112 protein-coding genes and 1 other RNA gene (2 of these 113 cut by a window edge) are annotated in these 115343 nt (G+C 39.1%); 67 read left to right on the top strand and 46 right to left on the bottom strand.

Features of this window, described 5'->3' with window-relative positions; genetic code table 11:
* Together betB and betI are read right to left on the bottom strand one after the other, a co-directional pair.
* A protein-coding gene (betB, locus tag BMW38_RS10245; RefSeq protein WP_004641706.1) for a betaine-aldehyde dehydrogenase crosses the window boundary here: on the bottom strand, nt 1-783 show its 5' portion. Its footprint begins 690 nt before the window's first position; only the first 783 of its 1473 coding nucleotides appear in the window; it begins with the start codon at nt 781-783; its stop codon lies off the left edge, out of view.
* Complete coding sequence (gene betI / locus BMW38_RS10240) at nt 776-1399, bottom strand: transcriptional regulator BetI (RefSeq protein WP_017388703.1); 624 nt, start codon at nt 1397-1399, stop codon at nt 776-778. Before betI ends, betB begins: the two co-directional genes overlap by 8 nt.
* Nucleotides 1400-1664: 265 nt before the next feature.
* On the opposite strand from betI, the gene BMW38_RS10235 reads away from it, so the two are divergent.
* From BMW38_RS10235 to BMW38_RS10220, 4 genes are all read left to right on the top strand, one after another.
* Entirely contained in the window at nt 1665-3287 is a 1623-nt protein-coding gene (locus BMW38_RS10235) for a BCCT family transporter (RefSeq protein WP_092707653.1), read from the top strand.
* A 120-nt stretch (nt 3288-3407) separates the two neighbouring features.
* A complete protein-coding gene (locus BMW38_RS10230) occupies nt 3408-5474 on the top strand; it encodes a choline transporter (RefSeq protein ID WP_092707651.1) in 2067 nt (688 codons plus the stop codon).
* Nucleotides 5475-5485: 11 nt separating this feature from the next.
* A complete protein-coding gene (locus tag BMW38_RS10225) occupies nt 5486-6100 on the top strand; it encodes a MarC family protein (RefSeq protein ID WP_003653161.1) in 615 nt (204 codons plus the stop codon).
* A gap of 253 nt (nt 6101-6353) precedes the next feature.
* The gene (locus BMW38_RS10220; RefSeq protein ID WP_003653152.1) at nt 6354-6869 is read left to right on the top strand and encodes an acyl-CoA thioesterase; all 516 of its coding nucleotides are present in this window, start codon (nt 6354-6356) and stop codon (nt 6867-6869) included.
* A 114-nt stretch (nt 6870-6983) separates the two neighbouring features.
* On the opposite strand, the gene BMW38_RS10215 is transcribed toward BMW38_RS10220, so the two are convergent.
* The gene (locus tag BMW38_RS10215; RefSeq protein WP_016138977.1) at nt 6984-7184 is read right to left on the bottom strand and encodes a hypothetical protein; all 201 of its coding nucleotides are present in this window, start codon (nt 7182-7184) and stop codon (nt 6984-6986) included.
* 495 nt (nt 7185-7679) lie between these two features.
* Between BMW38_RS10215 and BMW38_RS10210 the strand changes: the two genes are divergently transcribed.
* Entirely contained in the window at nt 7680-8678 is a 999-nt protein-coding gene (locus tag BMW38_RS10210) for a CobW family GTP-binding protein (protein WP_139193536.1), read from the top strand.
* Between the two features lie 43 nt (nt 8679-8721).
* Here the strand turns inward: BMW38_RS10210 and dctA are convergent, their stop codons facing one another.
* The gene (gene dctA / locus BMW38_RS10205; protein ID WP_092707649.1) at nt 8722-9984 is read right to left on the bottom strand and encodes a C4-dicarboxylate transporter DctA; all 1263 of its coding nucleotides are present in this window, start codon (nt 9982-9984) and stop codon (nt 8722-8724) included.
* A 187-nt stretch (nt 9985-10171) separates the two neighbouring features.
* Between dctA and BMW38_RS10200 the strand changes: the two genes are divergently transcribed.
* From BMW38_RS10200 to pgaD, 5 genes are all read left to right on the top strand, one after another.
* Nucleotides 10172-10702, top strand: coding sequence for a YaeQ family protein (locus tag BMW38_RS10200; RefSeq protein WP_092707647.1), 531 nt, complete (start codon nt 10172-10174; stop codon nt 10700-10702).
* An 86-nt stretch (nt 10703-10788) separates the two neighbouring features.
* Nucleotides 10789-11127 carry an FKBP-type peptidyl-prolyl cis-trans isomerase gene (locus tag BMW38_RS10195; protein WP_002117532.1) on the top strand — a complete coding sequence of 113 codons (339 nt, stop codon included), beginning with the start codon at nt 10789-10791 and terminating at the stop codon, nt 11125-11127.
* Nucleotides 11128-11371: 244 nt separating this feature from the next.
* Nucleotides 11372-13366 carry a poly-beta-1,6-N-acetyl-D-glucosamine N-deacetylase PgaB gene (gene pgaB / locus BMW38_RS10190; RefSeq protein ID WP_092707645.1) on the top strand — a complete coding sequence of 665 codons (1995 nt, stop codon included), beginning with the start codon at nt 11372-11374 and terminating at the stop codon, nt 13364-13366.
* 13 nt (nt 13367-13379) lie between these two features.
* Complete coding sequence (pgaC, locus tag BMW38_RS10185; RefSeq protein ID WP_092707643.1) at nt 13380-14636, top strand: poly-beta-1,6-N-acetyl-D-glucosamine synthase; 1257 nt, start codon at nt 13380-13382, stop codon at nt 14634-14636.
* Between the two features lie 88 nt (nt 14637-14724).
* Nucleotides 14725-15144, top strand: coding sequence for a poly-beta-1,6-N-acetyl-D-glucosamine biosynthesis protein PgaD (gene pgaD, locus BMW38_RS10180; protein ID WP_213031140.1), 420 nt, complete (start codon nt 14725-14727; stop codon nt 15142-15144).
* A 44-nt stretch (nt 15145-15188) separates the two neighbouring features.
* Here pgaD and BMW38_RS10175 read toward each other — a convergent pair whose 3' ends face one another.
* The 4 genes from BMW38_RS10175 to BMW38_RS10160 form a co-directional block, all read right to left on the bottom strand.
* The gene (locus BMW38_RS10175; protein ID WP_092707641.1) at nt 15189-15749 is read right to left on the bottom strand and encodes a TetR/AcrR family transcriptional regulator; all 561 of its coding nucleotides are present in this window, start codon (nt 15747-15749) and stop codon (nt 15189-15191) included.
* A 22-nt stretch (nt 15750-15771) separates the two neighbouring features.
* Nucleotides 15772-16656 carry an alpha/beta hydrolase family protein gene (locus BMW38_RS10170; RefSeq protein ID WP_092707639.1) on the bottom strand — a complete coding sequence of 295 codons (885 nt, stop codon included), beginning with the start codon at nt 16654-16656 and terminating at the stop codon, nt 15772-15774.
* Nucleotides 16657-16690: 34 nt separating this feature from the next.
* Nucleotides 16691-17479 (bottom strand): crotonase/enoyl-CoA hydratase family protein, encoded by a 789-nt coding sequence (locus tag BMW38_RS10165; protein ID WP_092707637.1) that lies wholly within the window; start codon nt 17477-17479, stop codon nt 16691-16693.
* Nucleotides 17480-17675: 196 nt separating this feature from the next.
* Nucleotides 17676-18620 (bottom strand): DMT family transporter, encoded by a 945-nt coding sequence (locus BMW38_RS10160; RefSeq protein WP_092707635.1) that lies wholly within the window; start codon nt 18618-18620, stop codon nt 17676-17678.
* Between the two features lie 398 nt (nt 18621-19018).
* Between BMW38_RS10160 and pnuC the strand changes: the two genes are divergently transcribed.
* Both pnuC and BMW38_RS10150 read left to right on the top strand, forming a co-directional pair.
* On the top strand, nt 19019-19600 hold the full coding sequence (pnuC, locus tag BMW38_RS10155; protein ID WP_003653131.1) for a nicotinamide riboside transporter PnuC: 582 nt from the start codon (nt 19019-19021) through the stop codon (nt 19598-19600).
* A gap of 14 nt (nt 19601-19614) precedes the next feature.
* The gene (locus tag BMW38_RS10150; RefSeq protein ID WP_092707633.1) at nt 19615-19914 is read left to right on the top strand and encodes a hypothetical protein; all 300 of its coding nucleotides are present in this window, start codon (nt 19615-19617) and stop codon (nt 19912-19914) included.
* 46 nt (nt 19915-19960) lie between these two features.
* Here BMW38_RS10150 and BMW38_RS10145 read toward each other — a convergent pair whose 3' ends face one another.
* Nucleotides 19961-20773: an IclR family transcriptional regulator gene (locus BMW38_RS10145; protein WP_092707631.1), complete on the bottom strand. Its 813-nt coding sequence runs from the start codon at nt 20771-20773 to the stop codon at nt 19961-19963.
* A 273-nt stretch (nt 20774-21046) separates the two neighbouring features.
* On the opposite strand from BMW38_RS10145, the gene BMW38_RS10140 reads away from it, so the two are divergent.
* The 14 genes from BMW38_RS10140 (at nt 21047) to BMW38_RS10075 (ending at nt 34502) form a co-directional block, all read left to right on the top strand.
* Entirely contained in the window at nt 21047-21352 is a 306-nt protein-coding gene (locus BMW38_RS10140) for a non-heme iron oxygenase ferredoxin subunit (RefSeq protein ID WP_003653126.1), read from the top strand.
* Between the two features lie 27 nt (nt 21353-21379).
* Nucleotides 21380-21679, top strand: coding sequence for a recombinase-like helix-turn-helix domain-containing protein (locus tag BMW38_RS10135; RefSeq protein ID WP_092707629.1), 300 nt, complete (start codon nt 21380-21382; stop codon nt 21677-21679).
* Between the two features lie 16 nt (nt 21680-21695).
* A complete protein-coding gene (locus BMW38_RS10130) occupies nt 21696-22763 on the top strand; it encodes an aromatic ring-hydroxylating oxygenase subunit alpha (RefSeq protein WP_092707627.1) in 1068 nt (355 codons plus the stop codon).
* Nucleotides 22756-23520 (top strand): SDR family oxidoreductase, encoded by a 765-nt coding sequence (locus BMW38_RS10125; RefSeq protein WP_045125108.1) that lies wholly within the window; start codon nt 22756-22758, stop codon nt 23518-23520. The genes BMW38_RS10130 and BMW38_RS10125 overlap by 8 nt, the downstream gene beginning before the upstream one ends.
* Nucleotides 23521-23531: 11 nt before the next feature.
* Nucleotides 23532-24461: a VOC family protein gene (locus tag BMW38_RS10120; protein ID WP_092707625.1), complete on the top strand. Its 930-nt coding sequence runs from the start codon at nt 23532-23534 to the stop codon at nt 24459-24461.
* A 28-nt stretch (nt 24462-24489) separates the two neighbouring features.
* Complete coding sequence (locus BMW38_RS10115; RefSeq protein ID WP_092707623.1) at nt 24490-25701, top strand: NAD(P)/FAD-dependent oxidoreductase; 1212 nt, start codon at nt 24490-24492, stop codon at nt 25699-25701.
* A gap of 42 nt (nt 25702-25743) precedes the next feature.
* Nucleotides 25744-26967, top strand: coding sequence for an MFS transporter (locus BMW38_RS10110; RefSeq protein WP_005042319.1), 1224 nt, complete (start codon nt 25744-25746; stop codon nt 26965-26967).
* A 23-nt stretch (nt 26968-26990) separates the two neighbouring features.
* On the top strand, nt 26991-27512 hold the full coding sequence (locus BMW38_RS10105; protein ID WP_017391724.1) for a cupin domain-containing protein: 522 nt from the start codon (nt 26991-26993) through the stop codon (nt 27510-27512).
* 36 nt (nt 27513-27548) lie between these two features.
* Entirely contained in the window at nt 27549-28373 is an 825-nt protein-coding gene (locus BMW38_RS10100) for an alpha/beta fold hydrolase (protein ID WP_092707621.1), read from the top strand.
* Nucleotides 28374-28388: 15 nt separating this feature from the next.
* Nucleotides 28389-29183, top strand: a complete 795-nt coding sequence (locus BMW38_RS10095; protein ID WP_003653108.1) for an SDR family oxidoreductase — start codon at nt 28389-28391, stop codon at nt 29181-29183.
* A gap of 15 nt (nt 29184-29198) precedes the next feature.
* Nucleotides 29199-29990 (top strand): aspartate dehydrogenase, encoded by a 792-nt coding sequence (locus tag BMW38_RS10090; protein ID WP_092707619.1) that lies wholly within the window; start codon nt 29199-29201, stop codon nt 29988-29990.
* A gap of 13 nt (nt 29991-30003) precedes the next feature.
* Nucleotides 30004-31470 carry an aldehyde dehydrogenase gene (locus BMW38_RS10085; protein WP_092707617.1) on the top strand — a complete coding sequence of 489 codons (1467 nt, stop codon included), beginning with the start codon at nt 30004-30006 and terminating at the stop codon, nt 31468-31470.
* Between the two features lie 39 nt (nt 31471-31509).
* Nucleotides 31510-33150 (top strand): thiamine pyrophosphate-binding protein, encoded by a 1641-nt coding sequence (locus BMW38_RS10080; RefSeq protein ID WP_092707615.1) that lies wholly within the window; start codon nt 31510-31512, stop codon nt 33148-33150.
* Between the two features lie 155 nt (nt 33151-33305).
* Nucleotides 33306-34502: a hypothetical protein gene (locus tag BMW38_RS10075; RefSeq protein WP_199990243.1), complete on the top strand. Its 1197-nt coding sequence runs from the start codon at nt 33306-33308 to the stop codon at nt 34500-34502.
* 63 nt (nt 34503-34565) lie between these two features.
* Here the strand turns inward: BMW38_RS10075 and BMW38_RS10070 are convergent, their stop codons facing one another.
* Nucleotides 34566-35864 (bottom strand): MFS transporter, encoded by a 1299-nt coding sequence (locus BMW38_RS10070; protein ID WP_092707613.1) that lies wholly within the window; start codon nt 35862-35864, stop codon nt 34566-34568.
* A gap of 238 nt (nt 35865-36102) precedes the next feature.
* Between BMW38_RS10070 and def the strand changes: the two genes are divergently transcribed.
* Both def and BMW38_RS10060 read left to right on the top strand, forming a co-directional pair.
* Nucleotides 36103-36585, top strand: a complete 483-nt coding sequence (gene def, locus BMW38_RS10065; protein WP_017391717.1) for a peptide deformylase — start codon at nt 36103-36105, stop codon at nt 36583-36585.
* A gap of 177 nt (nt 36586-36762) precedes the next feature.
* Nucleotides 36763-38085: a glutaminase gene (locus tag BMW38_RS10060; protein ID WP_092707611.1), complete on the top strand. Its 1323-nt coding sequence runs from the start codon at nt 36763-36765 to the stop codon at nt 38083-38085.
* Here BMW38_RS10060 and BMW38_RS10055 read toward each other — a convergent pair.
* Nucleotides 38052-38840, bottom strand: coding sequence for an AraC family transcriptional regulator (locus tag BMW38_RS10055; RefSeq protein WP_092707609.1), 789 nt, complete (start codon nt 38838-38840; stop codon nt 38052-38054). The genes BMW38_RS10060 and BMW38_RS10055 overlap by 34 nt on opposite strands.
* Nucleotides 38841-38945: 105 nt before the next feature.
* Between BMW38_RS10055 and BMW38_RS10050 the strand changes: the two genes are divergently transcribed.
* The gene (locus BMW38_RS10050) at nt 38946-40166 is read left to right on the top strand and encodes an MFS transporter (RefSeq protein ID WP_003653093.1); all 1221 of its coding nucleotides are present in this window, start codon (nt 38946-38948) and stop codon (nt 40164-40166) included.
* Nucleotides 40167-40234: 68 nt separating this feature from the next.
* Here the strand turns inward: BMW38_RS10050 and BMW38_RS10045 are convergent, their stop codons facing one another.
* Complete coding sequence (locus tag BMW38_RS10045; protein ID WP_092707607.1) at nt 40235-41380, bottom strand: aldose epimerase family protein; 1146 nt, start codon at nt 41378-41380, stop codon at nt 40235-40237.
* 195 nt (nt 41381-41575) lie between these two features.
* Between BMW38_RS10045 and BMW38_RS10035 the strand changes: the two genes are divergently transcribed.
* Entirely contained in the window at nt 41576-42046 is a 471-nt protein-coding gene (locus tag BMW38_RS10035; protein WP_092707605.1) for a hypothetical protein, read from the top strand.
* Between the two features lie 38 nt (nt 42047-42084).
* Here the strand turns inward: BMW38_RS10035 and metH are convergent, their stop codons facing one another.
* Nucleotides 42085-45771 carry a methionine synthase gene (gene metH / locus BMW38_RS10030; RefSeq protein ID WP_092707602.1) on the bottom strand — a complete coding sequence of 1229 codons (3687 nt, stop codon included), beginning with the start codon at nt 45769-45771 and terminating at the stop codon, nt 42085-42087.
* 464 nt (nt 45772-46235) lie between these two features.
* Between metH and BMW38_RS10025 the strand changes: the two genes are divergently transcribed.
* Both BMW38_RS10025 and BMW38_RS10020 read left to right on the top strand, forming a co-directional pair.
* The gene (locus BMW38_RS10025; protein ID WP_017391706.1) at nt 46236-47867 is read left to right on the top strand and encodes an inorganic phosphate transporter; all 1632 of its coding nucleotides are present in this window, start codon (nt 46236-46238) and stop codon (nt 47865-47867) included.
* 164 nt (nt 47868-48031) lie between these two features.
* Nucleotides 48032-49366 carry a D-serine ammonia-lyase gene (locus tag BMW38_RS10020; RefSeq protein ID WP_092707600.1) on the top strand — a complete coding sequence of 445 codons (1335 nt, stop codon included), beginning with the start codon at nt 48032-48034 and terminating at the stop codon, nt 49364-49366.
* Between the two features lie 45 nt (nt 49367-49411).
* Here the strand turns inward: BMW38_RS10020 and BMW38_RS10015 are convergent, their stop codons facing one another.
* From BMW38_RS10015 to BMW38_RS09995, 5 genes are all read right to left on the bottom strand, one after another.
* Complete coding sequence (locus tag BMW38_RS10015; RefSeq protein WP_092707598.1) at nt 49412-50959, bottom strand: hypothetical protein; 1548 nt, start codon at nt 50957-50959, stop codon at nt 49412-49414.
* 554 nt (nt 50960-51513) lie between these two features.
* Nucleotides 51514-51678, bottom strand: a complete 165-nt coding sequence (locus tag BMW38_RS10010) for a hypothetical protein (RefSeq protein WP_004793999.1) — start codon at nt 51676-51678, stop codon at nt 51514-51516.
* 107 nt (nt 51679-51785) lie between these two features.
* Nucleotides 51786-52790, bottom strand: a complete 1005-nt coding sequence (locus BMW38_RS10005; protein WP_213031139.1) for a formylglycine-generating enzyme family protein — start codon at nt 52788-52790, stop codon at nt 51786-51788.
* A complete protein-coding gene (locus BMW38_RS10000) occupies nt 52787-54463 on the bottom strand; it encodes an arylsulfatase (protein WP_092707596.1) in 1677 nt (558 codons plus the stop codon). Before BMW38_RS10000 ends, BMW38_RS10005 begins: the two co-directional genes overlap by 4 nt.
* 168 nt (nt 54464-54631) lie before the next feature.
* Nucleotides 54632-55249 (bottom strand): rhomboid family intramembrane serine protease, encoded by a 618-nt coding sequence (locus BMW38_RS09995; protein WP_003653076.1) that lies wholly within the window; start codon nt 55247-55249, stop codon nt 54632-54634.
* Between the two features lie 158 nt (nt 55250-55407).
* Here BMW38_RS09995 and nfuA point away from each other — a divergent pair, with 158 nt between their 5' ends.
* Both nfuA and BMW38_RS09985 read left to right on the top strand, forming a co-directional pair.
* Nucleotides 55408-56046, top strand: a complete 639-nt coding sequence (nfuA, locus tag BMW38_RS09990) for a Fe-S biogenesis protein NfuA (protein ID WP_003653074.1) — start codon at nt 55408-55410, stop codon at nt 56044-56046.
* A gap of 169 nt (nt 56047-56215) precedes the next feature.
* Nucleotides 56216-58480, top strand: a complete 2265-nt coding sequence (locus BMW38_RS09985) for a TonB-dependent siderophore receptor (protein ID WP_092707594.1) — start codon at nt 56216-56218, stop codon at nt 58478-58480.
* A gap of 23 nt (nt 58481-58503) precedes the next feature.
* On the opposite strand, the gene BMW38_RS09980 is transcribed toward BMW38_RS09985, so the two are convergent.
* Together BMW38_RS09980 and BMW38_RS09975 are read right to left on the bottom strand one after the other, a co-directional pair.
* Nucleotides 58504-59511, bottom strand: a complete 1008-nt coding sequence (locus tag BMW38_RS09980) for a hypothetical protein (protein ID WP_092707592.1) — start codon at nt 59509-59511, stop codon at nt 58504-58506.
* Between the two features lie 26 nt (nt 59512-59537).
* Complete coding sequence (locus BMW38_RS09975) at nt 59538-60563, bottom strand: alpha/beta fold hydrolase (RefSeq protein ID WP_092707590.1); 1026 nt, start codon at nt 60561-60563, stop codon at nt 59538-59540.
* 285 nt (nt 60564-60848) lie between these two features.
* Here BMW38_RS09975 and BMW38_RS09970 point away from each other — a divergent pair, with 285 nt between their 5' ends.
* Nucleotides 60849-61463, top strand: coding sequence for a carbonic anhydrase (locus tag BMW38_RS09970; protein WP_017388743.1), 615 nt, complete (start codon nt 60849-60851; stop codon nt 61461-61463).
* 35 nt (nt 61464-61498) lie between these two features.
* Here BMW38_RS09970 and BMW38_RS09965 read toward each other — a convergent pair whose 3' ends face one another.
* A complete protein-coding gene (locus tag BMW38_RS09965; RefSeq protein ID WP_003653065.1) occupies nt 61499-62122 on the bottom strand; it encodes an arylesterase in 624 nt (207 codons plus the stop codon).
* 44 nt (nt 62123-62166) lie between these two features.
* Between BMW38_RS09965 and BMW38_RS09960 the strand changes: the two genes are divergently transcribed.
* Both BMW38_RS09960 and BMW38_RS09955 read left to right on the top strand, forming a co-directional pair.
* On the top strand, nt 62167-62859 hold the full coding sequence (locus BMW38_RS09960; protein ID WP_092707588.1) for an ABC transporter ATP-binding protein: 693 nt from the start codon (nt 62167-62169) through the stop codon (nt 62857-62859).
* 3 nt (nt 62860-62862) lie between these two features.
* Nucleotides 62863-65322, top strand: coding sequence for an ABC transporter permease (locus BMW38_RS09955; RefSeq protein ID WP_092707752.1), 2460 nt, complete (start codon nt 62863-62865; stop codon nt 65320-65322).
* 1 nt (nt 65323) lies between these two features.
* Here the strand turns inward: BMW38_RS09955 and BMW38_RS09950 are convergent, their stop codons facing one another.
* Nucleotides 65324-66133 (bottom strand): rhomboid family intramembrane serine protease, encoded by an 810-nt coding sequence (locus BMW38_RS09950; protein WP_092707586.1) that lies wholly within the window; start codon nt 66131-66133, stop codon nt 65324-65326.
* Nucleotides 66134-66209: 76 nt separating this feature from the next.
* Here BMW38_RS09950 and mtgA point away from each other — a divergent pair, with 76 nt between their 5' ends.
* Nucleotides 66210-66887: a monofunctional biosynthetic peptidoglycan transglycosylase gene (gene mtgA / locus BMW38_RS09945; RefSeq protein ID WP_005042244.1), complete on the top strand. Its 678-nt coding sequence runs from the start codon at nt 66210-66212 to the stop codon at nt 66885-66887.
* A gap of 104 nt (nt 66888-66991) precedes the next feature.
* On the top strand, nt 66992-69073 hold the full coding sequence (ppk1, locus tag BMW38_RS09940) for a polyphosphate kinase 1 (protein WP_092707584.1): 2082 nt from the start codon (nt 66992-66994) through the stop codon (nt 69071-69073).
* A 59-nt stretch (nt 69074-69132) separates the two neighbouring features.
* Here the strand turns inward: ppk1 and BMW38_RS09935 are convergent, their stop codons facing one another.
* Nucleotides 69133-69261, bottom strand: coding sequence for a hypothetical protein (locus BMW38_RS09935; RefSeq protein WP_081399186.1), 129 nt, complete (start codon nt 69259-69261; stop codon nt 69133-69135).
* A gap of 57 nt (nt 69262-69318) precedes the next feature.
* On the opposite strand from BMW38_RS09935, the gene BMW38_RS09930 reads away from it, so the two are divergent.
* A complete protein-coding gene (locus BMW38_RS09930) occupies nt 69319-69909 on the top strand; it encodes an SPOR domain-containing protein (protein ID WP_213031143.1) in 591 nt (196 codons plus the stop codon).
* Between the two features lie 29 nt (nt 69910-69938).
* On the opposite strand, the gene oxyR is transcribed toward BMW38_RS09930, so the two are convergent.
* The 4 genes from oxyR to rubA all read right to left on the bottom strand — a co-directional run bounded on the left by oxyR (nt 69939) and on the right by rubA (nt 73292).
* Nucleotides 69939-70847, bottom strand: a complete 909-nt coding sequence (oxyR, locus tag BMW38_RS09925; protein ID WP_003653052.1) for a LysR family transcriptional regulator OxyR — start codon at nt 70845-70847, stop codon at nt 69939-69941.
* 6 nt (nt 70848-70853) lie between these two features.
* The gene (gene estB, locus BMW38_RS09920) at nt 70854-71798 is read right to left on the bottom strand and encodes an esterase EstB (protein WP_213031138.1); all 945 of its coding nucleotides are present in this window, start codon (nt 71796-71798) and stop codon (nt 70854-70856) included.
* A gap of 53 nt (nt 71799-71851) precedes the next feature.
* Nucleotides 71852-73033: a rubredoxin reductase RubB gene (rubB, locus tag BMW38_RS09915; protein ID WP_092707582.1), complete on the bottom strand. Its 1182-nt coding sequence runs from the start codon at nt 73031-73033 to the stop codon at nt 71852-71854.
* Between the two features lie 94 nt (nt 73034-73127).
* Nucleotides 73128-73292, bottom strand: coding sequence for a rubredoxin RubA (gene rubA / locus BMW38_RS09910; RefSeq protein WP_092707580.1), 165 nt, complete (start codon nt 73290-73292; stop codon nt 73128-73130).
* Nucleotides 73293-73739: 447 nt separating this feature from the next.
* Here rubA and BMW38_RS09905 point away from each other — a divergent pair, with 447 nt between their 5' ends.
* Entirely contained in the window at nt 73740-74180 is a 441-nt protein-coding gene (locus BMW38_RS09905; protein WP_092707578.1) for an SRPBCC family protein, read from the top strand.
* A gap of 54 nt (nt 74181-74234) precedes the next feature.
* On the opposite strand, the gene BMW38_RS09900 is transcribed toward BMW38_RS09905, so the two are convergent.
* Entirely contained in the window at nt 74235-74723 is a 489-nt protein-coding gene (locus tag BMW38_RS09900) for a YqiA/YcfP family alpha/beta fold hydrolase (protein ID WP_005042228.1), read from the bottom strand.
* Nucleotides 74724-74981: 258 nt separating this feature from the next.
* Between BMW38_RS09900 and lysS the strand changes: the two genes are divergently transcribed.
* The 5 genes from lysS to cysN all read left to right on the top strand — a co-directional run bounded on the left by lysS (nt 74982) and on the right by cysN (nt 81073).
* On the top strand, nt 74982-76511 hold the full coding sequence (gene lysS, locus BMW38_RS09895) for a lysine--tRNA ligase (RefSeq protein ID WP_092707576.1): 1530 nt from the start codon (nt 74982-74984) through the stop codon (nt 76509-76511).
* A 185-nt stretch (nt 76512-76696) separates the two neighbouring features.
* Nucleotides 76697-78142 carry a capsule assembly Wzi family protein gene (locus BMW38_RS09890; protein ID WP_092707574.1) on the top strand — a complete coding sequence of 482 codons (1446 nt, stop codon included), beginning with the start codon at nt 76697-76699 and terminating at the stop codon, nt 78140-78142.
* 254 nt (nt 78143-78396) lie between these two features.
* Nucleotides 78397-78528 (top strand): hypothetical protein, encoded by a 132-nt coding sequence (locus BMW38_RS09885; RefSeq protein ID WP_080026499.1) that lies wholly within the window; start codon nt 78397-78399, stop codon nt 78526-78528.
* Nucleotides 78521-79429, top strand: coding sequence for a sulfate adenylyltransferase subunit CysD (gene cysD / locus BMW38_RS09880; RefSeq protein ID WP_004641806.1), 909 nt, complete (start codon nt 78521-78523; stop codon nt 79427-79429). The genes BMW38_RS09885 and cysD overlap by 8 nt, the downstream gene beginning before the upstream one ends.
* Before the next feature lie 30 nt (nt 79430-79459).
* Nucleotides 79460-81073, top strand: a complete 1614-nt coding sequence (gene cysN, locus BMW38_RS09875; RefSeq protein ID WP_092707572.1) for a sulfate adenylyltransferase subunit CysN — start codon at nt 79460-79462, stop codon at nt 81071-81073.
* Nucleotides 81074-81124: 51 nt separating this feature from the next.
* Here cysN and BMW38_RS09870 read toward each other — a convergent pair whose 3' ends face one another.
* Nucleotides 81125-81673, bottom strand: coding sequence for a DUF2239 family protein (locus BMW38_RS09870; protein ID WP_092707570.1), 549 nt, complete (start codon nt 81671-81673; stop codon nt 81125-81127).
* Nucleotides 81674-81895: 222 nt separating this feature from the next.
* Between BMW38_RS09870 and BMW38_RS09865 the strand changes: the two genes are divergently transcribed.
* Entirely contained in the window at nt 81896-82408 is a 513-nt protein-coding gene (locus BMW38_RS09865) for a hypothetical protein (protein WP_092707568.1), read from the top strand.
* 41 nt (nt 82409-82449) lie between these two features.
* On the opposite strand, the gene BMW38_RS09860 is transcribed toward BMW38_RS09865, so the two are convergent.
* From BMW38_RS09860 to BMW38_RS09850, 3 genes are all read right to left on the bottom strand, one after another.
* Nucleotides 82450-83787, bottom strand: coding sequence for a CitMHS family transporter (locus BMW38_RS09860; RefSeq protein WP_005042217.1), 1338 nt, complete (start codon nt 83785-83787; stop codon nt 82450-82452).
* A gap of 567 nt (nt 83788-84354) precedes the next feature.
* Nucleotides 84355-85680: a hemolysin family protein gene (locus tag BMW38_RS09855; protein ID WP_017391686.1), complete on the bottom strand. Its 1326-nt coding sequence runs from the start codon at nt 85678-85680 to the stop codon at nt 84355-84357.
* A gap of 110 nt (nt 85681-85790) precedes the next feature.
* The gene (locus tag BMW38_RS09850) at nt 85791-86780 is read right to left on the bottom strand and encodes a LysR family transcriptional regulator (RefSeq protein ID WP_003653025.1); all 990 of its coding nucleotides are present in this window, start codon (nt 86778-86780) and stop codon (nt 85791-85793) included.
* 587 nt (nt 86781-87367) lie between these two features.
* On the opposite strand from BMW38_RS09850, the gene BMW38_RS09845 reads away from it, so the two are divergent.
* Nucleotides 87368-88972: an isocitrate lyase gene (locus BMW38_RS09845; protein WP_003653024.1), complete on the top strand. Its 1605-nt coding sequence runs from the start codon at nt 87368-87370 to the stop codon at nt 88970-88972.
* 59 nt (nt 88973-89031) lie between these two features.
* Here BMW38_RS09845 and BMW38_RS09840 read toward each other — a convergent pair whose 3' ends face one another.
* Together BMW38_RS09840 and BMW38_RS09835 are read right to left on the bottom strand one after the other, a co-directional pair.
* Nucleotides 89032-89502 carry a copper resistance protein NlpE gene (locus tag BMW38_RS09840; protein WP_092707566.1) on the bottom strand — a complete coding sequence of 157 codons (471 nt, stop codon included), beginning with the start codon at nt 89500-89502 and terminating at the stop codon, nt 89032-89034.
* A 186-nt stretch (nt 89503-89688) separates the two neighbouring features.
* Complete coding sequence (locus BMW38_RS09835; RefSeq protein ID WP_213031137.1) at nt 89689-90012, bottom strand: hypothetical protein; 324 nt, start codon at nt 90010-90012, stop codon at nt 89689-89691.
* A gap of 201 nt (nt 90013-90213) precedes the next feature.
* On the opposite strand from BMW38_RS09835, the gene BMW38_RS09830 reads away from it, so the two are divergent.
* The 9 genes from BMW38_RS09830 (at nt 90214) to BMW38_RS09790 (ending at nt 96492) form a co-directional block, all read left to right on the top strand.
* Nucleotides 90214-91089 (top strand): urease accessory protein UreD, encoded by an 876-nt coding sequence (locus tag BMW38_RS09830; RefSeq protein WP_213031136.1) that lies wholly within the window; start codon nt 90214-90216, stop codon nt 91087-91089.
* Between the two features lie 100 nt (nt 91090-91189).
* Nucleotides 91190-91492, top strand: coding sequence for an urease subunit gamma (gene ureA, locus BMW38_RS09825; RefSeq protein WP_002117495.1), 303 nt, complete (start codon nt 91190-91192; stop codon nt 91490-91492).
* Nucleotides 91493-91503: 11 nt separating this feature from the next.
* Complete coding sequence (locus tag BMW38_RS09820; RefSeq protein ID WP_003653016.1) at nt 91504-91812, top strand: urease subunit beta; 309 nt, start codon at nt 91504-91506, stop codon at nt 91810-91812.
* A 37-nt stretch (nt 91813-91849) separates the two neighbouring features.
* Entirely contained in the window at nt 91850-93550 is a 1701-nt protein-coding gene (ureC, locus tag BMW38_RS09815; RefSeq protein WP_092707564.1) for an urease subunit alpha, read from the top strand.
* Nucleotides 93551-93626: 76 nt separating this feature from the next.
* Nucleotides 93627-94109 (top strand): urease accessory protein UreE, encoded by a 483-nt coding sequence (gene ureE, locus BMW38_RS09810; RefSeq protein WP_092707562.1) that lies wholly within the window; start codon nt 93627-93629, stop codon nt 94107-94109.
* Nucleotides 94096-94761: an urease accessory protein UreF gene (locus BMW38_RS09805; protein ID WP_092707560.1), complete on the top strand. Its 666-nt coding sequence runs from the start codon at nt 94096-94098 to the stop codon at nt 94759-94761. The genes ureE and BMW38_RS09805 overlap by 14 nt, the downstream gene beginning before the upstream one ends.
* A 24-nt stretch (nt 94762-94785) precedes the next feature.
* Nucleotides 94786-95400: an urease accessory protein UreG gene (ureG, locus tag BMW38_RS09800; protein WP_002117800.1), complete on the top strand. Its 615-nt coding sequence runs from the start codon at nt 94786-94788 to the stop codon at nt 95398-95400.
* 9 nt (nt 95401-95409) lie between these two features.
* The gene (locus BMW38_RS09795; RefSeq protein ID WP_092707558.1) at nt 95410-95979 is read left to right on the top strand and encodes a HupE/UreJ family protein; all 570 of its coding nucleotides are present in this window, start codon (nt 95410-95412) and stop codon (nt 95977-95979) included.
* 57 nt (nt 95980-96036) lie between these two features.
* Nucleotides 96037-96492 (top strand): hypothetical protein, encoded by a 456-nt coding sequence (locus BMW38_RS09790; RefSeq protein WP_092707556.1) that lies wholly within the window; start codon nt 96037-96039, stop codon nt 96490-96492.
* Between the two features lie 73 nt (nt 96493-96565).
* On the opposite strand, the gene rsmD is transcribed toward BMW38_RS09790, so the two are convergent.
* Both rsmD and mrdA read right to left on the bottom strand, forming a co-directional pair.
* Nucleotides 96566-97111: a 16S rRNA (guanine(966)-N(2))-methyltransferase RsmD gene (gene rsmD / locus BMW38_RS09785; protein ID WP_092707554.1), complete on the bottom strand. Its 546-nt coding sequence runs from the start codon at nt 97109-97111 to the stop codon at nt 96566-96568.
* A complete protein-coding gene (gene mrdA, locus BMW38_RS09780) occupies nt 97111-99108 on the bottom strand; it encodes a penicillin-binding protein 2 (protein ID WP_092707552.1) in 1998 nt (665 codons plus the stop codon). The genes rsmD and mrdA overlap by 1 nt, the downstream gene beginning before the upstream one ends.
* A gap of 235 nt (nt 99109-99343) precedes the next feature.
* On the opposite strand from mrdA, the gene BMW38_RS09775 reads away from it, so the two are divergent.
* The 4 genes from BMW38_RS09775 (at nt 99344) to BMW38_RS19750 (ending at nt 102185) form a co-directional block, all read left to right on the top strand.
* Nucleotides 99344-99862, top strand: a complete 519-nt coding sequence (locus BMW38_RS09775; RefSeq protein ID WP_092707550.1) for a hypothetical protein — start codon at nt 99344-99346, stop codon at nt 99860-99862.
* A 59-nt stretch (nt 99863-99921) separates the two neighbouring features.
* Entirely contained in the window at nt 99922-101235 is a 1314-nt protein-coding gene (locus tag BMW38_RS09770) for a hypothetical protein (RefSeq protein WP_092707548.1), read from the top strand.
* 86 nt (nt 101236-101321) lie between these two features.
* The gene (adk, locus tag BMW38_RS09765) at nt 101322-101975 is read left to right on the top strand and encodes an adenylate kinase (protein ID WP_092707546.1); all 654 of its coding nucleotides are present in this window, start codon (nt 101322-101324) and stop codon (nt 101973-101975) included.
* Between the two features lie 72 nt (nt 101976-102047).
* Nucleotides 102048-102185 carry a hypothetical protein gene (locus BMW38_RS19750; RefSeq protein ID WP_003652992.1) on the top strand — a complete coding sequence of 46 codons (138 nt, stop codon included), beginning with the start codon at nt 102048-102050 and terminating at the stop codon, nt 102183-102185.
* 37 nt (nt 102186-102222) lie between these two features.
* Here the strand turns inward: BMW38_RS19750 and nth are convergent, their stop codons facing one another.
* Both nth and BMW38_RS09750 read right to left on the bottom strand, forming a co-directional pair.
* Nucleotides 102223-102912, bottom strand: coding sequence for an endonuclease III (nth, locus tag BMW38_RS09755; protein WP_199990210.1), 690 nt, complete (start codon nt 102910-102912; stop codon nt 102223-102225).
* On the bottom strand, nt 102913-103704 hold the full coding sequence (locus tag BMW38_RS09750; RefSeq protein ID WP_092707544.1) for an RnfABCDGE type electron transport complex subunit B: 792 nt from the start codon (nt 103702-103704) through the stop codon (nt 102913-102915). It abuts the gene before it with no gap.
* Nucleotides 103705-103976: 272 nt separating this feature from the next.
* Here BMW38_RS09750 and gdhA point away from each other — a divergent pair, with 272 nt between their 5' ends.
* Nucleotides 103977-105380, top strand: a complete 1404-nt coding sequence (gdhA, locus tag BMW38_RS09745; protein WP_092707542.1) for an NADP-specific glutamate dehydrogenase — start codon at nt 103977-103979, stop codon at nt 105378-105380.
* A gap of 55 nt (nt 105381-105435) precedes the next feature.
* On the opposite strand, the gene BMW38_RS09740 is transcribed toward gdhA, so the two are convergent.
* The 5 genes from BMW38_RS09740 to BMW38_RS09720 all read right to left on the bottom strand — a co-directional run bounded on the left by BMW38_RS09740 (nt 105436) and on the right by BMW38_RS09720 (nt 111860).
* Entirely contained in the window at nt 105436-106545 is a 1110-nt protein-coding gene (locus BMW38_RS09740; protein ID WP_092707540.1) for an META and DUF4377 domain-containing protein, read from the bottom strand.
* 168 nt (nt 106546-106713) lie between these two features.
* Nucleotides 106714-107490 (bottom strand): DODA-type extradiol aromatic ring-opening family dioxygenase, encoded by a 777-nt coding sequence (locus BMW38_RS09735; protein WP_092707537.1) that lies wholly within the window; start codon nt 107488-107490, stop codon nt 106714-106716.
* Nucleotides 107491-107602: 112 nt separating this feature from the next.
* Nucleotides 107603-108082, bottom strand: a complete 480-nt coding sequence (gene rlmH, locus BMW38_RS09730) for a 23S rRNA (pseudouridine(1915)-N(3))-methyltransferase RlmH (protein WP_003652981.1) — start codon at nt 108080-108082, stop codon at nt 107603-107605.
* 303 nt (nt 108083-108385) lie between these two features.
* On the bottom strand, nt 108386-110815 hold the full coding sequence (lon, locus tag BMW38_RS09725) for an endopeptidase La (protein ID WP_045434518.1): 2430 nt from the start codon (nt 110813-110815) through the stop codon (nt 108386-108388).
* Between the two features lie 460 nt (nt 110816-111275).
* A complete protein-coding gene (locus BMW38_RS09720; RefSeq protein WP_092707535.1) occupies nt 111276-111860 on the bottom strand; it encodes a 5-formyltetrahydrofolate cyclo-ligase in 585 nt (194 codons plus the stop codon).
* 240 nt (nt 111861-112100) lie between these two features.
* Here BMW38_RS09720 and BMW38_RS09715 point away from each other — a divergent pair, with 240 nt between their 5' ends.
* The 3 genes from BMW38_RS09715 (at nt 112101) to BMW38_RS09705 (ending at nt 113086) form a co-directional block, all read left to right on the top strand.
* Nucleotides 112101-112445: a hypothetical protein gene (locus BMW38_RS09715; RefSeq protein ID WP_005303401.1), complete on the top strand. Its 345-nt coding sequence runs from the start codon at nt 112101-112103 to the stop codon at nt 112443-112445.
* A 114-nt stretch (nt 112446-112559) separates the two neighbouring features.
* Nucleotides 112560-112673 (top strand): hypothetical protein, encoded by a 114-nt coding sequence (locus tag BMW38_RS09710; RefSeq protein ID WP_004641844.1) that lies wholly within the window; start codon nt 112560-112562, stop codon nt 112671-112673.
* A 92-nt stretch (nt 112674-112765) separates the two neighbouring features.
* The gene (locus BMW38_RS09705; protein WP_092707533.1) at nt 112766-113086 is read left to right on the top strand and encodes a hypothetical protein; all 321 of its coding nucleotides are present in this window, start codon (nt 112766-112768) and stop codon (nt 113084-113086) included.
* Nucleotides 113087-113219: 133 nt separating this feature from the next.
* Here the strand turns inward: BMW38_RS09705 and ssrS are convergent.
* The 3 genes from ssrS to BMW38_RS09690 form a co-directional block, all read right to left on the bottom strand.
* Nucleotides 113220-113403: non-coding RNA, 6S RNA (gene ssrS / locus BMW38_RS09700), on the bottom strand.
* A gap of 187 nt (nt 113404-113590) precedes the next feature.
* Complete coding sequence (locus BMW38_RS09695) at nt 113591-113875, bottom strand: cell division protein ZapA (protein ID WP_003652859.1); 285 nt, start codon at nt 113873-113875, stop codon at nt 113591-113593.
* Complete coding sequence (locus BMW38_RS09690; protein ID WP_042898254.1) at nt 113872-114432, bottom strand: hypothetical protein; 561 nt, start codon at nt 114430-114432, stop codon at nt 113872-113874. The genes BMW38_RS09695 and BMW38_RS09690 overlap by 4 nt, the downstream gene beginning before the upstream one ends.
* 64 nt (nt 114433-114496) lie before the next feature.
* Here BMW38_RS09690 and BMW38_RS09685 point away from each other — a divergent pair, with 64 nt between their 5' ends.
* Nucleotides 114497-115126, top strand: a complete 630-nt coding sequence (locus tag BMW38_RS09685; protein ID WP_005042155.1) for a UPF0149 family protein — start codon at nt 114497-114499, stop codon at nt 115124-115126.
* 67 nt (nt 115127-115193) lie between these two features.
* A protein-coding gene (pepP, locus tag BMW38_RS09680; protein ID WP_092707531.1) for a Xaa-Pro aminopeptidase crosses the window boundary here: on the top strand, nt 115194-115343 show its start. The gene runs 1170 nt beyond the window's last position; only the first 150 of its 1320 coding nucleotides appear in the window; its start codon is at nt 115194-115196; its stop codon lies beyond the right edge, outside the window.

The following is a 115343-nucleotide window of genomic DNA, read 5'->3' as shown; positions in this document are numbered from 1 at the left end:
AATAATCAGTGGAGACTTACCACCAAGTTCCATCGTCACTTCTTTTAGCGTAGAACCAGCCGCGCTTGCCATAACTTTTTTGCCAGTTTCAACGCCACCTGTAAATGAGATTTTCTCAATTACTGGATGTTCAGTGAGCCACTGACCAATTTCACGGCCTGGCCCTTGAACTACGTTAAATACACCGTCTGGTAAGCCAGCTTCTGTATAGATTTCTGCAAGTTTAAATGCAGTAAGAGGGGTCGTTTCGCTAGGTTTAAAAATCATGGCATTGCCGGCAGCAAGGGCAGGGGCAGATTTCCATAAAGCGATTTGAATTGGATAATTCCAGGCACCAATACCTGCAACCACGCCTAAAGGTTCACGGCGTGTATAAAAGAAACTTGATTCGCGAAGCGGAACTTGTTCACCCTGAATGGCAGTTGCAAGTCCTGCATAATATTCGAGTACATCTGCACCAGTCACAATGTCGACTGTAGATGTTTCGCTGTAGGCTTTACCAGTGTCGAGTGTTTCAAGACGGGCAAGTTCATCATTACGGTCACGTAAAATGTCGACTGCGCGACGTAAAATACGAGAGCGTTCCATGGCAGTCATGGCAGCCCAGATTTTTTGTCCTTGTTGGGCACTTTGCACAGCAGCTTCAATATCTTGTTCAGATGCTTGCTGAAGAGTTGCGATCGTCTCGCCGTTGGCAGGGTTAATACTATTAAATGTTTTACCACTGGTTGCTTTAACGTAGCGTCCATGGATATACAGTTGTTGAACTTGTACATCACTCATTTTGTCTCTCCTGCAAAGGCTTGTTCGCAAATTGCACTTGCGTTTGTACATAATCGTAAGCAATGGAACGGGCAAGGTTGCTGTCAAATTCGTTATGACGGCTTAAACTGCCTCGTAGCCATAATCCATCAATCAATGCTGCCAAACCGCGAGCGGCAACACTGGCCTGTTGTTCATCCATTAACTTGAGAAAGTAAAACTTCAAGTTAGAATACAGGCGCTGATCATTAATCTTTTGCAAACGGCTTAAGTCTGGTACATGCATACTTGCAGACCAAAAGTCTAACCAGACCCGCATTGCTTTTTCATTCACCTGACTAATGTCAAAGTTAGAGTCGATAATCGCCTTAATCTGGCTCTCTGGATGCGAATCTGCTTCTGCTCGGTACTGTTCAGTTTTATGACGCAGAACATTCAGCATTTCTTGCATACAGGTATTGATCAACCCTTGTTTGTCGCCAAAATAATGGCTGACAATGCCAGTCGACAGCTCGGCTTTTTTTGCAATTTGTGCAATGGTGGTATTGGATAACCCCACTTCATAAATTACGTCGAGTGCAGCGTTCATAATTTCTTCACGTCGCACGTGCTCTGGTTTTACTCTGCGTTTTGTCATGTTTTTCCACATCAGCACTTTTAGCGGTGCTTTAAATTCAGCATGTTAACTTGCAGAGCATCATAGCACTTTTTTTATCATACTTGTTATTGATTGAACGTTCAATCAATAACAAGTATGATATGTAAAAATCAATGAATTTTTGAAGATTACCACTAGGAATAAAGAGGTAAAATCGAAGATTCTTAAGGATAGGATGATGCGCATAAGTACCGTACTTATCACGTTATTTTGAGAAAATACACCGATTGCAAGGAGCAATAAGATGGTGTTGAAAAGTGATAGATATTCTTCAGACCATATTCGGTTAAATCGTTTTGTATTTTGGAGTTCGGCCATCAGTATTGGCATTTTCGGCCTACTTTTTGTGCTGTTTCCAGAAAAAAGTCAGTTTTGGTTGACCTATATACAAGAGCAAGTAAATCACTTTTTCGGGTGGTATTACATGCTGGTGATTGTGCTTTGTCTAGGTTTTGTGGCTTGGCTCGCTTTTTCAAAAGTGGGGCAGATTCCCTTAGGAAAAGACGACGACAAACCCGAGTTTACTTATCTGGCATGGACTTCAATGCTGTTCTCGGCAGGTATTGGGATTGCGTTACTTTATTATGGCGTTGCCGAACCTGTTGATCACTTCTTGAGGCCACCAGAAGGTGAGGCTGGAACCATTCAAGCTGCCCGAAATGCCATGACCTATAGCTTTTTGCATTGGGGGATTCATGGCTGGGTACTTTATGCATTGCTTGGAGTCACTCTAGGTTACTTCGCTTTTAGACAAGACCTACCTTTAGCCTTACGTTCGGCGCTTTATCCAATTTTTGGAGAGCGTGTCCATGGCTTAGTGGGAGATTTTGTTGATGGTTTTGGAATTTTAGCAACGGTTATTTCCTTGGTCACCAATTTAGGAATTGGTGCTTTGGTACTCGTATCTGGTATTTGCTATTTACTTCCTCAAATTCCTGATAACTCTGTGACCTTAATTACTGCCGTTTTGGTCATGATGTTTGTTGCCACGATTACGACAGTGGTCGGCATCGAAAAAGGTCTGGCATGGTTATCTCGTATTAATTTACGTCTGCTCTATGCCTTACTTTTATTCGTATTTTTAACGGGTCCTACAAATCATTTATTAAATGGTTTTGTGCAAAATACGGGTGATTATCTAAGCAATTTTATTGGTAAAAGCTTTGATATGTATTTATACAACCAGAAGGCAAGTGGCTGGTTAGGTTCGTGGACAGTCTTTTATTGGGCATGGTGGATTGCTTGGGCACCTTTTGTAGGAATGTTTATTGCCCGTATTTCAAAAGGACGTACGATTCGGGAAGTTATTCTGGGTGTATGTCTGATTCCACTCGGCTTTACGCTGGCTTGGATCTCGGTTTTTGGAAATACGGCAATTTACTTTATCTTGAACCAAAAACAGAAAGTTTTGGGTGATATGGTCTTAACTGATCCAGCATTATCTTTATTTAAGCTACTCGAATATCTGCCATTTAATCCTTATGTTGCTGGCATTGTTGTTGTAATTTGTTTCGTTTTATTTTTGACACCAGTTGGCTCTGGTACACTAATGATCGCTAATTTGTCCTCAAAAGGGGGCACCAATGATAGTGATTCACCGATCTGGTTACGCGTCTTTTGGTCTGTGGTAATTACCATTGTAAGTATTGGCTTGTTACTAGCCGGTAGTTTTAACTCCATGCAAAGCGCTGTGGTGTTATGTGGTTTACCATTTTCAGTCATTATTTTGCTTTATATGTTTGGTTTAGCCAAAGCGTTAAAGCAAGATGATTTTGACCCTCAATTAGTGAAAAAGCAGTTAGCTGTTTCAAAAGACATTTCGGTCTCATCGAACTGTGACCAGAATAAAGTGACTGAGGTTTTATAACCTCAACCGATCACATCTATATATTATTTTTTTGCGTTTAAAGTCGTCTTTTCATTGTTTTGAATAGTGAAAAGACGAAATTAAATATTTTGTTTTTACTTTTTATTCCTTGAGGATTGTATGGCAACAGATAATCCAAGAGCAGTTGATGATTTAACATTATCTAAATCTAAAAAAGACCCGCTCAACCGTGTGGTTTTTTATTTTTCAGCTGTACTTATTTTAATTTTTTCTCTCGTCACGTTTCTGTTCAATGATTTTTCAAACCGAATCATGAACACCGTACTTCAGTGGGTAACCTCAACCTTTGGTTGGTATTACCTGCTTGCCGCAACACTTTACATGGCGTTTGTGATTTTTATTGCCTGTTCAAGATATGGCAGTATTAAATTAGGACCTAAGCATTCAAAACCCGAGTTTAGTTTACTCAGTTGGTCTGCCATGCTATTTTCGGCCGGTATCGGTATCGATTTAATGTTCTTCTCGGTCGCTGAGCCTTTATCTCATTATATGCAACCACCAGTAGGTGCAGCTCAGACTTATGAAGCTGCACGTCAAAGTATGGTCTGGACATTGTTCCACTATGGTTTAACTGGTTGGTGTATGTATGCCTTGATTGGCATGTCATTGGGATATTTTAGCTATCGTTATAATCTGCCGCTTACCATTCGCTCTGCACTCTATCCAATTTTTGGTCAAAGAATTAACGGTGTAATTGGGCATAGTGTTGATACAGCTGCCGTTATCGGGACAATTTTTGGTATTGCAACGACCTGTGGGATTGGGGTGGTACAGCTAAATTATGGACTACATGTGTTATTGGGGTTGCCAGAGAATATCTGGATGCAGTTTGCCCTGATTGCCATCGCAGTTGGGATCAGTATTATTTCGGTGACATCTGGGGTCAATAAAGGCCTGCGGATTTTATCTGAAATCAATATTTATGTTTCGATCGGCCTTTTACTGTTTATCTTGTTCTTGGGAAATACTGAGTTTTTACTCAATGCCCTTGTTCAAAATGTTGGTGATTATTTAAGTCGTTTCCCGTCTTTGGCCTTACAAAGTTTTGCGTTTGAACAGCCTAAAGAGTGGATGAGTAGCTGGACCTTGTTCTTCTGGGCATGGTGGATTGCGTGGTCTCCATTTGTAGGACTTTTTCTGGCGCGTATCTCAAGAGGGCGTACCATTCGTGAGTTTGTGTCTGGTACTTTAATTATCCCACTTTTATTTACGATTACGTGGCTCTCTATTTTTGGTAATAGTGCGTTGCACAGCGTTATTTTTGAAGGGAACCAAACCTTAGCTGCTACTGTGTTGGCGAATCCGGCTCATGGTTTTTATGATTTGTTAGCACAATATCCGGGCTTTACGTTTATTGCTTCAATTGCCACCGTAACAGGGCTTTTGTTCTATGTGACTTCTGCCGATTCGGGAGCGCTGGTTCTAGGGAACTTCACCACTAAGTTAACGCATATTGATAATGATGCTCCGCGTTGGTTGAGTGTGTTTTGGGCTATTGCCATTGGTTTACTTACGTTAGCGATGCTGATGACCAACGGGATTACGGCTTTGCAAAACGCAACCATCATTATGGGATTGCCGTTTAGCTTCGTGATGTTCCTTGTCATGGCCGGACTTTATAAGTCCTTAAGGCTTGAAGATTACAGGCAGGCTAGCCGAAGTATGAATGCAGCTCCAGTGGTAGGGAACGTTGATATTCTGAATTGGAAACAGCGTTTAACCCGAGTGATGCATCATCCGGGAACCACTGAAACTCTGCGCATGTTGGACACTGTCTGCCGACCAGCAGTTCAGGCCGTTGCTGATGAACTTATTAAGCAGGGAATGAATGTGGACGTGCAGCAAACGTTACTCGAAGATGAAGACACGCTTTATCATCTGGACTTCACTATTCATTTGGAAGAAGAACAAAACTTCGTTTACCAGATCTGGCCTGTACGCTATAGCGCACCGAATTTCAGTCAACGTGTGAAACGGGGTAAACAGTTCTATTACCGACTTGAAACCTATCTTTATGATGGCTCTCAAGATAACGACCTAGTGGGTTACGGTAAAGAACAGGTTATTAATGACATTTTAGATAAATATGAAAGACATATGACGTTCTTACATATTAATCGTATTAGCCCAGGGAACCGACCTTTGTTCCCAGATCCACAAGCTTAAGAGGACAATGCATGGCTTCTCCTTATCTACATTCTTTTGCTTTATTTTTCTCTTTGCTCAATCCATTTTTAATGAGCATTTATATGATTGGCCTAATCCGCCATTCAGAAACAAAGGTGTTTAATAAAGCACTGATTCAGGGAAGCTTGATTGCTTTTGTTGTGTTCATGCTATTTGCATGGGGCGGCGAAACAATTTTTAGTAAATATCTGAATGTACGTTTTGAAGCCTTCCAGATTTTTGGAGGCCTTATCTTTTTGGTCATTGGCTATCGCTATGTTTTTCAGGGTGCCGATACGATTGGTGAAATGCGTGGAGCACCAGAACATCTGGCTGGCACCATTGCAATGCCATTTATGATTGGCCCCGGAACTATTAGTGCCGCTGTGGTTACAGGCATTGAAATGTCAATTGGTGAGGCAGCCCTAGTGATTGCCTTCACCTTGTTTTTAACCTGTAGTATTTTGATTTTGATGAAATTTTCACATGATCATTTACGCTATAAACATGCCAAGCATATCGACCGCTATTTCGATATTGTGGGACGTTTATCTGCTTTATTAATCGGAACGATCGCCATTGATATGATTATTAATGGTGTGACAGGCGTTATTACTAAAGTATAGAAAGTGATCTGTAAGACTCTGCTATGCCATTAAGCGTGGAATAAAATGGCATAGCATGTTCTATAAAACTTTAAAATAAATAATGCAGCTATAAAAAAATAACTTTAAAAATAATGCTTTAAAAAATTAGATTTTAAAAAACAATCAGAGATATTAAAAAATACAATGCCATGTTGTGGATTTAATCATGTTTTTTTTGTGAATTATCAACCATAATGTTGACTGAGCTTGTTTTAAGACACAGAGTTGAGCTATGCCTACATTAGATGAAATAACCACAGCAACTGATGATCAGTCTGAATTGACGATGTCAGTTTTGATGACGCCTGATATGGCAAATTTTTCAGGTAATGTTCATGGTGGTACGATTCTAAAATTACTAGACCAAGTTGCTTACGCTTGCGCAAGTCGTTATTCGGGTGGCTACGTGGTGACTTTATCTGTAGATAAGGTGAATTTTAAAGAACCTATTTATGTGGGTGAGCTGGTAACCTTCTTGGCAAGTGTTAACCATGTAGGCCGTACTTCAATGGAAGTGGGAATACGCGTTGAAGCCCAAAATATCCAGAAGCGTACAGTGCGCCATACCAATAGCTGTTATTTCACCATGGTTGCTGTTGATGAACAGAGCAAGCCATGTGAAGTGCCTCAATTAAATCTAAATACTGAGTGGAAACGTTGCCGCTTTGAAGCAGCCGAGCACCGTAAGGTTTTACGTCTACAAGAAAATCACAACCCATCTTGTAGTATGTATAAAAAATCTTCTTAAAAAAAAAGATCGAACCGCAGCATGGTTCGATCCTTTTCTTCTTTACTGAAATTCAGCATCCATTTTTCATTTCAGTAAAATTATCTCTGAGCTTGGAGGAGAGTGCTGAGAGAATTAACGAGTTGCAGGAGCAGCTTCAGAAGCAGAACCTACAGCATCAGATGCAGCATTTGCTGTGTTTGCTTGTTCTTGAGTTGAAACAACAACTTTCTCTTCACCAGCAGTGCTGTGTGCTTGTTCATGTTTAGAAGCAGCGAAAGTTGAAGCAGCAGTTAAAGCTAAAGTTGTTGCAAGTAGAGTCTTAGCTAATTTCATTTTATGGCATCCTTAAATTCATTAAAAAAGTAAATCAAACCTAATCGTTCATACCTACATGAAACGTGTATGGCTGAATGACTAAGCTAGGACACATGCTAAGCCGAGCTTGGGATTACATCAATTAACTTAACAATCTATTACGCCTATCTTAACAATATGAAATATACGGGCCGTTTATGTGCGGAATCTGTAAAGTTAACTGGCTTAAATACACCTTAAAATGTGTAAAAATATTTCTTCTTGAATGAAAAAAAACCAATTGTGTTACGTAAACCTAACACTCTGGCATGAATTGTGAATGCGTATAAATAGAATATTCCGTTTGAATTGTAATTATCTAAAGTTAATTTAGATTTTAAGTGAGATGTAAGTCTCATTTTTGGTTTGTTAAGTAAAAATTAAAAAATCATCGGCCAAGTTTAAAAATCATTTACATGACAAAAAAGAGTGATATACCTAAAATGTTTTAGACTGTTTTAGTTTGAGTGACTTGTGAAATTTATTGCCCAAAAAACTGTTCCTACCCATATTATTTCCGGTTTTTTAGGAGCGGGAAAAACCACGTTATTGCAGCATTTATTAAGTCAGAAGCCTAAAGATGAGGTCTGGGCTGTATTAATGAATGAGTTTGGGCAAATTGGAGTAGACCAACAACTCTTACCTCAAGATGAGGGATATGCAGTCAAAGAGTTATTAGGTGGTTGCTTATGTTGTAGCAGTCAATTGCCTATGCATATTGCTTTAGCTCGTTTATTGAGTGAACAAAAGCCAGACCGACTATTTATTGAACCGACTGGACTTGGGCATCCTTCGCAGTTATTGGATCAACTGACTGAGCCGCATTGGCAAAGTAGTTTAGCCATGCGAGCATTAATTACTGTTGTAGATGGTAGCCGTTTGCATGATACAAACTGGGTAAAGCAAAACCTTTATGAAGATCAGTTAAAAGCTGCCCAAATTGTGGTGGTGTCACATACTGATGTGATGACTTTTGAAGATGATCAGGCACTTGAGTTATTAAAAGAAGAATATCAGCCTTATCAACAAGAGTGGATTAAAACTGAACATGGTCAGTTAGCGTTAAATAAAATTGATGTGGCTGCTCGTTTAACAGAGCGTTCCATTCAACCTTTACTTAAACTTCAAAAACAAATGACTGAAACTGAGGTCGTGAAAGAAATTCAGCAGTTACCGTATCATTATGTGGAGTCGGCACAAGGTTATATTGTGGCGGGTTGGAAATTACCTAAACGCTGGAAGTTTGAGTTTTATGCTTTGCTTGATGTGTTATGTGCACAAAAAGATTGGCTACGAATTAAGGGAATTTTTAATACAGATCAAGGTTGGAAAACCTTTAACTTTAATCCTCAGCAATTTAATTATAAGTCTGGCGAAGAGGGAATTGATAACCGGATTGAAATGATTAGCCAACATGAACATGATTGGTTGGCATTTGAAACTGATTTGTTGAATTGCCGAATTGAAGACTAGAGAACATTGAGCCAAAGATGATTCAATGTTCTCTAGAACAGATTTAAGGTTTGGTATTTAGCACGGCTTTAGCTTGGGCATGGTCAATATCTTTTTCCCAATGCGCAATCACTACGGCCGCCACGCAGTTACCAATCAAGTTGGTGCAGGCACGAATAATGCCAATGAACCAGTCGACTGAAAGTAGAAGTACTAAGCCAATCGCAGGGAGGCTTGGAATAACTGAAAGTGTTGCTGCAAGAATAACTAAAGCTGAGCCGGGAATACCGTGTGCACCTTTAGAAGTAATGAGCGAAACCAGCAAGATAGCCAGCAAGTCATGCGTAGATAAATCAATATTGCAGGCTTGTGCAATAAAAATAACAGCTAAAGTTAAGTAAATTGAAAATCCATCTAGGTTAAAAGAATAACCAGTTGGGATAACCAGTCCTACAGTTGAATCTTTAATTCCCAGATTTCTGAGTTTTTTCATAATTTGGGGAAGAACAGAGTCAGAAGATGCCGTACCCAAAACAATGGCTAATTCATCTTTAAAATAAGCCACAAATTTGAAGATATTGAGGCCTGTGAGTTTTAAAATTGAACCTAAAACAATAACGACAAATAAAATGCAGGTTGCATAAAACAGTAAAACTAAATAACCCAATTGTAGAAGTGAATCTAAACCAAATTTGGCAGTGGTATATGCCACTGATCCGAACACACCAATAGGCGCTAAACGAATAATCAGTCCCATAATTTTAAAGAAGACTTCAGAAAAAGCTTCCAAAGCCTGACGTACCAGCTCTGCCAAATGTTTAGGAATTAAAAGTAGTGCTACACCAAATAAAATAGCGATTAATAAAACTTGTAAAATATCGCCGTTTGCAAAAGCAGCCGTGAAGGTTTTTGGAATAATATTGAGCAGAAATTCCGAACCTGTGTGCATTTCATGTGCACGTTCGGTATAGGTACTTAAATCTTTTGCATCCAAATGAGTAATATCGATGTTCATGCCAACGCCTGGCTTGAATACATAGGCAACCACAATGCCTAAAACTAAAGCAATACTGGTGACCACTTCAAAATACAGAATGGTTTTTGCACCGACTTTGCCCATTTTTTTGATGTCATTTGCACCATAAATACCGAGCACAACCACACAGAACACAATTGGTGCAATCAGCATCTTAATTAAAGAAATAAAACCATCACCCAATGGCTTTAAAGATAGGGAGAAATCATGAAAACTAGCTCCAACTGCAACACCAAGAAAGAGAGCACAAAGAACCTGTAAAAATAAACTACGCTTGAGCTTTTGCCACATAAGTCATCAATTTTAGAAAGAGGAGAATATCTCTTCTAAGCAAAAAGCCAGCCAACTCTAAAATAAGTGGAGCGTTTTGGAAGAATATGCAAATTTCGCCATCGGGATGTTTTGCATTACTCAGTTTTTTTATAATTTTTAGCTAAAATCGAGTATCCTTAGCGCCAAATTTTGGAACATATTAATCATGGCGCTTAAAGCAACAATTTATAAGGTAGACTTGAATATTGCCAATATGGATGACCATATTTATGGTGATTACCAGCTGACGCTTGCCTTACATCCTTCTGAAACTTTAGAACGGTTAATGGTTCGTTTGATGGCCTTTGCCCGTTTTGCAAGTGACGAGCTTGAGTTTACAAAAGACCTTTTTGAAACTGATGAACCTGCGTTATGGCAAAAAGATTTAACGGGTCAGTTAGAAACATGGATTGAAGTGGGCTTACCTTCGGAAGATAAAGTCAAAAAAGCGAGTGCACGCTGTAAACAAGTTGCGATTGTTGTGTATGGCACACAAGTCGAAGAGTGGTGGAAGAGAAATAGCAAAATTAAAACGTTAAGTAACGTTCAGGTTTGGCAAATCGCACCTGCAAGCACAGCTGAGCTAGAACAACTCTGTGAACGTACCATGCAGCTACAGTTAAATGTGATGGATACAGAGTGGACTCTTTTAGGTGAAAAGGGTCAGGCAAATGTTGTGTGGACGCAGTTACAGTAAAATAGAAAAGCGCAACAAATTCTACAGATTCAATTGGTACACTAAGTACCAGTTGCTATTTAAAGATTCTGTTTAAGGGGTAAACCATGTCAAATGAATTAGAAATTATCGATTTAAAAGTAGGTGAAGGTAAAGAAGCGGTTAAAGGTGCTTTGATTACGACTCACTATACTGGTTGGTTAGAAGACGGTACAAAATTCGACTCCTCAATCGACCGCGGTAATTATTTTGAATGCGTGATTGGAACAGGCCGTGTCATTAAAGGCTGGGACCAAGGCATTATGGGAATGAAAGTTGGTGGTAAACGTAAATTAATCGTGCCTGCTCATTTAGCTTACGGTGAGCGTAAAATGGGTAAGATTATTCCAGCTAATTCTAATTTAATTTTTGAAATTGAATTATTTGATGTCAAAACTCGTGACTAGTGAAAAACTTAAAGCCCTTTAGAGGGCTTTCTTGTTTATATGAGCTTTAAATATAAATACATTAATAATTTATATTTTAGCTTTTTGAATATTTAAGCTTATTTTCAGGTTATTTGATTATAAATGCTGACTGAAAAACTGTTCATTTGTGGGCAGGATGATATTAAGACCAAATTTCAGAAAGTTTGCGCCTTAACATCAAATTTCACATAAATAATCTATATTGTTATTGAGACGCTATTTCATGATTATCCGCTTTGCATCTCCTTTGTTGAATCTTACGCTTGGATTGGCCCTTACTGGCATGTCTGGTATGGCATTGGCTAAACCACAAAAAATTGATGCTTCAACACTTACGGTCATTGGCTATCATGAAATTACTGATACAAAAAATGCAATGATTCCTGAGTATGCGGTCACTACTCAACAATTTACACAGCACGTTGAATGGTTGCAAAAGAATGGTTTCCATTTTATTACCGTTGATCAATTAATTCGTGCGCATCAAGGCAAATATCAACTGCCGACTAAGCCAGTATTATTGACTGTAGATGATGGTTATCAGTCTTTTTATCAAAATGCATATCCTGTTATTAAAGCAAAAAAGATTCCGGTTGTTTTGGCTGTAGTCGGTTCATGGTTAGAGCCAAAAGCTGGCCAAAAAGTTGACTTCTCTGGCGAGGAAATCTCTCGCGATAAGATCTTGAGCTGGAATGAGCTTAAAGAGATGCAAGACAGCGGTTTAGTCGAAATCGCCAATCATAGCTATCATTTGCATCGTGGTATTACAGGAAACCCGCAAGGCAACTCTGAACCTGCTGCGACCACACGTTTTTATGATGTTAAAACACAAACATATGAGAACGATGCACAATATCAGGCACGAATCTATAACGACCTGAAAAAGAATAATGACTTATTAAAAGCGCATGGCTTACGTTCACCACGTATTATGGTGTGGCCATATGGTCGCTATAATATGCAGACTGTTCAAATTGCAAATAAACTTGGCATGCCAGTGACCATTACGCTTGATGATGGGGCAGACCATGCAAAACAATCTCTACAAAATATGAGCCGTATTTTGGTAGAAGGCGGAATGACAACTGATGATTTGGCTCAAGAAATTAAAAACCGTGAATTAAATTTAACGGATAATAATCGTCCGCAAAAAATCATGCATATTGATCTGGACTATATTTATGATCCAGACCCGAAACAACAAGAGCGTAATTTAGGGCACTTGTTAGATCGAATTAATGGCATGGGTGTAAATACAGTTTATTTACAGGCATTTTCAGATCCGGATGCGAATGGTTCTGCTGATATGGTTTATTTCCCAAACCGTCATATTCCAATGCGTGCAGACTTGTTTAACCGTGTTGCATGGCAAATTCAAACGCGCACATCTGTAAGCCGTATTTATGCATGGATGCCTTTATTGGCGTGGGAACTACCAAAAACTGATCCTGTTTCTAAGGACTTGGTGGTGACTCAGCAGGAAAAAGCAGGTGAACACCTTAACATGGGGTATATCCGTTTAAGTCCATTCTCAGCCGATGCACGTCAAACGATTCGTGAAATTTATCAGGATTTGGCAAAATCAACGCCATTTAATGGCCTCTTGTTCCATGATGACGTGACATTATCTGATTATGAAGATGCAAGCCCTGATGCTTTAAAAGCCTATGCGAAACAAGGTTTGCCAACAGATTTAGCAAAAATCCGTGAAAACGATCAAGACTTACAGAAGTGGACCGCATATAAGACAAAATATCTAGATGATTTTGCAATGCAGCTCGTTGATGACGTGCGACAATATGAACCGTTCTTGGTGACTGCACGCAATTTATATGCTCAAGTTGCTTTAAAACCATATGCGGAAAATTGGTACTCTCAATCTCTTGAAGAGTCATTAAAGCGTTATGATTTTACAGCTATTATGGCAATGCCTTATATGGAACAGGTCGATAATGCTGATCAATTCTATAAAGATATGGTTGATCGGGTAAAACAATACCCGAATGGCATCAAGAAAACCGTTTTTGAATTACAGGCAACCGACTGGCGTAAAAACGAAAAGGTACCTTCAGCTGAAATGGCAGCAACGATTCATTCTCTTTATCAGCAAGGTGTAATGCATGTTGGATATTACCCTGATGACCCAATTAAAGATCATCCGGATGTTGACGTAATGCATAAAGCATTTGCTGAAAAATCATCTCGTCTTGTGCCGTAGTCGGGGCTGAAACATGACAATCTTTGCTGCAATATGGTCGCATGCCTTAAAATTCGTTTTTTATTATCCATTATTCATGTCGTATTTATGGATGATGGGTGCGATCATTTTCTATTGGAAAGAACGTCAGGCTCCGCCTTACGATCAACCAGCTCCATTAGAAAGTTATCCAAAAGTCGCTGTATTAGTTCCTTGTTTTAATGAAGGGGATAATGCAGAAGAAACTATTAGCCATGCTTTAAAACTGGACTATCCTCACTTTGAAGTCATCGCGATTAATGATGGTAGCTCAGATAATACAGGCGAAGTACTCGACCGTTTAGCTGAACAACATGAAAAACTTCGAGTTGTTCATTTGGCTCAAAACCAAGGTAAAGCCATGGGGTTGCAAGCCGGAAGCTTAATGACCGATGCCGAGTTTTTAATTGGTATTGATGGTGATGCTTTACTTGATCCACATGCAGCAAAGTGGATGATTCGTCATTTTCTTGAAAATCCGACTGTTGCTGCGGTGACTGGAAACCCGCGTATCCGCACTCGCTCAACTTTATTAGGGCGTATTCAGGTCGGTGAGTTTTCTTCGATTGTGGGTATGATTAAACGTGCACAACGTACCTTTGGTCGCTTGTTTACTGTATCAGGTGTAATTACGGCTTTTCGTAAAAGCGCCGTTCACCAAGTCGACTATTGGTCACCAAATATGTTGACTGAAGATATCGATATTACTTGGAAGTTACAGCGTGCAGGTTGGGATATTGAGTTTGAACCGAATGCTTTGGTCTGGATTTTAATGCCTGAAACCTTAAATGGGTTGTGGAAACAACGTTTACGTTGGGCAATGGGTGGCGCACAAGTATTAATTAAAAATATTGATGTATTCACCAAGCCGAAATTGAATTTTTTATGGCCTTTAATGTTTGAGCTTTGCTTAACATTAGTGTGGTCATATTTAATGCTAGCGATGGCTATATTATGGTTGGCCCATTTTATTCTACCAGTACCAGCACTAGCCGTTGTGAGCTCTCCATTTTTACCGTATGGTAGCGGTATTTTATTGGGGGCAACCTGTCTAATTCAGTTTGCTTTAAGCAAATGGATGGATAGTCGTTATGAACCAAACCTAGGAAAAAATTATTTCTGGATGATTTGGTACCCATTAGTCTTTTGGTTAATTACGATTTCGGCAACCATTGTGGCATTTCCAAGAGTCTTACGACGTGGAGATGAGAAACGAGCACGTTGGGTGAGCCCAGATCGGGGCATTCGCTAGATGAAATGCAAAAGTCATGAAATTTTAAAGATCGTGCTGTATTGATGTCTGGGGAAAAACCACAGCACTCCGTTAGGTAAAGAGAGAAATGAAGACAGATTCGTTGATTATTGATTTACGCCGTCAATTACCATGGCATAAACGCTATGCTTCTACAACAAGCACAGCCATGATGTGGGCGGTCTGGTTGTTGTTGTGGCGTCCGTTCGTGTTTGTATGGCTATTGGTTGAACTACAAAAAACTCATTTGGTACACCGCTTATTTAGTGCCTTTGGTTTAGGAATTGAACATGGCCTTACAGCATTAATTGCTTGTGCAATTTGTTTATTGTTGTGGAGCCATGTGCTACCGGAGCGTCGTGTCGGTGGTAATGCGCTTAAAATGAAACAGACTGATGATTATGCATGCTATTTTGATTTACCTGAACATGAAATTGAGCAGGGTCGTAGCCAAAAAATTACAGTCGTTCACCACGATGAACTAGGTAAAATCGTTAGAGTTGAATAAGCCTTATTAATCAAATAAAGCCCACTTGAAGTGGGCTTTATTTTTTATGAACTGAGAAGTCCAAGAATTCGTTGTTTGACTTGATTAATATAAAACTCATCATGGGTGACACGGTACATCAAGATCGCACCTTCATAATCAGCAATACTTTGTTTTGCTAAAATCTCTGCTTGATCTTCGGTCATGCACTTCGCAAAAATAGACTGAATTGCAAGTTGCCAGTCCTCAAAAATGCTGCGTATTTTGGCTAAAATTTTAGGTGAACCATATGCTGCTTCCATAGAAATGATACCTATTAAGCAGCCGTTAACACCTTGTGTAAAAAAATGAACAGCACACTCATGCATTTGCTCAAACCGTTCAATAGCTGAGAGTTCAGACTTTACCGTATTTCCAAATAAAGAATGAATCAAATACTGATGAGTGCTATTGAGCACTTCAAGCAATAGTGCTTCTTTGTTTGGATAATAATAATAAAAAGAAGCTTTGGTTAGGCAGCAAGCCTTTGCCAGCATGTCCATACTGGTGCCTGCGTAACCATAGGTTTTAAACTGCAAAGCACAGTGCTTGAGCAATTCTTCTTTCGCAAGTTTCTGCGGTCTCATCTTAAATTATCCAAAACATAAATCAGACTTTTACCAAATCATCAAAAGTAGTACGGATTTTACTCCAGATGTGTTCGGCACCTTTTTTAAAATAGCCCATGTGGCCAATGGCTTTCATATAAACATCTTGAGGTTGAAGGCTAATGTAGGTGACAGGGGCTTGTCGATAATGTTGCATAAATGCACGGCAAGAAGCTGGCAAAGCCCAGTCATCATCAAGTGCCGATACTGCATAAATTGGTGTTTTGACAGAAGCATATTGTTCAATTAAATGTTGTTGTTCAGGGTCAGCAAAAAAATACTTAGGATTTTTACACCACTTTCGCCATTGTTTATAAACATTGAGAGGTAAGTCAGAACCCATATTAAATTTGCTCCAAGGCAAATAACCTGTCACAGCAACGATAGGTGGAAACACAATATTCCAGACCACTTGAACTTTAAAACGTTCTTTAAGCGGCATATAGCCGTGCCAGCCAGCCCCAGTGCCAAACGTGTAGCAGGCCAATAATTTATCATGATTAGGTAATAGCCCTAATGCATGACCGCCGTAAGAGTGACCCACCATTAAAAGAGGTAGGGGTTCTTGTGATAAATATTCAATTGCACCTGCTAAGTCATATTGTCCCCAGTCTAAATAAGACATATCAAATCCTTTTAAAGATTTGGGACTCGATTTCCCCACACCTCGATAATCGAAGGTGAATACTTGATAACCATATTGCGTCATATATTCAGCAAAGCGACGGTAAAATTCATGTGGTACGCCAGTAGCTCCAGCAACGACAATATTGGCTTTAGCTGGTGTCGTAGTAAAGTAACGTGTACCACCCAGTTGATAGCCATCTAAAGCTGGAAATTGTACATTTTGGCTAAGCTGATCATTAGTTTGAGTTACTAATTTCATTGCTTTTCTCTTTATTTTTCTAGCGTGATGAAAGTTATTTACCTTTAAAAACAGGAGGTCTTTTTTGCAACATGGCAAAAACTCCTTCTTGTACATCTTCAGTTTTTAATAAGGGATGGAGATGACTTTGTAACTGGTTAAATGCAGTTTGATAACCTTCATTGATGGCTTCACGTGCAGAGGCAAGGGTGGCTTTTACAGCAAGCGGTGCAGCTTGAGCGATATGTTCAGCGAGTTCAATTGCACGGTTTAATTGAGTACCTTCAGGGCATATTTCTGTAATCAGGTTCATATCCAAGGCGGCCTTTGCATCAAAAGGGTCGCCAGTCAGTAAATAGCGCATGGCCTTGGCCCAACCTGCGGCTTGAGTAAAACGTGCTGTTGCCCCACCAAAAGGTAAGATGCCGCGCTGAACTTCCATTTGTGCAAACTGAGTGTTTTCACTTGCTAAAGCAATGTCTGCATTCAGAAAGAGTTCAATACCAGCGGTATAACAATAGCCTTGTACCACAACAATTAAAGGTTTACTCAGTTTTCGACCCACAGTGCCCCAAGGGTTTACTTCTTCATCACTAAAATCAAAAACACCTGTAGCAAGCTTAGGTTGTAACTCTACGAGATCTAAACCAGCCGTAAAATGGTCGCCATGAGCAAAGATAACCGCACAGCGCAGATCATCATTATTTTCATATTCGGTGAGCGCTAGTGATAAATCTTTAATCAGGTGGCTATCAAAGGCATTACGTTTTGCTGCCCGATCTAGTCCAATTAAAAAAATATGTCCGCGAGTTTCACGGCTAACTTTTCCTTCTTGATTTGACATGTTGTGATGTCCTTTATTTGTCTTTAATAAGTTTTTAAACGACCGTTTAAAAAGTGTCAAATACAATTTATAGACTACTTCGTAAACAAAGATAGAAGGGAGAATTAAAATAAAACTAAACTTTTATTCTTAAGATCAATATAAATATGAGGGTGCAGGATAACCTGATGAGTGGCCTCAATCAGGTTATAAAACATTATGTTGGACGACGTGAATACATCAATAGCCCTAGGCATAACAGAGTTAAACCTAAAATAAGATGTGAGCTGAGCTGTTCATGGTTGAACCATGTTCCCCAAAATGTAGCTAAAACTGGGGTGATAATGGTAATGAGCAACACAGTTGTCGGTTGTAAGACTTTAATGAGTTGATAATAAAAAATCATGGCAAGCACAGATGAAAAGACAGCACTATAGAAGACTGCTATTGAAATTTTCAGGCTTGGGAATTCAGTTGGAAGGTGTGACCAAAAGAAAGGCAGCAGGCATATATAACCGACCCATGAAACAAGAGTGGCACCTGTCATTTGTGTAATTGGTGGAATATGCGCACCGACAGATTTTACGGCAAAAGTCGACAATACATAAAACAGCATCGCAATCAGCTCTAACATAATACCGATGCGGTTGAGCTGAAAACCTGATGAAGATAGACCTAATGTAAAGCTCATCCCGACAAGCGCGATACCGAGCCCAAGCCACTGCCATGCCGAAAAACGTTCACGTCCTAATAAAAAAGAGCTGATGAGTCCAGACACTAACGGAGAAGTACCGTAAATAATTGAAATAATGGCAGAGGGGACTTTATCTGCACCCATGTAGCAAAAGGCCATAGAACCAAATAAACCAATGGCTCCGGCACAATAACTTAAGATGGCTTTTTTACTAAAGATGAGTTTTAAACGAAAAAATCGTAGACAGAGCAAAGCAATAGGAATTGCCAAGCTGAATCGAATAAATAACCCCCATGCCCAGTGAATTTCTTGTACTGTCCACACGGCCGCGAGTGGAGTAAGTGACCAAATAATGACGACAGCAATAAATTGGCCGGCTGTAGTGAGGCGAGTAGAAGGTGAAGATAATGCTACAGCCGGCTGAATCTGCGGGGTAGAAATACTCTGTTGTTCAAATAACGGCTTCATAGAAAGCTCCAGAAAGTTTATTTTGTGTTTTAAAAGGGCATAAAAAAAGCCGCGTTTATGGCGGCTTGTTATGAAAATCAGGGGTATATTACAAATGGAATATCTTGATTTTCTCATCCGAAGCGCCAAATTGTCCAAAGTAAGGACGTCGCCAATCGGCCATAGAGACATTGACCTCTAAGGCATATAATTGGTGAACCAGACACAAATGGGCTTTAGATAAAAACATGATAAGTATATTAAAATATAGGTGATATTTTTATAACACAGAAATAGAAAAGTACAAATTATATTCAAGCATGAACCACAGATTTTTTGATTTCAAATTAGCAGTTTGCTTAACCTGATATTTTTCTCATAATACCTCGTCGAATTGATCTTAATAAGAAGCTGTTCTTATGTCACCTTTAGAAATTTTTGCAGTCTTGATTAGCCTAATTGGAGTTGGATTAACTGTTATTAGGAACATGTGGTGTTGGCTGTTTAATTTCTTTGCCTTTGTTTTATATGCTTATTTGTTCTACGAATTTAAGCTTTATGGTGAAACGATTTTGCAGTTCTTTTTCATGGTCGTAAATTTTTATGGTTTTTACTACTGGTTTAAGGGAAAGCAGCAAGATCACGACATTCGTATTGAACCGATTGCAGTTCAAAAAGCAATTTTTCAAATGATTATTGCTGCGGTAGGTGGCTTGCTCTTTGGTTTGATTCTTAAAAACTTTACCGATGCAGCTGTCCCAATGCTCGATTCGCAGTTAGCAGCGTTTAGTTTGCTCGCAACCTATTGGACCAGTCGTAAGCATATTGCCACATGGGTACTTTGGGTATTTGTCGATATTATTTATGTAGGCATGTTTATCTATAAAGATTTATTTTTAACAGCCGCTTTATATGCAGCGTTTGTTCTAATGGCAGCTTATGGCTGGTATCAATGGGAAAAGGTTAAAAAGAAACAGAATTTATCTTCTGAGCCGATTTAGTTTGGAGAATGGTCATGTTGTTGAGCTTAGATGGTTATAAACAGCAACAGTTTGATCAAATTGCCGCAAAAATAATGGCAGAGCCAGAAAAATATTGTGAATTTAATTCAGTCTCAGATTTTTATAATGCTGAATGGCTCAAGGATTTTCCACAAGGCACTCGGGTTTCTGCTACAGGGTTAGATGATGGTGCTGAAGAGTTTTATGCTGTTGTACAATTTAAACATCAGTATTTAAAGTTTGATATTAAAGAAAATCATTCGACAGTTATTTTTCAAGATATGAATGGGAACGTATTTAAGCATAATTTTTAATTTAAGAAATGAAATTGCAAAAAAAAGCGACTTAATGTCGCTTTTTTTAATAAATAAATTTTGAAATTTTGTTTGCTGTTTCAACAACTAAGCTTGCGATATCTTCTTTGAACGTTTTTTCGTCATAGGTGGTAATTGGGCAACTCACAGAGATAACCGCTACCATTTTGCCATTTGACTGTTTAAAGATAGGTGCCGCGCAGGCTGCCATATCATGATTATAATGACCCCAGCTCACCATCGTTTTTTGTGTTTTTACATAAACTAATCTTTGCAACAAGGTTTTTAAATTGGTTGGAGTCAGTTCAGAAAAACTATCCCAATCATCAAAGTTACGGTAACGCTGACGTACTTCAGTTTCAGGTAAATCAGACAATAGCATTTGACCAATCACGGTTGCGTGTGCTGGCCAACGTGTGCCTAAGCTAATGTTGCTCGTGAAGGTTCCCATGGACTGAATATTATTTACAAAGACAATATGTGTACCTTCTAAAATAGAAAGGTGCACGGCAAGTTTGGTTTGGTCCCGTAATTCTTTCATTAAAGGCGTCGATAAATCGAGCAATGAAAGTTTAGATAAACTGTTAAAACCTAATTCCATTATTTTTGAATCAAGTGCATAAGTTTTTTGAGAAGCCTTTCTTAAATAGCCACAAGATTCGAGTGTATAGATTAGACGAAATGCACTAGAACGGTTCACTTCTAAAATTTCAGCGATTTCTGTAATCGTCATTTCTTGTGCTTGTTGGTTAAATGCTTGCAAGATGGCTAAACCCCGAACAAGGCCGGGTACTAAATATCGATCATCATTTTTTGTTGTTTCTGATTCTTGCGAATCTTCTTCAATTGTTAGGCTCATTCGTGTCATTTTCCTATAAATAAAACAAGGTTCAATTTGGGGCATGCTGCTTTATTTTAGAACTATTGTAATTGTTAAAAATGCATAAAACAATTTTTATATTTAAAACTTTGTTTCCTGTTTGAAACGTAACAAAATATTTAAAATTTATTAAACCAATGAATTATCTATTTATTTTTACTTTGACAAAAAATGATCAAGGGTATTATGCTTAGCCTGTGTTTTGAAAATCAAATTATGTTTTGTATGTAAAACAAAATGAGGACGCAAGGTATGAGTTGGATCTCAATTTGTCAGCAGGGTGACGTTAGCGAAGATGAGCCGAAAGCCATCGAAATTGAAGGGAAGAAAATTGGCGTATTTTTCGTCGATGAAAATTACTTTGCGATTGAAAATGTTTGCCCTCATGCATATGCCTTATTAACCGAAGGATTTATCGAAGATCAAACTGTTGAATGTCCATTGCACGAAGCAATTTTTGACATTCAGACAGGTGAGCTAAAAAGTGGACCCGGGTGTAGAAACCTATGTACGTACCCAGTTCGTGTTGAAGGACAAGATATTCAAATTCAACTCTAGTCCTCTCATGTACAAGGAAGCAGAACAATGAAGACATTTAATGAAAAGTTGGCAAGCTGGATTCATGCAACGCCGGCAACCGAAGCAGGTATCAACAATATTCAAATTCCTGGTCAATCTGAATTGTTGGTTTGGCAAACACGTTATAAAGAACCAACCGTCTACGAACAAGACTTTGTAAAGAACTTGATTCAGGCATTTTCTGCGGGCGCAACAGCATTAGATGACGTTGTTTCTGCACTTAATCAGCAGGGTTTCCGCTGTGAATCTGGTGATGAATGGACTTCTGCGAGCTTTACAGAAGAAATGCAACGTTTAGGTTATTAATTCAAGGAAGAATAAAATGAACGCAATCGTATCAGCTTCACAAAGCGCTGAAGAATATTTAGAACTCGGTTTACGTGATCAATGGCATCCAGTTTTAGCAAGTTGGGAAGTGGCTGCCAATCCGGTCGGAATTACCCGTTTGGGTGAAAATATTGTGGTTTGGCGTGATGCCGAAGGTCAGGTACACGCACTTGAAGACCGCTGTCCGCACCGTGGTGCTCGTCTTTCATTAGGCTGGAACTTAGGTGATCGAGTTGCTTGTTGGTATCACGGTGTTGAAGTTCGTGCTGATGGTGTGGTTGCAGATGTACCAGCCGTTCACGAATGTCCAATGACAGGAACCAAATGCTTAAAAAGCTATCCAGTGAGTGAACAGCATGGCGCAATTTTTATTTGGTTTGGTATCGACGCAAATGAACAGCCAAAACCGCTTGAGTTCCCAGAACAACTTGCAAGCGAAGAGTGGAGTGCGTTCCTTTGCCAAGCCGACTGGAAAGTAAACCATCAATATGCGATTGATAACGTGATGGACCCAATGCACGGTACATATTTACACGCTACATCACATTCGATGGCAGATGGTGAACGTACTGCAGAGATGAAGCACCGTACAACTGATAATGGTTTTGTTTTTGAAAAAGAAGGCCAAACGGGTGTGAACTTTGACTGGGTTGAGTACGGCTCTACAGGTGCAAGTTGGTTACGTCTTTCAATTCCGTACCGTAAACAATTTGGTCCGGGTGGCGAGTTCTGGATTGTAGGTTATGCAACGCCAATTGATGCCAAGAATACCCGCGTATTCTTCTGGCGCTGCCGTAAAGTAAGTGGCTGGCAACGTAATGTATGGCGTTTCTTATATCGCAATCACTTAGAGCAGTTGCATTGGGATGTGTTGGAACAAGACCGCATTATTTTAGAAAACCTTGCTCCAAATGCGCGTGAAAGAGAATTCTTATATCAACACGATGTTGGTCTTGCACGTTTACGCCGTTTAATGAAGAAAGAAGCTGAAAAGCAATTAAAGAAAATTGCTGCACTAAATGCATCAAATCGTATCGAGATGCAGGAAGAAGCTCATGGCTAATGTAGCGTTGCTGCAAGGCAAAAAAGTTTTAGTGACTGGTGCTGCACGTGGTTTAGGGCGAGATTTCGCCCAAGCGATTGCTGAAGCTGGTGCTGAGGTTGTAATGGCAGATATTTTGTCTGAGCTCGTTCAACAAGAAGCACAAGAATTACAGAAACAAGGACTTCATGTTCATGCGGTCACCGTTGACCTTGCCGATGCTACCTCGATTGAAAATGCGGTAGCAAAAAGTGTTGAGCTGTTAAAAGGGTTAGATGGCCTTGTGAACTGTGCAGCGCTTGCAACCAATGTAGGTGGAAAAAATATGATTGATTATGATCCTGAACTTTGGGATCGGGTCATGAATATTAATGTAAAAGGCACATGGCTAATCAGTAAGGCATGTGTTCCACACTTAAAGCAGTCGACTGCTGGCAAGATTGTGAATGTTGCATCAGATACTGCTTTGTGGGGCGCACCAAACCTAATGGCTTATGTGGCAAGTAAAGGTGCAATTTTTGCCATGACACGTTCAATGGCAAGAGAGTTGGGGCAGTTTAATATCTGCGTCAACACATTGTCTCCAGGTCTGACTTTGGTTGAAGCAACCGAATATGTACCGCAGGAACGCCACGATTTATATGTCAACGGAAGAGCGATTCAGCGTCAGCAACTTCCACAAGATTTAAATGGAACAGCATTGTATCTACTGTCGGATTTGTCCTCTTTTGTGACAGGTCAAAATATTCCGGTCAATGGCGGTTTTGTCTTTAACTAAGGAGTAGTCAAATGATTACAGGGATTGAGATTTTAAAGTTTGGAGTTGAAGATAGAGCCGCTTCAAACAAGTTTTTAGCAGATTTTGGTTTAAGCCAAAGTGCTTCTGATATTGAAGGCACCGATTTATATCAGACTCAAAACGGTAGCAAGATTTATCTATTTAATTGTGATGATGACCGTTTGCCACCTGCGATTGAACAAGGTTCAACTTTACGTGAAGTCACTTGGGGGGTTGAAAATGCTCAAGACCTTGACGACTTGGCTGGGCGTTTAGCCGATGTAAATGGTTTTAAGCGTTCTGAAAATACAGTTCAGTGCCTTGACCCAAATGGTATGACCATTCGTTTTGAACAAAGTTTTGTGAAAGATGTTCAAGAACTTAAAACGGAAGGCATTAACCAATACGGCAACATTCAACGTGTGAATGCGGCAAGTCCGGTCTATGAAAAGGGTCAACCTGTTGCGATTGGACATGTCGTGTTCTTCACACCAGATTTAGCAGCAACTGAAAATTTCTATATTGAAAAAGTAGGCTTTCATTTGTCTGATGCCTACAAAAATCGTGGTGCATTCTTACGTTGCCGCGGTAAAGGTTATCACCATGATTTATTCTTGCTTAGTGTTCCAAATAAACCAGCTGGCCTAAATCATGTTGCATTTGTCGTACGTGATATCCATGAGGTGATTGGGGGCGGTTTAAATATGAATCGTTCGGAGTGGTCAACTTTTATTGGGCCGGGACGTCACCCAATTTCTTCTGCTTATTTCTGGTACGTCAACTCACCATTGGGTGGTGCATTTGAATATTACACCAACGATGATTATTTGACAGAAGAGTGGCAGCCACGTGTAGAAGAACATCGTCTAGAGCTTTTCACCGAGTGGGCGATTGAGGGTGGTCTTGATGACACAACCCGCCGTCAGGTGAAGCCTGTTTAACAGGTATTGCTTTACAAGGAAGATGGCTATGGAAAAGATCGTAATTGTAGGTGCTGGACAGGCAGCGGGTTGGGCAGTAAGCACATTGCGCCAAAATGGTTATGCGGGCGAAATTCATGTAGTTTCAAATGAAGATCACGTGTTTTATGAGCGTCCGCCACTGTCTAAGCAAGTACTTTCAAAAGAAGCAACTTATGAGAGTTTGAATCTGTTCTCTCCTGAACAGGTTCAAGAGTTCAACGTTCAATGGCACAAACCTGAAATTGCAACAAAAGTCGACCGTGAACAAAAACAGGTTCATTTAGAAAGTGGTCAGGTTTTGCCCTATGACAAGTTACTGATTGCAACTGGAAGCCGTGCTCGTGTACCAGTCAATACATGGCAGTTCATTCCAAATGTTGTGACCTTACGTAATGTGCATGACTGTGAACGCTTGGCCGAAATTTTAAAGCATGCAAAGAATGTCGCTGTGATTGGCGGTGGCTGGATTGGTCTTGAAATTGCGGCAACTGCGCGTAAGCAAGGTAAAGACGTTCATATTTTTGAATATGGTGACCGCTTGTGTGCAAGAAGCGTGAGTCCTGAAGTCTCTGCATTTTTAAAAAATATGCATGAAACCCAAGGCACAAAAATTCATTTAGACAGCAAGAGCCTTCATCTGGTTGAAGCACCTCATCAAAAAGTTGAAGTGGTGAATCATCCACAAAATAGTCAGTTATTTGACTGTGTGGTGGTGGGCGCAGGTGCCGAGATTGCTAAAGAGCTTGGTGTTCATGCAGGCCTCGATGTGAAAGATGGCATTGTGGTGAACTGCTTTGGACAAACCTCAGATCAACACATTTATGCCGCAGGTGATGTCGCGATTCATCCGGGTTTGGGCTATTGCATTCAGTCTTGGGCAAATGCACAAAATCAGGCAATTGCCGCAGCGAAGTCGATGCTGGGTATTGAAACTGAATATACCGATATTCCTTGGCTCTGGTCTGATCAATATCACTTTAATATCCAGATATTAGGTACGTATCAACCTGAAAAAACGAAAGAGTTAGTGATTCGCCAAGGCGGTGAAGATCAGGTGAGTTATTTATATCTGGACCATGAAAATCGTTTGCTGAACATGATTGCCATTAATGATTCTAAACTGGTCAAACTGGCAAAACGTTGGATGCAAGCCAACACTGTTTTAGACCCAAAACTGTTAGAAGATTCTGAATTTAATGTCATGAAGTTAAAACCGTAAACATTAAATCTGGTTCTCATTACCAAATCGAAGGAATGACACATGAGTAATGAAGAAAAAAGTGGATTAAAGCATTGGGTACCTGCTTTTGTCCTTATGGTGTGTGTGGTACTGGCATTTTTCGACAAGATTAGTATTGCGGTTTTATTTTCAGATCCTCATTTCCAAAGTGCAATGGGAATTGCTGAAGATAAGGCCAAGCTGGGATGGCTCATGACAAGTTTCTTACTTGCTTATGGTTTTTCATCAGTTTTTCTAAGCTTTTTGGGCGACATTTTTAACCCGAAGAAAATGCTGTTTTGGAGTGTAACTTCATGGGGTTTACTCATGTTTTGCATGGGGTTCACCACAAGTTATTCAGGCATGTTGATTTTACGCGTGCTGTTAGGTTTGGCAGAAGGTCCATTGTTTGCCTTGGCTTATACCATTGTAAAACAGACATATACAGACCGTCAGCAAGCACGTGCTTCAACCATGTTCTTACTTGGAACACCGATTGGTGCATTCCTTGGGTTCCCCATCACGGCAAATGTTTTGGCACACCATGACTGGCACACCACTTTTTTTGTGATGGCTGGGTTAACGCTAATCGCTATTTTCAGCATTGTTTTCGGTTTGCGTAATTTGCAACTTAAGAAAACCGTCGAAATTGAAGGCGAGAGCAAACGTACCAATTTCAAAGGCCATATTGCTAATACCAAAATACTTTTGAGCAATAGAGCGTTCTGGCTGGTTTGTCTTTTTAACATTGCATTGATGACTTATTTATGGGGCTTAAATAGCTGGGTTCCTTCTTACTTAATGCAAGACAAAGGCTTCAACCTCAAAGAATTTGGGATGTATTCAAGCTTTCCATTCATTGCCATGTTAATTGGTGAAATCATCGGTGCGTTTTTATCTGACAAGTTGGGTCGCCGTGCAATTCAAGTCTTTAGCGGCTTATTACTCGCAGGCATTTTCATGTATGTGATGGTCATCATGACCGAGCCATTATTGATTATTGCAGCGATGTCTTTAAGTGCGATGGCTTGGGGTTTCGGAGTGGCCGCTGTATTTGCTCTTCTTGCAAAAGTAACTACCTCAAATGTAGGGGCGACTGCGGGCGGAATATTTAACGGTTTGGGTAATTTTGCAAGTGCAATTGCACCTGTACTTATCGGTTACATCGTGATGCAAACACATAGTTTTAATTTAGGAATTACCTTCTTGGCTGCTGTCGCTGTCATCGGGTCATTTTTCTTGGTTCCTTTATTAAAACGTTATTAATTCACTGTATAGGAGTTTAAAAAATGACTACACAACAATTCGAATCGTGGGCACAACCAGAAAATTCTTCTTTAGAAGATTGGTTAAACACGCGTATTGCTCGCTTTGAAACTCGTAAATATGACTTTGATGCTTTGAAGTTCCAAGCCGATTACGACCCGAAATATCGCCGTGCTCAAATGCGTTATATGGGTACAGGCGCAACAGGTGTTGCAAATGACGGTAACACTGTACCAGCAGAAAACTTTACGTTTTCGACCATGGTGTTGCCACCACAGTGTGAAGGTCCTTTACATATTCACCATGACGTTGAAGAAGTTTTCTTTATGCTTCGCGGCGAAATTGATTTGTTCATTGAGCACAACGGCGAAAAATTCGAAACCCGTTTAAAAGAGCGTGATCTGATTTCAATTCCACCGGGCATCTACCGTGGTCTATTTAACCCAGGTCAAGAAGATGCCTTGATGTGTGTAATGTTAGGAACAGGCAAACCGACGATTCCAAACTATCCACCAGAGCACCCATTGTCTCAAATCAAACGTTAATCGTTTGATGATGTGAGTTAAGGGAAAGGAATAAAAATGATGACACTCATTGAAAAGTTAGCAGAATTTCCGGTGAAAACCGTGACTGTGCAAGGCCAGCAACAAGCATATCGAGAAGCCGGTCAGGGCGAATACCTCGTGCTGTTACATGGCATTAGTTCAGGTTCTGCTTCTTGGGTGAACCAACTTGAAGTGCTGTCTCATCATTTTCATGTCATTGCCTGGGACGCACCAGGCTATGGCAAATCAGATGAACTTTTAACTGATCAGCCGAATGCTACTGATTATGCAAAGCGTTTGGCAGCGCTGTTTGAAGTTTTAAAAATTGAAAAAGCAACTGTTGTTGGCCACTCATTAGGTGCCTTACAGGCGAGTGCATTTGCTGCACTTTACCCAGAGAGAGTAGAGCATTTGGTGATCGCCAATTTGGCTCAAGGCTACCAACGTCAAGATGAACAAACACAAATTCAGGTTTTTGAAAAAAGACCAAAAATGTTGAAAGAATTAGGTGCTAAAGGTATGGCTGAAAGCCGTGGGCCTCATTTGATTTATAAACAAGACCCACAAGCCTTAGCATTAGTTTCAGAGGTGATGCAACAGTTGACCCTACAGGGATTCACACATGCATCGTACTTACTCGCATATGACGAAATACGTAATTATTTAACAGATTTAAAAGTCCCATGCACAGTGATTGCAGGGCAGCAAGATCAAATCACTCCTGCGTTAGGTATACAAGAGCTTGCTCAGGAATTGCAGTTGGAACAGCACTACATCATCCAAGATGCAGGACATCTAAGTTATGTCGACCAACCGCAAGCATTTAACCAAATTATGTTGACGATTCAGGAACAATCGTAAGAGAGATTAAGGATTATGAGCTTCCAAGTTGAAGGAAAAGTTGCAGTTGTTACGGGTGGCTCCTCTGGGATTGGGCTGGCTGCTGTTGAAATACTGGTTGCAGAGGGTGCAAAAGTAGCTTGGTGTGGTCGCGATGAAGAACGCTTGAATGCTTCAAAACTCTATATTTTAGAGAAATATCCGCATGCCAACATTTTTACCAAAGCGTGTAATGTGTTGAAAAAAGAAGAAGTTCAACAATTTGCCAAAGACGTAAAACTCAATTTAGGCAATGTTGATATGCTCATTAACAATGCTGGACAAGGCCGCGTTTCAAATTTTGAAAATACGCAAGATGAAGACTGGATGAAAGAAATTGAGCTGAAGTATTTCAGTGTTTTACATCCAGTTCGGGCTTTTCTTGAAGATTTAAAACACTCTGCAAACGCATCGATTACCAATGTGAACTCTTTATTGGCGTTACAACCAGAGCCACACATGATTGCCACTTCATCAGCACGAGCGGCGTTGTTGAATCTGACACATTCTTTGGCTCATGAGTTTACTCAGTATGGTGTTCGTGTGAACTCGATTTTACTCGGAATGGTCGAATCTGCGCAGTGGAAACGCCGTTATGAAACTCGCTCAGACTTAAACCAGTCATGGGAAGAATGGACAGGCAATATTGCTAAAAACCGCGGTATTCCAATGCAGCGTTTAGGCCGTCCTGAAGAACCAGCCCGTGCTTTAGTTTTCTTGGCATCTCCATTGGCATCGTACACCACAGGTGCGGCACTCGATGTCTCAGGTGGTTTTAATAAACATTTATAAATATCAGGTGCTGTCATGAAAAAGTTGATGATGATTGGTTTTGGCGCAATGGCAGCAGAAGTGCATGCACACTTGCCTCAAGATTTGCAACTGAAATGGATTGTCGTGCCGTCTCGTAGCGTTGAAAAAGTTCAATCACAAGTGTCTTCAGAGATTCAGGTGATTTCAGATATTGAGCAATGTGATGGTGCGCCAGACTATGTCATTGAGGTGGCAGGTCAAGCAGCAGTAAAAGAGCATGCTCAAAAGGTTTTAGCGAAAGGCTGGACTATAGGCCTGATTTCAGTTGGAACTTTGGCTGATAGTGATTTTCTGATTCAGCTCAAACAAACAGCTGAAGAAAATAATGCCCATCTGCATTTACTCGCAGGTGCCATTGCTGGCATTGATGGTATTTCAGCAGCTAAAGAAGGTGGTTTGCAAAAAGTCACTTACAAAGGCTGTAAAAGCCCAAAAAGCTGGAAAGGAAGTTATGCAGAGCAATTGGTCGATCTAGATCATGTGACTGAAGCTACGGTTTTTTTTACCGGAACTGCTCGTGAAGCTGCCATGAAATTTCCAGCAAACGCCAACGTCGCTGCAACGATTGCACTTGCAGGACTTGGAATGGATGAAACGATAGTCGAGTTAACTGTTGATCCAACCATCAACAAAAACAAACACACCATCGTGGCAGAAGGTGGCTTTGGGCAAATGACCATTGAACTGGTTGGTGTGCCGTTAGCAAGTAACCCGAAAACATCAACTTTGGCTGCGCTTAGCGTGATTCGTGCTTGTCGCAACAGTGTAGAAGCAATACAGATTTAAGAAGGATTTGATCATGGCAAAGGAAATTTATATTGCAGGTGAATGGCGTTTGGGCCGCGGTGCGGTCATCCAAAGCCTGTTTCCGGCAGATCAGTCTGTCAATGCAGAAATTTCGACTGCAACGCTTGAAGATGTGAATGAAGCGATTGAAAAGGCTGATCAAGCTTGGCGTCAACCAAGCTGGAGAAACAGCTTGCCTCATGAGCGCGCACGTATTCTCTACAAAGTTGCAGACATTATTGAAGCGCGTGTCGATGAATTGGCAAAACTACAAACACGCGATAATGGTAAGCCTTTAACCGAAACACGTGGTTTGGTGATGAGCGCTGCGGCGACTGCACGTTATGTTGCAGCGGCGTGTGAAACGCTGAATGATGAGTTAACCACTCAACGTGCTCCAGACTTTATGACCATGAGCGTGCATGAACCTGTAGGCGTTGTGGCAGCAATTACACCTTGGAACTCTCCAATTGCGAGTGAAGTTCAAAAGCTTGCTCCAGCTTTGGCAGCCGGAAATGCTGTGGTGTTAAAACCGGCAGAGGCAACTTCACTGATTGCTTTAGAACTTGCCAAAATTTTTGAAGAAGCAGGCTTACCAAAAGGCTTACTCAGTGTCTTGGTTGGTCGTGGTTCAGTGATTGGTGATGCAATTGCTCAACATCCGTTGGTTCGTAAAATCTCTTTTACGGGTGGAACAACAACGGGGCGCCATTTGGCTCATATTGCAGCAGACAAACTCATTACAACTTCGCTTGAGCTAGGTGGCAAGTCACCAACAATCGTTTTACCAGATGCAGATGTAGAACTGGCTGCTAAAGGCGTAGCGTACGGTATTTTTAGTTCGGCAGGCCAAGCGTGTATCGCAGGTTCTCGCTTGTTTATTCATAGCAGTCTTTACGATCAGTTTTTAACGCGTCTGGTTGAAATTACTAAAGGCTTACGCGTGGGCCATCCTGAACAGGCTGGTGTGCATTTAGGGCCACTCGTAAATGACAAACATTTGCAGTCAGTTGACCGCTATGTGCAGCTTGCTAAAAGCGAAGGTGGTCAGGTTCTGATTGGTGGCGAAGCATTAACAACTGGTGACTATGCCAAAGGAAGTTATTACTTACCCACCATTATTACGGGTTTAAGTAATAGTGCCCAAACCTGTCAGGAAGAGATTTTTGGCCCTGTTTTAGTCGTCATGAAATATGACAACGAACAAGATTTGATTGCTCAAGCCAATGACAGTTGTTTTGGTCTTGCAGCAGGCATCTGGACTGAAAGCTACCGTAAAGCTTGGCGTATTGCCCGTGTGTTAGAAGTGGGAACAGTGTGGATTAATACCTACAAAAAGTTCTCGATTAGTGCGCCGTTTGGTGGCTTTAAAGACAGTGGTATTGGGCGCGAAAAAGGCCGTTTGGGCATTTTATCGTATATGCAGCAAAAGAGTATTTATATGGGGCTGAATGAACAGCCTAACCCTTGGTGCGAATAATAGATTCAAGGATTGAAAAACAAATTTTGAGGAACAGACATGACTGAACGTGTAAATGTAGGCGAAGCAATCGCAAGAGTTTTAGAAGCGCACCAAGTTGACAGTATTTATGGTGTTATTTCCATCCACAATTTACCTATTGCTGACGCAGTAGGACGCCGTGAAAAAATGCGTTTTGTTGCCGCTCGTGGTGAAGCGGGTGCGGTAACTATGGCAGATGCACATTCACGCTTTAAAGGCTTGGGTGTAGCGTTGACCAGTACAGGTGCTGGTGCAGGTAATGCGGTGGGTTCACTCATTGAAGCAATGAATGCGGGTAGCCCTGTATTACATTTAACAGGTCAAGTTGAGCGCGAATATCTTGACCGTGATGCAAGTTTCATCCACGAAACCAAAGACCAACTTACGTTTTTACGTGCATCAAGCAAAGCAGCATTTCGTATTACCAGCCCCGACAATGCAGTGGGCGTAATTCGTGAAGCCATCCGTGTGGCAACAACTGTTCCAATGGGGCCGGTAAGTGTTGAGTTGCCAATTGATGTACAGGCAGCAGAAATTGATTTGCCACTTAACCTTGGGCCAGTCAAAGCATTGCAATTGCCACAAGCGGATCAAGCTGAAATTGATCTTCTTGTGAGTGAAATCAAAAAAGCAAAACGCCCAATTTTCTGGATTGGCGGTGGGACTTTAAATAGTGTTGCTGAAGTTAAAGCAATTGCAGATTTTGGTATTCCAGTTGTGTCATCTACACACGGTCGTGGCGTATTGCCAGATGACCATCCACGTAGTTTAGGTGCATTCCACAACTCGGCAGCGGTTGAGCAGTTATTAAAAGATGCTGATTTAATGGTTGTATTGGGTTCTCGTTTACGTAGTAATGAAACCAAAACTTATTCGGTTGAGTTTCCAGAAAATATTATTCAAGTTGATGCCAATCCAGTGGCTCAACAGCGTAATTACAAAATTCGCAACTTCATTTGTGGTGATGCTAAAGATGTCTTAACACGTGTGTTGGAACAGCTTCAAGGGACTTCAAAAGTTGATAGCGACTACGATGCTGCTGTAGTTGCTGCTAAACAAGCTGCGATTGATGCATTGCGTAAGCAAATCGACCAGTACGCTTTAATTTGTGATCACTTACGTGCAGCTTTACCTCAAGACGGTATTTTTGTACGTGACATCACCATGTCGGGCAGTACATGGGGCAGCCGTTTATTCCCTGTACAAGCACCAAACCAAAATATTCACTCACTCGCTGGTGCAATTGGTTTAGGTCTTGCAACTGCAATTGGTGCTTCGGTTGCTAACCCTGACAAAAAAGTGATTGGTTTGGTCGGCGATGGTGGCTTAATGCTTGGCATTGGCGAAATTGCAACCATGGTGCAAGAAAACACCAACATGGTCTTAATGATTATGAATGACGGTGGTTATGGTGTAATGCGTGGCATTCAAAATAACTACTTTGGTGGTCGTCAGTATTTCAATGAATTGCATACTCCAGACTACAAACTTCTTGGCGAATCGATGGGTGTGAAGAGCTGGAAAGTCGGTAGTGCAGATGAGTTTAAAACTGTCATTCAAGAGGCGGTTGCATTTGAAGGACCAACGGTAATTGAGCTCGATATGAACTCGATTGGACCATTAAACTTTGCGGGTCCACCGCAAAAGAAACTGTATTAACCAGTTTGGATGGTTTAGTACATATGCGATGGGAGCTGCTAAGCCATCCTTTTTTTAGATATATTTTTTTATCTAAAAAACAATAAAAACGAAGTTTTACAGGTAAAACAAGTAAAGTTCCAGCAGGATGCTGGAACTCAATCAAGGATGTAGAGATGAAAAAGACTTCATTGATCATGGCATTCATTGCACCACTCGCTATGGGGATGAGTGCAAGTGCGTTTGCAAAAGACTCATTACTTGAATGGAAAAGTGATGATGGAACTGACTCATTAAAGTTAGGTGGGGTGGTTCGATTAAATCAGCGCTATGAAGATTGGGAAGGGCCAAACCGTGGTTTTGGTAAGCTCTATTTTGATATTTTCAGGGTAGATCTAAAAGGTAAGTTTGATGATGCATACATCAATGCGAGCTATCTGTTCCAAGACCAACAGAAAACCTCGATTGAAAAAGCATATGTCGGCTATAACCTTGATGCCAACAACAGCATTGAAGCAGGTCTGGTCTATAAGCCATTTACCATTTATCCATATCCGCAAAATGGCTGGACCTATCACATTCCATTCTTTTTAGGTTATGGCAATAATATTGCACCGGGGCTTAACTGGAATTATCACGACAAAGATTGGGATGTAAAACTTGGTTATTATCCGCAAATGCTAGAGACTAATTTGCGTTATTCGCCTGAAAGTGCAACTTATGATGACTTAGCAGGAAATGCGTTTCCATCTCAAAAGGCTTATCAAAATGAAAAGCGTAATCAGTTTAATACCCGCATTGTGCGCAAGCTAGAAACTGATTTTGGTAAGCAAGAGGTTGGTGTGTCTGGTGCGATTGCCCAGTTACATAATAAAGTCACCGATAAAGATGGCAAGTATTATGCGGTTGGTTTGCATACCGACAACAACTACAAGCGTTTTAACTTACAAAGTTCAGTCATTCATTATCAATACGATGCTAAAAATCCGGATGGTGTAAATAGTGACATGACCTTAATGGGCAATAATGGCTTTACACCTGCCTATTTCATTGCTTCGGAAGGAACAATTGCTAGTTTAAACCTTGCTTATACTTTGCCTGTGACCAATATGGGCAAGCTAAAAGCTGTTAAGTTTTATAATGACTATAGCTATCTCGATAAAAAACGTGATGATTGGTCAGATTCGCAAATGAACACTACAGGTATGATGTTTATTGCTTCGCCATTTATGGTTTGGGCAGATTATACGTGGGGTAAAAACTCAAATATTATTGGTGGAGCGACCAACTCAACAGGGTATACCTCTGCGACATCGCCAAACAGTGATAAATGGCTATATCGAATTAACTTTAATATTGGGTTTACTTTCTAAAGTGAACTGCCATAAAAAAACCACGCAATGGGCGTGGTTTTTTTATTTCATAAGTTAAAGCTTTTAATATCTATTTTTTTCAAACTTATTCCAAAATACAAATGCAGTCACAAAAGCCAAAATGGTGAGCGCAAAAATATAATACATCGCGCCGATATCACTATATTGACTGAGCCAATGGACTAAAGGCAACGTCATACCGCCCACAATTGCATAAGATAAATTATAAGAAAATGAAATGCCCGAGAAGCGAACGGGGGCGGGGAACATTTTGACCATGCTGCTCGACACCATGCCAACAGTGCCTGAGCAAAGACCCAACAACATATATAAACCGAAAATGGTTGAATGTGCTGCATGGCCCAAACTGTTATAAAAAATAGCTGCGGTGAGTGCCACGGCAAGCGCACCTACCATCATGACTTTGCCACAGCCAAAACGGTCAGCAAAATAACCTGCCAAAATACAGCCAACCATTTGCATGACAATGGCTGCACTTTGCATTTCAAAAGTCTGAGCACGCTCAAAACCAAACGAACCAATTAATAAATTTGGCATGGCTAAAATCACCACCACTACACAGCCTGTTAAAAACCACGTAAATAACATCCCAATAACAACGGCTGTTTTATGGGTCGTTAACACTTGTTTAATCGGCATTTCTTTTGAGATTTCTTTACGTGCCTGCATTGCTTTAAACACAGGTGTTTCTTTTAAATAGGTCCGTAAATAAAGTGCGACCAGACCAAAAATACCACCTGCAATGAAAGGAATACGCCAAGCCCAGTCGTGAATCTGACCTTCACTAAAATTCAGTGAAATCCATAGCGACATAAGCGCACCTAACAAAATTCCTAAAGATAGTCCGGCAGTTAATAAGCCATTTGCCAGTCCAATTTTTCTTTCGGGAACGTGTTCAGACACAAATGTCCAAGCGGCGGGAATTTCCCCCCCAATTGCAATACCTTGCACCACACGCATGAGTAATAAAAGCAGCGGCGCCAAATAACCAATATTTTCAAAAGTAGGCAAAATCCCGATAAACAGAGTAGGCAGGGCCATCAGTAAAATAGAAAGCGAAAATAGTTTTTTACGCCCGACTAGATCGCCAAAATGGGCCATCACAACTCCACCTAACGGCCTAAAAAAGTAACCTGCTGCAAAAATACCGTAAGTATTAAGCATGGCCCAAAAAGGACTAAGCGTACTTGGGAAAAAGAGGTCGGAAATGATTTTGGCGTAGAACACATAAATCACAAAATCGTAAAACTCTAAAGCACCACCTAGTGAAGAAAGGGCGAGGGTTCGTTTATCTTCTTTATTCAGATAGTTCGCATCCTGCAACGTTAATTCTTGATCCATTTTTTACTTAATTGTTGTAATCGAAGCTTGGATATTAATGGAAAAGTGAATTAAAAGTAAATGGAGGAAATTTGTGCTATAGATGAGTGTAGATTGGGTTAACCTACAAAAGACAAAACGGTTTAAAACTAAAAACGCTTTAGATTAAACAAAAACAGATGTAGGAATGGCTTTTCTTTTGAGCCGTTCAGCGACACAATAAAACTTGTCATAGCTAGTTTAATGAGAGATTCAAGGGATGAGTGTAGTTTTACCTGTAGCTAAGCGCGGTGAAGACATTTTAAAACTGATTGCCGCACCTGTCTCATCTAGTGAGCTGAACAGTGATTGGCTTTATGGGCTTGCAGCCGCCATGCATGCCACTATGCTTGAACGCAATGGTGTAGGAATTGCTGCACCTCAAGTCTATATCTCTAAACGAGTCATTATTGTAGCTTCAAGGCCAAATCCACGCTATCCCGACGCACCTGAAATGGATGCTGTGGTGATGGTGAATCCTGAAATTTTAGAGTTTTCGAGTGAAACCCTCTTAGGTGAAGAAGGCTGCTTAAGCGTACCAGATGAACGTGGACAAGTTGAACGCGCAGAAATGGTAAAGGTTAAATATTCAACACTGCAGGGTGAAGTCGTTGAAACGATTTTTCACGGTTTTCCTGCTCGTATTGTTCAACATGAAGTCGATCATTTAAATGGAGTGTTATTTGTAGAAAGAATAATCTAATCTTCTGTTTAAAGTTTTGAAAAACGTATAATGAGCTTGAAATAAAGAAGTCAACGGAATTACAATACTTATATCGTGATTTTTAATTCATTCAAAAAGTATAATTTTAATATTATCAGCAGGTTGTGCTGAAAAATTGCTCTAAAGCGCAAATCTCCTCATTTAAGGTTACGGACCATGAAAACCCCTCTCCCAGATTATTTGGCAAATGTGATAGAAGCCTGTGAGGTAGATAATAGCGGGCATCTAGCTGACTATATTCCAGAGTTGGCAAATGCAAATCCAGACCGATTGGCTTTGGCAATGTCTACGGTAGATGGTGAAATTTATTCGATCGGCGATGATGATACTGAATTCACCATACAGTCAATTTCTAAACCGTTTGTATATGCTTATGTTTTACAACAGCTTGGCATTGATGCGGTACTCGCTAAAGTAGGGGTGGAACCTTCAGGGGAAGCTTTCAATGAAATTTCATTGGGTAAAGATGGCCGTCCGAAAAACCCGATGATCAACTCTGGCGCAATTACTGTACATTCATTGATTCAGGTCAAACATGGTCTACATAGTGCAGAAATTCTACGCCGTTTTATGAGCGAGCTTGCAGGACGTGAATTAAGTTTTGATGAGTCTGTTTACGATTCGGAAGTCAAAACAGCCTATCGTAATCTTTCGATCGGTTATATGTTGCGAACTGTCGGAATTTTAGAAACTGATCCAGTCGATATTGTGAATGGTTACATTCGTCAATGTGCAATCATGGTTACAGTTAAAGATCTGGTACGTATGGGGAGTGTGCTTGCCAATGGTGGGGTTGACCCTAAAACCGGAAAGCGTCTGTTAAACCGATCTGTAGTGAGACAAGTACTCAGTGTCATGATGAGCTGTGGTATGTATGATGCCGCAGGTGACTGGCTTTCAACTGTAGGTATTCCAGCTAAAAGTGGTGTAGCTGGCGGTATTCTGGGTGTGTTGCCGGGTCAGGTCAGTATTGCTGCTTTTTCTCCTCGACTAGATGAACATGGTCATAGTGTTCGAGGAATCGATATTTTAGAGCGGTTGTCTCGTGACATGGGATTACATCTCATGGAAGGTACACCTTCTGCACAAACCATTGTACAAAGCCACTATCGCACAGGAAAAGATGCCTCATTAAGTGTGTATGTGCTTCGGGGTGTATTGAAATTTACTGAAGCTGAAATGTTGTTGCGTATTTTACAAGACGAGACGACTGACCAAAGTACAATCGTGATTGATTTGACCCAGATTTCACTTATCCATGAGGTGGGTAAACGTATGTTTTTAGAAGGCGTAGATCGTCTGATTGATGATGGCCATACACTCGTTTTGGTTGATCCTGAACAGCGATTAGATCATGCGAGAACCGGTAAAGATCGAGAACTGCATGTCTATCATGATTTCGATGATTTGCTCGAAAAGCATGACCTACCTGCAAAAAAAAAGACTTATAACGACATCGCTGCACTTCTAAATTGCTGAGGTGTTTTTCCTAAATGTCGTTTAAACATTGTGCTGAATGCACTGGGGTTGGTATACCCCAGTGACTCGGAAATTTGAGCAATAGATTCACCATTCGCGATTTTACTCAAGGCAAGTGCGATATGCATTTGCTGTACCCATGCCCGATAAGATAGCCCAGTTTCTTTTTGGAACATGCGCATTAAGGTTCTCGAACTCGCACCAATATCATCAGCCCAATCTGTTAAATCTTTTGAGTGATTAGGCGCGTGTAATAACGCTTGGCAAATTTTTAATAATCGTTTGTCTTTTGGCCATGGAATTTGGATAGGCAACAAATTGGCCCGATGAATTTCTTCAAAAATCAAAATTTGTAAAGAACGGGAAAGCTCTTGAGAGGTGACAATATTTGGAGTCTCCTCTTGTTCAATTTCATTCAAACGAATCAAAAGCTCATGCAATAGGTTGCTCACCCGAATAATAAAGCAATGTTGCCCCATTAAAGCAGCTGCATTTACTTCAACCAATGCTGTATTTAACTTAACGTGACTCAGTGAAATGACACTATGCTCGACATGGGCAGGAATCCATAACGCACACATGGGCGGCACAATCCAGACATTATTTGGTGTAAACACCTGAATGTTTCCTGTAGACGCATATAAAAACTGAGCGCGGGTATGCGTATGAGTCGGCGTGATTTCTCGGTAAGCATGCTCGGAAGATAGCCCAATCACAAGTTCAGACAAATCAGACTGAATAAGAGAATCGGACATAATCTATCCTGAAAATTGTCACTTATGCGATGATTATTGGAAGATAACTTTATAAGCGACAATTTACAATAAGCACCTTACTTAAAATATTGGAGTTTTTCAGGTATGACGTCTTCAATACAATTGAAAGATGGTATTGCCAATACCGTTGCAAATGATCAGCCTCAAGGAATGATTATTAAAATTGTAGGCGCTGTGGCGGTCGCACATTTACTGAATGATTTGATTCAAGCAGTGCTACCCGCTATTTATCCAATGCTAAAAGCAAACTTTTCGCTGAGTTTTGCTCAAGTTGGCCTGATTTCATTTGTATATCAAATTACAGGTTCACTGCTTCAGCCTTGGATTGGACTTTATACCGATAAACATCCAAAACCTTATCTTCTACCACTCGGAATGGTCGTCACATTTTCTGGCATTATCTTGTTGGCATTTTCACCAAGCTTTACAGTGTTGTTATGTGCATCCGCGCTGATTGGGGTCGGTTCTGCAACTTTTCACCCTGAAGCTTCACGTGTGGCTCGAATGGCATCTGGCGGGCGCTTCGGTACGGCTCAATCGACTTTTCAGGTGGGCGGAAATACAGGCACTGCCATTGGCCCATTGTTAGCAGCTTTACTTATCGTACCGTTTGGACAGCATGCAGTTGCAGGCTTAGTCATATTTGCACTTTTAGCCATTTGGGTTTTATTTGGTGTAAGCCGTTGGACGATTGGTCATGCAAAAAATCAGGTAGTTACACGTGCAAACCAAGCACAGAGTAAATTACATGGCCGTAAGCTCATTATTGCCTTGAGCACCATTAGTGTGTTGATGTTCGCTAAATTTACCTACATTGCCAGCATTAGCAACTACTTCACTTTTTACTTAATTCAAAAGTTCCATATCAGTATCCAGACCGCTCAGTTGCATTTGTTTGCGTTTTTGGCAGCTGTTGCTTTAGGTACATTTGCAGGTGGCCCAATTGGTGACAAAATTGGTCGTAAAGCTGTTATCTGGGTTTCATTTGTGGGTATGGCTCCATTTGCATTAATGATGCCGTATGCAAACTTGTTTTGGACAACAGTCTTATCGATTATTACTGGTTTGGTGTTGTCGTCTGCCTTTGCTGCAATGGTAGTTTACGCACAAGAAGCTGTTCCGGGTCGTGTGGGGATGATTGCAGGTTTAATGTTTGGCTTAATGTTTGGGGTAAGTGGTATTGCCGCAGCAGGGTTAGGGCATTTAGCTGATGTTAATGGTATTGAATGGGTATTTGGATTGTGTTCATTATTACCATTACTTGGGTTTGCAACCGCATTTTTACCGAACACAAAGGTTAAATAAATGAAAAGACTCTCAGTCATATTCAGCTGAGAGTCTTTTTTAGATAAATATAATTCCAATTAAAAAGACTATTTTTGAATACCAAATTTAAATACGGTGACACTGTTATAAATTTGATTTGGGTTCAAACGTGTAGATGGGAAAGTCGATTGATTGGGGCTGTCTGGAAAATGCTGTGTCTCTAATGCTAGAGCATCTGCTTGTCGATAAAGTACGTCGTTTGCACCAGCAACATTTCCTAATAAATGATTCGCCGTATACATTTGAACGCTTGGTTCAGTGGTTAGGACCTGCATTGTCCGTTTAGATTTTGGGTCAACAACACTAGCAGCAAGATTTAATTTCCCTTGAGACTTCTGATTAATTACCCAAGTTTGGTCATAGCCATATCCATACGCCAATTGCTGATTATTCGCTCGAATATCTTTCACAATGGCCTTAGGAGTCCGAAAATCAAAAGGTGTACCTACAACTGAAGCAATTTCCCCTGTTGGTAACGAATTTTGATCGGTTACCAATATACGGTCTGCATTGAGCTGTACCACATGATCGAGTACGCCATAAGGGGTATTTCCAGCACCTGACAAGTTGAAATAACTGTGGTTGGTGAGATTGACGACGGTCGGTTGATCAGTTTTGGCCTTATATTCAATCTGGAATTCATTTTGATCTGAAAGACTATAGATCACTTCCACATCTAATTTCCCTGGAAAACCTTGATCACCATTTGGGCTGGTTAACTTAAGAGAAGCTTTGACGGTTTCACCTTTAGAAACGAGGGGCTTAACTTGCCAAACACGTTTATCAAAACCAGGATTACCGCTATGTAATGAATTCGGTCCATTATTTTTTTCGAGGTTATAAGTTTTTCCTTCTAAGCTAAATTTAGCATTGCCAATACGATTCGCATAACGACCAATCAATCCGCCAAAATGAATGCCTGCCTTGGTATCAGTGACTTCATAGCCTTTTAGATCATCGAAACCCAAAACGATATTATTTTGTTTACCTTGTGCATCGGGAGTTAAAATCTGTGTAATTACACCACCAAAACTAATAAAAGATACAGAGACTCCTTTGTTGTTGCTCATGGTGTATAGATCAACTTTTTGACCGTCTTGAGTCGTACCATATGGTTTTACATTTAAGGTTGCAGCATTTGCAATTTGTGCAAAGCTATAGATCGTAAAAGTTAAAATTACTAATTTTTTCATGTTTATACTCTATTTTGTAATGGTTGAATCTTGATGAATATAAGATTGATTTTTCATCTTTTTAAAGAGGTTTTTTATTATATATTGTGTTAATGATGATTAGCCTTGTTAATTCTAAGTATTGAACAAACTGACACCATTTAAGGTTATAAATAAATTAACCTTTTTATAAAAATTCAACGTTAAGCTATTTTTATGACTCATCCTGATTCCGTTTTAAAGTTTTCACTCAGTCTCAATGGTCTATCTTTTGACCTAGACAACCAGCACATTGAATTTGAACAGGGTGTAGGTTTTGTTAATTCAAAAAGTATTAGCCATGGTGTAATTGATGAGCTTGCTATTGAAAAGATGATCTATTTTATTGAAGAAATCATCGAGTCAAAGCCCTTAAGAAATCTAAATATAAGTGGTGTAGCTGTTACTGCTGATATAGCCATGACACAACTTAGTGAGTTATTTTTTAGGGCTAAAAAACAAATCAGCCGCATTGAGCTTGAGCATGGATTCAATGATTTTATTGAGCGTTTGAGCTACTACACAAGCCAAGTAGCCCCAGATCAGCTTTATGTTTTTACCTACTTTGTATTTGTTCGAGAAATGATGCATCACTTGAGAGTTGAGGAAATTGAGATATGGGAAACTTTCAACAATTCCGATGAATAAAAAAATCCCCTCAATTGAGGGGAGTTTTCTTGCTTAAATTAAACAATGGAATCATCTAAATTCGGTCCTAACCAACGCTTCGCTTCATCCAGTGTCCAACCTTTACGTTTTGCATAATCTTCAAGTTGGTCTTGAGAGATTTTACCTACGTTAAAATATTCACTTTGAGGGTGCGAATAGTAGAAACCACTTACCGAAGATGGCGGCATCATTGCAAAGTGCTCAGTCAGTTTGGTGCCGATTTTGTCTGTAGAACCTAACCAGTCAAACAACACCGCTTTTTCAGAGTGTTCTGGACAAGCAGGGTAACCCGGTGCAGGGCGAATACCGACATATTTCTCTTTAATCAGCTCTTCATTACTCAGTGTTTCATCTGCTTTATAACCCCAGAACTCTTTACGAATGCGTTCATGCAAGTGTTCTGCAAAGGCTTCTGCAAAACGGTCTGCCAACGACTGAACTAAAATTGCAGAGTAGTCATCACCTTTGGCTTTGTATTCATTTGCCAATTCTTCTGCACCAAAAATCGATACAGTGAATCCACCTAAGTAGTCCTGTTGCTCACGGTCAGTACGAATGTAATCTGCCAAAGACAAGTTTGGTTTACCTGTGACTTTGTCTGATTGCTGACGTAAGTGTTCAAATGTATGCGTAACATTTTGACCAGCTTCATCAAATACGCTGACGGTGTCGGCGTCAGTGCGCTGAGCAGGGAACATACCAAATACAGCACGTGCATCAAAAAGGTTGTTGTCGATAATATCTTTCAACATTGCTTGAGCTTGGTTGTACAAATCTGTTGCAGCTTCGCCAACCACTTCATCTTGTAAAATTTTCGGGAACTTACCTGCCAAACTCCAAGAAATGAAGAATGGTGTCCAGTCAAAATATTCAACCAATGTTTCAAGCGGGTAGTTTGTTAAAACTTGAGTTCCCAAAAGATTCGGTTTTGCAGGAACATAGCTTTCATCAATTTTAAAACCGTTTTTAACAGACTCTGCATAAGTCAGCTTGGCAGCTTTGGGTTGTTTGTTGGCTAAACGCTCACGAATTTTGGCATATTCAGCACGGTGTTCTTCAATGAATTTTCCACGCATTTCTTTTGAAAGCAGGGTAGTTGCAACACCTACAGCACGTGAGGCATCAGCAACATAAATCACTGCATCGTTATGGTACTGAGGGTCAATTTTTACTGCTGTGTGTGCTTTTGAAGTTGTTGCACCACCAATCAATAAAGGAATGTCAAAGCCTTTACGTTGCATTTCTTTCGCAACAAACACCATTTCATCTAAAGATGGAGTAATCAGACCTGACAACCCGATGATGTCACATTTTTCATCAATCGCAGTTTGCAAGATTTTCTCACAAGGTACCATCACACCAAGGTCAACAATGTCGTAACCATTACAACCCAGTACAACACCCACAATATTTTTACCAATATCGTGTACGTCGCCCTTAACAGTTGCCATCAGGACTTTACCTTTAGATTGGCTACCTGTTTTTTCAGCTTCAATGTACGGGTTGAGCCAAGCCACAGCTTGTTTCATGACACGTGCAGATTTAACAACCTGTGGTAAGAACATTTTGCCTGAACCGAACAAGTCACCGACCACGTTCATACCGTCCATCAAAGCGCCTTCAATCACATCTAAAGGACGTTTGGCTTTTAAGCGAGCTTCTTCGGTATCTTCATCAATGTATGTGGTAATACCTTTAACCAAAGCATATTCAAGACGTTTTTCTACAGGTTCGTTACGCCATTCAAGGTTTTCGGCTTCACGCTGAGCACCACTATGACCACGGTATTTTTCAGCGACTTCAAGCAGTTTCTCTGTGGCGTTTTGACCAGATTCACCTTGGTTCTGGTTTAAAACAACATCTTCAACCGCATCTTTGAGTTCTTTAGGAATATCATCATAAATTGCCATCTGACCGGCATTTACAATCCCCATGGTCATGCCTTGTTTAATGGCATGGTACAAGAACACAGAGTGAATTGCTTCACGAACAGGCTCATTTCCACGGAATGAGAACGATACGTTCGATACACCACCAGAAATCATGGCGTGAGGTAAGTTCTGTTTAATCCAACCAGTGGCTTCAATAAAATCGACACCATAGTTATTGTGTTCTTCAATCCCTGTTGCCACTGCAAACACGTTCGGGTCAAAAATAATATCTTCAGCAGGGAAGCCCACATCATTGACCAAAACATCATAAGAACGTTTACAGATTTCGCGTTTACGCTCAGCAGTGTCGGCCTGACCTGTTTCATCAAAGGCCATCACAATAATTGCGGCACCATATTGACGGCAAAGGCGAGCCTTTTCGACAAACTCGTCATAACCTTCTTTTAAGGAAATCGAGTTAACAACAGGTTTACCTTGTACACATTTTAAGCCTGCTTCAATGATTTCCCATTTCGATGAGTCAATCATGATCGGCACACGTGAAATATCTGGCTCAGATGCCACAAGATTTAAGAAATGAACCATCGCATTTTGCGAATCGAGCATCCCTTCATCCATGTTAATGTCAATAATCTGTGCGCCAGCTTCCACTTGTTGTTGTGCAACTTCTAAAGCTTCGGCAAAGTTTTCTTCACGAATAAGACGTAAGAATTTTTTTGAACCGGTAACGTTAGTACGTTCGCCCACGTTTACAAACAGTGAGTCATCATAAATATTAAATGGTTCTAAACCACTCAAACGACAAGCAGGCACAGTTTCTGGAATTTGACGTGGTGCAATGTCTTTTACAGCATTGGCAATAGCACGAATATGATCTGGCGTTGTACCACAGCATCCACCTGTAATGTTAATGAGGCCACTTTCTGCAAACTCTTTTAAGAAGGCAGCAGTTTGTTCTGGTGTTTCGTCATATTCACCAAAAGCGTTTGGTAAGCCAGCATTTGGATGGGCAGAAATGAAAGTATCCGCAACATCAGACACAGTTTTAACGTGAGGACGCATGGCATCTGCACCAAGGGCACAGTTAAAACCAATTGAAAGTAAGTCACCATGGCGTACAGAGTTCCAGAACGCTTCAGCAGTCTGGCCTGTTAAGGTACGGCCAGATGCATCGGTAATGGTCCCTGAAATCATGAGCGGTAATTCATGACCAATTTGCTTAAAGACTTCTTTCACCGCAAAAATTGCAGCTTTACAGTTTAATGTATCAAAAACGGTTTCAATCAGAATGATATCTGCACCACCTTCAATCAGCGCATGAGTTGCCTCAATATAGTTTTCTTTTAGCGCATCAAAGGTAATGTTACGAAAGGCAGGATCATTTACATTGGGTGAAATTGAACAGGTACGCGATGTTGGGCCGAGTACACCCGCTACAAAACGAGGTTTATCTGGAGTCGAATACTTTTCACAGGCTGCTTTGGCTAAACGGGCTGCTTCACGGTTAATCTCAGGAACAAGGTCTTCCATGTGGTAATCAGACATTGAAACACGCGTGCCGTTAAAGCTGTTAGTTTCAATAATGTCTGCACCAGCATCAAGGTAAGCTTCATGAATGCCTTGAATGATTTCTGGCTGTGTCAAAACTAAAAGGTCATTATTACCTTTTAAGTCATGTGCCCAATCGGCAAAACGCTCACCACGGTAGTCGGCTTCTTCCAATTTATGGCGCTGGATCATCGTTCCCATTGCACCATCAATAATCAGAATGCGTTTAGCAAGAAGCGCTTTTAGGGTGGCAAGCGTAGACATAGAAAACCCCGATCTTTTATATGAATTTAAAAATGCGGCGCTATTGTAACAGAATAGCAGCACAATTGATGATCTATGACGACCCACCATTCACCGTAAATTAGTCGTAAAAAAAGTGTTTTCGAACAAAAAAGAGGGTATTTTTTCATCAAAAATTCATAAAATGATCATGATATTGAAATATTTCATCTCCAATATTCGGTTTTATGACAATTAGGCTGTTTAAAAAAACGTCACATAGGTAATTTTTTAGATATTTTTGCTTTAAAAATAGTCATAAATAAGTAAGATATAAATTGATTTAAATTATTGTATTTTAATAAAAAAATAAAATGGATCGAGGAAAGGTGCATCAAATGAGGTCAAAATATGAAAAATTGACTTCATCAGGCGCCGCTTTGTCATATAATTGTCATAATTTAATTTAAGAATACAGAGGATTTTTCTATCCTCTTACCGTCTGCATGAATTCTAATCTACCCCCTGTTTCGGATTCAAAACTTGCGGCAAACCTGCAAGTCAAATCGACGAATGTACATGTCCCGACACCTAAGTTCTTTATGCCGGTGTTTCTGACAATTATTGTTGCAACACTTATTTATATTGGATTTCAGGTGAGTGCTGATTTAGCGCATGTACCGCCTTTGAGTCTTTATTCGGTTATTCTTTTATCTACCGCACTCTTGATTGCTTTAGGCTTTGAGTTTGTAAATGGCTTCCATGATACTGCAAATGCAGTAGCGACAGTGATTTACACCAATGCTTTACCTGCACCAGTTGCAGTCATGTGGGCAGGTTTTTGTAATTTTCTTGGGGTAATGGTTGCAAGCGGCGCAGTCGCTTACGGCATTATTGCATTGTTGCCTGTTGAACTGATTATGAATATGGGTAGCGGTGCAGGTTTCGCAATGGTTTTTGCGCTTCTTATTGCTGCTATTCTCTGGAACTTAGGTACTTGGTTCTTGGGTATTCCTGCTTCTAGCTCTCATACTTTGATTGGTTCAATCTTGGGTGTGGGCATTATGAACCATCTGTTGAGTGCATCGACTGGCGTAACCACCAGTGGTGTTGATATGGATCAGGTGATTAAAGTCGGTAAGGCCTTATTATTTTCACCTTTAATTGGTTTTGCTTTTGCAGCGATTGTATTCTTGTTGGTTAAAACTATTTTTAAACGCCAATTAGAATTATTCCAACCACCAGAAGGTAATAAACCACCACCAGCAATCATTCGTGCAATTTTAATCTTTACCTGTACAGGTGTAAGTTTTGCACATGGTTCTAATGACGGTCAAAAAGGTATGGGTTTAATCATGCTGATTTTGGTTGGTCTGGTGCCATTGGCTTATTCATTGAATAAAAACCTTGATACACAACAAGTTCAATCATTCCATCAGCTTTCTTCTCAAACTGCCGTACTTTTGAATCAAAATCAGCCAGAATTAACCGATGAAAAAGCACGTGTTATTTTGACTAAATATATTCAGACTAAACAGCAAACTCCGGAAGTAGTGCCTGCATTGGCAAGCATGACTGATCATTTGGGTGAGCGAGTTTCTAGCTATAGCAACTTAAAAGACATTCCAGAAGCTGCAATCAGTGAAATTCGTAATGACATGTATTTAAGTACAACGACGTTTAAGCGTTTGGATAAAGCTGATGCTTTACCAAAAATGGATCAGTCACAAGAAAAACTCGTGAAAGAATACCGTAGTAGCTTAGATTCATTCTTACAATACATTCCAACTTGGGTGAAAGTAGCAGTTGCTTTAGCACTTGGCTTAGGCACCATGGTCGGCTGGAAACGTATTGTTGTGACTGTAGGTGAACGTATTGGTAAACATCACATGACTTATGGTCAGGGGATGTCTGCTGAGCTTGTAGCAATGAGTACAATTGCAGCTGCCGACGGTTTAGGTATGCCTGTTTCAACAACACACGTTTTAAACAGTGCTGTTGCAGGTACTATGGTCGCGAATAGATCGGGTTTAAACTTCAATACAGTTAAAACGATTTTATCTGCATGGGTATTTACACTCCCTGCAACAATCTGTTTGTCAGGCGGTTTGTACTGGTTATTCTTACAGTTTGTATAAAAGTATTTAAAAAATTAAAGCCACTGTTCACAGTGGCTTTTTTATTTGTTTCTTTTTAACGTTCAGTCTATTTTCATGTACATTCAATTATAAATTAACGAGTCCTTATAAAGCCTCAAGTAACTTCAGAGGCTAGGCTTAAAACTTTTATATCAGGATAGATTATGGATGCGGTTCAAATAGATCAGCTAAAACAACAATTTCCACTTATTGAGAGACTACAAGCCTATCAAGAAACATTTTGGTTTACACCTCATTGCTATCCTTTAAATGAAGCTTTAGAAAAAGTTGGTCTCACCGCAGAGGACGTAAGTGAAGCAGAAGCCCGATTAGAGCGTTTCGCACCTTATTTGGCAAAAGTGTTTCCTGAAACTCAAGCACAACATGGAAAAATTGAATCAGATATCGTTGAAATTACTCATATGCAACAAGCACTTTCTACAACAGAGCAAGTGCAACTGAGTGGAGCATTCTGGCTGAAAAAAGATAGCCATTTACCTATTTCTGGTTCAATTAAAGCGCGTGGAGGTATTTATGAAGTCTTGGCTCACGCCGAAAAGTTGGCAATTGAGGCCGGACTTCTCAAGTTGGAAGACGATTACAGTAAGTTAGATCAAGATTCATTTCGAACGTTTTTTTCTAAGTATCAAATTGCAGTAGGCTCAACAGGAAATTTAGGGCTTTCGATTGGTATTATGAGCGCCAAACTGGGTTTTAGAGTCACAGTCCATATGTCTGCCGATGCTAGACAATGGAAAAAAGACAAACTGCGTTCATTGGGCGTTAATGTTGTGGAATATGCTAGTGACTATGGCGTAGCTGTTGAAGAGGGAAGAAAAGCAGCAGAGCAAGATCCACATTGCTTTTTTATTGATGATGAAAACTCAAAAACATTATTTTTAGGTTATGCAGTTGCAGGAATACGCTTAAAACAGCAATTTGAGCAAAAACAGATTACAGTTGATGCTGAACACCCATTATTTGTTTATTTGCCATGTGGCGTTGGTGGTGGCCCTGGTGGGGTAAGTTTTGGTTTGAAACTGGCTTTTGGTAAGCATGTACATTGTATTTTTGCAGAACCCACCCATTCGCCATGCATGTTACTGGGTGTCCACACAGGTTTGCATGATCAGATTTCAGTGAATGACATTGGCCTCGATAATGTAACTACTGCAGATGGGCTCGCAGTAGGCCGTGCTTCAGGTTTTGTGGGACGTGCTATGCAGCAGTTAATTGATGGCTATTACACCATTGATGATGAGCGTTTGTATGAGCTCATTGCGCTTTTAAATCAAACTGAAAATATTCAGCTTGAGCCTTCTGCGGTGGCAGGAATGATGGGGCCATATTATGTCCAGACGAGTCCTGATTATTTGGCTTTACATCAACTATCAGCTGAGCAGTTACAACAGGCAACCCATGTGATATGGGCGACAGGAGGCGGTATGGTGCCACCCGATGAAATGCAAAAATATCTATCACACTTTCAAAATAAATAGATAAACACAGAAAAAGCCCAATTCTAGAATTGGGCTTTAATATAATTATTTTTTAGATGATTTTCCGAAAGGTAGTTTTTCGGTTGCAAAGCCATAGATTGCAGCAAAAGGCAGGGCAGTTCTTGCTAAATAAGCAACACGCCACAATCCGCCGTGGTTGGCACCTTCCATCATGAGCTCAAGCGGATGGTCCAGCTCCGTTTCAGGATTTGCCACAGAAGACTCATTTCTTAAGTCATGAATCCAGATTGCAGCCATAATCGCATTGGTAGTTTCAGGGCTAAATGCTTCTACATCAAAAAGCTCTGCACCATTAAAAGCTGCTTTCAACAATGGATTTTTAGTCACAGAGTGGGTCGTTGTAGATGGAGCAATATTAATGCTGACGTGTTGTCCTTGATGGCGGGCCAAAATAGCACGCCATTGTTGAATGCGTTTAGCCAAAGCATAATTTGGCCCTTGTTCAACAACTAGACAGTCGGCAATGCCATAAGTTTTTCCATTTTCACAATCAACTAAGTCTTGATATGGCGCTTGAAAAAAACGTTTTAAGGAAAGTGTTGAAACACCTTTCACTGCCATTTTTTGTAGTTTTGTACGTGATTTAAATTTTTGTTGAGCAGCTTTTGCGACTTCTTTAGGAACAGCATAAACATCGGTTGGCGTACACATAAACATAAGGCTCGTATCAGACTTATGCTCGCTCACAAATTGCATGATGCTGTCCATTGCCATGGAAACACGAACATGCTTTTCACCATCTAAATAGGCAATTGCGGCCAAATCTAACTTTTGTGGAAACTGAACTAGCCACTGTGCGATTTCTGGTAATTGAGTCAATAAATTTGCACCCAATTTATCCTTTAACTCAGAAACTTTTACTGAAGAATCCACTGGTTCAACACTTGGTGCAATGAGGGTTGCGTTTCCTTGTTGAATCGTATCTAAAATCTTGCCCCAAACACGTGGGTTTGGTAAGTCGACAGCAACAATATTCGCTTTCCATTTGGCTAACCAAGGTAGAGGTCCTGCTTCTGAAGCTGCACCAAACAGCACCATGGTACGGTCAGATAAATCAAACCATTCTGGGTGAGCAATAGCTTCACGTAAAGCTTTTGCATGACTTGGTTCAATAATACCAGCCTCTTCCCAACGTTGAATCTGGTCCAGTAAGCTTTGCCCGCTTAGTTTTTGTCCTTTGTAAGGAACATACCATTCAGGTGCTGCATCACTTTCACCTTTAAGTTTTACTGTATGAAGTGGCGTAGATGAAGCAATATTAACCGCATCTTTTAAAAGGTAGTGTTTACTATCACGATAATAGTCAAAAATATGGTGAGCTTTATGCAAACCTTGCTTCGCAATAGTAATTGGGTGCTTGCTATTAGAAATCCCTTGTTTAACAAGTGCTTTAAAATATATTGGGTAATTTTTTCGCCAGTTTTTTTCATTCAGCACTTGCTGTGCGGTTTTATTATCTACAACAGATAAAGCCTCTGACAAAATTTCTTGGCCAGTAAGAGATGTGCTTTGTTTTTTTGTTGAGGCGTGTACTGGAAATTGTAGACCTTCGACTTGACTTGTGCTGGACATAAAATATCTCGTTATACGACTGGGTTAATATACAGATGTATACATTATCTATGCCAATGAAAGGAAACGAGTGGCAATAACTGACAAAATAATATTGATTATTTATGTGATGAAACATGGAAGAGAAAATTATTATGATAAATTCATCTCATTTTGGTCTTAATTTTTTTCACAATTTTAGAACATTTTTATAGACTTACGTTACATAAATGATTATTTTGTATTAAGCAAATACATCAGTTTTAGCCTGAAGGTAAAATGTTCAAAATGTATCAATAATACAGATACAGAAATGATTAAAAACTAGACTTTTTTCTTAAAGGATAAGAGAAGTCAGACGGAATAAGAAAGAATTGGGGTGAAACTAGATAGAAGACAGCATAAGATTGTCTTTTAAAAATCTTGGGGATATGGTGATTTTTTTACACCATAATTTTCTAGTTTCATCCCATCTATTTTTGGGTTGGAACCCTCCATTTTTGTACTCACTTTATCACTTGATTGAACTTTATTTGTTTAAAGTAACTTCAAAATTACTTTAAAAGAAACTATCTCTAACAACGTCCTTTTTTCGCTTGTCCTGGTGGGCAAAAGTCTCCTGGATGGTTGTGATAAGGTGAATCTGGATCAATCACAATACTGCCTTCAGGTGTATGAACTGCACAGGCTGATAATGACATTGTGAAAATTGCTGCTGCACAGAGAAGTAATGTTTTCATCTTGTTCTCGCTTTTTTATCATTCTCCTTTTTACTATAGAAAAATTTTGCTTATTTTTCGATCTACTTTTGGTTAAGAATATATTTAATAATTCTGATTTAAAGAAACTAATCAGATCGTAAAATCGTTCGAAAGCCCACATGGGTTGCTGCTAAATCAAAGTCTTGCGGATAGCGGCTGCTGCTACGATAACGTGAACAATAATTTTGTGCGCAAAGAAAAGATCCGCCTTTAATTACATATTGTGTACTGGTGATTTGTTGTTGTCTTAAATCAGAATAATTTCCCATATGCTGGTCATGAGCACCTTGATATGGAGATGATGTCCATTCCCATACATTTCCGATCATATCAAATAGTTTGAAATGATTTGGTGCAAAGCATCCAACGGGTGCAACATCTTTAAAGTGATCTTGATTCAGGTTTTTAAAAGGGAATTCACCTTGCCAGTAATTTGCTTGTGGATGTTGGTGTTCATCGGTAGGGGCCTGATGTAATGGTGTATCAGTTTGCGAATTCGCTTTAGCTGCATATTCCCATTCTAGTTCTGTGGGTAAATCATGTCCTAACCAGACTGCATAATGCTCAGCATCGTTTTTACTCACATATCGCACAGGTTCATTAGGATTCGCTACGGCACCATTATTGCCGTTTGGAGTTTTCCATGTATAGCCCGATTTTAGCTGCCACCATTGCTGTGGATGTTGAGGGTCTGGTGAAAAAACAGCAGCCTGCTTTTGTTTTTCGGCATCGGTGATATAACCCGTTGCTTTTACGAAACTAGCAAACTGAGCAACGGTAACTTCTGTTTGATCAATCCAGAATCCTTTGACTTCCCGTTGCTTTTTTCCAAAATTAAGTTCATCGGGATATGCTTTTTCAGAACCAAAATTAAAATGTCCATTAGGAATTAAAACCATTCCTGCTGTAGGTTGTTTTAGCCAACCTTGAGGTAGTCCTGTGTAGTTTTTACATTTCTCAATAGAACCTAAGTCAGCTAAAGAGGTTTGCTGCTGAGACGATGGTGTGGATTCAGAAACTTGTGAAGATTGACTACAGCCTGTCATAAAAGACAGGCTGATGGTCGTTACTAAAAATGGTTTCAATCTCATTTGGCGTTATATTCCTGCACACCATTTTTTTCAGTATATTTTTGATAGACCGATAACAATTCTTGGACTTTAGCTGGATAAATCTGAGCAACGTTCTGTCTTTCCCCTCGATCCGCTTTAATGTTGTATAGCTCCCAAGTTCCTGTACCTAGCTCAGGACGGCCTTGAAGTGCAATTTTCCACTCGCCTTGTTTTGCATATTTACTGCCATGTAGCTCATCGGCAAAACTAAAATTTTCGGGGCGAATCGTAGTTGTTTTATTTTCAAGTAAAGGTTTCCATGAAATCCCTGATGGTGTGTTAATGGTACGACCATTGTATTGGCCTTGAGGTACTGGAATATGGGCATATTCTAGTAAAGTTGGGAAAACATCGAGTACTGATGCAAAGCTATGATTCGTTTCTTCTGCTTTTTTCTGATTTGGTAATTTCACGATAGCAGGAGCAGTGGTTGCACCTTCTCCAGCTGTATCCTTCCACAAATGGAAAGGTGCAGCACTGACTTCGGCCCAACGTGGTCCAATATAGTGATACGAAGTCGGTGTACCTACATTTGCTACAGAGTTATCAAAGCCAGATTCACTGCCATAACCTCCACGTACAAAACCTTCTGCACCATTGTCGGAAACAAAGAAAATTAAGGTATTGTCATAAAGATTATTTTGTTTGAGGTACTGAATAATTCGGCCCACATTGGCATCGAGATTTTCTACCATACCTGCATAGATTTCCATTTTACGGGCTTCTAGTGCTTTTTGTTCAGCAGTTAATTCATTCCATTTTCCATATTTTTGTGGAGCATTTTGAGTTGCAATCGGTTCGGCTGCTTCAAAGTTTGCCGGAATAATGCCAAGCTGTTTTTGGCGTGCGATACGCGCATTACGAATTGCATCGTAACCAACATCGTAAACTCCGCGATATTTTTCACGGTATTCCGCAGGTGCCTGAATTGGCCAATGAGGCGCTGTATAGGCAGCATAAGCAAAGAACGGTTTGCCGCTATTTCTGCCGGAGTCTAAATAGCTAAGTAATTTATCGGTAAAATAATTTGTCGAGAAAAAGTCATCAGGCAATGCTGAAACAGGAATAATTTGCCCATCTTCCGTATAGGTCGAATTTCGTTTAAATGCACTTGGAGCTTGTTTAAAGTGATGATCTAGCCCTTGTAACAAGGTAAATGAATGGTCAAAACCTTTTGCATGGGCATTCGTTTCAGGGGTTAGCCCTAAATGCCATTTACCGCTGATATAAGTACGATAGCCATTATCTTTAAGAACCTGTGCAATCGATAATGAACGCTCGTTTAAATATCCTTCGTAGCCAGGCTGGCCCTTTAAATGTTCTGGCGTGAGTTCAGCCATTGCACCAATACCAGCTAAATGGTGATCAGTACCTGAAATCAGTTGAGAACGTGTTGGGGAACAGGTCGGGGCAGTGTGATAGTCAGTTAAAAGGCGACCTTCCTGAGCTAGGCTATCAATATTGGGTGTACGAATTTCACCACCGAAAGCTCCTAAATCTGAATAGCCTAAGTCATCCGCCATAATAAATAAGATATTGGGCTGTTTAGGAGTACTGACTACATTTTCTTGTTTATCGTTGTCATTACATCCAGCCAAAGATAAGCTAAATAAAGCAATGGAAAGGCTAGATAAAATTGCTTTGTACTTCATTGTATCATCTGAATTATTAAAAGAATTGGCATGAGTTTAATCAGATGGTTTTTGCAATCAAAACAAGGAAAAGATCAAAGAAAATCAGAAAAAAGACTGAGAATTTATGGTGATAAATAAATGAGAAAAAAAGAAAAGCCCATTACGGGCTTTTTTTGAGTGCCTGACTTAGAACGGAATACGAGTCAGTTGATCTAAGAAATGTGGAATCACTTTGGGTTCGATCAAAATGGTTACAAGGACCCCGTAAGCTGCACCCCATAAATGAGCACTATGGTTAATATGGCTATTACCACGTTTACCAGCCCAAATGCTGTACGCTACATATAAAACAGCAAAAATAATGGCTGGTACTGGAATGAAGAATACAAAAATCAGCTTCCATGGTTGAAATAGAATATAAGCAAATAAAACAGCTGAAACCGCACCAGAGGCGCCGAGGCTCGCCCAGTTTGTATCATTTCTATGTTGTAAATAGCTTGGTAAAATCGCAAAGATTAAACCGCCTAAATAGAACAACACAAATCCCATGTCATAAAAATATTGGCGATAAAAACTTTCAATAATGCTGCCAAAGAAGAACAGGGTAATCATGTTGAAAAGTAGATGTGTACCATCTGCATGGATAAAGCCATGAGTAATGAAACGATCAAATTGCCCACGTTGCATTGCAGGTGGCCAAAAAATCAAACGATTCATCACGTTTTGATTGCTAAATGCAAGTAAAGAGACAATGACCGTAATAATAATAAGGGTAATGGTATGGTTGAACGGCAGATGCAACATAAGAAATATTTAAAAAATGATCAATATTGAGCCCAATAATGCCATTAAAAACTTCAGTTGAAACCCTGTTGTGTATAAATCCGACAAATTTAGTTGATTTTTTTTAAATCTACCTCATCTTCGGTTAATATAAAGGCATCAGCTTGAGGAATATTGTTATGTCGACTGAGAACACCAACACTGCTGTTGCAGAAGAAATTCCAAACCTTTTGATTACACCATCTGCACAAGAGTATTTGCACGATTTATTGACGAAGCAAAATACTCCGGGAATTGGCGTTCGAGTTTTTGTTGAACATCCGGGTACGCCACGTGCAGAATGCTGTATGGCATATAGTGCACCAGAAGAAGTAATCCCAACGGATTATAAACAGGACTATCCAGATTTCCCTGCATATATTGATGCGCCATCTATTCCTTATCTTTTAGATGCCGTAATTGATTACAATAAGGACCGTTTTGGTGGGCAGTTAACTTTCCGCGCGCCAAACTCTAAAGTTCCACGTGTTGGTCCAGATGCATCAATTGAAGAGCGTATTACTTACATTCTGCAAGCAGAAATTAACCCCGGTCTTGCAGGCCATGGTGGGAATTGTAGCTTGGTAGAAGTACAAGATAATCCAGAACATGGTTTAACTGCTGTATTGAAATTTGGTGGTGGTTGCCAAGGATGTTCTGCAATTGACGTTACCTTGAAACAAGGTGTAGAAACGACGTTAAGAGAGCATATTCCAGAGCTTCAACGTGTGGTTGACCAAACTGACCATACACAAGCTGAAGGTGCTTATTTCAAATAATTAAATTATTTGAAAAGTGAAATAAAAAAGCCTCGGAATGAGGTTTTTTTATTATTCAATATAAATAATGATAATTATTATCAATATCATTTGTAATTTTATTTAGATTTGTTACAATGCGGAACTTAAAATGAGAGATGTTTAATAAATCAATATATTGGGAATACTTATGTCGAAGCGTATTATCCAGTCAGTGCTTTCTGTTTCAGTACTGGCAAGTATGATGTCTATGGCTTATGCTGCAAAAAATGAGCAAGAACAAGCTGAACCAGCATTAGAAAAGCCTGCTGAACCTGTGAAATTGGAAACAATTTTTGTAACAGCTGAAGAGCAAGTAAAGCAATCGCTCGGTGTATCAGTGATCACCCAAGAAGATTTAGAAAAACTTCCAGTTCGTAATGATATTTCAGATTATGTGCGTCGTATGCCTGGTGTAAATTTAACTGGAAACAGTGCAACAGGGCAGCGTGGTAATAATAGACAAATTGATATTCGTGGAATGGGTCCTGAAAATACGCTCATTTTAGTGGATGGAAAACCTGTTAATTCTCGTAATTCAGTTCGCTATGGCTGGAAAGGGGAACGAGATACACGCGGTGATTCAAACTGGGTTCCAGCAGAAGCAATCGAATCGATTGAAGTTTTACGCGGGCCAGCTGCAGCTCGATATGGTTCGGGTGCAGCAGGTGGTGTAGTCAACATCATCACTAAAAAAGTGACGAATGAAACCCATGGTTCGGTAGAGCTCTATACTTCACAACCTGAAGACTCTAAAGAAGGTTCATCAAATCGAGTTGGCTTTAATTTAAGTGGGCCACTGATTAAAGATGTTTTGTCATATCGTTTATATGGTAATTACAATAAAACAGAAGCTGACGATGTCGATATTAATAAATCAATTGGAAGTACGGCAGCTGGGCGTGAAGGCGTTAAAAATAAAGATATTTCAGGACGTTTAGCTTGGCAAGCAACAGATCAGCAAACCGTCTTACTTGATGTTTCATCTAGCAAGCAAGGTAATATTTATTCTGGCGACTCTCAGTTAAATGCAAATGCTGAAGCTGATGCGATTCTTTCGGAGCTTATTGGTAAAGAAACCAATACGATGTACCGTGATAGCTATGCTTTAACACATGAAGGTGATTGGTCTTGGGGTAAAAGTAAGTTAGTTGCTCAATACGATAAAACCCATAACAAACGTCTACCTGAAGGCCTTGCTGGAAGTGTAGAAGGAAAAATTAATAACCTTGATGATAAAGCAACTTCAAGATTAGAAACTCTTCGGTTGAATGGTGAAGCAAATATTCCTTTTGAATATTATGTACCGCACGTATTAACTCTCGGTACTGAGTGGGTTGAAGACAGATTTAAAGATAATATTTCGACAAATCAGGGTACAGACAGCAGCGGTTCAGGTTATGGCGATCAATTAGCTAAAGGCAATCGCAGTAAAATGGAATCACGGATTGCTTCTGCATATATCGAAGACAACTTGAAACTCACAGACAGCACCGATGCCGTGTTAGGTTTACGTTTTGACGACCATAGCAAATCTGGCTCTAACTGGAGCCCAAGCTTAAACGTTACTCAAAGACTCAATGATTATTTCACGTTAAAGGGTGGAGTAGCTAAAGCTTATAAAGCACCAAACATGTATCAAAATGCCGAAGGGTACTTACTCAGTACAAATGGCAATGGTTGTCCAGCCAATATTGAATCGCGTTGTTTATTACAAGGTAATGGTGATTTAAAACCTGAAACTTCGGTAAACAAAGAGTTAGGCATTCAGTTCCAAAAAGATATTGTGAATGCGAGCTTAACGTGGTTCCGCAATGACTATAAAGATAAGATTGTGGCAGGAACGAATGTTGTTGGCACTGTAGATGGCTCAAGTACCAATGCCAATACAGGAGCTGTAACCAACACGAAGTGGAATATCTTACGTTGGGAAAATACGCCTAAAGCATTAATTCAAGGTTTTGAAGGAAGCTTAGGGTTAGACTTTGGCGATATTCGTTGGACCAACAACTTTACCTATATGATGGACTCGAAAGATAAGCAAACGGGTAACCCATTATCTTTAGTTCCCAACTATACGATTAACTCAATTTTTGATTACGACATTACAGATCAATTAGATGTGAATTTTGTATTTACTCAATATGGTCGTCAAAAATCGCGTCAGTTTGCCGAAAATAGAATCGAATCTGGCATTGGTTCAGGTGGAACAAATTCTGCGATTAAGCCAAGCACTGTAAAAAGCTATAGTACGGCTGGAATTAATGTTGGTTATAAAATTTCAGACAATATTAGTACGCGTGTTGGTGTAAGTAACTTGTTTGATAAACAAATTTTAAGAGACAGTAATTCGATTAGCCAAACTTACAATGAGCCGGGTCGAGCTTATTACGCTTCTTTAAAATATTCATTCTAATCCATAGTAATAACAAAGGCGCTTTAAGCGCCTTTGTTATTTAAAATATCTAACGCTTTTTCAGAATAATAAAACTTTTCTAAGTACACACGAGCACGTCGTCTTAAATGACCAGTTGTGACTAATTGCTGTAATACCGGCACAAGTAACTGAGTCAGTTCATGTTGAATTAAGCTTTCATCAATATTGAGGTCACGAAGTAACAAGTCAAAATTATGTTCCTGATTTCGAACATACCACGTGTAAATACCATCATGTACTTGTTGTTTCAAATAAGAAGTTTGGCGAATGTGATCCCAAATCTGATGTCCTAACCCCACAGTTTTTGATAAATCCTGAACTTCTACATAATTTTTCAAAACAGAAAGCGGCATGGTTTTAACTTTATGCCAAATATTTGCCTGAAAATGGTAGAGCTTATCATTGTCAAAATGTTGGTTTAAAACACGCTCACTCATTTGAGTGAGTTTTAAAATATTCTTTTGCAAATAATGATGAATCGTGTCATCCAGATTTGAGTCGGTTACGGTTTCTAGAACCGATTTACCCATCTTCATAAAACGACCTACACCCGGCACCCGTTTTGACATCGACTCATCTAAATAGTCATGCATCGTTTGTTGAATCAGCTGTGTTAGAAGTGCTGAAAATGCAGGATTACTCACAATCGTTTTAATGAGTTTTTTACGATGCTGATCTTTACTTGCAACGTATTGCGCAATTCCATCAATTGTTAAAACAGGAATAACATCTTCAATTGTTGTACTGTCATTAGCAGGATGAATCAGTGCAAAACGGATATGTTCTGCAATTTGTTCAAGCAGAAAATCAGAAGCAGGGGTGTCTAAAATCTGCTTTTGAATCAGCTGCTGAATTTGTTCGAAAGTCCAGAGGTGTTGTAGTTGCCGACTACCCAACCAATGATAAAATTGCTCAAATTCTTTTTGAATAACATTGGGCTGAGCAAATTCCTCATCTAAAAAATCAAGATGAGCTTCAATGAGTTTTTCTATAAGCGGTTGGGTAGACATAAGGTCTCACAAGTCCGAAGTTTTATTTAAGGTGTAGTCGTTCTTAAAGACTGATTTGTTTCTACTTTCAGTAAAAACGGTACATATTGTTGAATAACCAGCTGCTCAGCTTCCAAAATTGGCATATGGCCAACATTTTCTAAAATAACAGGAGGTTGGGCATTCTTTAAGAGTCGTTTTAGTTCACTTGCGACTTCGACATTAATAATCTTATCTTGCTTACCCCATAAAATCAGTGTTGGTGCATCAATCGTTCTTGTTAAAACGGCAAATGAATCGGGAGTGTAAACCTTATTTAGCGCAATAAGCTGATCAACCAGTTTCTGCGTTTGAGGTGCCTGATTAATCATGAGCTTTTCTTGAGCTTCTAAAAATTCTTTTGGAATAAAAGGTGGGGTATACATGGTTTGCTTTAACAAATAGTTAAAGTCACCCTTTTTAGATACTAAAAGTTGTTTTAGGTAAGCAGGATCTTTTAGATAAATTGTATTGGCAGAACGGAAAATACCGCCACTATCAACTAAGAATAGGCTTTTGGTTTCAAATGGATATTGTCCAGCATAGAGTAGGGCAATCGAACCGCCAAGTGAGTGGCCAGCAATATGAATAGGGCCTTTTAAATTTGCAGCTTCAACAAAACGACGTAATTTTTCGGCAAGATTAGGCACTGAATAATCAAATTCTTGTGTAACTAAGGTTTCACCACTGCCAGGTAAGTCAGGAATAACGACATGGTAATTTGCTGTCAGATAACGGGCGATGCGGTTCCAGTTATCACGACTCCCTCCTAATCCATGAATAAGGAGTAAAGTAGGTTTAGTGGTAGAACCACCTTCACTATATGACCAAGTTATATCACCAACTTTTAAACTTTTACTTTGTAAACCTGCCCAGCTTCGTTCTTGCTGCAAAATATTTTGAAAGCTTATATCAATCGTATCGGCAGCCTGTGTCTGAGAAATACTCATTATTGTTGTAAGGCTGCATGCTAAGGTAAGTGCTGCAACGGTTTTTTTTAGAACAGTTTTTTTTGATGCGGACAGCGTTGTCATAAGATTTCATCCTTGATGCATAAGCGAGTTTGAAAATTATTGAAAAACTTTGCCAATGAGTCATTTGCTAAATGATTAAAAGGAGGAAAATTATAGTCAATCCATTTGCTAAAGTATGTCTATTTTTTAACTAAACAGCAGTGAATGTGCAGTAAATTCTCCATTCAAATAGAGGAAGTATTTTTAAAATTTTTCATGGAAAAGGATTTAATTTTTTGTCAGTGACATTCAAATTTTGACACATTAAAATGATTTCCAACCTTGAAAAAACAATGGAAATATAAAATGCCTACTGCGCAAGAAGTTTTAGATCGTCTGAAAGCTGGTAATCAACGATTTGTAAATGGAAATACTTCCCTTGCAAAAACCTTATCTCATCATGAACGCGCTGAAATGGCAAAGGATCAAAATCCGTTTGCGATTGTATTAGGTTGCTCAGATTCTCGTGTTCCAGCAGAAATGGTATTTGACCAAGGTCTTGGTGACTTATTCGTAATTCGTGTTGCTGGTAATGTTGTGGCACCTTCACAAGTCGGTAGTGTTGAGTTCGCAGCAGAACGCTATGACTGTCCGGTTGTAGTTGTATTAGGACACAGTCATTGTGGGGCAATTCAAGCGACAATTGATACGTTAATGAACCCTGATCAACCGCCATCAGCTAACTTGATGTCGATTGTGAACCGTGTTCGTCCATCAGTTGAAATTTTAATGCAAACTGACTTAAAAAATGATTTGAAAAAATTATCATGTCATGCAGTACGTTCAAACGTTTTTGCTTCGGTAAATCAATTACGTCATGGTTCAAGTGTCCTTGAAAGCTTGATCGCAAAAGGTGAGTTGATTGTTGTTGGTGCAGAGTATTCACTAGAAACTGGTGAAGTTACTTTTTTTGATTTCTGATTATATTAAAAATAATGCTTAAAACTAAAAGGTGCCTATAGGGCACCTTTTATGTATGGAAAAGCTAAATTAAGTAGTTTTGATTGTGCTTGTGCATTTGGATGAATCAAATCATTTTGCATAAGTTGTTTTTGACCAGCAACGCCATCTAGAAAGAACGGAAGCAATTTCACCTGATATTTTTGGCTTACAACTTTATAATTATTTTCAAAAGCTTTGCTATATGCAGCCCCATAATTTGGGGGAATTTTCATACCAAAAATAACAACTTTGGCTTTTTGTTTCTGGCTTAATTGAATGAGCTGATCCAGATTTTTTTGAATCATTTGAGGTGGTTGCCCACGCAAGCCGTCATTTCCGCCTAATTCAATCACGACTACATTTGGCTTATAGGTCTGCAATAATTTAGGTAATCGAGCTAAAGCTCCGCTTGTTGTTTCTCCACTAACACTTGCATTGACCACTTTGTGTTGTTTGGGATACTGTTGGTCTAAACGTTTTTGTAGTAATTGTACCCAACCTTGTTTGGGATCAATTCCATAACCGGCACTAATACTATCTCCTAAAATTAAAATAGTTTTCGCCGATACAAGCATGGGCAGCATACTTAATGAGATGAGCATGATGCTTTTAGAACCAATCAAAAAAGATTTATACATTTGTACTTCGACTCTGATTCTGAATACATAGGACTTTTTACATCATGCCACAACCCATCATTGCTGCCCATCAAGTTACACAAACTATTCAGATCAACCAAAATCAGTTTACGATTTTAAAAGATATCGATTTAGAGATTTTTGAAGGGGAACAGGTAGCAATTACAGGACGTTCCGGCTCAGGTAAATCAACCTTACTGGGAATTTTGGCGACTTTAGATCAACCGTCTGAAGGAGAAGTGTGGCTATGTGGTCAGGCAGTACATGAGTTAACCGAAGAACAACGCGCTCAAATTAGAATGCAGCATATTGGTTTCGTATTTCAGTCTTTTCAGCTTTTGCCTCAGTTGAGCGCACTTGAAAATGTCATGTTGCCCTTAAGGCTGCGTAAAGATTTCGATTATAAAACCGCAGAGAAAAAAGCGTTAGATTGGTTGCATCGAGTGGGACTTGGCCGTCAGGTGGAGCAAACTCCTAAAGTCTTATCTGGAGGAGAACAGCAACGTGTGGCAATTGCAAGGGCGCTCATTGCAGAACCACAAATTATTTTTGCGGATGAACCTACAGGAAACCTAGATGGTCAAACAGCTCAAGAAATTGAAAATCTGCTTTTTGATTTAAATCGAGAGTTAGGTACAACCCTTATTTTGGTTACACACGACCGTAACTTAGCAAGCTTTTGTCAGCGCCATGTTGAGTTAGATGACGGCCGATTAAAGACAGTACAGGGTGGTTAAATGATGCGTAATCTTCTAAAACCACTATTACTACAAAGTTTCCGCACGGGTGGTCTGTATCTACTTATTATTGCTTTATCGCTTGCGATTAGTGCCACAACCGCTCTGAAATTTAGCAATGACCAAGTTAAAAATGCTGTCAGTTTACAGGCTTCCCAAATGTTGGGGGCTGATTTAGTTCTGTCGAATAACGAACCGATAGAACAGTCATGGCAAAAAAGAGCAGAGCAGCTTGGTTTCAAACAAACCAATGTCACTATGTTTAGTTCTATGGCTCATACACAAGATCAGTTTGTCATGGTCAATGTGAAAGCAATAGAGCCTTTATTTCCACTAAGAGGCCAGCTTGAAATTGAGCCAACTACGCAAGGGATTCAGTCTGGTGAGGTGTGGCTAAGCCAAAGGGCGGCAGATTTATTAAAAGTAAAACTGGGTGATGCTGTTTCTATTGCGGATGGTACATTTCGTTTTAGCGGAGTGATTGTTCGTGATTCTAACCAAGAGTTAGGATTCTCTGGCTTTTCTCCTACGGTTATTATCCATCAAGCTGATATTGCTAAAACTCATGCAATTCAGACAGGCAGTAGAATTGACTATCGTTTATTAATGGCGGGTAAACCCGAACAGGTACAGACTTTTGCTAAGCAGTTTAAACAACAACATCAAACCACTAAAGATCTAGACGAAACAGCGGGTTTACGGTTACGCGATGCAAGTGAGTCGAATAGCAGATTATTACGTCCACTTGAAAACCTTGATACCTTTTTACAATTGGCCAATATTTTAACAATTTTATTGTGTGGTATTGCCATCGCTTTAACGAGTCAAAGATATGTTCAACAAAACCAAGATCACATTGCGCTCATCCGGTGTTTAGGGGGAAGTAAGTTCCAAATTTTATTGGCATATATTGGATTACTTTGTGTTGTTAGTGCGATTTCGATTGTTATAGGAAGCTTATTGGGGCTGATATTGGGCTATGGTCTGCTTCAACTCATGTTGCAATTAATTCCTCAATTGGAATTAAATTTTTCGGTAATACCACTTTTACTTGGGCCTTTGCCAATCGCCATTTTTACAAGTGTAATTGTTTTGCTTGGATTCATCTTGCCAAGCATTTGGGAGCTTTTAAATACACCTCCAATTCGTGTTATTCGTGAACAAGCAAAATCTCGAAAATCATTATTTTTTATGTTTTTTGCCGGCATTACTAGCCTCATTGTTTTTAGTTTGGTGTTGAGTGAAAACTTGATGCTCAGCATTATGGTTTTGGCTGCGATTATCGTTCTTTGTATTTTGCTTTACACCGCTGTCTGGTTATTGCTTCGTAGCCTAAAAAAGATGAAAAATCGTTTGTCTTTTTATATTCGCTCTCCATCCCAAAGCGCATTACAGATTACTGCTCTGGCTTTAGGATTAAGCCTTATTACAGTGTTAAGTGTATTAAGAACTGATTTATTAGAGCGTTGGCAGCAACAATTGCCAGAAGGAACGCCTAATCAGTTTGTTTATGGTTTGCCTCCATTTGATTTAAAAGCTTTTGAACAACAGTTGAAACAAAATGGTTGGCAGAGCACACCTTTATATCCCAATATCCGTGGCCGATTGCTAGCAAAAAATGAAGTACCTTTTTCTGAAGAAGCCATAAAACAAAATAACTCTTTACGTCGTGAGTTAAATTTAACTCAGTCTAATCAATTACCGAATGACAATGCCATTACAAATGGTCAAGCTCAGTTTACTGGTGTAGGGCAAGTTTCTGTTGAAAACAAAACGGCTGAAAGCCTTGGTATTCAAATTGGAGATAAGCTTACCTTTAGCTTGCCGGAAGGTAATTTACAGGCCAAAGTGGTTAATTTTCGAAGTGTAGAATGGGAAAGTTTTAGTCCTAACTTTTTCTTTATTTTTTCACCGAAAACTTTAGATGAAAATGCTGGAAGTTATTTAGGCAGCTTTTATGTGCCTAAGCAGGATCAACCAAAAATGATCAATATCATTCAGCAATTTTCGAATACGGTATTTATTGACGTCGATCGAATTTTAGATGAAGTAAAGCGTTTAATGAATGTTTTAGTGAAAATTGTGACCGTGCTGGCGGCTTTAGTGGGTTTCTCTGGGGTTTTAGTACTGATTGCATGCTTAAACTTATTAATGGATGAGCGACGCCGTGAAGTTGCTTTATTACGTTCATTTGGATTGTCTAAAAATAAAATGAAACAGATGCTCAGTCTTGAAGTTGGATTTTTAGGATTATTAGCAGGCATAGTTGCCTGCTGTTTTGCAGAAGTGATTAGTGCTATTGCAAGCTATAAAATGAATATGGCACTACAGTGGCATGTTGAAATATGGTTGATTTTACCAATTGGCATGATGCTGGTTTGTGCCCTGATAGGCCGTTATCGACTAGGCTATCTTTGTAACTTACCACCTTTACAAAGCTTAAGAGAACTAAACCAGCTGTAGCTTAAGGAATAATGTCAGGATTCTGGATGATGATTTCATGCCATAACGGAAGTAAAGGTGAGTTGAGTTGTACACAGTACATATAAAAACCACCTGTAATTACAACTGCTCCTAATAAGCTTAGAAGTTTGAGCGTATTTTTAAATTTGCTGACATAACTTAAGTACCACATCAGCGCAAGAAATGCTCCAATAATCATGCCGCCAATATGCGCGGCATTATTAATTCCCGTTGCGACAAAACCAAAAATAAGGTTGATTGCCATAATCATTAATAATGCTTTTTTATCGAGTATGTAGGCTTGATGAGGTAGCGGTGGAAATAAAGAAAGCACTGTTAACGCAGCACCTAATCCCATCACAGCACCCGAAGCACCTGCACTGACATGGGGAAGTAAGCTCTGGTCAAAATGTTGCAGCAATTCATGTCCATCTTGAATCGTCATATAACTACTTAAAAGGCTACCAAATAAGCCAGCGAGTAAGTACATCCCAATAAAATAGAAGCGACCAAATAGTGACTCAGTAACATTACCGAAAATATACAAGGCCCACATGTTAAGCATGAGATGAACTAAACCAAAATGAAAAAACATGCTGGTAAATAAACGTTCGGGCTGTCCAGAAAAAGTAAGTGGTGTAAAATCTGCACCCCAATGAATGGCATCTTTCATGGCTGGATCACTAATATCGACGCCTGATACAATTTGCCAGACAAACAAACCTACATTGATTGCGATGAGTAGGGCGGTCAGCCACCAATTTTGTACATTGAGTTTACGATTAATGTGCGGAGGCTGATATTGAGTCATGCTATGCTTTTGTTATATATGAACATGCTTTACAGCTTAACATGAAAAAAGTTGAATACAGGAGATCAGGACGAACATGAAAGCTTTTATTGTTCGCGTGTTGTTAATTTTTATTGGGGCGATTCTCCTTATTCAACTTTGGATTTTTTCGAGTTTAGTCTGGTGGCGGACACATGAAGTGGATACCACCATGTTCATGCGAATTGATTATTGGTCTGATACCTCTGAGCCAATCATCCATAAGTGGCTTGATTATGATGATATTAGTGACAATTTCAAACATGCGATTTTAGCGGGAGAAGATGCAAAATTTATTCATCATCATGGCTTTGACTGGCAGGGTATTCGTTTTGCCCTTGAGCGAAATAATGAAGAGGGTGAAGTTGTTGCGGGTGGTTCTACTGTGTCTCAACAGCTTGCAAAGAACTTGTTTTTATACAACAAACGTTCATTTATTCGTAAAGGCCAAGAAACAGTCGCGACTTGGATGATGGAGCGCATGTGGTCAAAACGTCGAATTCTTGAGGTGTATATGAACTCGGTTGAATTCGGCAAAAATCTGTATGGTATTGAAGCAGCTGCTCAGCATTATTATGGTAAAAGTGCTAAAAGCCTAACGCGTGAACAAGCTGCTTTCTTAGCCGCATTATTGCCTGATCCGAAATATTATCAAGATCACCGCAACGATCATAAACTACAATATAGAAAACGCGTTATTTTACGTTATATGAATAGCACCCAGATTCCTGAATAATGCTGTTTTAAAGATGTGTTAATTTTTTAGTTTTTACCAAATTGTCATATTTTTGCAGCATACTGGTTTTTAGAGATTTGGCTGGATAGAGAATTGAGTTAGACATGAATACAGCGATTACACCAACAACGACCCCAATAGAATATAGTTATAATGACCGTTATATCAATCGTGAATTGTCTATTCTTGACTTCCATTTGCGTGTATTGGAACAAGCGGTAGACCCTTTACATCCCTTACTTGAGCGAATGAATTTCTTACTCATTTTTTCACGTAATCTCGATGAGTTCTTTGAAATTCGTGTTGCCGGAGTGATGGAGCAATTTTCTCTAGGCAATGAGAGTCGTAGCCCAGATGGTCTTACGCCAAGACAGGTCTTACAAAAAATCTCTGAAACTGCCCATGCTGCGATTGAGCGTCAATATCGGATTTTAAATGAGGAAATCTTACCTAAGTTACGTGAAGAAGATATTTGCTTCTTACGTCGTGGTGAGTTAACTCCCGCCCAGTCTGCTTGGGTAAAAAAATATTTTCAGGAACAAGTTGCACCTGTATTAACACCAATTAGCCTAGATCCAGCACATCCATTTCCTAGACTTGTTAATAAAAGCCTGAACTTCATTATCACTCTTGAAGGTAAAGATGCTTTTGGTCGTCAAATTGATTTGGCTGTTGTACCTGCACCACGTTCATTGCCTCGCGTTGTACGACTACCAGATGAATTAACTGGTGGTAAAGAACATCATGTGATGTTATCGGCAATTATTCATGAGCATGTGTCTGATTTATTCCCGGGAATGACAGCAACTGGATGTTATCAATTCCGTGTTACACGTAATGCAGACTTGGCATTGAATGAAGATGTTGAAGACTTAGCTAAAGCATTAAAAGGTGAATTAAGTTCTCGTCGTTTTGGTCGTGCCGTTCGCTTGGAAGTAACCCATAATTGCCCACAGCATATTTATGAGTACTTACTGGAAGAGTTTGATTTAACCGATGAGCAATTATACAAAGTTGATGGTCCTGTAAACTTAGCTCGTCTGGTTTCAAATTTTAAACGCCCTCATTTGCGTTATGACTCGCATACGCCAGTTGTGCCTAAAGTGTTTAAAAAGACCGAGAGTATTTTCTCGGCAATGCAAAAACAGGATATTTTACTGCATCATCCGTTTGAATCTTTTGCGCCAGTTATTCAATTGCTACGTGAATCTGCGCGTGATCCGCAAGTCTTAGCCATCAAGCAAACGCTATATCGTAGTGGGGCTGATTCTGAAATTGTGCAAATTTTGGCTGAAGCGGCTCGTAATGGAAAAGAAGTTATTGCAGTTATTGAATTACGTGCTCGCTTTGATGAAGAATCAAATATTGAAGTAGCTAACGTTCTACAAGAGGCTGGGGCAGTCGTTGTTTACGGCATAGTCGGTTATAAAACTCACGCCAAAATGATCATGGTCGTGCGCCGTGAAAATAATAAACTGGTGCGTTACGTTCATTTAGGAACAGGTAACTACCATGCGATGAATGCTCGAATTTATACAGATTATGGTCTCATGACCACAGATAAAGATCTGTGTGAAGACGTACACCGTATATTCCAAGAATTGACCGGTATGGGCAAAATGGCGAAATTGAAAAAGCTATTACATGCACCATTTACCTTACATGCTCAGCTCATTAACTTTATTGATGAAGAAATTGCCAATGCTAAGGCAGGACGTAAAGCTCAAATCATTGTTAAAGTGAATGCATTAACCGAAGTTCAGTTAATCAATAAATTGTACGAAGCTTCTCAGGCGGGTGTTCAGATTGACCTGATTATCCGTTCGATTTGCTGTTTACGTCCAGGTTTACCTAACTTATCAGAGAATATTCGAGTGCGTTCAATTGTAGGACGTTTCCTTGAGCACACGCGCGTTTATTACTTTAGTAATAATGGTGATGCACGTATTTACTGTTCAAGTGCAGACTGGATGGACCGTAATTTATTTAATCGTGTTGAAGCATGTTTCCCAGTTGAAGACCCTGCGTTGAAAAAACGTATTTATCAACAAGGTTTGGTGAACTACTTACAAGATAATCAACAGGCATGGCTGTTACAAGGTGACGGTACTTGGATCCGTGCTGAGCCAGCAGAGGGTGAAAAGTTGCATAATGCTCAAAGGGCATTATTGGAAATCATTAAATAATGAACTCTCAAGATTAAATAAAAGCCGACATTTTGTCGGCTTTTTTAATTAACTGAAATTCAAAGTAATTTAGTTAGTTTTTCTAAATGGTTGCTGGATAAACGATAATAATTTGAAGCACTGCAATATGTTTTGAAAATATGTGATTTTTTACATAAAACATTGAATTTTAAAAATATACAAATCACAAGAAATCTACTTTAATACGCCGCATTAAATATACTTAACTTTGGTAAATGAATAAGATGCAATGCTTTATTAGAAGTTTACTTATTAAAATACTTTTGGGGATAATACCAGTGACCGCCTATGCAGATCAGAAGTGTTATGGGGATATCATCGTATTTCAAAGATTTGATGATCAAGCGATGTATCCTTATTTTGTAAATCCTTCTAATGATAAAGCGAAAAAAAGTGGGGAAAAAAATAAAACAATAGTCATCCAAAAAAGAAAACCAAAACAAGATGAGTTTTTAGCCCAAAAGAAAATTGAAGATGTTCACACAAAGAAAGTAGAAGAAAAGAAAAATTTTGACAATAAAAAGCAGCTTGATGCAGCGATCGCTAAAGAAATTTTGGAAAATGGTGAAAAGAAATGGATGGTACAAGTTGCATTGGCAGCTAATCAAAATAAGGCAAGTACAGTTCAGTCGCAGTTAGAAGCGAAAGGGTACAAGGTTGTAACCAGTGCAACGACTAAAGGAATACGAGTTATGGTAGACCCTGCAAATGACTATGCCATCGCACAAATTATTAGAGAAAAAATTATCGCTGATAATAGTTTGAATATGCCATCTGCTTGGGTATTTAAGTGGGCATCCTTGACACCTCAATAAAATAAAAAGGAGTCCGAAGACTCCTTTTTTTATTCATGTATTCTTGTCGTGATTTTCTGCATAATTTGCAGTAATACATCGAACTCACTTTGCAATGGTGTACTTTTACGAGTCACTAGCGCTAAAGTACGGCTCGGTGCATCTTCAATTGGTTTTGCAGTAATCTGATCATTAAACTTGATCATACTATTTTCAATTGCAATTTCTGGTAAAAGCGTAAAGCCTAAATCAGAAGAAACCATTTCAACTAACGTTGGTAAAGAGCTTGCTTTTAAACGGTTGTCGTTTTTACGCTCACCGATAGGGCAAGCACTCAAAACGTGGTCACGTAAACAGTGGCCTTCTTCAAGCAAGATTAATCTTGATAAATCAAGATCATCTAGAGAGTTTGCTTGAAGAGCATTCGTATCTTGTTTACTACATACAAGGTACAAATTTTCTTTCGAAATTTCAGCGACTTTTAGACCTCTGGTGTCAAACGGTAGAGCAAGAACGATCATGTCTAGATTACCGTGTTCTAGACGCTCTACAATTTTTTCACTTTGTGCTTCATGCAAATGCAGCTGAATTTTAGGTAGCTGCTGATGCACTTCATTAAGTAAGCGTGTCAGGATAAAAGGTGCAATGGTTGGAATAACACCCAAATGCAAATCACCCGTTAACGGCTCACTCATTTCACGGCTCAAACGCATTAAATCTTGAGCATCTGCTAGTAGTACACGGGCACGAGCAACGACTTGTTCACCTAAAGGTGTTAAACGCACATTCTGACGATCACGTTCTACCAGAACGCCACCTAATAATCGTTCAAGCTCCATGATGCCGCCTGATAACGTTGATTGAGTGACAAAAGAGCGGCGTGCTGCTTCAGTAAAATGCAAAGTTTCCGACAACGTAACTAAATATGATAGCTGTCTTAGTGAGGGTAATGCAGCCATAGTGTCCTAGTCTGATGATTTAAAATGATGCGCAAATAAACCGCTAAGCTGTGGAATAAAATGTGCAGGGATATCATGCCCCATTCCATCAATTAATTCAAACTTAGCACCGGAAATTGCTTTTGCTACAGCCTTACCGTGGCTAGGGGGAAGTAAGCGATCGCGAGAGCCATGTAAGACTAAAGCGGGTTGCTTAATTTCACGGTCCAGTTGTAGTAAGGAGCCTGTACATAATATTGCTAAAAACTGCTGAAGTACACCAGCAGGATAGTAGCTACGTTGATAAAGCTTACGCGCAGTTTGTATTGCTTCAATCTGGTTGATATAACCAGGTGAACCAATCAATTGAAATAGTTTTAAACTATGATTAACAATCCCTTCTTCGTCACGCGATTCGGGTTTGCCAATTAAACTCAAAAGTTGTTTCGGAAAAGGTGGTGGTAAAAAAGGCTGGTTATTGCTTGTAAACATGAGCCCTAATTTCTCAACCTTTTCTGGATATTTTGCTGCAAGAATTTGAGCAATCATCCCACCCATTGATGCACCAATCACATGCGCTTTGTTCACGCCTAAACGATCAATGAGCATAGATACATCATCTGCCATATCATGCAGAGTATAAGGTGCACCCTGATTAGTTAGCCCCAGTGCAAAGCGGCCCATCAATTTGACAGTATTTAACCGTTTACCTTCATGACGTACTTTTGAAGAAAGGCCAATATCACGGTTATCAAAACGAATAACACGAAATCCTTGATCAATCAGCGATTTACAGAAGAAATCTGGCCAAAAAAGCATTTGGGCACCAAGGCCCATAATCAGCAAAATGGTTGGATGTTCTGGTTTTCCACCTACTTCTACATGTAACTCAATTCCATTGCCTAAGTTGACTCTGGTTTCTTGCATGAAAGATGTGTACGGTGAAATGTTAAACTGTAAGGCGCTATTCATGTTATTCATTCCTTAAAGGAGTACTCTCTAAGTGAGTACTCCTGATACAAACCTTATGCTTGGGCTGGAATAAGATCTGGGACAAGCTTTGTCAAAGTTAAGCGTTGTTTACCTGCGGTTGCACCTAGCAATACAAAGCCACGCAATGTTCCTTCATTGTCAATTGCTTTGGCAAGCATACCATCGTCGAACTCTTCTGTTTCCCAGTTCACTTCTACATCAACCGGAGCTGGCAAAACTGTAAGTGGAGCAGCTGGCGTTTTTACTGCAACTGGCATTGCAGGGTAATGAACGGTAGTTTGTTGTCCACTGAGTGTTTTTGCGAGGGCACGAGCCTGTTGCATAATCGGCATAACATATGGAAGTAAAGTACCGTTTACCTCTGTGCAATCCCCAATTGCATAAATGTCTGCTTGACTTGTTTCTAGTAAACTATTGGTAATAATTCCACGGCTCGTTTGAATATCTGCACTTTTAGCAAGTGAAATATTTGGCTGTAAACCAATCGCAGAAAGAACAATGTCCGCAACCAATGTTTGTCCATTTGCGAGTGTTATCGCATAATCTTCGCCATTATTAATTTTGCTAACTTTTTCAACAGTGGTTCCGAGTGCAAATTTTACTCCAGCTTCCTCAAGATTTTGCTGGAAAGCAGAAGCAATATGTGCTGGCAGTAAACGACCTAATGGTTGCGGTGCTAAATCAATGACAGTGATGTCATATTCACTATGAAGTAAGTCGTTGGCAAATTCGCAACCAATTAAACCTGCACCCAAAATAACAACACGTTTGTCTTTACGCTGAGCTAGATTTTCACGAAAAGCACGGTAATCAATGAGTGAGTTCACAACATGAATGTCATCGCTACCATCACCGGCAATTGCAAGGCGAATTGGGTTAGCACCAACAGCTAAAATCAATTTTGAATAGGGTTGCTGAGAAGTTACACCATCTTTTTCAAGAACAAGCTCATGGCGTTCAGCTAAAATTTCTTTCACAAAGGTAAAAGGCTCAATACGCATATTGAGTTGAGTACCCATTTTTGTCGCATCGCCTAAAGGAATTTGTTCAGGTGCTTTTTTACCTGCAAATGCATTTGATAATGTTGGCTTTGCATAGTTCACTGCATCATCCGCACAAATCATCACAAGTTCTTGCTCTGGGCTAAGCTTACGGAACTCACGTGCTAAGGTATAACCCGCCATGCCTGATCCGATAATGACGATAGGATGCATTTTTTTCTCCAGAGTTAGAATTATTTATTTAATACGGTGATTGGTAATATTCGTAAAAAAGACCATGTCGATCATGGCCTTTTACTTTACGTTCTTAGATTTCGATCATTTCGAAGTCAGCTTTTGAAACGCCGCAATCAGGGCAAGTCCAGTCATCTGGAATATCGTCCCATTTTGTTCCAGCTGCAATGCCGTCTTGTGGCCAACCTTCCGCTTCGTCATAAATCCATCCACAAACGATACATTGATATTTTTTCATGAGACTCTCCGCACTGATAAGTTTGCTCAAAGCTGCCTTTCAGTAAAACTATTCCATCTATTAATAATGTAACTACGATCCGGTCAATAATAACCAATGTGCCTTTGATCGGATATCAAATTTTTACGCAGTTCTACATTCAAAGTAAAGTAAATAACGGAGTTTAATCATTCGTAAGCAAAGATGAATGGCAGGTTAGGACAAATAAGTGGTTATTTAGGCAAAACTTCGCCATAAACTAATAATAACTAATGCATTCTTACAGTTAATTTTAGACTTAATTTTATTGATGAAAATATCTTGAAATAAAGAGCATCTCATAATTTAAAAGATTCATCTCATACGAAAGCTAAATAACAACAAACTATGATGTGACAGAATGTCATTATTAAAATCGAAAATTAAAATTTGCTGTCTTTAAGGCGGTATAAATCAGGGAAGTGAAATATGGAAAATTTAGTATATGAATTGGAAATTGAGGCACCTATAGAAAAAGTATGGGACATACTTTGGAATAGCGAGACATATAACGCTTGGACGAAATTCTTTGCGCCGGATTCCTCCATGCGTACCGACTGGCAAATAGGGGGTAAAACTTATTTTCTTGACGGTGAAGGAAATGGCATGGTTTCAACGATTGAACAAATGCAAAAACCGGAAATATTAATTTTTAAACATTTAGGAATGATTAAGGAGGGTAAGGAAGATTTAGAAAGTGAAGAGGTTAAAGGGTGGAGTGGTTCCTTAGAAAAATATTTTCTAACCCAAAAAGATAATATCAGCACTTTAAAAGTTGAATTGGCTACCTTACCTGAATATATGGGCATGTTGAAAAGTGGCTTTGTTCAAGGTTTTGAGGTGGTTAAAAAAATGGCAGAAGCAAAATAGAGCTTCGTTTATTTACGTATAAAAACGTTTTTTCAAAAATCAAACTATATAAATCTAAGCCAAATATTTTTTATAAATTTTCATAATGAGATCATTAAGTCGTGAAGGATAGGCCAAGCGATGATGCCCACCTTCAAAAGTTTCAATATTCATATAAGGAGCAAGTTTTTCTTGGACCTGATACATATCAAGTTGCTCATCTCCTAACTCTAAATAAGCCATTTTAGGGTTAGAGAGAGTGAGTTCGTCTTCAGAAAGTTGAGGATAGTCAGTCCGAAAGTTAGGTGTAAGACTTGGATTCGCCACAATAACAGCTAATTTATGTTGAGCAGCAGTTTTTAGCGCCCAATAGCCTCCAATGCTATGGCCCACCAATAAATCTGGTTTGATCGTCTGAATAACCTGATGGTAAAAGTACTCAACAGATGCATAACTTAAGTTACGATAGTCGACGTCAATACAAAATTTTTCAGGATGTAAAATGGCATGGAACTTTGTCGATTCACGAGAAGAATCCAAGCCATGTAAAAATAGAATTTTCATTATTTGCTACACAATCTCATTGATAAAATAAAAGGCAAATAGGGCCTTTTGAATATCGAGGTTATTTGGATTTTTTTATATTTTACTAAATGCTTTAAAAAATGATCTTAGCGATTGGTCTAAGTCATTTTACCTTTAAAAAGTAGTGTTCGGTTCTATAAAATTGTCTTTTTTCATTTTTGTTTGATTGAAATCATTCGAAAAACTCCCGCAATCTGTTAAGATATAGCCCTTAATTTTTACTTAATCGAGGCAGAGATGACGCAACAAAACGCTCAATCGACTTCTGAACCAACTATTTCCGAAAACGATTTAATTGCACAGCGTCATGCCAAATTAAAGCAAATCCAAGATGTTGCGAAGGAAACTGGAAAGAGTCCTTGGCCGAATACTTTTAAGCGTGAACATTACGCTGCTGATCTACAAGAACAATTTAAAGATCAGTCGAAAGAACAAATTGAAAGCGCTGAGCATGTCTATGTAAAAATTGCTGGTCGTGTCATGTTAAACCGTGGTTCTTTCATGGTTATTCAAGATATGACAGGTCGTATTCAGTTATATGTTGACCGTAAAGGTTTACCAAAAGATATCCTCGAGACCATTAAAGGTTTAGATCTTGGTGACATTATTGCTGCTGAAGGTTATATCGGACGCTCAGGAAAAGGTGACTTGTATGTTCACCTTGAAGGTTTTGAGCTTTTAACGAAATCGCTTCGCCCGTTACCAGATAAATTCCATGGTTTAAATGACACAGAAGTTAAGTATCGTAAACGTTATCTTGACTTAATTGTGAATGAAGAAACACGTAAAACTTTTGAAATCCGCGCCAAAGTCGTTGCTGGAATTCGAGCATTTTTAAACAATGAACGTTTCATGGAAGTTGAAACGCCAATGATGCATGTGATTCCGGGTGGTGCGTCTGCACGTCCGTTTGAAACACATCATAATGCTTTGGATATGCCTTTATTCTTGCGTATTGCACCTGAGCTTTACTTAAAGCGTTTGGTTGTTGGTGGTTTTGAGCGTGTGTTTGAAATTAACCGTAACTTCCGTAACGAAGGTGTTTCAACACGTCATAACCCTGAATTTACGATGATCGAGTTTTATCAAGCTTACGCTGACTATAAAGACTTGATGGCATTAACTGAAAATATGATTGAAAAGTTGGCCTTGGATATTTTAGGTACAACTGATGTGCCTTACCAAGGTGAAGTGTTTAGCTTCAAAGGGCCATACAAAAAAATCTCTATGTTTGATGCGATTTTAGAGAATAACCCACAATTTACACCTGAAAATGTTGGTGACCGTGAGTTTCTTGCTCAATTTATTCGTGAAGAATTAAAAGAACAAATTAAGCCTGGTTTTGGTTTAGGTAAGCTTCAAACTATCGTATTTGAAGAAACAGTTGAAACTAAACTTCGTCAGCCAACGTTTATTACTGAATACCCAGCTGAAACATCTCCGCTGGCTCGTCGTAATGATGACAATCCACATGTTACTGATCGTTTTGAGTTTTTCATCGGTGGTCGTGAATTGGCAAATGGTTTCAGCGAGTTAAACGATCCAATTGATCAGGCTGAGCGTTTCCAAGCCCAAGTTGCAGAGAAAGATGCTGGTGATGATGAAGCAATGCATTACGATGCAGAGTTTGTTGAAGCGCTTGAATATGGTTTACCACCTACAGCGGGTGAAGGTATTGGTATTGACCGTTTAGTCATGTTATTTGCCGATGCACCAAGTATTCGTGATGTAATTTTATTCCCGCACATGCGTCGTAAAGAAGGTTAATCTTCTAAACGCAAAAAAGGCAGTATTTATACTGCCTTTTTTATTACTTTTATATCTCAAAAACTTACCTATCTACACTAATCTTAAAATAGCGTTAAAAAATGTAATTGCACAGTTTAACAATTGCAAAGTTGTGATAAAAAATTTAAGGTGTTGCTCATAAATAACTTTGAGAATTGGCTGGCATGTTTCTAAGAAAAACACTTTCGATTGCAATATTGGCAACTGCTTCATCCGCTATTTTTGCACAAGGTTTGGTGCTAAATAATGAGGACTTACGTACAGACTTAAGTTGGTTGAATCAACAAGGTGTTATCAAGATTAGCACCTCAACTTGGCCATTAAGTGGTGATGAAATCCAGAGAGCACTCTCTCAAGCACAAGTGACGCATCCAGCTCAACAAAAAGTTATTAATTCAGTTCTTGATGCATTAAAAGCAGATAACAATACGGTTAAAGTGGGCGCTTTTGCTGAAACTGATATCAAAAATATTCCGCAAGCATTTGGTGATAATCAAAAAGCTCAATATCAAGGTTCTTTAGAGTTTAATGCCGGCGGTGAAAACTGGGATGCAAAAATCCGAGTAAATGCAGAAAAAGACCCACAAATTGATAATGGGCAAGATGTGAATGTTGAAGGTTCATATGTGGCGGGTAAACTTTGGAATCAGTGGGTAGTTGCGGGTCAAATTCCAACATGGTGGGGTCCAGGCCATGATGGTAGCTTAATTCGTGGTGATGCTAGCCGCCCAGTTTATGGTGTAACTGCACAACGTGCTGTACAAAATGCTTTTGATACAAAATGGTTATCTTGGATTGGGCCTTGGCAATATCAAGCTTTTGCTGGTCAATTAGATGACTATAAATCAGTTCCAGATGCTAAGTTAATTGGCTTGCGTGTAACTGCACAACCATTACCATATATTGAGTTAGGCGCATCGCGTGCTATTCAATGGGGTGGTGATGGACGTCCTGAAAGTTTTAGCTCTTTATGGGATGCATTTGTCGGCAATAAAGATAATGGCGGAACGGGTGAACCAGATCCATCAAACCAAATTGCTGGCTTTGATGGTCGCTTATTATTACAACCACTATTCCAAGTTCCAGTTAGTATATATGGACAATATGTAGGTGAAGATGAAGCGGGCGGTTTACCTTCTAAGAAAATGTACTTAGCAGGTGTGGACTATTCATCTAGCTACAATAACTTGCCTTATCAACTTTATGCAGAATGGGCAGATACACGTACTAATGGTGATGTAAGAGGTATCTCTTATGCTCATTCAACTTATAAAGATGGTTATTACCAACATGGTTACCCATTAGGACACGCGATGGGTGGTGATGGGCAAATGTATTCAGTGGGTGGTGATATCCGCTTTGATGTCATGAACCGTTTAAGTGGTCGTGCTATGGTGGTTAAGGTTAACCAATCTAACCGGATAATTAATAAAGCGTTCCCTAAAGATGATGAAATTAAAGCCCTTGATTTAACTTGGACGCATTATATCAAACCTGATCTTCCATTAAAAATTAATGGCTGGGTAAGTGATTCTGATTTAGAAGGTAATGACGCGGGCGCATCTATTGGTATTGAAATTCCATTAGAACGTAAAATGTTCGGTTTCTAAGAGTAGATCATGTTTTAGAAAAGAGAAGCTAACAAAGCTTCTCTTTTTTTATGGTTTTTAGAGAAATCTAAAGAGTAGATCATGATTTGCTTAAGTTGGCTGCACAAGCTACGATTGCAAAGTTGTGCAAGTGAATCAGCATATTATATGTATATGATGAAATCGAATATCAATATGAAAAAACAAGCAAAAGGAATCGGTTTTAAATCACTATAATGCATAACTAATGCTATAAGCCATATAAAGGCTTGTGGTTGGATTATTTATCACGAAAAATTGGAGTTGTTATGGCACTCGTTCCTCCACATGGTCTTCTACGTGGTGGTTTAATACCACTTCTAGATTTTATGGGCAAAATGGATAGAGAAGGGCGTGTTCATGACTGAATCAAGACTTACACATCTCAAGCAACTTGAAGCTGAAAGCATTCATATTATCCGTGAAGTTGCTGCTGAATTTGAAAATCCGGTAATGCTTTACTCGATTGGTAAAGACTCTGCGGTAATGCTTCATCTTGCGTTAAAAGCGTTTTACCCAGCTAAACTTCCATTCCCATTATTACATGTAGATACTGGGTGGAAATTTAAAGAAATGATTTCATTTCGCGATAACATGGCAAAAACGCATGGCTTTGATTTAATCGTTCATCAGAACAAAGAAGGTCGCGAAGCTGGTATTAATCCATTCGATCATGGTAGCTCAAAATACACAGATATTATGAAAACCCAAGCTTTGAAACAGGCTTTGGATAAATATCAATTTGATGCTGCTTTTGGTGGTGCACGCCGTGATGAAGAAAAATCACGTGCGAAAGAGCGTGTTTATTCATTCCGTGATAGTAAACACCGTTGGGACCCTAAAAACCAGCGTCCTGAACTTTGGAATCTTTACAATGGTAAAGTGAACAAAGGTGAAAGTATTCGTGTATTCCCTTTATCTAACTGGACTGAGTTGGATATCTGGCAATATATCTATTTAGAAAATATTCAAATCGTTCCTCTTTATTTCTCTGCTGTTCGTCCAGTAGTAGAGCGTAGTGGTACGTTAATCATGGTTGATGATGAACGTATGCGCTTAAAAGAAGGTGAAGTTCCACAGATGAAGTCTGTACGTTTCCGTACGCTTGGCTGTTATCCATTAACTGGTGCAGTTGAGTCTGAAGCAGATACGTTACCTGAAATTATCCAAGAGATGCTTTTAGCCACTAGTTCTGAGCGTCAAGGTCGTATGATTGACCATGATGAAGCGGGCTCAATGGAAAAGAAAAAGCAAGAAGGCTATTTCTAAGACAATTTCTAAATTTGTGGAGTTTGAGCAATGTCTCATCAATCAGAATTAATCAGTCAAGATATCTTGGCCTATTTGAAGCAACATGAACAAAAAGACCTTCTGCGTTTTTTGACTTGCGGTAACGTGGATGATGGTAAAAGTACTTTAATTGGACGTTTACTCTACGACTCAAAATTGATTTATGAAGATCAATTGCAAGCCGTAACGCGTGATAGTAAAAAAGTAGGAACTACGGGCGATGCGCCAGACTTGGCCTTACTTGTAGATGGTTTACAAGCTGAGCGTGAGCAAGGCATCACTATTGATGTGGCTTACCGCTATTTCTCGACAGAAAAGCGTAAGTTTATTATTGCTGACACACCTGGGCATGAACAATATACCCGTAATATGGCAACAGGTGCATCAACAGCTGATCTTGCAATTATCTTGATCGATGCGCGTTATGGCGTGCAAACACAAACACGTCGTCATACTTTTATTGCAAGTTTACTTGGTATTAAAAATATCGTTGTTGCCATTAATAAAATGGATTTAGTTGAGTTCTCTGAAGAGCGTTTTAACGAAATTCAGGTTGAATATGATGCTTTCGTAAACCAATTAGGTGATCGTCGTCCAGCCAATATTCAGTTTGTACCGATTTCTGCTTTAAATGGCGATAACGTGGTAAATGCTTCTGAGTATACAGCTTGGTACAAGGGTCAAACCTTGATGAGCATTCTTGAATCTGTGGAAATTAGTCGCGAATCAAACAAACACGAATTCCGTTTCCCTGTTCAATATGTGAACCGTCCAAACCTAGATTTCCGTGGTTTTGCTGGTACTGTTGCTTTAGGTGAAATCAACGTTGGCGATGAGATTGTTGCATTACCATCAGGTAAGCGTTCAACAGTTAAAGAAATCGTTACTTTTGATGGAAACCTTGAGCAGGCTGTAGCAGGTCAAGCTGTAACATTAACGTTGAATGATGAAATTGATATTAGCCGTGGTAACGTTTTGGTACGTGCTGGCGAGCAACCATTAATTTCACGTAGTGTTCGTGCTTCAGTGGTGTGGATGAATGAACATCCGCTCGTGAAAGGTAAGTTGTACAACGTTAAAATTGGTACACAGACTGTTCCTGCCAAAGTGACTAACATTCACTATCGTGTGAATGTGAATACGCTTGAGCATACTCAGGTTGAAGAGCTTGAGTTAAATGCAATTGCAGACGTTGTTGTTGAGTTTGATGCGCCAGTCGTATTTGACCAGTATCAAGATTCACGATACACAGGTTCATTTATTTTCATTGACCGTTTAAGCAATGTAACGGTTGGTGCGGGTATGGTTGAGTCTGCGGTAGAGTGGACTGCGCATAGTAATCCTGTTACTGCTGAAGACCGTGCTGCACGTTTAGGCCAAAAGCCAGCAGCAGTTCAAGTTTCTGCAAAAGCACTCGAGCAAGCTCAAGTCATCGAAAGTTCGTTAATTCAGCAAGGCGTAGTTGCTATTGCTAAAGTTGATTTAACGGAAGAACAAGTTGCTTTGCTCCGTCAAACTGGCGTAACTGTTTTGACTACTGTAGCTGAAGGTACTGATACTAGCATTACTACTGAAAATGTAGATGAGTTGGTTGAACAAATTATTGCATTAGTCCGTCTTTAATAGGCTGAATTGATTTTAAAAAAACCCGCGTAAGCGGGTTTTTTATTGGATTTAGAAAATACTTTGAGTTTTTAAAGTTAAATATTCTCTTAAATCTTTAGGATAGCTCTGAATCATCTTTAAAAATATATCTCGATCGCCTTGATATAAGGCGCGTGTTGCTTCTTCGTAATTTGGCATATTGCCCAACATGGCAGACATAAAACGGTCGATAGCTTGTTTAGCGAGCATAATATTACCTTCAGAATTTGGGTTATTTAACTCTTTATCAATTAACTTACGAATTACTGCTGATGCACTCGCACTTTGTTGATCTAACCAATCCCAATGTTTTTTCTGTAAGGTGATTTCACGAGAAATTACTCCGAGTTTAGGTCGTCCAACTTTTTTAATTTCTTCCGGTTCAGCATAACGTTGTTGAAATTCTTGTTCTGAACTAGAAAGATCAAGATCAATTTGTTGACCTGTTTGATCGTTAAAAATCAGAATATTTTCCGTTGTTTTAGGAATATCTTTGAGTTTTTTTGCAAGTTCAACTAGGGAGTCACTCGCAATAAGCGTGCTTCCAGTGAAAGCAGTATAGGTGATTTTAGTATTCATTTTAGCCGTATATTTTTATCTGGGTAAAATAATATTATCAGGGTAAAATTAATTTGGCAAATAATTAAAATTATAACCAAAGAATTATTTGATTTTATGAGTGTAGTCTATGAAGTTAGGACTATAAAAATAGTCAAGTTAATAGGCTATTTAAAATTTTACTCTGCTTTAGCAGCGCTTTTATGAGAGAATATGCCTTTAGTTGTATGTATAAGGACTCCTATGTTTGAGCAATCTCCTGAATCTTTAAGCGATATCGAAATTTTAGACATTTTACAGTCTATGAAAAAAGATAAGCTGGATACGGAAGCAAATGAGATTATCCGTAATGGGGGGAAAGCTGGGCGTCAAGAAGCACATAAACAGGCTTTAGTTGCATTGAATGTAAACTTTGAAGAAAAGTTTGTAGAAGCTGCTACGCTGGCATTAGGCTTGAATTCAGGTCAGGCGAAAAAGATTCGTTATAAAAAAGACCGTATCCGTATTTTTAAAGCACGTGGTATTGATTATTTAGCTATTGATGGTGCAGAAACCGCTCAGGTTTTAGCTCAAGTTGCTCAAGCGATTAGTCGTGAAGATGCGATCGTGACTGAAGGTCTACACAATATTTTTCCATTTTGGAAAGAAGGTTGGCCAATGGTTCAGTTTGATAATGCTTATAAAATTTTAGAAGAAGACATTACATTGCATTTTCAGATTGTGTTAGATCACTTAATTGAATATGTACAGAAATAAAAAAAGCCCCGATTGGGGCTTTTTTTATTGCATATGAATAATTAAAGCGTGCTAAAGAGTGGGAAAACACCAATCACTAAAGCAGTACCCATTAATACCAGACAAGTTATGAATGCCCACTTTAAAGTGAACTTTTGATGGTCGGCAAAATCGACTTTAGCAAGACCACATAACAAATAGGTAGATGGAACAAGTGGTGAAAGTAAGTGTACAGGTTGGCCTACAATTGAAGCACGAGCAATCGCTTCTGCACTAATACCATAATGTGAAGCAGCTTCAGCAAGAATTGGTAAAACACCATAGAAGAAAGCATCATTTGACATAAAGAATGTCAACGGCATACTCACTAAAGCAGTGATTGGTGCAAGATATGGACCCATGCTTGGCGGAATCATTGCGACGAACTCTTTAGACATCGCCTCAACCATACCTGTACCAGATAAAATTCCTGTGAAAATACCTGCTGCAAAAATTAAGCCCACAACAGCTAAGACACTATCTGCATGCATTGCGATACGCTTTTTCTGCATATCAACATCTGGGTAGTTAATGAGCATTGCGATACAGAATGCTATCATGAACAACACAGACATAGGCAAAATGCCTTTGATCAAAGCAATCATAAGAAGGATGGTAAGCACCATATTTACTTTGCGTAAATGTGGGCGAGTCGCTTCAGGATCTTTCGATACAGTAATATTGTCGCCATGGTGAGTTTCAAGCTCAATAACGCCTAAACGTTTTTGCTCGTAACGACCATATAAGTACGCCAAGAAAAATAACCAACCAATACTAATGACCATAGGGATAATCATTGGTACGAAAATGTGGCTTGGATCAATTTGCAGGGCGCTTGCAGCACGAGCTGTAGGGCCACCCCATGGTGTTAGGTTCATTACACCGCTACATAACAGCATAAGTGCAGTCATGATGAGCGTATTCATTCCTAAGCGTTGATAAAGTGGCAACATTGCAGCCACACAAATCATATACGTTGTTGAGCCGTCACCATCTAAAGAAACCATTGTGGTTAAAAACACGGTTCCCATTGTGATTTTTAAAGGATCACCTTTAACCTTTTTCAAAATCCATTTAACCGGTGGATCGAAAAGACCTGCATCGATCATTAAGGCAAAATATAAAATTGCAAATAAAAGCATTACGCCGGTTGGCGCTAATTTTTTGATGCCTTCAAGCATCATCTCACTGAGACCTTTGAGTTCAATGTGACTCAAACTTTCAAAGTAGTGACCTAGGCCCCAAGCAATAAGAGAAAAAATAAATGGGATGAGAATTAAAGCAATAATAGGGCTTAAACGTTTGGACATGATTAAGTACATGAAGCACAAAATCATGCCAACACCAAGTAATGTCAGCATACAATCAATCCTTTGCCTATAGTTTTACTGAACAAGTTTATTCAAAACTCTGACCTTGGTTATTCTTATTAATTTTTATTAAAAAGACAAATAATATATTTAGTTTATTTGGTTAATATATATTCAGTTGGAGAGGTATATTCAGGCGAAATACTGAACATATATAATAGGGTTATAGTAAGCATATAATAAATGTAAGTCATTATAATGCAGTATAAAGGTTTTATAAAAATAAAAATTATATGATATTTTTTTAAATTATATATGATTTGATGGGTGAAATGAGAAGAAGAACCATTTAAAGACTTGCTTTGAGCTAAGTTACATAAGTTTGATGGCAATGTAAATGGGGACCTAATCGCTTCATGTTGATTAAGATATGTAGATTATTCTATTATTTTTCAGTGTTTAAGATTTAATATAAGTGATAATTTAAATAATATTGCTTTTAAATTAAAAGAGCAAATTGAATTTATGAATCTAAAATAATTATTACATATATTTGAAAAATTTATTTAGATTAAAAAATACCCCACAAAAATTGTGAGGTATTTAAATTAATATAAATCAGTTTTCATCAATTGATGAATGTACTTCGCTTTGTTCTAAAATTCGAGTTACAAGGAGTTGGTCAATTTTAAAATGATCGACATCGACTACTTCAAACTTGTATCCACCGAATTCTACAAAATCTGCTGGACGTGGAATTTTACGTAGGCGGTACATCATGAAGCCTGCTAATGTTTCATAATTTTCTTCATCAGGCATTTCATCAATTTCAAGTGCGTGTCTTAGGTCATCAATTGGTGTGCTGCCATCAATTAACCATGAGTTATTATCACGTTTAATGATTTGTTGATCTTCCTCAATTGGGGTTACCCAGTCTCCCATAACCGTAATCATGATATCGCTTAAGGTAATAACCCCTACAACAAGCGCATATTCATTTATAACAACCGCAAACTTTTCTTTTGTAGAGCGGAAGCGGTCAAGTAATTCTGATAGGGTTAGGGTGTCCGGAATCATCAGGACGGTACGAATGGTTGTTTCATTCAATTGCGTTGGGGATTGGTTGTTTAAAATACGAACAAGAAAGTCTTTGGCATCGACGTAACCAATGACCTGATCAATATTTTCATTACATACCAAAAATTTTGAATAAGGATACTCTGCTAATTTTTGACGAATGCTATCTTCATGTTCATTTAAGGTGAAATAAACAACATTTTCACGTGTTGTCATGCTGGAAGGTACGTTGCGTTCTTCTAATTCAAAAACATTCTCGATAAAGTGATGTTCTTGTTTTTGCAGTACGCCTGCTTGAGCACCCGCATCCATTACAGCTGAAATATCATCAAAAGTAATGTTGTCTTCTCGCGTTGTATTCACTTTAAATAAACGGAATAGCAGGTTGGCAATTGCGTTAATTCCCCAAGCTAGAGGTTTACAAACCTTAATAAAAACCTGAATTGGATTAATAACACTAATTGCAATTTTTTCGGGTGCAATCATTGCCAAACGTTTTGGCATAAGATCGGCAAATAAAATAAAGAGTGATGTCACTAAAGTAAAGGATAGGGCAAAACCAATCGTTTGTGTCCAAGGACCTGCGTAGAAACGGTCAACTAAAGTCACGAAATAAGGACGAAAAGCAGCTTCACCCAAAATACCGCCTAAAATCGCAACTGCATTCAGGCCAATTTGAGAGGCTGCAAAAAAGTCAGCAGATTGTTCTTGTAAATCTAGTACTTGTTGAGCGCGTTCTTCACCAGCTTCGGCTAGAATTTTTAACTTAACTTTTCTGGCACCAGCGAGTGCAATTTCAGTTAAAGATAAAAAGCCTGCTCCGATGATAAGCAGTACGATGATAATGATATTTTGAAAGAGACTCACAAATCACCTGAGATTCATCATTATTATGACTATGTTTTAACATAAAAAAGCGCTGAGGTAATCAGATTGATTGCTCAGCGCCTGAAATCGACAATTAAATTAAAATTTATTTAATAGTGAGAAAATTGTGAATTATTGGTTAGAAATTCACGGTTTTCCTCTTCAATCATTTGACGAGCAACAAATAAGATAAGTTGGCGCAACCAGCGATGAGCAGGGTGATGATGTAACAACGGGCACCAAGCCATTTTAAGTTCGAACTCTGGAATATAAAAAGGAGGATCCTTTATAACCAGTTTAGGGTTCTGTGTTTGTAGACGTGCCATCCGTGTTGGTAAAGTAGCAATAAGGTCTACGTTTTGAGCAAGTAAAGCTGGCATTTGGTAGTGGCGAGTAAATACAGAAATTTTACGACGTTGACCAATACGTTCTAATGCCTGATCAATCCAGCCTAAACCACCTTGTTTATCAGGGTTTACGCCAAAACCGACCCCCATACCTGTTTTAGAAACCCAGATATGTTGTGCATCTAAATAGCTTTTTAAATTTAAATGAGTTACAGCAGGGTGTTTGTCGTTAAGAATACAACTGAAACTATCACGCCAAACTAGAACCTGATGGAAACTTTGCGGTATTTCATTAAATCTATTAATTGCGAGATCAACTTTACCTTGTTCCATGTCTCTATAGGACACATCACTTGGTGTAAGAAAATCAAGAACAACGTTTGGAGCTTCAGAGCGGAGCGCTTTAACAAGACGAGGAACTAAGGTTGCCTCGGCATAGTCCGATGTCATAATGCGGAAAACACGATTACTTGTATAAGGGCGGAATTCGGTACGGGGTTCCAAAATCATGGAGAGATCAGCAAGCGCATCGCGAATACGAGGTTGTAATTCAAGAGCACGTTCTGTTGGAGTCATCCCTTCAGAAGAACGGATAAGAAGAGGGTCATTAAATAAATTACGTAAGCGACGTAAAATATTACTCATTGCAGGCTGAGTTACCCCAAGCTGTTCGGCCGCGCGCGTAACATTTTTTTCACGAAGAAGTACATCAAGATATATTAATAGATTAAGATCTACTCGCTCCAGATTCATAAAAAAAATACCGAAAATAAAACCCTGAAATTGTTTCAAATTATGCCATATCTAATAACTATTGTGTGAAAAAATGATGAGAAAAACGACATTTTTTGTAGGAATTAAGTAGGGGTAAAAAGTACTTCAAAGGCTCGATTTTATTATCTTTGCTACATTTTTAAGTATGAAGGTGACAAATAGAATATATTTATATATAACTTATTACTTTCTAGCATGGAAATTGACTTTTTACATTGGCAAAAATAGCCTAATTTACAATTGACTTTTAAGGTTAAAAATGGGTGGAAAAACTTCAAAAATTGTATAAAAATAAGACTTACTAAGTTTTTAGAATAAAACTCTATACTCCTTTAGAATAATTTTATTTTTATAAACAAAGTGTTAATGTTTTTGGTTTTATCTATAATATCGATTTATCGGTATATTTTTTAAATAAATACTGAAGATTAATAAAGGATATTGGATTAATTGATTGGCTAAGTCTAAGCTGTGTTCATGAAGAAGCAGCTGGTGTCATAAGAAATTTAAGTACATGACTCTAGGCTTCAATCGATGAAATCCTAAAATGAATACAGGACAATATCATGACTACATATCAAACAGCGATTGATGCAATCCGCGAACTAAAAGCAAAATTCGGTAGCACTTGGCGCGATATTAGCCCAGAAGATGCTGCACGTATGCAAATGCAAAACCAATTCAAAACTGGTTTAGACATTGCTAAATATACAGCTGCGATTATGCGTCGTGATATGGCTGCTTATGATGCTGACTCTAGCAAATACACTCAATCATTAGGTTGCTGGCACGGTTTTATCGCACAACAAAAAATGATTGCGAACAAAAAATACTTCGGTACTACTGAACGTCGCTATATCTACCTTTCTGGTTGGATGGTTGCTGCTCTTCGTTCAGAATTTGGTCCACTTCCTGACCAATCTATGCACGAAAAAACTTCAGTACCTGCATTAATCGAAGAAATCTACACTTTCTTACGTCAAGCTGACGCAAAAGAATTAAACGATTTATTCCGTGCGCTTAAAAAAGCAAACGAAGCTGGTGATACTGCTAAAGCTGCTGAAATCACTGCTCAAATCGACGGTTTCCAAACTCACATTGTGCCAATTATTGCTGACATCGATGCTGGTTTCGGTAACGAAGAAGCGACTTACTTGCTTGCTCGTAAAATGATCGAAGCTGGTGCTTGTGCGCTTCAAATCGAAAACCAAGTATCTGATGCTAAGCAATGTGGTCACCAAGCTGGTAAAGTAACTGTTCCACATGAAGATTTCATCTCTAAAATCCATGCATTACGTTATGCATTCTTAGAAATGGGTCTTGATGACGGTATCATCGTTGCGCGTACTGACTCTGAAGGCGCTGACTTGACTCAAAAAATCCCAGTGGTTAAAGAGCCAGGTGACATTGCTTCTCAATACATCGGTTTCTTAGACACTGTTGAAATTGACATTGCTGATGCTCAAGAAGACGAAATCTTGATCAAACGTGATGGTAAATTACACCGTCCTAAGCGTTTACCTTCTGGTTTATATCAGTTCCGTGCTGACACACAAATTGACCGTGTTGTACTTGACTGTGTATCTAGCCTTCAAAATGGTGCTGACCTTCTTTGGATTGAAACTGCCACTCCAAACGTAGAAGAAATCGCTCACATGGTTAACCGTGTTAAAGAAGTTGTTCCAAATGCGAAGCTTGTTTATAACAACAGCCCATCATTCAACTGGACTTTAAACTTCCGTCAACAAGCTTACGATCGTTGGGTTGCTGAAGGTAAAGACGTTTCTGCTTACGACCGTGCTAAATTAATGAGCGCTGAGTATGATGCTACTGAATTAGCTGCTGATGCAGACGCTAAGATCCGTACATTCCAAGCAGATGCTTCTCGTGAGGCGGGTGTGTTCCACCACTTGATCACACTTCCGACTTACCACACTGCTGCTCTTTCTACACATGAGCTTGCACAAGGTTACTTCGGTTCTGAAGGTATGTTGGCTTATGTTGCTGGCGTACAACGTAAAGAAATCCGTGGTGGTATCGCTTGTGTGAAACACCAAGCAATGGCGGGTTCTGACATCGGTGATGATCACAAAGAAATCTTCTCTGGTGACAATGCACTTAAAGCGCATGACGATGCTAAAAACACAATGAACCAATTCGCTGCACACTAAGAATTGATTTCAAAAAAAACCCGCTCAAATGAGCGGGTTTTTTTATCATTAATAAATAATTATTTTTTCAATACGTAGTGTTCAGCTAAAGAACCTTCAACTTTCTTACCATCCATATCTAAAGCAGTTGCCGTATTTTCACCAATGAAGAATTTACGATTTTGTCCTTTGTCATCTAAGGTAATTACAGAGGTATTATCTTTATCAAAAGTAAACGTACCATGTGTTTCAAATGGATTTTTATCACCTTTGCCAAGATAAGTTTCAGTCAATTCATAAGTTTTATCATCTTTTAACTCTAACTCAGTTTTAATACCTTCACAGTCTGCACATGGAAGAGTGCCTTTATATGTACCATCCCAATCTAGTGAGTTTTCAGCTGTATGAGCGGTATCTACTACATTGTTATTAGCTTCAGTAGTTTGTGCCGGAGCAGAAGCTTGTGCTGTTGTGTCAGCTTTATTTTCATTTTTGCTACAAGCAACAAGAAGGGCACTTACAAGTGCAACTGATAATAATGTTTTTTTCATGATGATCTAAACCTCGGAAAATAAATAAAAAAGCAATAAATAGGCTATGAAATATGAGAGCTTAATAAAAGTTTAAGTATGTAATTTAATTTTAACAAAAGGTAAAGTGAGTAAATTTTGAATAATTATTAAAACAAAAATAAAAAGGAGGTATTCACTAAAACGATTTAATGAATACTTTATAAGTTACTGTTGCGCAGAAACTCCACCTAAGGAGTCACATGCTGATTTATAGAGTTGGTATTGTTGCTTTAAAACTTCATCCAGCGGCATGTCGAATAATTCTTCACCATTTTTGTAGCTCTCTACGTATGAAGTTGCTTTTTCTTTGCTTACCGCTAAAGATTGCTGGTAGTAAGAATTAATTGAGCTTGTTGCAAGCTGGCTTGTCTCAACATTTTTACATTCGAAATTGTGCAGGATCTTTTCTGCACGTTTGACCTCACTAGATTGGCCAAAAATACACCCAGTTAAAAAGACAAGTGGGGTTAACACGAACAAAAGTTTCATGGAGAGCAAGTATGGAAGCAACGGTGGGCGCTATTGTATAAACAATTCCATAAGTTACTGTGGTTTTATGTTAGACATTGATGATTTTTTAACTCATTAAAATCGAAAAATTGTATCTAATTTTATCATTGGGTTTATTTTCATATTTGGTGCGTATTTTGCTTATAAGTTTAAGCACTTATTTTGAACATATGAACCAGAATGAATCAGGCACAACCGTTTCCAAAAAACTCTTCAGCACCATTTTGGTATGCACAACTCGAGCTCGGTTTTTGTTTTGAAAATTCACGCACCATAATGAGTCATAGAAAGCATAATGGCCCTGTTAGGGTGCAAAAAATGCTCTGGCCTGAAAGAACAGGTGTATGCCATGCGATTATTGTACATCCACCAGCAGGAATTGCAGGAGGAGATCATCTTACTTTTGAAATTGAAACCAAAGATCAAGCCCATGCAGTAGTGACTACTCCCGGAGCGGGGAAATGGTACAAAACCAATGGGAAACAAGCTTTTCAGCATATTCATTTGCATGTGAAAGATCAGTCTATTTTAGAGTGGGTTCCACAAGAAACGATGCTTTTTGATGGGGCTTTAGCGCATTCAGAAACTCATATTCATCTTGATAATGCTGCAAGTTTTATTGGATGGGATATGTTGGTACTTGGGCGACAGGCACGTGCTGAGCGCTTTGTTCAAGGGAGTTATTACAACCAGTTTAAATTGTGGCGCGAAAATAAATTGTTGGTTGCAGATACATTGTATTTTGAAGGAGAAGATCGTTGGCTTAGTTCATGTTTAGGTATGAACAATCAAGCCGTGATGGGAAGCTTTTGGGCAGTCGCTCCCGAGAAGTATCGCTCAGCTTTTTATTTAGAACAGCAGTTAGAACTCATTCGTGAATTGATGATGCGTATGCAAGCACCTGTCACATTAACATTATTGGATGATGTGGTTTCGGCTCGTTTTCTAGGAAATGATGTCCGACATTGTCATGATGCTTTTGCTGCTATACGAGCAAGATTAAGACGTTATTGGTTTGATTTAGGTGAAGAATTCCCGAGAATCTGGAAAACTTAAGTTACGTTAAATTGCGTATTTAAAAAACATTTAAAACAAGTATGCTACTTTTGAGCACGTATTTTGCTTAAAGAATATAAATGCAATTTAGGAAAGAGAAATGGAACTCAATCCAACAGAAAAAGATAAGTTACTCATTTTTACTGCAGGTTTAGTGGCTGAGCGTCGTAAAGCACGTGGTTTGAAACTGAATTATCCAGAAGCTATTGCTTTTATTTCAGCTGCTTTACTTGAAGGTGCACGAGACGGTATGACAGTCAGTGATTTGATGCATTACGGCACTACTTTATTAAAGCGCGAAGATGTGATGGATGGTGTGCCAGAAATGATTGCTGAGGTTCAGGTCGAGGCAACTTTTCCAGATGGCTCGAAATTAGTCACAGTCCATCAGCCAATCGTATAAAAGGAACGCTTATGATCCCCGGTGAAATCATTACTCCAGATGCTGATATTGAGCTGAATGTTGGACGGCAAACTTTAAAAGTTGTAGTGGCTAATATTGGTGATCGACCTATTCAAGTGGGTTCACATTTTCATTTTTATGAAGCAAATGATGCACTACAGTTTGATCGTGAAATGGCGAAAGGCTTCCGATTGAATATTGCGGCTGGTACAGCAATTCGTTTTGAACCGGGACAAACTCGGGAAGTTGAGCTTGTTGCTTTAGCGGGTAAGCGAGAAGTATATGGTTTCGCAGGCCGCGTCATGGGCAAGTTGGATTAGACATAACAACGATAATGAAAGAGATGAGTATTAAGTTATGAAAATGTCACGTCGTGCATATGCTGAGATGTTTGGTCCAACAGTGGGTGATCGTATTCGCTTGGCTGATACAGAGCTCTTTATTGAAGTTGAGCAAGATTTAACGACATATGGTGAAGAAGTTAAATTTGGCGGCGGAAAAGTCATTCGTGATGGGATGGGGCAATCCCAACTTTTAGCTGATGAAGTTGCTGACACCGTCATTACGAATGCTTTAATTGTGGATTGGTGGGGAATTGTTAAAGCTGACGTGGGCTTAAAAAATGGCCGAATTTGGAAAATAGGAAAAGCTGGAAACCCTGATATTCAACCAGACATTATGATTCCTTTAGGAGCTGCAACAGAAGTGATTGCAGGTGAAGGGCAAATTTTAACAGCAGGCGGTATTGATACTCACATTCACTGGATTTGTCCTCAACAAGTTGAAACTGCGCTAATGTCAGGGACAACAACAATGGTCGGTGGCGGTACAGGACCAGCAGCCGGAACTTCGGCAACGACAGTGACTCCAGGGCCTTGGCATATTGCGACCATGTTACAGGCGATTGATGATTTGCCGATGAATATTGGTCTATTAGGCAAAGGTAATTTAAGTTTACCAGACCCAATTCGAGAGCAAATTAAAGCTGGGGTGATTGGCTTAAAGCTGCATGAAGATTGGGGTTCAACACCAGCAGCCATTGATAACTGCTTGAGCGTGGCAGACGAGTTTGATGTGCAGGTGGCGATTCATACAGATACTTTAAATGAAAGTGGTTTTTTAGAAGAGACTCTAGCCGCATTTAAAAATCGTACGATTCATACCTACCATACCGAAGGTGCGGGCGGTGGACATGCACCCGATATTTTAAAAGCAATTGGGCAAAGTAATGTTTTGCCGTCTTCTACTAATCCAACGCGACCTTATACAATCAATACCATCGATGAGCATTTAGATATGCTCATGGTTTGCCATCATCTAGACCCAGCAATTGCTGAAGATATCGCTTTTGCAGAAAGTCGTATTCGCCGTGAAACGATTGCAGCCGAAGATATTCTGCAAGACTTAGGCGCAATTGCCATGATGTCATCGGACTCTCAGGCAATGGGGCGTGTGGGGGAAGTGATTTTACGTACTTGGCAAACTGCCCATAAAATGAAAATTCAACGTGGTCCTCTAGAGGGTGACAATGAGTTCCATGATAACAATCGCGTTAAACGCTACATTGCCAAATATACAATTAACCCAGCAATTACCCATGGCCTAAGCCATGAAATAGGTTCGATTGAAGTCGGAAAACTTGCTGATTTGGTGTTGTGGAAACCTGCCTTTTTTGGGGTGAAGCCATCTATGATTATTAAAGGTGGCATGATTGCAGCAGCACCGATGGGTGACATTAATGCTTCAATTCCGACACCTCAACCAGTGCATTATCGTCCAATGTTTGGTGCTTATCCACGTGGTGTGCACAACACTTGTATTACCTTTTTATCTCAAGCAGCGATTGATGAAAAAGTTGCTGAGAGATTAGACCTTAAAAAGTTAATTAGCCCATGTAAAAATACGCGTGCGATTAGCAAAACCGATATGAAACACAACACATATTGTCCTGTCATGCATGTACATCCCGAGACTTACGAGGTGAGAGCGGATGGTGAATTATTAACATGTGAACCTGCTGAAGTATTGCCAATGGCTCAGCGTTATTTCTTGTTTTGATGAGTTTTATAGAGGTGATTCACCTCATTGCTATATTTATAGATATGAATGAAATAAATAAGGAGAGAGAAGCTAAATGAAAATCTATACTCAACGCCTTGAACACATTTCTTCTGATCAGACATTTGAAACGGTTGAACTGACTTTTGATACCCGCCAAAAATCACGGTTTCGAGCGGCTTTAGCGAGTGGCATAGATATTGGTGCCGATTTACCACGTACTGGTATTTTGCGTAGTGGTTCATATATTGCAACTCAACAAGGTGATGTACTACGTGTTGATGCTAAGCCTGAACGTTTAATGCAAGTTAGCGCTGCAACCGATTTTGATTTGCTTAAAGCTGCCTATCATCTAGGTAATCGACATGTGCCATTAATGCTTACACCTACTGCTTTATATTTTGAGCCTGATCATGTACTTGCAGAAATGGTAGAGGGCTTAGGTCTGAAAGTGACAGAGATTGATCATCCGTTTGAACCTGAAAGCGGTGCCTATGCACAGCATAGCCATGATCATCGCTTAAGCCCAATCAAAGCTTTGCACCATGTCCATTCATAACGCGGCGCAATTACTTCAATTACTGACACTGTCTTCTACGGCATTGCCAGTCGGAGCATATTGTTATTCACAAGGTGTAGAAACAGCCATTGATATTGGCTTAATACACGATGAAATATCGGCAATTGCTTATTTCGAAGAAGTGCTTGAAATGCTGTTAATACGGTTTGAACTGCCAGTACTGAAACGTCTCATGCAACATCATGATGACCAAGATCAGTTTCTGGTTTGGGCACATTTATATAGAGCAAGTCGAGAAAGCAAAGAGCTTTTAGCGGAATCTCAGCAGCTAGCATTTTCTTTAAATGCATGGATTAGAGATGTTTTAAAAAAATCTGTTGAGGTTAAAAAGCAGTTTGGTTTTGTGCCTGTCTATGCACAGCTCTGCGGTCGACTTGAGCTTAAAGACGTTGATGTGCTCACAGCTTATACCTTTACTGTTCTAGAAAATCAGGTTCTGGCTGCGGTAAAAACCGTACCGTTAGGGCAAATGGCTGGACAAAGAATTTTATGGCATTTACATGGTTTGGTGCCACAGGCGATAGAGAAAGCCTTAAAACTTAATGATGAGCAATTGAGCAGCGCTTTACCTCGTTATGCCATGCTGAGCATGAAGCACGAAACACAATATTCACGGTTATTCAGATCTTAAGTTTAGGAAAGAAGGATAAAAATCATGACAGAACGTAGTCCATTACGAGTTGGAATTGGCGGGCCGGTGGGTTCGGGTAAAACTGCGCTTACTCTTAATTTATGTTTAGCCTTGCGTAATAAATACAACATGGCTGTGGTAACGAATGATATTTATACCAAAGAAGATTCAAATTTTTTAACCCGTAACGAAGCAATGTCGCCAGATCGTATTGTGGGTGTGGAAACAGGTGGTTGCCCACATACAGCAATTCGCGAAGATGCTTCAATTAACTTGGCTGCAATTGATGATTTGTGCGAAAAATTCGAAGGCTTAGAACTCATTATTATTGAAAGTGGTGGTGATAATTTAGCGGCAACATTTAGCCCCGAACTTTCTGATTTAACGTTATATGTAATTGATGTTGCCGGTGGCGAAAAAATTCCACGTAAGGGTGGGCCTGGCATTACCAAATCAGATTTACTCATTATTAATAAAACTGACCTTGCGCCAATGGTCGGTGCAAATCTTGATGTGATGGATCAAGATGCGAAACGCATGCGCGGCGAAAAACCATTCTTATTTTCAAATATGAAAACACAAGACGGTCTTGAAGAAATTATTCAATTTATCGAGAAACAAGGGCTGTTTAAAGCTTAAGGAGAGATTATGGACTTCATAAAAAAATGGGGCATAGGGCTCCTTGCATTGCTACCTACACTTGTAATGGCACACCCTGGACATGACCATGAACATTCGGGTTTTATGGCAGGTTTTATTCATCCATTTACTGGTTTAGATCATTTAGTGATGGCCTTAGCTTTCGGTGTTTTACTCTGGTCAGCAGCTAAGCAATGGAAAGTTGCAGGTGTCATTACTTTGAGTATTACCCTTATTGTAGGTTTTTTAATCGGTGCTCAAGGTTTAATACCTGCAAATGTTGCTGAATATGGGATTGTTGCTTCTTTGATTGTTACAGCAATTGCACTGTGGACAAAATCAAATCGTGTTTTACCTATCGCTGCGGCATTACTTGCAAGCTTTCATGGTATAGCGCATGGTGTTGAGTTAGCACAGGCAGGCCATGTCGTTGCATTAGTAACAGGTATGGTTGCGGCTATGGCTTTAATTTATTGTGGTGGATTGGCATTAGGTGCTGCACTTACACGATATGTGCCTTATGGCAAAAAAATTGTTGGCACCTGTGCGGCAGTTGTTGCAGTGATTGGGTTAAGTTAATTAAAACCTTGCAAAAAAAGGTAGCTTTAAGCTACCTTTTTGGATTTGCAAAATAAAATGTGTGTGCATAAAAATATTTATACTGTTTTTACAGCGATCATTATCTTTTATAGTGGATATGTTCAGGCCTATGATTTTTTTCAACCAGAAAGTGATTCTATTTTACTAGATTCAGACCAGTTGTTAGATCAATCAGATTTAAACTTGGAACAAAGGCGGTTAGCCATTGAGCATGATGATGAAGTTAATAACTATAATGTGCTCAAAAATGAATTTTATTCAAATGAGCGTTGGGTGATTTATAATTATACAGCCTATGATACGGGACAACTTCAGAACAAAAACATCAATGGTTTAACGAATCATATTAATATTCAAGACTTATCCATTTCAGTTGGATATGGAGTTAATTATAGTGTTAATCCAAGACTGAAAATTGGTTATGAATATATTTCGAGTTTTCCTTATGATCGAGGTCAACTCATACGATTTTTTACGATCTATTTATTTTGAAATACAAAATGAGAATAATCTAATTCAAATAAATAGATCCGGTAAATTAATTCATCATAAAAATGCTATATGATTAAATTTTCTGATAAAGCCCTGCGTGTACTGTACCAGCTTTCGTTGTTTTAACTTGTTGCCATGTTGAAGGAAGGTGAAGCTGAGATAAATCTCGGTCAGCTTCAACGTAAATATACCCATTCTTTTTAATATGCGGTTCTGCCAAGTTCGAGAGTTCTTGCCATAAATCTAGACTATAAGGTGGATCTAAAAACACAACATCGAACTGTTCTTTTAAACGGGGTAAAGCTTGTTGGGCAGTTGTATTGATTAAATGACAGTTTTGAGCTTTTAATAGCTCAACATTATCTTTTAAAAAACGTGCCTGAGTCTTGTCTGGTTCAATCATATAAACTGATGCAGCGCCACGTGACAATGCTTCGAAACCTAATGCGCCAGAGCCTGTGCACACATCAAGGACATGCGCATTTTGAATATCCCACATGAGCCAGTTAAACAAAGTTTCACGTACACGGTCTGGCGTTGGACGTAATCCATCGATACTGGCAAATGGAAGTACTCTTCTTTTCCATTCGCCACCAATAATGCGTAATTGATTTTTCATTAATCATCAACCTCATTCGTTGCAGAAGGAATTGGTGCAGCTGGGGTTGAAGCTGCTGCTACTGGAGCAGAACTTGGATTTTCACCACCGCTTGAGAGTTCACCTGGTTTAATTCCTGCAGTCATCAGTCCGCCATTAACTTGATGGTTTGCTGGTCGAATCGGGTTTTTCTTACGAGTTAATAACCAATAATCAAAAATAGGTTTTGCAAGTTGGGCAGCAGAACCACCATGACGACCATTTTCCCAAATTACGGCAATTGCAATTTCTGGTTTGTCCGCTGGTGCAAAGCCAACGAATAAACCATGGTCAAGTTGACGTTCGCTCAGGGCTGATTCATTGTAACGTTTACCCTGTGCAATACTTTTAACCTGCGCAGTTCCTGTCTTTCCTGCAATTTGATATAGAGATGTACGAATGCCCCGGCCAGTACCTGATTGAATTACATCAACCATGGCATCGCGCATTTGAATCCAGTCTTCATCCGTTCCATTGAAGTTGATTTTTCCATCAGGCGCATTACGCACGGTAAATGGTTTTGAACCATGAGTTGCACGTAAAACGTGAGGGGTGACATGAGAACCACGATTGGCTGTAATTGCGGTTGCCATAGCAAGCTGTAATGGGGTAGCTGTAAAAGCACCTTGACCAATACTCACAGAAATAGTTTCACCTTTCATCCATTTCGCTTTGCGAGTACGCATTTTCCATTCAGGATTTGGATAAAGACCTTCACTTTCACTTGGTAAGTCGACACCTGTTTTTTGACCGAAACCAAATTGACGCATCCATTGGTTCATTTGATCAATGCCCATTTGATGGGCAAGAATATAAAAATAGGTGTCACATGACATAATGATGGCTTTATGCATGTTCACGATGCCATGACCAGATTTTTTCCAGTCGCGGAATTTATGCGAATCACCGGGTAAGTGAAAATAACCTGGGTCAGAAATTGCTGTTGACCAGTTTACAATACCGTAGTGTAAACCACCCATTGCTTCCATTGGTTTAATGGTGGAACCTGGTGGATATGCACCTTGTACAGCACGGTTATAAAGCGGTTGATCTAAACTATCACGTAAAGAACTATAATCCTTATGGTTAATGCCAGTCACAAATAAATTAGGGTTGAAGCTTGGACTAGATACCAAGGCCAGAATTTCGCCAGTACGAGGATCTATCGCTACAATGGCACCACGACGGCCTGCGAGCTGTTGAGATGCAACGACTTGTAAACCATAATCTAAAGATAAATAGAGGTCATTCCCGCGAGTAGGGTCTTTGCGACCTAAATGGCGCAATATGTTACTGTGGGCATCTGCTTCAACAGATTCATAACCTGGTGTTCCGTGTAGCAAATCTTCATAGCTTTTTTCAACTCCAATCTTTCCAATCAGGTTGGTTCCAGCATATAAATCTTTATCAATGCTTTTTAATTCTTTGTCGTTAATACGCCCTACATAACCAATCACATGAGCAAATAACTCACCATGTGGGTAATAACGGGTCATTTGTGTTTCGATTCTTACGCCAGGAAACTTATATTTAGCTTCACTAAACTTGGCAATATTGGCTTCGGTTAGATTAAGTTTAATCGCGACACGTTCAGTTTTTCGAGCAGTTTTTATACGACTTTTGAAACGGTCAATATCTTCTTGTGTTAGATCTAAAATAGGCTGTAGCTGCTCAACAACATGGTCGGCATCTTCCACATCTGTTTTACTTAAAGTTGCTGTAAAAACAGGATAGTTGTCTGCTAGCAATACACCATTTCGGTCATAGATATATCCACGCGCAGGTGGAAGTGGCTGCAAGCGAATTCGGTTTTTGTCAGATGCAGTTGAGAATTCGTCGTAGTGAAAAATTTGTAGGTAAGCGTATCGGCTAATCAACACTAATAAGCAAATGATAACCAGACCTACAGCAAAAAAGATTCGTCCTCGATAAATGCGCTTTTCTTGCTGGATATCTTTTAAAGGAAAGTGCTGCTTCATAAGGATCGACTTAATGACATAGGGTAGAAAAATAGCTGCTTATTCTAACGCAAGAGAGCTTAAAATATTGCATAATTTTCAAAGTTTCATTGCCTTTTAATAAGATACGTTTTGACTTTGCAGACAACAAAATTGTAGATACTTGTATATAAGAAGCAAAATAATTCTGTTAAAGTCTCTCATTCAATAGAATAGGGTTGTTCTCACCATACGATTAGGGAAAATGGAGAAAATAATGAGAAAAATTTATCCCTTACTTGCAGTTTTGACGGTAAGTAGTTGGGCTCATGCTCAAGACTATTCGTTTCTTCCAGAAGCAAAATTAGCAGGACATACGGCATCTACGTGGAATGTGGGTGCTGGTTTTACACAAAAATTATTACATCTAAACGGCGAATGGGTAAACCCTTATGGTATTGCCTATGCCAAAGTTGGCGCTTTTTTGAATGGTGACAAAACTGCTGGTGGACAAGTCGGGGTTCGATATCCTTATTATCTTACCGGCACAGATAAAAATGGTTACTATATCGGTTTTTATGCTGGGCATCTCGATAGTAAAGAGGTCGATGGTGATTATAAATCCCGTTTAGGCGCTGGTGTCGATTTGGCCTATGTATTGTTGAATTCAGAAAGAATTAGTACTTTTAGTGTGGGTATTGGTGCGGCTGAAAAGTTGACTGACCAAAATGGAAATGTTGCCGCGGATACTAAACCACAAATTCAATTTTCTTATTCTCTAAGTTTTGGTTTATAAAAAAGCAGTTTATTGTTAACTCGCCATAAGCAGAGCACAAATAAATACGAGAGTCTTACATGTTAGAGTACGTCAGCGGATTGTGGCAGACCTTTTTACACAGACCTGATTTTTGGGCCGTTTTAAGTATTATTCCAGTCACTGCCTTTGTTACATGGGCACACGTGTGGATGGCTTTAAAAATGGTGTTTTACCCAATCAAATTTTGGGGTTTCCACTTAGGTCCACTACCAGTAGGTTGGCAAGGTATTGTGCCACGTAAGGCTGGACGTATCTCAGGTATTATTACTGATAACACTTTATCTAAATTAGGTTCATTGCGTGAATTTTTAGAAGCAATGGATCCTGAAGACATGGCACGTATTATTGGTGAACAAGTTGGGTTTGAGCTTGAACATCTGATTGATGAAGTCATGATCGATCGGAATGCTGTACTTTGGGAAAACTTACCTTATTCAATTAAACGCCGCATTTATGCTCAGGCGCATAAGCAATTACCAGGCGTGTTAAGAGAATTAGTGACTGAGCTGACCATGAACGTCGAGTCACTGGTTAATATGCGTGAAATGGTGGTGAGCCAAATGGAAGGCGATCGTCGTTTGATGGTACGCATGTTCTTAAAGGTTGGTCAAAAAGAAATCAACTTTATTTGGCATATTAGCGCTTTAATTGGAATGTTCTTTGGTATTTTCCAAATGATTGTTTGGTTTGTCGTACCTTGGCACTGGACAGTCCCGTTTTGGGCTTCAATTTGGGGTTTTTTAACGAACTGGATTGCAATCTGGATGGTGTTTAACCCTCTTGAACCACATTATATTCGTTACCCACAGATTTTTAGGTTAACAAAAGATCGTAAGTTCCCTTGGATTGTACCAGTTCTTCGAATTGGGACCTATAATTTCCAAGGTGCTTTCATGAAGCGTCAAGAGGAAGTCTCTGATGTGTTTTCAAGCGTAGTAACAGAAGATCTGATTACGTTAAAATCGATTATGACCGAAATGATGTACGGGCCGCGTAAAGATAAAACCCGCCGCATTGTGAAGCGTCATATTAACGAAATTATGGAAACACCGTTAGTTCGTACATCTTTACAGCTTTCTTTAGGGCCAAGAGAGTACGCAAGGTTAAAGACGGACTTGATTGATCGTTCAATTGAAATTACGATGGGACCCGTATGTGACCCAGCGCTGAACGCAAGCCGGGCACAGAAGATTTTTCAAATGTTTAAAGAGCGTATTCGCGAACTGACACCAACAGAGTTTCAGAATTTATTGCGTCCTGCATTTCAGGAGGATGAGTGGATTCTTATTGTACTAGGTGGGGTAACCGGATTTATTGCTGGTACAATACATTTGTTTGTGGCTTTCTTATAATTCGACGTCGGGCAGGATCTATTGAAGATTAATGAGACTTTTTCTGCCAGGCTTCACATTCATTGTTTTAAATGAGGATGTTTTTTATGCGCATTATCTTACTCGGACCACCTGGGGCAGGCAAAGGGACTCAGGCTCAGTTGATCTGTAAGCGCTACAATGTCCCACAAATTTCAACCGGTGATATGCTCCGTGCTGCAATTCGTGAAGGTACTGAATTAGGTCTAAAAGCTAAAACTGTAATGGAATCTGGTGGTTTGGTTTCAGATGAACTTATTATCGGTTTAGTAAAAGAACGTATTGCTCAACCTGACTGTGCAAATGGCTGCATTTTCGATGGTTTCCCACGTACTATTCCACAAGCTGAAGCTTTGGAAAAAGAAGGGATTAGCATTGATCACGTGATTGAAATTGATGTTCCTGATGAAGAAATCGTACAACGTCTTTCTGGTCGCCGTCAGCATCCAGCTTCTGGCCGTGTTTATCATACAGTTTACAACCCACCTAAAGTGGAAGGTAAAGATGATGAAACTGGTGAAGATCTTGTTCAACGTCCAGATGACCAAGAAGAAACGATCCGTAAACGCTTAGCTTCTTATCATACAGAAACTGAGCAATTGGTTGGTTTCTATCAAAGCCGTGCTGCATCTGGTGAGAATGCGCCGACTTATGACAAGCTTAATGGTTTACGTACAATTGAAGATGTACAAACAGACTTATTTAATATTTTAGATAAATAATTAAAATATTATTTGTGACAAGGAGCTCTCATCATGAGGGCTCTTTTCTTTCATTCAGTGCAGGAGAACAATATGAAAATCATATTGATTTTGGTGGTATTGCTAAGTCTGGCACTCGTCATATTTTTGGGTTATCAGAGCTATAAAATGCTTAGGCAGGTACAAAAACAAGCAAAAGAAGAGCGTAATCAGAACAAGCGTCTAAAGTAAGTTTGATTGGGTGTGTTACCTATACCCAACCATATTTTTAAGCTTCAATATTTTTAATAGTAATTTGTTTTTGCGCGCCAAATTCAAAACGGTCGGGCCAGTTGCAAACATCTGCAACCACACATTCAGCACATTTAGGTTTACGGGCTATACAGCAATAACGGCCATGCAATATGAGCCAGTGATGTGAATCTAAAATAAATTCTTTAGGAATGACCTTAATTAAGCGGTGTTCAACTTCAAGCACATTTTTACCCACGGCTAAGCCAGTTCGATTTCCCACTCGGAAAATATGTGTATCGACGGCCATAGTCGGTTGTCCGAAAGCTGTATTTAAAACAACATTTGCAGTTTTACGACCCACACCTGGCAAGGCCTCTAAGTCTTTCCTGTTACTTGGAACTTCGCCGTTAAATTGCTCCATTAAAATCTTACAGGTTTTAATGACATTTTCGGCTTTGGCATTGTAAAGACCAATTGTTTTAATATATTCCTTTAAACCATCTACGCCCAAGTTATAGATTTTCTCAGCGGTGTTGGCCACAGGATAAAGCTTATCAGTTGCCTTATTCACACTCACGTCGGTAGCTTGAGCTGACAACATAACAGCTATAAGTAACTCAAAAGAAGATGAATAGTTTAACTCGGTTTGAGGTGACGGTCGTTGTTCGCGAAGGCGTTCAAAGAATATTTGAATCTGCTTTTTCGTCATATTTTTGACAGCCATTCAGACCTCCTGTAGTTGCATAAGTTGCTGTTGTAGTTCTTCAAGTTGAAGACGCTTTTTAGCATCTTCACGCACACCTAGCTGTTTTTCCAATTTCTTAATTTGGGTGCGGATTTTGGCTAACTCAATCGTAGTTTTTGCATCAGTTAACACAGCTTCTTTAGGTTTCTCGATGAGCTCAATTGAAGGTAGTTCATCAAGTACCTGAGAGAACTGAGCAAACAGTTGAGTGTCAATTTCAGCGCGTACCACAGGACCTTTACGGTGACTGCGACGCTTTTCTTCACGTTGAATATGTGAATAGTAGCGTTGCCTTAAATCATTTTGTTCTGCGGCACGCTGTTGTTCATTTGGTAAGGCTTGTGTGTCTTCGACCAGATCAATGCAATCTACTGGACAAGGTGGAATGCATAACTCACAACCCGTACATAAGTCGGTCAAGATGGTATGCATGAGCTTACCACTGCCAATGATAGCATCTACTGGACAAGCACTAATACATTTGGTGCAGCCAATACATTCGTCTTCACGAATAATCGCTTTCATTCGCTGTGGGCGACCATCTGTTTGTACAGGCCATACGCTACTTTCAGCAATTAATGGAGAGCGATTGAGTAGATTTGCCAGTGCATCGGCTACAGGTTGTCCACCTGGAACACATTTATTTGCTTCTTCACCTTCAGCAATCGACTTTGCGTAGGGTAGACATCCATCACGATGTCCACATAGACCACATTGTGTTTGTGGTAATAACGCATCAATCTCGCGTATGAGAGAAATAGATGAATTCATAGTGGGCAAATAGCTTGGTTAAAACGATGCGATAATGAAGAAAAACCTAAGTAAGGTCAATGGATTTTAACGAATTTATCGGGTTTTTAATTGACCTAAAATGTAGCTAATGTTGCACAATAATAGATCAATAAAATTGAAGAGTTAAATTACTATTTCTTATTTTTGAGTAGTTTTTCTAAAAATAAGTTTTTGATAATTAAGATGAATAAAATAATTTAAAATAACTATTGTTAAAATTGATGGAAAGGGATTTAATATTTTGCTGCTAAATGATGCATTTAATAATGTATTGCACCAATTTAATTCATGACTATGCTGAGGACCGTGCATTGAAATACAACAATCTGAATGAATTCCTGAATTACGTGCAAGCGCGTGATCCGCATCAACCTGAATTTTTGCAAGCTGTCGAAGAAGTAATGATGAGTTTGTGGCCATTTATTGAAAAAAATCCAGAGTATGCGGAACAGGGATTGTTAGAACGCCTTGTTGAACCGGAGCGAGTTATTCAATTTCGTGTTTCATGGATGAATGATCAAGGTCAGACTCAAGTTAACAGAGCTTTCCGTGTTCAATACAATTCAGCAATTGGTCCATTCAAAGGGGGAATGCGTTTCCACCCATCGGTCAATCTATCAATTTTAAAATTTTTAGGTTTTGAGCAGACTTTTAAAAACTCACTTACCACTTTACCTATGGGGGGGGGGAAAGGTGGTTCAGATTTCGATCCGAAGGGTAAATCTGATGCTGAAATTATGCGATTCTGTCAGGCATTAATGATTGAGCTTTATCGTCATTTGGGTCCGAATACTGATATTCCTGCGGGAGATATTGGCGTGGGTGCGCGTGAAGTCGGTTATATGGCAGGCATGATGAAAAAGCTGAGCAATGACACCGCTTGTGTCTTTACCGGTAAGGGAATTTCATTTGGTGGTAGCTTAATGCGCCCAGAAGCTACTGGTTATGGTACGGTTTATTTTGCAGAAGAAATGCTAAAAGCGCGTGGCCAGTCTTTCGTTGGCAAAACAGTCTCTGTTTCTGGTTCGGGTAATGTTGCGCAATATGCCGCTGAAAAGGCCATGTTCTTAGGGGCAAAAGTTGTTACTTTATCTGACTCTAACGGAACTGTTTATGTAAAAAATGGTTTTACAGATGAATTACTTGATGAAGTGATGAATCTTAAAAACGTTAAACGTGGCCGTATTTCCGAGTTTGCTTCTAAACATGGCTTTGAATATTTTGAAGGGAAAACCCCTTGGCATATTCCTGTAGACATTGCTTTACCATGTGCGACGCAAAATGAATTAACAGGTGAAGACGCTAAAACGCTTATTTCTAACGGTGTAATTTGTGTGGCTGAAGGCGCTAATATGCCGTCTACACTTGAGGCAGTTGAACACTTCATCAAAGCCAAAATTTTGTATGCGCCAGGAAAAGCATCTAATGCAGGTGGTGTCGCAACGTCTGGTTTAGAAATGTCTCAAAACGCAATTCGTTTAAGCTGGACACATGCTGAGGTTGATGAGCGTCTACATGCAATTATGAAAGACATTCATGCCAATTGTGTAAGATACGGTACAAAAGAAGACGGTACTGTTAACTATGTTGATGGTGCCAATATTGCAGGCTTTGTAAAAGTAGCTGATGCAATGCTTGCTCAAGGTATTTTCTAAGAATAGAAATAAAAAAATCCGATGCCTGAGCATCGGATTTTTTTAATCTAAAAACTTATTTTTTAGGTTTTTTAACTAACTCTTGCTCTACAACCATATCTAACACATCTGCTAGGCTAGATTGGTCTGCTGCTGGGTTTTTCACTTCAAAACGTTTTACACGTAAAATTACGCGTTGGTCAGGATTATGTTCAAAACCTTCAATTTGACCATAATATAAAGACCAGTTTTTATCAGCGTAAGTTTTAACACCTTTGTCATCATATTTAATTTCACGAACTTGCATACATGTTTGTGGTGCTACACCAGTACATGATTTAGTTTGTGGAGCAACTTCTAGGAAAATAGTTTTCCCTTCAGATTGATATTTTGCTTCAGGTGTCATTTTACCAGTAAAGGTATATTTTTGACCTTGCGCATCAGTTACCGTTAATGTCGGTTGATCAACGTTTGTTGTATTAAGCTCAAATGGAATTGCACGCTTTTGGAAGAGGTTGCTAGAAAATTGTTCCTGTTTCATTAAAGCAGGTTCACAAGCCATCATAGTTGACATCACGTCAGCCGTTACAATCGTATTGTTTTCAACTTTCCAAGTTGTTCCTTGACGGTTACAACCTGTTGCGATAGATAAACGGTCATTGCTAAAGTTAAGAACGATTGGTTTTTTTGTATTTTCAGGCTGATAAGACCAAGAATAATCTGTTAAAGCTTGAGTATTAACTGCTTTTTGACCTTGGAAAATGTGCTTTTGACCAGTTTTATCTGTCACGCTTAAAATCACCTGACCATTATTGTTGCTAATTTCGATTGGTAATTTCGCTTCATTAAAGATGCTAGTAGAAAGTTGCTCTTGTTTCATTAAATCGTCTTGGCAAGCCATCATGGTTGAAACAAGGTTAGATGTAACAAGTTGGTTGCCTTCAACTTTCCAAGTACTGCCTTGGCCATTACAACCTGTATTGATTGCTAATTTGCCATCTGCATTAAAGTTAAGGATAAGTGGTTTAGAAGCTTTTACATTTTGATAAGTCCAAGCATATTCACCTAAAGTGGCTGCAAGGTTTTGTTGTTGCTCAGATACAATCGGAGCAGGAGTATTCGTAACTGTTTGACACGCCATCAAAGAAAAAGGTAACAACGCAAGAATTAAATATTTAATTTTCATTTAAAAACTTCAAGTAAAAAAACAACAGCAATAAGCTTAAAACATTCTTAAAAAAAGAAAATGTAAACATTTGATTGTTTCGGTTTTTAAAATGTATAAGTTTGTAAGTTATTCTATTTTTCAACAAAAATAATGGTATACCCCGAAAAACGGGGTATTTGCTAATAATTAATCAAAACGATAGATATCCATACCTAGTGAGCCCATTGTGAAGCTGCTATGAACAATCGTAAAACGATTACCTGTACCCATAGCAAAGAACAAAGGCGCAAAATGTTCAAGGGTAGGGTGATTACGTTTTATATAAGGCAATGATTGCCATTCCAGCACGCCATCATAATCTTGATGTGTAAGTTTATTAACAACAGCATTTCTAAAACCTGAAGCCCATTCAGGAACTTTAGAGTTGTCTCCTTGCCAAGATAACTCTGCAAGATTATGGGTAATGCTGCCTGAACCAATGAGTAGAACTTGTTTGTCACGTAAAGGTGCGAGTGTTTGCCCTATACGATAAATTTCTTGTGCGCTTAAATTGGTTGGCAAAGAAATCTCAACGACAGGAATGTCAGCGTCAGGATACATATGCAATAGAGGCATCCATACGCCATGGTCGCGAGGACGGGTGCTATTAGCATGAGCAACAAAATGAGCATCTGCCAGTAGTTTTAAGATTTCTTCGGCAAGCTCTGGCTGCCCAGGTGCACTGTAACGAATTTCATATAGCTCTTTAGGAAAGCCGCGGAAGTCATGCCATGTTTCGGGACGCGTCGAAATACACACTTCAAGTGCTTTACTCTCCCAATGCGCAGACATCACAATGATTGCCTTTGGTGTAGGAAGATTTGCACCTAAACGATGTAAAGCAGGTCCTACTTGTTCCGGGTCAAGTGCAAGCATGGGTGAACCATGTGAAATAAACAGTCCAGGAAGGGTTTGTAGTTCCATTGCATTACACCTGAGTTGAAAAGCAGAATAATAGTCATTATGCCAAAATCAGGACATGTTAAAAGTATCCTGATTTCAACGGATTGTTCCTAAAATGAAACGGTTGTTGTTTTTATGCACGGTGATAGGGATGATTATGATTAATAGTCATCGCTCGATATAGTTGCTCAATTAATAAAACCCGTACCAAAGGATGAGGCATTGTAAGTTTTGAAAGTGACCAATGCCATGCAGCAGCTTTACGTACCTGATCCGATAAACCATCTGGGCCACCAATCGCGAGTACTACATCATTACCTTCAAGCATCCACTGTTTCATGGTGTCAGCTAATTTTTCTGTACTGAGTTCTCGACCACCAACTTCTAGGGCAATTAAAGTTTCATTTGGTTTTAACGCATTTAGAATACTTTCGCCTTCAATTTGGCAATACTTTAAAATATCTGCTTCTGAATCATTCTTACCACGTTTGGCCATAGGAAGTTCAATGACTTGGGTTTGCACAAAAGGCTGGATACGTTTGAAATAATCTTCAAAACCAGTGAGAACCCAAGCAGGCATTTTTTGACCAATGGTCAGAATACGAATTTTCATATTATCTATTCATTCAAAGCAGCTTGCGCATTATACCTGAGGAAAAGATAAGTTCGTGGTAGTAAATAGGCATAAAAAACGCAGTCCAAAAAACTGTGTTGGACTGCGATCAAATGATCATCTGTCTGGAGTTCAGATGATCATAGAGAATAAAAACAAGGCTATCTATAAAACAACAGATAACGAAGAGCACTTAATTTAATTAAATACTCTTAATACCTATTATGAGGATGGTTGGATATTTTTCAATCAAATTGTGTAACAAAAAAAAGAGAGCCGAAGCTCTCTTTTTTCACATTTCAATTAGTGACGTGCTGCTTTTGAACCTTCCACCGGTTTTACAATCGGTGTTTTAGGTAAAGGCTTTGGCATTGAGACTAATGCTAAAGGTAAGATGTCATCAATACTTTTTACAGCTTTGATTTCTAAACCTTCTTTAACATTCGCTGGAATTTCTGCCAAATCACGAACATTGTCTTGTGGAATAAATACAAGTTTGATTCCACCACGGTGTGCTGCAAGAAGTTTCTCTTTTAAGCCACCAATACGCATTGCACGACCACCTAGACTTGTTTCACCAGTCATTGCGATATCTGGACGAATCGCAATACCTGTAAATGCTGATACAAGGGCAGTGGTTAACGCTAAACCAGCAGATGGACCATCTTTTGGTGTCGCACCTTCTGGTAAGTGAACGTGTACATCAGTTTCTTCAAAACGAGAAGCCTCAATACCTAGCTCATCGGCACGCGTACGTACTAAAGTCATTGCTGTGGTAATAGACTCTTTCATGACATCACCGAGTGAACCGGTGGTAATGAATTTACCTTTACCTTTTACAGCTGCAACTTCAATGGTAAGTAACTCACCACCTACAGATGTCCAAGCTAGACCATTTACGCGTCCTACTTGCGCTTCATCTTCTGCAATACCAAAGTCAAACTTGTGTGGACCTAAGTATTCTGGAAGATTAGCAGAGGTAATATCAAGCTGTAAGTTTTTAGACTTTTTACTTACGGCTTCTTTTACCACTTTACGCGCAATTTTAGACACTTCACGTTCTAAACTACGAACACCAGCTTCACGTGTGTAGCGTTGAACAATGTCACGAATCGCTTCTTCATGAATTGTTAACTCTTTTGCACGTAGACCGTTGTTCTTAATTGCTTTTGGAACAAGGTAGCGTTCAGCAATGTTCACTTTTTCATCTTCGGTATAACCCGGTAGACGAATAACTTCCATACGGTCAAGCAAAGCTTCAGGAATATTCATACTGTTTGCAGTACAGATGAACATCACTTCAGACAGGTCAAGATCAAGATCTAAATAGTGATCGTTGAACTTACTGTTTTGTGATGGATCTAATACTTCAAGCAATGCAGAAGCTGGATCACCACGGTAGTCTTGTGCCATCTTGTCAATTTCGTCGAGTAAGAACAATGGGTTCTTCACGCCAACTTTTGTTAAAGACTGCACGATTTTACCTGGCATCGCACCAATATAAGTACGACGGTGACCACGAATCTCTGCTTCGTCACGTACGCCACCAAGCGCCATACGAACAAACTCACGACCTGTTGCTTTCGCGACTGACTCACCAAGTGAAGTTTTACCTACACCAGGAGGGCCAACTAAACATAAGATCGGACCTTTGAGTTTTTTAACACGAGACTGAACAGCCAAGTATTCAACAATACGATCTTTAACGTCATCTAAGCCGTAGTGATCTGTATCAAGGATCTCTTGAGCTTTCGCAAGGTTAATACTCACTTTGCTCGCTTTATTCCACGGCGTATCTAAAATTACTTCTAGATAGTTACGTACAACAGCCGCTTCACTAGATGCTGGTTGCATTGCTTTAAGCTTACGGAACTCAGCTTCAGCTTTTTTACGTACGTGTTCAGGTAAATCAGCTTCAGCAAGACGTTTTTCTATTTCAGCAACGTCATCTTCAGCGCCGCCATTCATGTCAGAAAGTTCACGTTGAATGACTTTCATTTTTTCATTTAGAAAGTATTCACGTTGGTTTTTTTCCATTTGGCGTTTTACGCTGTCATGCAAAGTTTGTTCAATTTGCTGTTCTGCAGATTGATTCACCAAGTAGCTCATAAGCTCTTGCAAATGTGCTTCAAACTCATCGTGCTCTAAAAACTTCTGTTTAATTTCAATATTTAGAGGCACACGTGTTGCCACGAAGAACATAAGCTGTAGCAAATCTTCAATTTTATTAGCAGCTGCAACCAGTTCACGTGCATTACGTAATTTTGCTTCAGCATATTGAGCAAATAAAGTACGTAACTCTTGTAAACGAGTTTCTTGGGTAGCTTTATCTACGTTAATTGTCATTGGACTTAAGCTATGTTCAGCAGTCAAATGGCTATCTTCATCGATAATTTTTTCAAGCTTAGAGCGCTGTAACCCTTCAATCAGTACTTTGATGCAGTTTTCGTCATTCTCATGATTTACGACCTGAACAATCTTAGCGACAGTTCCGTACTGATAAAGGTTATCGTGATCAATATCTTCTGTAAGCGAATCTTTTTGCGCAACTACAAATACTAAATTGTCACTGTTACGAGCCACATCAACTGCATTGATCGATTTTTCACGACCCACGAATAACGCAATTTGCATGTGTGGATAGACCACTACATCACGTAACGCTAAAAGTGGTAATACACTTGGAACCTGAGGCTCTAAGTCAGTTTTTTCATTCATAATAAGTTCAGACATGGGCACTCCTAATGAGTGACAACGAGGTTGCCATGTTTTTATAGTGATGTGTATTTTGAAAATTACAAGGGCCTTTCAATAGAAAATGTGGAAAAAATGACTAATTTAGTCAACTTTTTTTAAAAATATTATGAATCAATGAATTAATTCTTAAGAAGAATAAAATTTTGTAGCGAGGATAAGTAATTTAGCTTAATAATTATGAAATATTCATATAACAAAAAAACCGTTTGGATGGAAAGTAATCAGTTTCTTGTGCCATTTATAAGCAATGTATTGTTAACAATAATCCAAAACTTATTCGATATTGAACACTAAATAGGCGTGTTAATATAAGTTGGTAAAGCGGTCTGTCACTTAAAAGTAACCATCCTTAGGGTGGTTACTTTTATGATTTTAGAGGCATGAAAAGTAAAGTTTTATTTTAAATTTTTGAATTTAAATTGTTTTTGTATAAAAATTATCTTTTAAAATAATAAATATGTTGAGGGGTGAGTAAAGCATCTAATGGTTGATCCCAACTTTGACGTTTTAAAGTCTGCTTAATAAATTGAAATTGATGGGCCACACCTAAACGATAAGGCTTATGTTTTGCACTTGCCAATGTACGGTCATAATAGCCACCTCCCATACCAATACGCGTACCGTATTGATCACAAGCTAAAAGTGGCATCAACATTAAATCAAGTTTAGATACATGTTTTCCTCTTGTTGCCATAGGTTCTTTCATACCCAATGGATGATGAGAAAAACGTCGATTTAAATATTGGTTTCTAGATATCTTTACCCAAACTAAATGTTGATTCATAGAGCAAATCATAGGTAAATAAACTTGTTTATTTTTTTGAAAACATAACTTTATGAGAAGGTCTGTATAAACCTCTCCAAAGGCATGTAAATATAAACCAATTTTTTTTGATGAATGAAAAATAGCAAGCGTATTTAAATGATGGAGAACATTAAGCTGAGCTTGTTTTTGTTCCAATGGAGTTAAAGAGCGTCTTTTAGATCTTAAATTTTTTCTAATAAAACTAAGTTCATTCATGTGTAAATCTAACAAAGATTTGAGATCAGTCGAGCAAAATTATACCTATTTTTTATAGCTTTATGAAAATAGAAGAGTAATTAGAAAATAACTTTAAATTTATTAGGGTAATTGTCCTAAAGTGATCTGATCTATTTTCTTTAGCGATAAAAATTTCTATTTCTTTACGTATTACCAGTATTTATTTACATTTAATGAGATAAGAATATTTAAAAAGATAAATGTGAAATTGTTAAGCCTATGAAGTTAAAAATTTTAACCATTACAATAAGCGCCGTATTGATGCTAGGCGGGTGTACAAAACAAACAGAACCTGAAGCTGCTGAAGTGGACTATAAAGCCCAATTTGAAGAATCTGACCGTAAAATTGGTGAGTTTTTAGATCAATTGGATAATCCAAATACACCGCAAGAGGTTAAAGTCAAAATCTTGTGTCATGACTATCCAGAAGTTTATAAAACCCAATATATGCCCGCATTAATAAAAATTTCACCAAAACCTTATACCGAAGAAAAATTGTTGTCAGATTTGAAAAGTGCAACTGACTACTACAAAGATGCCTTTGCGATTAGGTGTAACCAATAAATTAATTTATGTTTAAAATCTCAAAAAATCCGATAAGTGTGAATTGATTGGCATTATTGAATTGTGATAAATTTCATTTTGTCTTTATAGTTGCTAATTTAGGGGGTTCTAGATATGGAAATCTTGAAATTCTTACAGAGTTTTAATACGGTCGGTACATACTTAACAATTGCTTCAACCGTTTTAGCTGGGCTTATTGTTTATTTTTACGTGATTAATCCAGCGTGATCTTTTAAAAAGAAATAGTAAGAAATCTGCTATTTCTTTTTTAATAATTAAATTCTGTTATTCATTTTAAACTATAAAAATAAGGTAGGGTCATGAAGTTTACATTGTTTCTTCTTAGTTTTTTAGCGTTAGGTTGTCATGCGGACGAAAACGTAAGTGATCCCGAGATTTGTAATGTAGTGAAAAAAGTTGCTCATACAGTCATGGAGGCCCGTCAACAAAAAGTTCCATCTCAAGACTTGCAACACATAGCGAATGGTCTAGAAGATCCTAAAGCAAAACAACTTTATCAGGATTTAATTAATTCGGCTTACTCTGCCAAAGTATTCAAAACCAGTTTCTTTAAAAGAAAAGCAATAGAAGATTTTCAAACAGCTTGGTATGAAGAGTGTCTTAATAGAAATGAAAAATAATATGATAGAGGTGTAGGGTAAATTAATAGCGTAACAGGGTAATTTAATGTTTAAAAAGGAATTTTAGACTGACAGGTCTGTATGAAAGACTAAATTAAAATAAATATTTTGAATTTTTCTTAAAATTAAAACTAAATGCTCCGAAGATGCCGCTGCATGTGTCGTTACCCTGAACCCGATGAGTTCAAGGTGGAGGCGACGTATACTTGCTGGGTTTCCTACACGAAGGTAGGCATACACTCTAAATATACAGAACACATCCATAAGTTTAAGTATCGGCAGGGGAATAGACCCGCTGGCGAACATCCCAGAGACAGCTTAAGTATAACCGATCTGACCATGTTGGCAATCACCTAAACCTCTGGAACTGTAAACTTAGTTTGCGTTTGATGAAGCTTTGTACATTAACAAGCATAAAGTAATTTCAATTACGCTTAATAGTGCCAATAAAAAACGCCTTGCATCTATTATTCATAGAGCAAGGCGTTTTGTATGGATGGTTTATTAAACAATTTGTTCAACATCATCCAAGATCGTTTGCAGTAAACGTTCACAGTGAGTGTATTCTTGCAAAGACTTATTAAGGCTTAGTACTTCTTGAGTCAATTGTAGAGCAACCATAATGACCAGTTTATTGTGCTCAACACGTGGAGCACTACGACGCATCTCATTAAATTTTTCATTGAGAAGTTCTGCTGCACGTTCAAGTTCATCTTTTTTATCTAAAGTAGTCGCGAGTCTAAAGGTCTGCTCAATCAGCCTAAGCTCTACCATGACTTGTTCACTCATGATTGGGTCTCCTCACCAGTTTCAGCATTAGGATGGGCAAGCTGCTGAATTTCTTGAGCATGCTGATCTTGGGCAGTACCTAAAATTCCTAAACGTTGAATAATGGCTTCAACTTTTGATTTGGCAAGCTCATTTTTTTGTAACAAACGATCACGATCTTGTTGTAAATCATGAAGCTCTTGTTGGGTTTGACGCTGGTGGGCTTGTAACTTTTCTTTTGCAACACGTAATTCATTTCGTTCGGCAAGAATTTCTTGAAAACGATTTTTTAAATCAGTCGTACTTTTTTCTAATCGGCTATAACGTTCAGCAAGTGTGTTAGCATCCTGATTCAATTGTTGAAATTGACCTTTTAACTGAGATAGTTGCTCAGTTACCGACTCAATTTCCTCTTGTTTTTTAGTGATAATACTATTTTTTTGCACAACTTGTGCGTGATGCTCTGTTTCAGCCAGTTCATTAGCTTCTGAGAGTGCCGCATGTTCACTCTCTAAATGATGTAAGCGTGTTTTTAATACGCTAATATGCGCTTGTAGCCGCTGTAATTGTTCTAACATAACGAGGTCGCACAGAATTGCAATCAAAGGTAATATATACAAAGTATAGAGATTGGATAAACGAATGCAAGACGATATTTCAGGCTGGACAGATTGGAACGCTCATTTTGAAGGAATTGAAGAAATTTCAAGCCCTAGTGAGTTACATGGTCTGTTAACAGGTATTGTTTGTGTGACAGAAGCGCCAACGCGTGAAGAATGGTCACAAATTTTAACAACCCTTAATGTGCCAGAGTTAAGTGAAGATGCTTTAGCACTTTTAACTGATGAAGCAGAAGATGTCGTTCACGCTATATCTGATGATGAATTAGATTATTTACCAATGCTTCCTGACGATGAACACACGCTTCAAGAGCGTGTACAAGCATTATCAGATTGGTGTGCGGGTGTTGTATTAGGTTTTGGGTTGGCATCGGGTCATATTCGTGATGATGAACGAGAGTTGATTGAGAACCTTCAAGATATTGCAGCGGTCGAATTTGAAGACTCTGACAATGATGAGGAAGGTGAAAGCAGCTACGAAGAATTGTATGAATTTGTACGCTTAATACCTGTAAGCTTGTCTATTGGTAGAAAGAAAATCACTGTAGCTGACAGTTCTTTATTGAAAAACTTTCATGCAAAAATTAAATCTGCTGCTGTAGATACAGAGCAAACTATTGTAGAAATGTTTACTCCACATCGCCCAAGCTAATTGAGGCGATGTGTTATTGGTTGTATTTTACTTTTTGACTTTAAAATTCTAAATCAAGTAGATCATTATGAAATTGCCTCAAGCTGATTTTCGACATCGTAGAGACCGTCTGGCAGAAAAAATGGGTCCAAACAGTATTGCAATTATTGCAACGCGTGAGGAAATGTACCGTAATCGTGATGCGGATTATAAATTCCGTGCCGATAGTAGTTTTTTC

The sequence above is a fragment of the Acinetobacter sp. yr461 genome, from assembly GCF_900110445.1.
Taxonomy (GTDB): Bacteria; Pseudomonadota; Gammaproteobacteria; order Pseudomonadales; family Moraxellaceae; genus Acinetobacter; species Acinetobacter calcoaceticus.
The sequence above is the reverse complement of the archived record's forward strand: the minus strand, read 5'-3'. Positions and strand labels throughout refer to the sequence as shown.

Excerpts from the sequence above, each read along its gene's own strand:
- BMW38_RS10015 (WP_092707598.1), bottom strand. The coding sequence starts at position 50,959 with ATGTCCAGCACAAGTCAAGTCGAAGGTCTACAATTTCCAGTACACGCC.
- BMW38_RS09710 (WP_004641844.1), top strand. The coding sequence starts at position 112,560 with ATGGAAATCTTGAAATTCTTACAGAGTTTTAATACGGTCGGTACATAC.
- nth (WP_199990210.1), bottom strand. The coding sequence starts at position 102,912 with ATGGCTGTCAAAAATATGACGAAAAAGCAGATTCAAATATTCTTTGAA.
- BMW38_RS09805 (WP_092707560.1), top strand. The coding sequence starts at position 94,096 with ATGTCCATTCATAACGCGGCGCAATTACTTCAATTACTGACACTGTCT.
- BMW38_RS09870 (WP_092707570.1), bottom strand. The coding sequence starts at position 81,673 with ATGAATACTAAAATCACCTATACTGCTTTCACTGGAAGCACGCTTATT.
- BMW38_RS10080 (WP_092707615.1), top strand. The coding sequence starts at position 31,510 with ATGACTGAACGTGTAAATGTAGGCGAAGCAATCGCAAGAGTTTTAGAA.
- BMW38_RS10220 (WP_003653152.1), top strand. The coding sequence starts at position 6,354 with ATGCCTACATTAGATGAAATAACCACAGCAACTGATGATCAGTCTGAA.
- BMW38_RS10170 (WP_092707639.1), bottom strand. The coding sequence starts at position 16,656 with ATGAAATTAGTAACTCAAACTAATGATCAGCTTAGCCAAAATGTACAA.
- BMW38_RS10095 (WP_003653108.1), top strand. The coding sequence starts at position 28,389 with ATGAGCTTCCAAGTTGAAGGAAAAGTTGCAGTTGTTACGGGTGGCTCC.
- pnuC (WP_003653131.1), top strand. The coding sequence starts at position 19,019 with ATGTCACCTTTAGAAATTTTTGCAGTCTTGATTAGCCTAATTGGAGTT.
- ppk1 (WP_092707584.1), top strand. The coding sequence starts at position 66,992 with ATGAATACAGCGATTACACCAACAACGACCCCAATAGAATATAGTTAT.
- oxyR (WP_003653052.1), bottom strand. The coding sequence starts at position 70,847 with ATGGCTGCATTACCCTCACTAAGACAGCTATCATATTTAGTTACGTTG.
- ureA (WP_002117495.1), top strand. The coding sequence starts at position 91,190 with ATGGAACTCAATCCAACAGAAAAAGATAAGTTACTCATTTTTACTGCA.
- BMW38_RS09705 (WP_092707533.1), top strand. The coding sequence starts at position 112,766 with ATGAAGTTTACATTGTTTCTTCTTAGTTTTTTAGCGTTAGGTTGTCAT.
- BMW38_RS09950 (WP_092707586.1), bottom strand. The coding sequence starts at position 66,133 with ATGACTCAATATCAGCCTCCGCACATTAATCGTAAACTCAATGTACAA.
- rubA (WP_092707580.1), bottom strand. The coding sequence starts at position 73,292 with ATGAAAAAATATCAATGTATCGTTTGTGGATGGATTTATGACGAAGCG.
- dctA (WP_092707649.1), bottom strand. The coding sequence starts at position 9,984 with ATGTGGCAAAAGCTCAAGCGTAGTTTATTTTTACAGGTTCTTTGTGCT.
- BMW38_RS09750 (WP_092707544.1), bottom strand. The coding sequence starts at position 103,704 with ATGAATTCATCTATTTCTCTCATACGCGAGATTGATGCGTTATTACCA.
- BMW38_RS09775 (WP_092707550.1), top strand. The coding sequence starts at position 99,344 with ATGAGAAAAATTTATCCCTTACTTGCAGTTTTGACGGTAAGTAGTTGG.
- lon (WP_045434518.1), bottom strand. The coding sequence starts at position 110,815 with ATGTCTGAACTTATTATGAATGAAAAAACTGACTTAGAGCCTCAGGTT.
- BMW38_RS10060 (WP_092707611.1), top strand. The coding sequence starts at position 36,763 with ATGAAAACCCCTCTCCCAGATTATTTGGCAAATGTGATAGAAGCCTGT.
- BMW38_RS19750 (WP_003652992.1), top strand. The coding sequence starts at position 102,048 with ATGAAAATCATATTGATTTTGGTGGTATTGCTAAGTCTGGCACTCGTC.
- BMW38_RS10110 (WP_005042319.1), top strand. The coding sequence starts at position 25,744 with ATGAGTAATGAAGAAAAAAGTGGATTAAAGCATTGGGTACCTGCTTTT.
- adk (WP_092707546.1), top strand. The coding sequence starts at position 101,322 with ATGCGCATTATCTTACTCGGACCACCTGGGGCAGGCAAAGGGACTCAG.
- BMW38_RS10195 (WP_002117532.1), top strand. The coding sequence starts at position 10,789 with ATGTCAAATGAATTAGAAATTATCGATTTAAAAGTAGGTGAAGGTAAA.
- BMW38_RS10010 (WP_004793999.1), bottom strand. The coding sequence starts at position 51,678 with ATGAAAACATTACTTCTCTGTGCAGCAGCAATTTTCACAATGTCATTA.
- BMW38_RS09980 (WP_092707592.1), bottom strand. The coding sequence starts at position 59,511 with ATGTCTACCCAACCGCTTATAGAAAAACTCATTGAAGCTCATCTTGAT.
- BMW38_RS09995 (WP_003653076.1), bottom strand. The coding sequence starts at position 55,249 with ATGTTGCATCTGCCGTTCAACCATACCATTACCCTTATTATTATTACG.
- BMW38_RS09715 (WP_005303401.1), top strand. The coding sequence starts at position 112,101 with ATGAAGTTAAAAATTTTAACCATTACAATAAGCGCCGTATTGATGCTA.
- mrdA (WP_092707552.1), bottom strand. The coding sequence starts at position 99,108 with ATGAAGCAGCACTTTCCTTTAAAAGATATCCAGCAAGAAAAGCGCATT.
- BMW38_RS10115 (WP_092707623.1), top strand. The coding sequence starts at position 24,490 with ATGGAAAAGATCGTAATTGTAGGTGCTGGACAGGCAGCGGGTTGGGCA.
- BMW38_RS09970 (WP_017388743.1), top strand. The coding sequence starts at position 60,849 with ATGCCTACTGCGCAAGAAGTTTTAGATCGTCTGAAAGCTGGTAATCAA.
- BMW38_RS09900 (WP_005042228.1), bottom strand. The coding sequence starts at position 74,723 with ATGAAAATTCTATTTTTACATGGCTTGGATTCTTCTCGTGAATCGACA.
- BMW38_RS10055 (WP_092707609.1), bottom strand. The coding sequence starts at position 38,840 with ATGTCCGATTCTCTTATTCAGTCTGATTTGTCTGAACTTGTGATTGGG.
- BMW38_RS09685 (WP_005042155.1), top strand. The coding sequence starts at position 114,497 with ATGCAAGACGATATTTCAGGCTGGACAGATTGGAACGCTCATTTTGAA.
- BMW38_RS10070 (WP_092707613.1), bottom strand. The coding sequence starts at position 35,864 with ATGGATCAAGAATTAACGTTGCAGGATGCGAACTATCTGAATAAAGAA.
- BMW38_RS09845 (WP_003653024.1), top strand. The coding sequence starts at position 87,368 with ATGACTACATATCAAACAGCGATTGATGCAATCCGCGAACTAAAAGCA.
- BMW38_RS09770 (WP_092707548.1), top strand. The coding sequence starts at position 99,922 with ATGTTAGAGTACGTCAGCGGATTGTGGCAGACCTTTTTACACAGACCT.
- pgaB (WP_092707645.1), top strand. The coding sequence starts at position 11,372 with ATGATTATCCGCTTTGCATCTCCTTTGTTGAATCTTACGCTTGGATTG.
- def (WP_017391717.1), top strand. The coding sequence starts at position 36,103 with ATGAGTGTAGTTTTACCTGTAGCTAAGCGCGGTGAAGACATTTTAAAA.
- BMW38_RS10025 (WP_017391706.1), top strand. The coding sequence starts at position 46,236 with ATGAATTCTAATCTACCCCCTGTTTCGGATTCAAAACTTGCGGCAAAC.
- ureC (WP_092707564.1), top strand. The coding sequence starts at position 91,850 with ATGAAAATGTCACGTCGTGCATATGCTGAGATGTTTGGTCCAACAGTG.
- BMW38_RS10225 (WP_003653161.1), top strand. The coding sequence starts at position 5,486 with ATGGCTTCTCCTTATCTACATTCTTTTGCTTTATTTTTCTCTTTGCTC.
- BMW38_RS10020 (WP_092707600.1), top strand. The coding sequence starts at position 48,032 with ATGGATGCGGTTCAAATAGATCAGCTAAAACAACAATTTCCACTTATT.
- BMW38_RS10160 (WP_092707635.1), bottom strand. The coding sequence starts at position 18,620 with ATGAAGCCGTTATTTGAACAACAGAGTATTTCTACCCCGCAGATTCAG.
- pgaC (WP_092707643.1), top strand. The coding sequence starts at position 13,380 with ATGACAATCTTTGCTGCAATATGGTCGCATGCCTTAAAATTCGTTTTT.
- BMW38_RS10235 (WP_092707653.1), top strand. The coding sequence starts at position 1,665 with ATGGTGTTGAAAAGTGATAGATATTCTTCAGACCATATTCGGTTAAAT.
- betI (WP_017388703.1), bottom strand. The coding sequence starts at position 1,399 with ATGACAAAACGCAGAGTAAAACCAGAGCACGTGCGACGTGAAGAAATT.
- BMW38_RS10050 (WP_003653093.1), top strand. The coding sequence starts at position 38,946 with ATGACGTCTTCAATACAATTGAAAGATGGTATTGCCAATACCGTTGCA.
- BMW38_RS09795 (WP_092707558.1), top strand. The coding sequence starts at position 95,410 with ATGGACTTCATAAAAAAATGGGGCATAGGGCTCCTTGCATTGCTACCT.
- BMW38_RS10045 (WP_092707607.1), bottom strand. The coding sequence starts at position 41,380 with ATGAAAAAATTAGTAATTTTAACTTTTACGATCTATAGCTTTGCACAA.
- BMW38_RS10145 (WP_092707631.1), bottom strand. The coding sequence starts at position 20,773 with ATGAGCCTAACAATTGAAGAAGATTCGCAAGAATCAGAAACAACAAAA.
- BMW38_RS10075 (WP_199990243.1), top strand. The coding sequence starts at position 33,306 with ATGAAAAAGACTTCATTGATCATGGCATTCATTGCACCACTCGCTATG.
- cysD (WP_004641806.1), top strand. The coding sequence starts at position 78,521 with ATGACTGAATCAAGACTTACACATCTCAAGCAACTTGAAGCTGAAAGC.
- pgaD (WP_213031140.1), top strand. The coding sequence starts at position 14,725 with ATGAAGACAGATTCGTTGATTATTGATTTACGCCGTCAATTACCATGG.
- BMW38_RS09860 (WP_005042217.1), bottom strand. The coding sequence starts at position 83,787 with ATGCTGACATTACTTGGTGTTGGCATGATTTTGTGCTTCATGTACTTA.
- BMW38_RS10090 (WP_092707619.1), top strand. The coding sequence starts at position 29,199 with ATGAAAAAGTTGATGATGATTGGTTTTGGCGCAATGGCAGCAGAAGTG.
- rubB (WP_092707582.1), bottom strand. The coding sequence starts at position 73,033 with ATGCATCCTATCGTCATTATCGGATCAGGCATGGCGGGTTATACCTTA.
- BMW38_RS10085 (WP_092707617.1), top strand. The coding sequence starts at position 30,004 with ATGGCAAAGGAAATTTATATTGCAGGTGAATGGCGTTTGGGCCGCGGT.
- BMW38_RS10120 (WP_092707625.1), top strand. The coding sequence starts at position 23,532 with ATGATTACAGGGATTGAGATTTTAAAGTTTGGAGTTGAAGATAGAGCC.
- BMW38_RS09930 (WP_213031143.1), top strand. The coding sequence starts at position 69,319 with ATGCAATGCTTTATTAGAAGTTTACTTATTAAAATACTTTTGGGGATA.
- lysS (WP_092707576.1), top strand. The coding sequence starts at position 74,982 with ATGACGCAACAAAACGCTCAATCGACTTCTGAACCAACTATTTCCGAA.
- BMW38_RS10175 (WP_092707641.1), bottom strand. The coding sequence starts at position 15,749 with ATGAGACCGCAGAAACTTGCGAAAGAAGAATTGCTCAAGCACTGTGCT.
- BMW38_RS10140 (WP_003653126.1), top strand. The coding sequence starts at position 21,047 with ATGAGTTGGATCTCAATTTGTCAGCAGGGTGACGTTAGCGAAGATGAG.
- BMW38_RS09890 (WP_092707574.1), top strand. The coding sequence starts at position 76,697 with ATGTTTCTAAGAAAAACACTTTCGATTGCAATATTGGCAACTGCTTCA.
- BMW38_RS09835 (WP_213031137.1), bottom strand. The coding sequence starts at position 90,012 with ATGAAACTTTTGTTCGTGTTAACCCCACTTGTCTTTTTAACTGGGTGT.
- BMW38_RS10200 (WP_092707647.1), top strand. The coding sequence starts at position 10,172 with ATGGCGCTTAAAGCAACAATTTATAAGGTAGACTTGAATATTGCCAAT.
- BMW38_RS09830 (WP_213031136.1), top strand. The coding sequence starts at position 90,214 with ATGAATCAGGCACAACCGTTTCCAAAAAACTCTTCAGCACCATTTTGG.
- metH (WP_092707602.1), bottom strand. The coding sequence starts at position 45,771 with ATGTCTACGCTTGCCACCCTAAAAGCGCTTCTTGCTAAACGCATTCTG.
- BMW38_RS09955 (WP_092707752.1), top strand. The coding sequence starts at position 62,863 with ATGCGTAATCTTCTAAAACCACTATTACTACAAAGTTTCCGCACGGGT.
- BMW38_RS10035 (WP_092707605.1), top strand. The coding sequence starts at position 41,576 with ATGACTCATCCTGATTCCGTTTTAAAGTTTTCACTCAGTCTCAATGGT.
- BMW38_RS10000 (WP_092707596.1), bottom strand. The coding sequence starts at position 54,463 with ATGAAGTACAAAGCAATTTTATCTAGCCTTTCCATTGCTTTATTTAGC.
- rlmH (WP_003652981.1), bottom strand. The coding sequence starts at position 108,082 with ATGAAAATTCGTATTCTGACCATTGGTCAAAAAATGCCTGCTTGGGTT.
- BMW38_RS09740 (WP_092707540.1), bottom strand. The coding sequence starts at position 106,545 with ATGAAAATTAAATATTTAATTCTTGCGTTGTTACCTTTTTCTTTGATG.
- BMW38_RS10215 (WP_016138977.1), bottom strand. The coding sequence starts at position 7,184 with ATGAAATTAGCTAAGACTCTACTTGCAACAACTTTAGCTTTAACTGCT.
- mtgA (WP_005042244.1), top strand. The coding sequence starts at position 66,210 with ATGAAAGCTTTTATTGTTCGCGTGTTGTTAATTTTTATTGGGGCGATT.
- BMW38_RS09695 (WP_003652859.1), bottom strand. The coding sequence starts at position 113,875 with ATGAGTGAACAAGTCATGGTAGAGCTTAGGCTGATTGAGCAGACCTTT.
- BMW38_RS09905 (WP_092707578.1), top strand. The coding sequence starts at position 73,740 with ATGGAAAATTTAGTATATGAATTGGAAATTGAGGCACCTATAGAAAAA.
- BMW38_RS10165 (WP_092707637.1), bottom strand. The coding sequence starts at position 17,479 with ATGTCAAATCAAGAAGGAAAAGTTAGCCGTGAAACTCGCGGACATATT.
- BMW38_RS10130 (WP_092707627.1), top strand. The coding sequence starts at position 21,696 with ATGAACGCAATCGTATCAGCTTCACAAAGCGCTGAAGAATATTTAGAA.
- BMW38_RS10005 (WP_213031139.1), bottom strand. The coding sequence starts at position 52,790 with ATGAGATTGAAACCATTTTTAGTAACGACCATCAGCCTGTCTTTTATG.
- BMW38_RS09790 (WP_092707556.1), top strand. The coding sequence starts at position 96,037 with ATGTGTGTGCATAAAAATATTTATACTGTTTTTACAGCGATCATTATC.
- BMW38_RS09840 (WP_092707566.1), bottom strand. The coding sequence starts at position 89,502 with ATGAAAAAAACATTATTATCAGTTGCACTTGTAAGTGCCCTTCTTGTT.
- cysN (WP_092707572.1), top strand. The coding sequence starts at position 79,460 with ATGTCTCATCAATCAGAATTAATCAGTCAAGATATCTTGGCCTATTTG.
- BMW38_RS09960 (WP_092707588.1), top strand. The coding sequence starts at position 62,167 with ATGCCACAACCCATCATTGCTGCCCATCAAGTTACACAAACTATTCAG.
- BMW38_RS09865 (WP_092707568.1), top strand. The coding sequence starts at position 81,896 with ATGTTTGAGCAATCTCCTGAATCTTTAAGCGATATCGAAATTTTAGAC.
- BMW38_RS09965 (WP_003653065.1), bottom strand. The coding sequence starts at position 62,122 with ATGTATAAATCTTTTTTGATTGGTTCTAAAAGCATCATGCTCATCTCA.
- BMW38_RS09690 (WP_042898254.1), bottom strand. The coding sequence starts at position 114,432 with ATGTTAGAACAATTACAGCGGCTACAAGCGCATATTAGCGTATTAAAA.
- BMW38_RS10150 (WP_092707633.1), top strand. The coding sequence starts at position 19,615 with ATGTTGTTGAGCTTAGATGGTTATAAACAGCAACAGTTTGATCAAATT.
- BMW38_RS10105 (WP_017391724.1), top strand. The coding sequence starts at position 26,991 with ATGACTACACAACAATTCGAATCGTGGGCACAACCAGAAAATTCTTCT.
- gdhA (WP_092707542.1), top strand. The coding sequence starts at position 103,977 with ATGATGCATTTAATAATGTATTGCACCAATTTAATTCATGACTATGCT.
- BMW38_RS09720 (WP_092707535.1), bottom strand. The coding sequence starts at position 111,860 with ATGAATGAACTTAGTTTTATTAGAAAAAATTTAAGATCTAAAAGACGC.
- estB (WP_213031138.1), bottom strand. The coding sequence starts at position 71,798 with ATGAATAGCGCCTTACAGTTTAACATTTCACCGTACACATCTTTCATG.
- BMW38_RS09850 (WP_003653025.1), bottom strand. The coding sequence starts at position 86,780 with ATGAATCTGGAGCGAGTAGATCTTAATCTATTAATATATCTTGATGTA.
- BMW38_RS09975 (WP_092707590.1), bottom strand. The coding sequence starts at position 60,563 with ATGACAACGCTGTCCGCATCAAAAAAAACTGTTCTAAAAAAAACCGTT.
- BMW38_RS10230 (WP_092707651.1), top strand. The coding sequence starts at position 3,408 with ATGGCAACAGATAATCCAAGAGCAGTTGATGATTTAACATTATCTAAA.
- BMW38_RS10125 (WP_045125108.1), top strand. The coding sequence starts at position 22,756 with ATGGCTAATGTAGCGTTGCTGCAAGGCAAAAAAGTTTTAGTGACTGGT.
- BMW38_RS09735 (WP_092707537.1), bottom strand. The coding sequence starts at position 107,490 with ATGGAACTACAAACCCTTCCTGGACTGTTTATTTCACATGGTTCACCC.
- rsmD (WP_092707554.1), bottom strand. The coding sequence starts at position 97,111 with ATGAAAAATCAATTACGCATTATTGGTGGCGAATGGAAAAGAAGAGTA.
- BMW38_RS09820 (WP_003653016.1), top strand. The coding sequence starts at position 91,504 with ATGATCCCCGGTGAAATCATTACTCCAGATGCTGATATTGAGCTGAAT.
- nfuA (WP_003653074.1), top strand. The coding sequence starts at position 55,408 with ATGTCGACTGAGAACACCAACACTGCTGTTGCAGAAGAAATTCCAAAC.
- BMW38_RS10100 (WP_092707621.1), top strand. The coding sequence starts at position 27,549 with ATGATGACACTCATTGAAAAGTTAGCAGAATTTCCGGTGAAAACCGTG.
- ureE (WP_092707562.1), top strand. The coding sequence starts at position 93,627 with ATGAAAATCTATACTCAACGCCTTGAACACATTTCTTCTGATCAGACA.
- BMW38_RS10135 (WP_092707629.1), top strand. The coding sequence starts at position 21,380 with ATGAAGACATTTAATGAAAAGTTGGCAAGCTGGATTCATGCAACGCCG.
- BMW38_RS09985 (WP_092707594.1), top strand. The coding sequence starts at position 56,216 with ATGTCGAAGCGTATTATCCAGTCAGTGCTTTCTGTTTCAGTACTGGCA.
- ureG (WP_002117800.1), top strand. The coding sequence starts at position 94,786 with ATGACAGAACGTAGTCCATTACGAGTTGGAATTGGCGGGCCGGTGGGT.